Below are 115,343 nucleotides of genomic sequence, written 5' to 3' on the forward strand. Positions count from 1 at the left end.
TAAAGCGATAAAAGCCTTACAAGAATCAGGCATTGATGAAAAACAAGCTGAAAAAATCGTAGAGGTTATTGCTGAATTTCAAAATGTAGGTACTGTTACGAAGGAAGATTTAAGCGTAGCAACAGAAAGCATTAAGTCAGATTTAGACTGGATTAAAAAACTTATTCTCGCTGTTGGTATTGCTGTCGTCATTGCTGCGTTAAAATATATTTTTATTGGGTGAGCCTTCCTGTGATCTCACTATCTTTCACTTCCTCAAAGACATAGCGCACAAAGCCATAGTCGCTATAGTCTTTGCGGTTAATTGATTTGAATATTTTTCCTTTGTACTCCAAGTAAACACCGAGCAAATCCGCATATTTTGGTTGCACATGCACGGTGTAATACTCCAGTGACCAATCGAGACTGTCCTTGTTAATCGCCTCGTCAGACAGACTGTTAATTACGCCCTCAACGGCTTTTCGTGTTACTGAAAAATGCGGCTTAAAATCCTTCGTGGTGATCACTTCCGTGATGAAGGTTAACGGTTGCGAAAATCGCCGGATGGTTCTGGCCATATTGGGCAGTCTGATTTTTTCACCACCTTGATAGGTTATCGATTTTTTCAAATTGCCGGAACCTAGTAATCTTGCCACATCAGCCTTGCTTACGTTCGACGCCTTTTCTCTTTATCAATTGCGCTTCTGGTGTCTTTCTTGCATGCAAAGGCCACGACCCAAAACCTTGCGTATCAAATGCCTCAACTGACCAGGCAACCGCCTGTTCGCCGATATAAGCCAGAAATGCCGTTGCGCTAATTTCACCTGAAATGAATAAGCGGTATTTTTCTTTACCGCTTTTTCAATGATGGCTTTTTGGTGATCACGAATCGGCATTCGCAAAAAAGAGCGAGGTTTGATTGTTCTCCGTGCCAAATTCGTGGATCGTAGCCACTTCCACCACACTGATATCGGAATCTTTGTACGGTCGGGTATTTTCCAATACGCCCACTTCCACTTGCAGTTTGTTAATTTCCTCAAACTGTTTTTTGGATTTTTCCAACAATTTCGATTTCAGCATTACCAGTTCATCCCGATTGCCAAGGCGTAATTGTTAATGCGACTTTCCAGCTCCAAATATTGCTCACCAAAGGCGGAGGTTTTAAACCAGTCTTTCTCCGTTCCTGAAAAACTCGCACTTGCGGTAACATCACCTACACCGTCGCTCGCATACAATGCGTTTGGATCAGCTGAATGCCCCCCTTTTTTCGGACTGTTTTCATGAAATCCTGCCAAAAAAAGCAGATGCGCGGTTAGATACATCAAGCCTTGCTCATACATCACCCCCCACACTTTCTTGTCCATCCTGTTTTCTGCATCGGTTAAATAGAGGAGTAATTTGTTGTCATCGGCGGTAAAGGTTTTTTCGCCGAAACGGTCACGAAATTTCTTTAACATTTCTTGCAACATTTCTTGCATGATGCCCCCAAAAAAAGCGGATAAAATCCGCTGAATCAGACTTCGAATGAAGGCGTTGTTCCGCTTGGGAAACCGCCGTCTATGACTTTGGGGCAGTTTTGTAATCGGCGTAAACGGCAGATAGTGGTTGTTTCCACATTGCTCCACCGAAAGCGGAACGATAGCCACACTCGTAGGTCAGCAAATCACGCTGGCGAACCGCTAACAACTCCGGCATATGCACTTTCATTTCGACATATTCTTCATCATAGGTGTAAATCGCCAAACGGGTTTTTCCTTTGGTTATCTCTTTGGCATATCCTGCTGGAACTTTCACAAAGGTGATAGTAAAACTGTCATTACCTGATGCCTTCCTCAACGCAGCCATGATCCTGTCCATGGCTGAAACAGGCAGTAAGTCTGTCCCCACAATCGGACTTTGGCTATCAAACTTCTGCATTGCCAGCATGAAATCAGCGGCATCCATCGCTATGTGCGTTGGTTGCACCCGATAATCTGAGTTTGCCCACGCCTTGTTGTAAGCATCCAATACCAGTTTGATAAACTCATTGGCGCTCAAGTCTTTCAGTGATTTACCGGATTCTTCTTGCATCACCTGAATTTTGCTGCCTGTCAACAATCCTTCTTGTCCTTTCACCTTGTTATGTCCCAAGTAACCTGCATATTGCAGTGTAGACAAGGCATTGGCGTACAAATCATCTTGCTTTTTTGCTTTGCAGATTAATATTGATTTTGTTGATTTTCTCAAGCTCCTGCTGTGTCCAGACAACGGCTTTTGCCCACTGGCAAACAGGCGCCTTGTACATTTCAATGGTGCTGTCAATCGTGACCATCGAGTTGGTTTTGTTACCAATAATACCGTCTTTGACAGAGCCTAGTACTTCTGTGATGCCGTATTCCACGTATTCATCGGCAAAATCCAGTCCTTCGGTAATTGGGATTGCCTCACCAATATTGATTTCAGGCCAGCTGTTTTTCCTGCAATTGCGTGTCGCGTTCGGTGAGCGCTTCTTGCAATACCGTTTCAAAATAGGCTTCTTCAATTGCCATCTGTTATTCTCCTACCTTTTGAATGAATCCAAGCGTGACTGCTACGCACTGACTGCCTGAGCTGACATTTTCCACCCAATACCCCAAATCGATATTGCCTTTTGCGGTTTTAGATACCTTGCCAACATCGTCACCTGTTGCGACCACATAAACTTTATCGCCTCGTTTGAAAGTTTCATCTTTTGCCGTTGCCGCACCCACGCAATCACCGTGGGAAAAATGCCCCACATTGACTTGCTTGTTGTGTGGTGCTTTATCGCCGTAAATATCCCGTACAACAATGCCGTGGATGACATCAGTTGCCGCCGAAATCGGCTTCACGCCTCCGTCACGGTTCACCGCCACAAAAACGCCGTATTGAAGGTCAGTCGTCGGTTTTGTTCTCTTCGCCCCATACTTTGTCATTGGAGCTGGAAGCGCGATAGATTGTACCCGCGCGCAAGGTTCCTTTGTCGGAATCCCAATTCGTGAATCCAAATGCCATTAGCGACCTCCTAGGCGTTGTGATGCGGATTTGGTGGGTTTTCTATCGCCAAGATTGAATCTTGGCTTGTTTTGTTCACGCTGACGATTGATGAGATAGTCATACTTGCCGTTAATCGCGGAGTCACCCAATTTCTTTGCCTCTAATTGCGTTACTAGCCCTTTAGCGATAATTACGTTTTCTTTGATTTGCCGTGCGGTTCGCCCGTGACCGATTGCCACGTCGCCAAAGGTCGATTTGGCTTGTGCTTCCGTTTCCGCTAGCTCTTTTTCTGCTTTCAGTCTGGCGTTTTCTTCTTCCAGTGCTTTGAGCTTTTCCGTCAATTCTTCAAGCTGCTTTTTCAGCGTCTCAATCAGCGATTTATCATCGGTAGCCTCTGTGTTTTCAGGCACGGATGTTATTTCACTGTCTGCATCGCCTTGCTTGACCTCACTGGCGGGTGTTGGACTCGCACTCAGACTTTGCGCTTGACCAATTAATCCCGTTAATAGCTCGCCGATTTCTTTGGTGGCTTCATCGGCGGATTCGGTGAGCAACTGGATGTAATCACTCATCTGAATCAATAGAGTATCGAGGGTATCCGGCGTTTCTGCCTCATCCCCAATTTTTTGCTGACCTTTCAAGGCAGCGAGTTTTGCTTTCATAGACACAGCGCTATCTCCTAGTTTGACATCATGTCCAGAGCGACCCGCGTCAACAATCGCCACGTGGTCACCTCTGATATGGGTTTTCTTGAAATCAATGCCCGTTGTGGTGGTAGGCTCGATAAAAGATCGGTAACCACAACTCAGTTCTTTGATTTGGTAATTTTTAATCGCCTCAATGGCCTCAGCGTCATAAAGAAAAACATCCGCTGTCAGATAATCGCCGTCCTGTTTCACATTCTGTACATGCCCAATGGCGGTATTCTTCCAGTTATCACTGGTCACCTCGTTATTGGGCGCGTGAAAAAAGGTGAGCGGTTTTCCCTCAAACGAGGCGATGGTTTCAGCATCAAAAAGGTCCTCGGGGGACACCTCAACTTTGTAGCGTTGGGTGGGTGGCAAATTGGGCACATGACTAGACAGTTCCCACCCCTCAAATTCCTGTGTCCCCACTTTGGCAATTTTGCTCGGGATGCGATAACCCGTTTCTAACTGCTGTGCGCCCTTAATATCAATAGGCAATCGGTTGTCATTGCCGTTCATCTTCCAATCCTTCTATGCTTTGTAAAATCACTTTGCTGACGCAGCGACAATTAAAATCTTGCGAGGGGTGGAGCTTCACGCCCCCAATACGTTTTCGTTTTTCCCACTGCTTGGTTTTTTCGTTGAAATACACACTCGGATCATCAAATCGACAAATTTTGTTGTGCATAGCTGCATGTGAAGGACGGGTTCCGCCGTTTTTTCGCTTATCCATTACCGCTGACCAGCGATATAACTTAATGCCGAGTTTCTGCATTCGAAGATTGGTTAAATCGCCCATCGCTTTACGGCTTTGGTCAATCGCAATTCGCATTCCTCGGTTTTGCTGAATATTCAATGCTGCCGTGATGTCCTTTCCCGCCTCGCGCAACGTTTTATTGCCGCCTATCATCGATTGCACAATTTTTTGTACATTGCTTAATGACTCGGTGTGCAAACCTTTAATCAACTGGACGTTTTCGCCAATCATGCCCTTGAAGAAATCCTGTGTTTGTTTACTGTCCAACACCGCTTCGGGGTTAATCGCCATCACAGACTCAAATTCACGACTTAACCGTTTTTTGTTATCCGCATTGGTGATTTGGGCAAAATTGCGGGCGACCCGTGTCGCAAATGCGCTGATGTCAATCGTTAAAAAACGGTCAACAATGCGGTTAAAGGTTTGGAAACGTTTTTGGATAGAATCGGGGCTGGCATCGCCGAGATTTTTTTGCTGATTTTCACGGTTAATTTCTTGCTTAACAACGAGCTTAAAAAGTGAAATAAGATGCTTAACTGAGGCGGAATAATAGACTTCTGCGCGCTTACTCGGATTAATCGGTTTACATTCCCTACCCGTTAATTTGCCTTTGGGTATTGAATTCACTGTCACTCTCCTCACCAAACATTTTCGCCAACATTGTCACTTCGGGCACATTTTTCACGTCAACCAGCTCACGGCGGTTTAACTCGTCCAGCGCATCTTGCGGTTCAATCACGCCGTGTTCCAGCAATAGCATTAATGCCGTGGTCACGGTATTAAGATTGGTGGCAGACTCGGCTTTGTTTTCCGTTTTGATTTGGACAAATTCAAAGGCGACTTCCGTTTCGCTAATGCCGTGCTTGGCACAAATGAATTTGTCGAAGAAGTTAATAATCGGGCGCAAACGGGATTCTTGGATCTCAAAAATCGTGTCGTAGTAAGATTGCAAGTCTTCCTGTCCGGTGGAAAATCCGGCGGCACTATCACCAAACAAAATGGTTTTCGGTCTGTCCATCGCCACCGCCAATCGGTCTTGCGCTTTTGTCCAGATATCGGATACGTTTGCCAGTGACAGTTCTTTTTGCTCATACTGGCTGTCGGCATCCAGCATCAATACGTTGTGCCGCTTCTTTGCTTGCAACACCAGTTGCAGCCAGTCGATTATCTCTTTGCCTCTGCCACCTGAAATATTCCAATTCAGGTCTTTCAGCAAAAAAATATCGGACTTCATTTCTCGCAACATGCCGAGCACTTCATCGTTCACGTAAAGGTAACCGAGCAAATCGGAGATAAACGCCAGAATATCGCTTTGGCCGTCATTGGCTTTTTTGTCGGCTTTGACGGTGCTGTTGGTGATTTGATTAATGACCGTTAAACAGCAACGGGAGTGATGAACGGCTATTTTTTCTTTATTTTTCAATTCAAACAATAACGGTTTGTTGAAATACGGACTGAAAATGTTGGTGGCAATTTTCCGGATGAGGTATTCGCCTTGCCGGACGACTAAAAAACCTTTTAACTGTTCGTTGTTAACGTTGAGGGGTTTTTCCAGATTTTCTTCATCGGTGACCGCAATTAACAGGCTACCGCCGTAAAGTGAAGCTAGCTTTAAGGCAAGTTCGGCCTGCTTTTCAATGCCAAGTCGTTTTTCTTCGCCCGTAAACAAATCATTAAGCTGCTCCGTTCTCTCATCATCATCACCTGTAAAGCGCACGGTGCGCCAATGCTTGATACAATCGCCTGACGTTTTGTTGATATATTTACGGACAATCGACACGCGCTCATAAAGCCACTCCAAGCCTTTATCGGTTTCAAAATAACCCGCGCCGGATATGCCGAGTGTTGAAAAACTGGCTGGCAACGTGGGAGTGGCTGCACCAATAGCATTTACATCACGCATCAGGTTATCTAATCCACCATCACCCATTTTTGGGGATAATTTTTTTCGAAATTTAGCAAACAAAATGCCCTCCTAAATATAGGGATTTTTCAAAACAAGGGGGGTTAAATAAAAAAAGTGCACACAATCAGGTACATAAAAATTAATTTAATTTTATTAAAATAACTCAATTATTTGATTTTTAATAAATTAATTATTTTTAACATTATTTGTACATAAAATAATATCTATTTTTTCTACAAGGTATCCAGGAAAGAGACCGAGCCTTTTATGTATCCGTCCAGCGAATAACGTACTGCATCCCAACAGTGATTGTGAGCATCAACAATTAACAGGAAGCACGTCACCCGTGTTGCGGTCAACTTTATACGAATACAACCGTGCTTCTTCAATCGTATGTTTACAGCGTGGGTGAATAATGATTTTTTTGAAACCTCGAAGGTGCGCGATGCCGTCTTCTACGCTACCATGCCATTTGGATGCCGGAGCAATATTAAATCCCTGTCGTTTTAAGTAGCTGATAGTCTCTGGTCTGCTGTTGTCTGCTTTAATTGGCCAACGTGTTGCTTCCGGTATCGCCTGATAGAAATGAGGTAGCGCGTCCAACTCCACGCCGACCTTGTAGGCTTCATATTCGACGTACAAACAGTCACCAAAAATAAAGCTACGTATCAAGGTACTTGGGTCATTTGAAAAGCCAAAATCGGCACCAAATAACAATCGGTCGGCTTTTTTCCAGAGATCATCGGAAAACTCAACAACATCGTATTTGCCGTTCAACACTTGCTTATTAGCATTTTCCAAATAAGCTCCTTCCCAAATCCACGCATAGGTATTGGCATCAAGCCGGATCCGGTCGTTTTTTCTGTCTTCCTCCAAAACACCAGGAAACCACGGATTGTCATTGTAGTTGAGGTCAACCGAAATACAGTTACTTGGCTTTTTCTGCCTAAAGCGAACATCGGTTGCGCTCCCTTTTCGCTCGGGATTCCACGTTACCCAAATTTCAGAGCCTTCTTCTCGCACCGTCGGGATTAATTTTTGCCAAGCATACTCGGGTACGTTTTCAGCCTCATCTATCCAGCAAAACAGAATTGATGACTTCGATTTCAAACTATCTAAATTGTGCCTTAATCCACAGAAGACAAAAGAAACACGCCTGTCTTTGGTACGAATGTACCTTTCACCAATCTCAAAAAAGGCATTGAGCCAATTGACGCTTTGTATTGCCTGTTTCACTTCCTGCATACTGGAGTCTTCAAGGGAGTTCATGAACTCACGGGCACAAAGGATCACGCCTTTTTTATCCTCTACGTGCAGCGTTGATACGCGTTAACCGCCAACATCAATGCAAAGGTGCGTGTTTTGCCACTTCCTCGCCCACCGTAAGCGCAACGATAACGAGACACGCCCGTTAAAACACGGTCGGTTAATTTGGGTGGTATTTCAATCGTCGCCACTTTTATCATATGGGAACTTTCCTGCTTCTATCTTTATCACCTGTGGCAAAATAACAACATTTTCATCATGCTCATTTTTTATTTGATCTCGAAAAGCCTGAACAAAAACATGCTTACCTAAAAGCTCAAGGTTTTTGATTTTGTCAGGCCACTTTATTTTTTTGAGCAATGCTTCTGCGCCATCAACTCGTATGACTGCAATGTCCAAACCGCTTAATGTTGTTCGCCACACTTTAGGCCAGTCTTTAATCGGTCTTAAATCGCCTGATTCGTTAAGAATATCCAATACATCCATCTGGTCGATATCAACCAGTCGCTTAAGCACGTAGTCAGCATTAACCTCAATGCGATTCTTGCGTTCTTCCATGAGGGTTTGGATGCGTTTTTGAATGTTGAGTTTTGCTAAGTTTTGACATGCGATATCTTTTGCAGTTTTTTCACTGTACCCGGCTCTAATTGCTGCCTGCGTCGCGTTTAAATCAATCAGGTACTCTCGACAAAATGCCTCCTGCTTGTTTGTGAGAGTCATAACATCTACCTCAATTAATGTTTATGTTTAGCTGCACTCTTCGCCCATCGTTTAGCCTGATTGAGACAATCCGATATCATCTTGCCTCGTTCTGCTAGCTGGCTGTTTGCGGTAATAGCGGATCGCTTCACTTGTTGCCATTGCTGCTATTGATGAAGAAAAGCCGAGCTTTAATAACTCGGCCTTGATATTGACTTCAATGAATTGTTCGGGGGTCATGCTTGACTTTCTCCATTTGGAAAATCCCCCAAATCGCACAATTTAAATTGAATGAGGTTTTTCACCTGTTGCTCAGCTTTATTAATCGCTTTCTTCTCTCTTCTACGGAGCAACATTAGGCTGCTGCCTTTTTGTCCGTGTTCTACAAAGGAATGCTTTTCTGCCAACGCAACCCGATCTTGCATCTGCTTAATCGTGAGTTCAGTTAAACCAGACAAGTCGAGCAAGTTAATATCTTTACCGCCTTCTAACTCGGTCATTTTGTCGAATATTGTTGCCTGTAGTTCATAGCTGTAGCTCATTGCCATCAGGCACGCTTCACGCTTAGGGAATCGGTAAATTCTTCGAGTTGCTTTAGCACCTTTTCCAGCGGTGAAAATATCATCAGAGAAAAATTTCCCTGATGTTTCTCCTAGTACTTTGGGTACTTTCTTCAAAAAATCATTGTGCTGTAGCTTGCGATATTTTTTGCAAGGAAACATTAATCCCTCTGCTTCCGCTTTTGATTTCCGATCAGCATTAATGTAATCAACCATTTCCAGACTGGTCATCGTTGGTAATTCGGTTGCTAAAAAATTGTTATTTTTAATTGTTGCTGTTTTCATCGTACTGTTCCTTATAGAAAATCGAACCTGCTCACACAGAAAAGCCGCCCACAGAAAAGCACCATTTTAAACGGCGATTCTCAGGCTCGACTTTCTGTAAGGTTCTGTGTTTGATTAATGCGCGGTGAGGGCGCAGTGATTATTAAGATTTGAATGTGCCAATTAACAATTGATTGACAGATATTTCATTGTTTTTATTACAAGAGGTCAAGTTGACCACCTGGGTCATTTGATGTGCCAATGACCGATTCAATGACACTGTGTGTTGACGTAACCCTGAAGCCCTAAGGTTTGGGCGGTGACCGTAGCAATCTGTTCTCGTAAGGTGTAATAAGCCTGTTCAGCGTCTGCTGTAAGTCGGGGGGCGGTGCCATCATCCACGCCGGCGGGGAGGCGGTGCCGGACACTTTGGGGCAGGTGGCGTTGACCCGCAACCGCTTAAAACCCCGAGCAACATCCAGCCTGAGTGCCTCAATCGTCTGTTTCGCATGCGGTTAATCCTCTGATAATGCTGTCTGTCCATCTCGGCCAGTTGGTCAAACTGAATTTGTTGTGTCTGTATACTGCTGTTCGGTCTTTTCCACCTGCTGGCGCGCCTGCTCCGGCTTTCATTTGCCAGAGGCTTGGCCTCTGCGCGATAATGCATCAGGCCAATCAGACAGCGCTGTTATCACAGCCAGCAGGACGCCATCACTGTTCCGCGCATCATGACAAAAACACTCTCCCGTTCAACCGCTCGCCGCCTGACCAGATCCAGTCAGTTTTTCCCCGCCCGCATAGACCCAGCGGTTAAATTCATTCGCCGCGCCCGCAACATCGCCCGCATTGAGTTTTGTTAACAGGGTCGAGGTCGCGAATGCTTCCTCACCGATGTTAAAGACCAGTGATACCAGCGCATCAAACTGGAGTTGGGTCAGCGTGACCCACACACACCGGTTAATCACGTCCTCTGTCTGCTCGAGGTCATCGGTTAAAAAGCGTTCCGCCTGTGACGGTGACTAATTGTCATCCGTTCGCGGTCACCCCCTGCGTATGCCCATAGCCAATCGTCCAGCGTCCGGCCGGACAGCGATAAGCCCGAAGGCGACACCCCTCAAACTGTTTAATCCGACTTACCCCTGCGTCGCTGGTTGTCATTTTTTTTCCTTGTGTCCGGTTTTTTGACCGACAACCTCAACCCCCGAAAAGGCAGTGAGTCCGTTAATGCCTCCCCCAGAAAATCAGTGCCAAGGTAACCGATGAAGACACTGGCCAGATAGACCAGACCCGCACTTAACCCGAAAAGCGCCAGCAGGTCACGCGCAAACCACGCAATAATCGCGCATATCGTGGCATCAATCAGGGTCTTGCGCCATTTCTTCTCCTGATATCGCCCGCGCAGCCACGCCATCAGAAACGCCAGCGTTGCGCCCACGCCCTGCTCTTTAATCGACGCCAGGAAAGCGCAAACGCTCTCCCATGCCCCAGTGAACTTTTCCATTATCGTTTTTTCCATGCCTTTTCACCCGTCACAAACGGATTGTGCACACCGGTAATCGCCGCAATACGCCGGTCACGTTCGCGTTCACGCGCATCGGGGGGATATTGCCTGTCCCACTGCATTAAAATTGCTTGCTGCTCAGGGGGTATCACAAAACCATACCGGTCTGACATATAAAACCAGACCCGGGCGACGAGTCCCTTGACGTCATCGCGCGGTTCAAAAACCCGCTGTTTAAAATCCGGACGGCTCTGACACTGCCCGTAAACAAAAGGGACCTGCCCGGCTTCGCCATAGGGCATATTACCCCGGTCGTTATTCACTTCACCTGACTCCGGTGCCAGATTGTGCAAATCGCCTTCCGCTTTTCGAAATTCCGGGTCTTCTTGACGGCAGCCTTTTCGGCCGCCTTTTTCTTTACAGCCAAACGCCTGACCGAATACCGACGCCGGCACGATATGCTCCCACTCAATCCGCTGTGCACGATGACGGTGAACTTCCCGTCTGACCGCCTGACCACAACTTTCAAGGTCAATTCGACCCCCGTTTTTTCCTGTCCACTGCCAGTCACAGCCACAATAGAGGGTGCCACCTGCACCCTGATTGAGGTCGTGGTAAACGGCCTGACGGGAAACCCATTTCGCTTCACTGAAACTCTTCGGGGTATTAACCGGCTTAGTCGCCTGAGCGGGTGTGCTTAACACACTCAACAAGCACAGGATACCGATTACCCAATGTTGTCTGATAATCATCGTATCTCCTTGAAGGTATTACATTGTTTTGGGTCACCGCTATCAAAACCCCGCTTAAACCAGTCATGACGCTGTGCCGATGTCCCGTGCGTGAACGTCTCGGGAACCACCCGTCCATGACCTTCCCTCTGTAGCCGGTCATCCCCAATCGCTTTGGCCGCATTGAGCGCGTCATCCAAATCGCCCATCTCCAGCCAGCCTGCCTGCTGCACAAAATGCCCCCATACCCCCGCGTAGCAGTCCGCCTGCAATTCCAGCTTTACCGATAACTTATTGGCCGATTTTCTTGACATATTCGCCTGTGCCAAGTCCACTTTTTTCAGGACATCCCGCAGGTGTCTGGACATGATGACCCACTTCATGGGCTATCACATAGCCAAAGGCAAATTCACCGTCTGCCCCCAGTCTGATTTTCATCTCGTCATAAAATGACAGGTCGATATAGATCGTGCTGTCAGCAGGGCAATAAAAGGGCCCTATCAGGGTGTAGCCCGTGCCGCAGCCCGTCTCGGTCTCTCCGCGGTACATCACCAGTTTCGGTAACCGGTAACGACCGCCTGACTCAGCAAAAATCTTTCGCCAGGCATCTTCAGTTGATGCCAGAATGACAGAGGTGAACTTAGCGGCCTCGTTCTCATCCACAAAACGATTGACCGACAACGGCGCTGCGCACCTGTTCAGATGCCGCAAAAGCCCAGCGATAGCCACCCAGTAACAGCAGGAGGATAACTAGCCACCCACGCCCATCCAACGCCAGCGGGAAAACACAAAACCTTCTGCTAACAGCGGTTTATATTTCGGTTTTCTTTTCTTTTTCTTTGCCTTTTTCTTCCGGCGCTTCAAGGCTTCTTCCCGGCGGGTATCCGCTTCCTGTGCTTCGGCGGTATTCCGCCGGTCTTCTACCTGCTCACTTTCCCGTCTCTCTTTCCAGTGCATGTATGCCCCTTTTTAATCAATAAAAAAGGCCGCCTGAGCGACCTCTTTAAAAACAGAACGGTAGCCAGCCGCCTTACTCGTTTTAGGTAGTTAATTTGGGAGTATTGCGGTGGCGTAAATGAAAAAGGCTGCCTTAGGCGACTCCGGTGAAAGAATAGTTACAAAAAAATAATAAGTAATAGCAGATATTGTCGATTGATAATATTGGAGCGATAGATTGTTCGTGGTGCCTCGCTCTATTTAAATGCTTTCTAATTTTGATATTAACACCAATCAATGTCATCAGTTGTTTGCGCACAAATCAATTAGCCTGTAGCGCCGTATAAGATTTAATGGTTTTCTTTGTTCTTTGAACCCTTTGGATTATCTAGATTTTTGGATACATCGGTATCACAAATGGCTTTGTAAGGTTTCGTAATACAATCTGTCTGCGTCGTAAGTAAACACAGCGCCTCTAATATTTGGCCGTAAGCAGAACAAGACCAGATACCCCGCACACATATCACCGCAACACATCGAAAAAGCGTAGCTAAACCCATCGTTAACATACACAAAAATCGGCTTTCTGCGTTAAGAGCAACGAAAGCGGAACGCGATGCTCTACTCGTCAAAATGTTCAGCAATTTATATGCGTTTTCAATATTAACCGTATTCGACTTGTAAATTTCTTTAGCACAATCTTCACCTTGTTTTTCCAAAAATGCTAATAGGTCATCATCCACATCAAGGAAATAGTCACTTGGAAGTTTGTTCATTTCCACCTCATAAACAAAAAACCCCGCAAAAAGCGAGGCTCTATGATTTTTTATACAACTGTATCAGCTTACCTAAAATTATTGGCCATTTGTCCATTAAAGTCAAGTCATAATTAGGTAAAATTAACAACTTTAACAACAGTATTTTGATTTTTCATGGCATTTACTAGCGGATTGTGAATTAAATACAGGCTGGCATTGAAAATATCATCAATCTCCCTTCTGCATGTTCTAGGTGATGGCCTTTTCCACCTTCCCCCCGCCCTGGTCATCATCCTTCTCGGTTTTGCTATTTTGTGATAATAGGTGGCTATGCTTAATTTTGACTTTCCGTAAACATAATAACTTAATAGAATCTGGTAGGCTTTCTCATCAATACGCATAACAGCATCAACCACTTGAGAAATGAGCAATCCTTCATCATCGTTACACATTGGCCTCGAAGGTATCACTTCCCCTTTCGCCTTTTGCATAAATCGCCAGATGATATTGAATTGCCATTTGTCGAGTTCTCCTGAGCATACCCACGCCCCCCATAACTCAAGCCAACCATTTACCCAGTCATACTGTGCTTTAGTTAATTCCAATGACTTAACCGCCTTCATCTGTCCTCCGGCAAAAATAGGAATAGGGGCATGGTCTCAATGCCCTGCGTTGAATGTTGGTTTCTTGATTACGCTAATTCCCAAATGGTGATAACCAGTTTCCCGCCCTTAATGATTTCCTTTCGCTCAACGTGCAACACATCTATCTGAGCATCATCAATTATCAACCCACCATGACAGAGTGCATCAATCGGTGCTTTCATCAGGTTATCTAAATCTCGCTTACGACGGTCAGGTGGATACACCCCTATCTCAACCCCTAAACGTTGCGATAATCGCTTACAAAGCTTTTGATGCAGGATTTCTGCAACTACCGACTGGCGGTATAATCTCCCTTTTGCGGTGATGAAGTGTTTGTGTTTTGCGTGATACCAGTAGTGATTTACGGAAGGAGGGAAAGGAACGGTGATTTTAAATTTTTCCAATATTATAAGTTTCCAAATGCGATTAATAACCAAAAAATAATGCAGAAAACAACGAGAGATATTATTAATAACGCATTCATTTTATTTTCTTTAATGTCAGTTCGTTACCAAATACTGCCCCTGTATCTATGTATTCTTGATTGCTTCTACGCCAAGAACCTTTAATTAATGGAGTATGCCCGAATATAAAAAGGTCAGCGCCTTTAATTTCTCTACTTTCCCTTTTGCTAATTCTATCCCTGCTCCAGACAACATCGATTTCATTAATATCCCTTCCAAATTCATATTCATCATCAGGATAGTCAGCATGAGCAATGATTATTTTTTTGTTATTAACATTTAATTCAATAATGAGAGGTAATTTTTCGGCTAATTTTAAACATGTCTTTGCTAATATTTCCTGTTCATAATCAAGCATAAAAAACCATTGGCCACCGTTATATATCCAACCGTCAAGATCGCCTGTTTTCAATGCATTAATAGCCATTTCTTCATGATTACCACGAACTGCCTTAAACCATTTCTCATTTAATAGATCAAGACACTCAACATTCTGATCACCCCTATCTATTAAATCACCAACAGATATAATCAAATCTTTTTCTTCATCAAAATCAAAATGTTGTATTTTTTCCATTAGTAACGCATAGCAGCCATGCAAGTCACCTACGGCATAAATGTGACGATATTGATCACCATCGATTCGCTGATAAACTGCATCGTTTAAAGTTGTCATTATTTATCCTGCTACTTTTTTAATTTCATATACTCCGAGCTTTCCGGTATTGTCACGAAACAACCGATGCCAATCGCCCAGCATTCCACTTTTTGCATAAAGACATGCATTTCCCCCGTATCAAGCTTTGATGTCCTCCTGAGCGTTCTGACGCGCTCTGGCTCCTGTGTGGTCACATCAATACGCTCGACCACTTCATAGCCAAGAAATGTGTGCTTAAGCATTTCCTTCACTTGCTCAGGTGTGAAGTGAGCGCCGTTAGCACACAAATACTTGCTTATCTCCCCTGTCCACAGGTGAAAAAGTGAGTTTTGAGAGAGTGAGCGAGTTTTTCGGTAAGGCTTAATGATGAGTTGATGCGGTTGGTTTGTTGCGAGGATGGCTTTTAGTGTTTGCCAGACGGATTGTTTCGTTGATTCGTGGAAGAGTAGTTTGTCTTCCAAATGCGCCTCCTGCCTATTATCTCATTTTTATGCACCTGAAATTTTTACCTTTTGTCTAATTGTATCTGTGAAGTTACGAATTTCCATTCGGCTCAAGATAGGCACTTTGTATACAGAACCGCTCAAATCTTGAATCTCCCTATTACTTGTGTTTATTCCTATTAAGTAAATTTAAAAGTCTAGCAAAATCATCTTCGTTTAAGTCATCAAACTTTCTAGCGAAAGACATAGCGGCCTTTCTTGCATTGGTACTTTTGCCAGACAAACTTATCTCCACCGATTGCTGGGAATCTCTTGCTGCCTTTCTCAGGTTGATCGACTCTTCTTCATTTTTAGCAAGGTATGAGACAATATTATCTAAAATTTGCGGCGTAATAGCTCTTTTGCCCGTTTCGATTGAGGAAAGATAAGAAGATGTCATACCAATAGATTCAGCCATGCATTTCAAGTTAATACCTAAATCCATACGCATTATTCTTACAATTTTACCAAACGGTGTTAACATAATTTAACCTCTAATCTAACCAGTTGAGTAAAAATTATTTATACTCACACGTCATTATGTTTACATTAAAAAAAAATAATCAACTAAATTCTGTTAATTAATTTCTATTTAACTAATGTTTCATTAAAGTTAAAATGAACAGGCTCGCCACCATTCTTAACAATGGTTGCTTCGATTTGGTATTTCATAATTGTTTTCTTCAATTACCTTGTTCTTGACTCTTAACATTCTGTCCTGTTCAATGAGCTTGCCTATCATCGATAGGATAAATTTAATCTTTTGGTTATCGGATGTCGTTTCATAACGTTGTAACAATGCGAATTCCGGTCTTTCTGAATTTTTTAATATTGACGATATATCTTTTAAATATGGAGTTAAATTACTCATGGGAATGCTCTCTTTTGATATCACCTGCCCACATTGCCTTAAAGACAATGCAGTGTTAGTTGGGTTTAGTGAACACCGTAGAAATGATACAGATTTTTATGATATTCCATTTTATTGTAGAAGCTGTGAACAAACAGGTATTGCTGTTGTGCATTCTTCTTTTCCTAACGGAAGCCCTTATTCATATTGCATGCGTGAAGATATAAATATTGTCTTACCTCATGATGATTCAATTTTTAGATTGGATAAGATTTATCCTGAAAGTGAAAGCTAATACATGCCCTGAAAATTCACCTACTAGAGTAGCTAAATTTTTCATCGAATCGAAAGACGATTTACAGCGTCATCGCTATGAAACCTCCGTGATGAATTGTCGAAAGGTTATCGATATTGCAACCAAAGAACTTTTAGGGGACGAAAGTGAAAAATGAAAAACTATCTCAACGTATTTCCATGCTGCAAGCTAAAGATAGAATCACCGAACAAATGAAAAACTGGGCACATATTATTCGGATTGATTCAAATGGTGCTATTCATTCAGATGAAGAGTTTACTCAAGAAGAAGCGGAAGAAATACTCAATTTTACAGAGTTATTCCTGTTATATGCATTCACACTGCCTGCTATGGTTGAATCAAGAAAACATACTACTACATGTTAGGTCACATACCACCCTTAACAATGGTTGCTACGATGAGGTATTTCATTGGGGGTCCTGATACGAATAATTTAAGCGTAAGACTAAGCGGCTTTTTTGCGTGAACGGTAGCTTTCCCAAGTGAACGTGAGTGTACAACCCCCTCCGTCATTCATCCTGTCCATAACTCGCTCGCCAACAAAGGTTGCTAATTCTTCCTTGGGCAAATTACTAATTAATATCGTTGGCTTTAAGTCTTCATAACGACAGTTAATAATTTCAAATAAAATCATTTTTTCTACATCACTACCGAATTGGACACCCACCTCATCGATGATAAGCAGGTCTGGTGAAGCGTACATTTCAATCACATCTGACTCACGTTCTTCTGAATCCTTCGCCCACGTCGCCTTAAAATTTCGGGCAATTTTAATCGCTGATGTCAGCCTGACCGAAGCCATGAAGTTTTCGATAATCGATTTCCCTATTCCAATTGCCAAATGGTTTTTCCCTGTCCCTGGCTTACCACACATAACCAATCCGCCCCCCTGTTTCAATCTTTCAGGCCATTTTGCAGCATAGGACTTACAAACAGCTAAACACTGTCTGGCGTAACTATTGACAGGTTCATAGTTATCCAAAGAAGCCATATCAAACCGTTTCGGAACATTGAACAATCTTAGTAAATCAAGTTTGTCCTGATGAACTCGCTTGCGCTCAACCGCCCGCTGCTCCTGCTCTAGCGCTGTTATTTTTTCTCTCAGGCATTCAGGACATTCACCTTGTGTTTCTATCCCTCTCAAACTCAACAATTTTCGCTTGTAGGTTTGATATTCTCCGTGTTTCTCACAAGTGATAGTTATCTCCTGCACGACAGTATTTTCTATCACTTTCGGTTTTTGACGTGTTTCTTCCAACCGAGTTTTCAATGATTCTATTTTTGTTCGATAGTCCATGTTAAACCTCTGCCCATGAGGGAATTTCGGTTTGACCATAATCAAAATGCGAAAAATTAGTCACCATACCTGAAACCTTTCGAACAGGATTTCTTACAGCCTGTTTGTTCTGGTAATTCAGTTTCTGACTCGTGGTGATAAACCACTTCTTCGGTTTTTCGTGTCTAATACTCAATATCCAGCCTCAGTAATTCACTGGGCAGATCGAGATTAGGGTAAAGTTTTTGCCAATCGGCGAAGTCTTTGTGATTGAGTCGAATCACTTCACCTTCAAACGCATAACGAGAAATTTTTTCAATCGATTTTTTTCGAACAGTTTTTTGGGTGTTAAATCTTTAGGTTCTATGTTAGGTTCTACTGATAGATTCTGAGTACCGTTTTTGGGATGCTTCAAAGTACCGTTTTTGGGATGCTTCAAAGTACCGTTTTTGGGATGGTTACCAATTTCGGTACTGTTCCCATTTTGGTACTGTTTACCATCCCGTTTTTGGGATTGTTTAGTATCCCGTTTTTGGTACTCTTACTTCGGCTATATTTAACTGTAAAACTTTAACCTGCTTTGTTGAGCCTTTTTCTCTCGCCAGTATCGATTATTACCCCTTCAGCTATCATTTGGTTTATTTGTCGGCAGATAGTTTTTTTATCTAGTCCTGTATCATTGATCAGTCGTTGATGACTTGGTATAGCAGCGATGATGTTCGTCAGCTCTTTCAGTCATGCGCCAGTAATCAGCTAACTTTTGAGGAGCTTCTAGATTAATTCTGGCAGTGCTACCAACTTGTAGCTATTCTACTCATGGCTTGATTACCATCTAATGTGATTCTCATTGCGATGCTCTCGCCTTAAATTCTTGCACTCTGATACAAATGCGGTGTGCGAAACGCTTGCTTTTGAGCGGCTAACTCCGTGAAAGAGCCCATTGGGACTCTCTCTCGAATAACTGTTTCTTCATGGATATTTGACTGGTAAAATCGGCGTTTTTTTGGCATAATGACCTCGTTGAAATTGAAAGAAAAAAGGGAAATTTGGCGTTTCCCTTCTCCTTGAAATACTAACTAAACTCAAAGTTCGATATGATATTTGCAAGCTCCATTGTTTTTTAACTCTGGAGCTTCTTTTTCGGCCATCTCAAATGCTCCAGCATGTCTATCAGCTTGCGTATTTCTTCACCTGATATATTTGTAATAACAACTTCCTGTGTCGATGAATCAGGCACATTCACCACATGCCTTGGCAAGCCGTATTCTGAGACCACCTGACAGGCTAATTTAAAGATTCTGGTTTTATCCCGACTCGCTGTTGAGGGGTGAATCCCGAGTGATTTGGCAAACCCGTTATTACCGCCTTCCGAAGCCATCTTCTGGTAGAAGTAAGATTCTAAATGCTCAGGTTTGCAGGTGATTTTGATAGTTTTTGTATATTCCATGGTTATAATCCTTAAGTAATAAAATTCCCTACCTCGATATTCCTATGAGGTTTGTGAAAAGAATAATAGATAGAGTTAGATTGTGAGTGATTAAGTGGGTTCTGCCGCTTTAGCCATTTAGCAGGAATGCTATCCGGTCGCCCGATGGTATACCGCATCGTCTCGGTGGATTATGGTTATGAATTTAATTTGTTTATAAATCTTTGTGGGTACAAGAATTTGTATTTCGCTTATCTTTCCTTCATAGACATTGTGAGAGTTTGCTCAGCTAATTGCTAAAGACGCAGTTGATTGCCCTTTCTAATCGACTCAAGTTTCCTGCAATCACAGTTTATAGCGGTTGCAACTTGAATCAATTGTTAATTCATTTACAATTCTGATTTTTCGTAGTGGTGCTGCATAAAATCTCCTTAAATGTCGTTATGCGCATAATAATTCAACTTTAAAATATGTGTAAGACGCTTTGTATAAAACGCAAAAAGAATATTTAATTATTATATGAGTGTCAGGTACTAGAATTAGAGAACTTAGAAAAAAGAAAGGTATAACAATTCTTCAATTGGCTACAGCTATTAATAGCGATAGTGGGCAATATCGCTCGTCTTGTAAATGAAACAGAGCAACAGATAAAGTGCAAGATACTCTTTAAGAAATTGCATTAAAGCATTCAAGAGTACATAATCGTCTATATATTAATGGTAATTTGATGATGCTAGTAATTCTCTACATCGGAAAACAATCGAAAGTATAATAATCTTAACAGAAGCATCAAATCAGAACTACTTGAACTATATCGATAGCCTTCCAGAAGAAGAAGCTAAACAAGTTTTATCAAAGAAATGAGAGATAGAAAAACTCACTATGATATAATTTTTAATGAGATGCTAATGAAAAACGAGGTATAAGAGCTCCCTAAATTAATCTTCTTATCTCTATGACCTAAATATAATTCCTCATATTTTAACATTTAAATAAAAAACCTATAAATCAATAAAATGAAAATTCTCATGGTAAAAATTCTAATTGAATTTAATAATGCGCTTGACGCATTTGTCTTTACACATATTATTTGTGTATCAAAGGCAAACAGCCAGACGATTGAAAAAAGTGAACGGCGCACTCTAACGCACAGGCGGACGGCGTATCTCTTAAGAGACAATGTACCGAAGTGGCAGAACCCATTTTCCATTACAAACAGGACTATTTATTCATCTAATTTGTTAAGGGAAAAATATTATGAAAAAAACATCTGCTATATGCCCCGTATGTACTAAACGTTTCAATCCCAACAAATCTTACGAACACATCAAAGAATTCCACCCAACAGCAAGTGACTATCAATTAGCTATCATTCGTGATGTACGCCGTAAGTGCTATGGTCAGAGTAAGCCAGTGAAACATAAAAATGCGGCTTTACTTCCTCACACATCAATCTTTGCAGTATCACGGACAAGAGCGGCAAAATTAAGAGCTGCCTGACAATTTGATAGTCTTTGCAGCAATACTATCCTAAACTTAGTCCATAAGTTTCAGATAATAGTTATCCCTCCCGATGGGCTGGGTATTTAAAAATCTCCCAATTTCAGGGAGGCCAGGTTGTTAAAGAGCTGTTGTTTTTATATAAAGTCTAAATCTCAAAAAATTTACTTATTATAACTCATTAATTTTTATGAAAATACTCGTCTATTTTTTATATAAAAAAGAGTCATATTTAGAGCTTTTTCTTTAGTCAAGCGTTCTAATTGCATGGCTCTTTTTTCAGGGATAACTAATGGCCATCGTGAAACAGCAACATGTGTTATCCCTAATACTTTTGCGGTATTACGAACGCCTCCAAAGTATCTAATTACTTCATTCTTTTTCACTTCTTACCCCTTGAATTACTTATCTGAAAAAATGGTAACAGGAGTTACATTGATTTGTCAATACATGTTTACCATTATTAATGGTAACATTGATTACATGAAAACCAGCATTGGCAACCGCATTCGCGATAAGCGAAAAGAATTAAGACTCACCCAAAACGAGATAGCAAAAGCTCTGGGTGTAAGTCGCGTTTCAGTAACAAAATGGGAAAATGGAGACACAAAACCTGATGGAGAAAATCTTCATATACTGACAAAAGTATTAGCATGCAATATAGAGTGGCTGCTTTATGGCAAAGATTTACGCTCCGAAGATGATACAAAGTTATATCGCTTATCTTCTGCAACCTTTAAAAGGATCCCTTTATTAACAGGGGAGCAGATCGGCAAGTGGGATGGAATAACTCCTTTTGCTGAAATAAGTGACTTAACAGTTTGGAGTGAAGTCATGTCTGATGTATCAGCCAATGCTTTTATGATGTTAGTAAAAGGCGACTCAATGGCAAACCCTCACGGATCACCCTCAATACCAGATGGTTCTAAGATCTTCGTAATCCTAATTATGGTGATTTTGATAATCTCAATGGTAAGATTATTGTTATTCAGTTCGAGAACTCGAAAGAGCCAACCATAAAAAAACTATCTATAGATGGGCCTAATAAATATTTAATCCCTCTAAATCCTTCATTTAAAATAATTGAATTAGAAGGTAACTACACCATTAAAGGACGTGTTACTAAAATAATTCAAGAATTACAATAAAATAAAAATTAAAAGCTTCTTTAAAAGGAGCTTTTTTACCCATCAATACGTAATATAAATTACTTAACAGTTGACATTATTAGTAATTTAAGTTACATTAATCCCATCAACTCACTGCAACAGGCAAACGCCAAGACAATACCACGAGTTATCTTAAGCCGAGCCAGACGTTGCTAAGTAGCCAGCCTGAGGCATATGAACATGAAGGCAAGTGACGACACTTAAGCAGTACCGCTCTTTAACACCCTTTCGCTGAAAAAGCGTAACCATAAAACACCCAAACAGTCGGTTTTAGGGTGTGTGAAATAACCAAAATACAGTCATTAAGTTCAAACCAACACCAGGGAACTACCAATATGACTGTAAATATAATCCGGATACCTCCGGCACACACCACCAAAACCCATTGTCAGGAGGTAATATGTGTAACTTTCATGGTTATGATAATGCTCGTAGTCGTCGACATGAGCGTAGAAGAGCCAGGCAAGCAGCTTATGAATATAACAAAGCACTTAATATGGCATTGAAAGCAGCCTTAAATCCAAGCAAACCCTCTCAGCAACAAACAACACCAAACACCAAGCGCCCTCTCCTTTCTCTGAAAAGAAAAGTGATGAGTCGTGTAGAAAAAGCAATATCAATTCGTCCTACTAAAGTTTATGACGCATTTAATAACTGCTGTCTTCCTATTGCAGCTTTGTACACTTCTAGACGGTTTAACAATAAACCTAAAAAGCAATTTTGGAGTAACCGCTAATTGTTAAGATTATACGTCATATACTTAATTAGTGCTCGAGGTCTCATATGAGAAAAAATTATATAGTTAAAGATGAAATATTCATAAATGCTCTACTATTCATGCTTAAAAATAACAAAATTGAATGTAATCTATCCTATCTATCATCGAATACTTGGCGTTAATTATATTGCGCTTAAAGATAAAATAATGTTAGAAAAAGACTTCCCTAAACCTGTTTGTAACGATGGTGTTCAGATACGTATCTAAAAAATGGCTTCTTTATGATGTTATTAAATTGGGCCTTAAAAAACAAGGAACTGAAATGACAGTTAGCTCAAGTAATATAAAATCAAATATAACTAAATTAAAAAATAAAGCATCGTCACATAAATCCTTCTCACGTCGGGAAGATTGAATTATAACCGATTCCTTCACGTTGGGGAATGTGAAAAACCACTGCCGCCTGAAGTGGCAAAATAATCAGGCAATCAAATCAATTTCAGGATGTGTGAATGCGGCTATGCGCTCGTGGGACAGTCAACACACTATAAATTATCTTTCAATAGCTAAATATAGTTTGATTACGTTTACCCGTCCGTGATGACTGTAATCGGACACCAAGTGGCACTTGGCACACGTCCTACCTCATATACATAAGACCTGATTAGGTCTTTTTTTTGTTACCTAAAGGAAATGAAATGAATAACGATGAATTAAGAAAAATACTTGATGAACATAAAGTGTATATAGAATCGCTTGGTGAAAACGGATTCCGAGCCAACCTATGTGAAACTGACCTACGTGGAACCAAACTACGTGAAGCCGACCTATGTGGAGCCAACCTATTTGGAGCCGACCTATGTGAAACTGACCTACGTGGAGCCAACCTATTTGGAGCCGCCTTGCCAGAACAAACATATGTGATTTTGGGTGAAACCTATCCAATCTCAATCACAAATGGAGACTATTTGCATGCTGGATGTCAGCGTCATTCTGTAGAGAATTGGCGGCAATTTAGCAAAGCAGAAATCGTAGTTATGGGCGGTAGAAAAGCAATTGAATTCTACCCTCGCTTACTTGATATTTTAGACTTTTACTTGGGTAAAGGTGAACGACCTGACTGGTTAAACCAAACGGCGCAATAAGAAGGAGTACACATCATGAGATTGGACAATCCACGCATTGTCACGGCAAAGCACCCAAATATGGGCAATCTGGTTGGGGTGACTAACGGCAGTCGTGATTTAAGCGACTCAATATACTTAAGCAGTATTGATATATGGAATGACGACGACATGGAAACAAGAACTTTCAAAGAAATTATACAGTGCTTAACAAAAGAAAATAAGCGTCTTAAAAAAGATAATTTAAGACTGATGAAGATATACTGGGAAATTGGCGGGCTGTGCAGGATTTGAACCTGCAACACAGGGATTAGAAAAATTTTAGTATTGCCGTTGCCGCACTAATAGTCACAACGATTACACCCCCAAGTTTTAAAAGTAGTCCAGTAGCAATATGTTCAACATCCTTACGGACTAGTGCTATCTCAGAAGATAAATCTTTGCGGACGTTAGAAATCTCAGCCGATAAGTCTTTACGAACTATCTGTTATTTGAGTAGTTAAATCTTTACGTACATCTTCTAAATCTCTCTTGGTGGCTACATCAGCAACCTCATGTGACTTACGTACAGCAATAGAAATTGCTTTAGCCTGCTCTTTTGGCAAACCCGCATTCTCTAATGTTTCGACAAATTCTTGTGTATCAAATGCAACCTGACCCATAGGGAATCCTCCTTTTTGGTAAGTATAACTCAACATTAACCATTGACGAAAGAAGAAATCATGCGCTATAGTTTATCTGCATCTGCAAAATCAGATGTCGGGATTAGAACCCCGTGATTAGCAACCGCGACATATGCACGCCGCGAGCGTGTTTTTTAATGTCGTAATCTGGCCACAATTCAATGGTGGGCTGGATGGGGCAGCTGAAAAGCTGGCCGACGGTATGCTTCGGTAGTTCTAACCCTGTTCAGTTCACCGCCAATATAGAGATTAGAACCTCTTGGTGGTGGTAAATTAAGCAACCATCGGAGGTCATTATGACCACACTATCTATTATTCCATTCTCCTTTGAAATGCATGAAGTGCGTACAGTTATTTTGAGCGGTGAGCCGTGGTTTGTGGGTATTGATATATGTTCTGCTCTCGGAATCAGCAATAACAGAGATGCTTTAAATAAATTAGATAATGACGAAAAGACGACCGTCGCTTTAACCGACAGTCAGCCTGGAATAGGTGCTCAGCGTATTTCCTTGATATCCGAATCTGGTATGTTTACCCTAGTACTGCGTTGCCGTGATGCAGTCAAACAAGGAACGCTTCCTCATCGTTTTCGCAAATGGGTAACAAATGAAGTACTCCCATCTATCCGCAAAACAGGAAAATATGAGCATCCAAAATACCAACCCCACCCTGAAGCGCACGAAAAGTTCAGCAACAAAGATACCCAAAATCTCGCCCGTATCATTGCACTCATGACGCAAAACTTTCGTTTCAGAGATGCATGGAATAATGCTATCTGGTATGCATTAAGAGAAGTCACAGGCATTCCTTCACCTTATCCTATGGAAGTACGGCTAGTCCCTTCTATCGCCTCAGAATGTGAGCGTATCTGGCATGTAACAGAGCATCTGCAAGGTGTGATAGCCGATGCAGAAAAAACAGCGATTAAACGAATTATCCGCAAACGTGAAAATGCCGACAAAGTTATCGCTGAGATTGAAACTTTGTTATCTCAGGCTACACAGGATAATCAGCTAATGCTAAACGGTGCGCTATCAAACTGGCATAAAGCTGAATTGACTCACTTCCTCCAACGTCACTAAATAATCCTAACGCCCCTTTTTACAGGGGCAATCATTAATCAATTAACTTTGAGGGATATCCTTATGTCAAATTTAATCAACATCGAAACAAAAAATATCAATGGTGGATTAATCAAGACGGTTAATGCCCGTGATTTACATGTGTTTTTGGAAATTACTACACGATTTAATGATTGGATAAATAGGCGTATAACAGAATATGGTTTTGAAGAGAACATTGACTATATTATTGTTGAAAATTTGAGCTACTCAAATTTGAGTAGTGCAAAATCTCGCCAACGTCCAATGAAAGACTACTGCATCAGTATCGATATGGCCAAAGAACTATCAATGGTTGAGCGCAATGAAAAAGGGAAACAGGCAAGACAGTACTTTATTGAATGTGAAAGACAGGCAAAAACGGCTACCCATGTTATTCCACAAACACTTCCTGAAGCGCTAAGGCTTGCCGCTGAAATGGCCGAAAAGGTTCAACACTTATCGTTAGTTAATAAAGAACAGCAAACCGAAATCGATTGCTTAAAAAACCTGTTCCAGGTTGGTATGACACCCGTCCAGTTTTGCAAACAACTTAATGGCGTTAACATTAACCAGGTCAACCTTTTTCTCGAATCGCGCCATTTTCTCTACGATGCAGAAAAGGATATCAGCAAATCTCATGTCTGGCGTGTGCATTCCTATGCGAGAGATAAATATTTAACCGAATCCCCCTTCATCATGACAAACGATTACGGGCAACGTCAGTGTTACAAAATCGTTCTGCTCAAAAAGGGGGCTTCATGGCTATATCACCAATACCTCAAAGGTAAGCTACCCATGAAGAAAGACTGGAACGGCGAATTCACTCACAACAAATATAGTCAGGTGGCCTAAGATGACAATGAATCAGGACGTTATTATCGCGCGTATCATTGCCGCATCCAAAGATATTTTTGCCTGTGAAAAAGCCATCGTGACGCTGAAAGATATTTATCATTCGGCCATACGTCAATATTTGATTAAACATGGCGACCCCAGAGCGCATTGTGGTTCACTTCGCCCAGAAAAACCGGAATACGAAGGCGTCATCAAATATACAAATCGCCACTATAGGGCGTTAATGAAGAAAAAGCGTGAACTCTATAACGCGCATCGTCGCCACCGCAGAGCAACACAGGCACTACTCAAGCATCAATCAAAGAAAACGGACGAATAAAGACCGGATTCTACAAATTAATCACATCTGAATATCAATTAAGGGTTAAAAACATGAACCAGCTTAAACAGCAGGAGCTTCGCTATCGTTTAAATAGTGACAGCTTCGTTAAAAAAGATTCCATAAAAATTATCCCCACCTTGCTAATAATTTTGTTGGCAAGCCTCGTTTTACTGTTAGCAAGATAGGAAGTGATATGAACCCTTACGCCATGCAAGATTACGGGTACGAACAACAGCAGGAAATTGCTTATTGGGAAGACAGACTGGACGACGAAATCAGCGAACTTGTCCAGCCTGTTTATGACTGCCTACCTTCATCCGTCATGAGAAAACTCAGTAATGAGGATTTTGACGATATCTGGCAGGCGCTGTTTGACCATTTCAAAAATGAGCACATTCATCGATACAAAGCAATTCGAGCGCCTAAGAGGAAATATCTATGAGCGAAATACAACATACCGAAAAAGAAAAAAGTTTTCAACAGCAAGTTTGGGAAACGCTTTCTGCCATTAATGTTAACGAAAAAATAGAAAAGAAAAACGGACTTTCTTATCTCTCATGGGCGTGGGCGTGGGGCGTGTTAATGGCGCACTACCCAGAATCTTACTATGTCATTGAACCCATGAACTATAACGATGATGGCAGTGCCATGGTGTCATTAACCCTCACCATTAAACAGGGTGATAACGAATTTCCCCGCAAAATGTGGTTACCCGTTATGGATTACCGGAATCAGGCGATTTCTAACCCTAACGCCGTTGATATCAACAAAGCGCTGATGCGTTGCCTCACTAAAGCCATTTCGATGTTTGGATTAGGGTTTTATATCTATGCCGGTGAAGATTTACCCGAACAGGAAAAAGTCGTGATACAACAAGAACAGGCACAACAAAAAGCCCGTTACGAGCAATTAATCAAGGAATTAGAAACAGCAGCAAAAGGGGGTGTTGAGTCGATGAAAACCCATTGGCAACAGTTAACACTAGAAGAGAAAGAAATTATTGGCGAAGAAAACAAAATGGCGATTTATCGCAATATTGCAATGAAAAATGAGGCTCATCATGAAGCAGAAAACGGACGAATGGTTTCAGGCAAGACTGGGGAAAGTCACCGCCAGCAATTTACACAAGGTGTTATCCAAAGGCAAGGGGACAACACAACGAAACTACCTCATGCTGTTAGTCTGTGAAACCCTGACCGGACGACGAGAAGAAATTAAAACCAGTCAGGCGATTGAACGAGGCATTGCCCTCGAGCCTCAAGCCAGAACACGATATTGCCTTAATGAGTTTGATGTCACGGTCACCGAAGTAGGCTTTATTCCCCACCCGACTATTGCGCTATTTGGCGCCAGTCCTGATGGCCTGGTTAATGATGATGGACTTATCGAAATTAAATGCCCCAACACCACTACCCACATTGAAACCATTATTACAGGAAAACCTAAATACGAATACCTGTTACAAATGCACGGCCAAATGATGTGCACAGGCAGAAACTGGTGCGATTTTGTCAGCTATGATGACAGACTTCCCCCCAACCTTGCTTACTATAAAACCCGAATTATCAAGGATGATGATTTAGTTAACGAGATTGAACAGGCCGTTCAAATTTTTATTGAAAAATTAAAATCAGAAATCAACAGAATTAATCAAAAAGTGGAGGCATCATGGCAAACCAGAATCAGTGTCACTTTACCGGACGCATCGGAAAATTAGAAGTCCGCTATACCCAGGATAAAAATCCCATATCCGTATTTTCTCTCGCTATCAGCAAATCAAGAAAAGACAACAGCGGTCAATGGATTGATGACACCACATGGATAAACTGCAAGGCATTTAAGCAAATAGCCGAATATATTGACAAGCATGCACAAAAAGGCACATTTGTTCGTGTCACTGCCTCCTACAAGGAAAATAAATGGACAGACAAATCCGGTCAGCAAAGGATATCCCCCGAATTTTTAGTCAATGACGTTGAAATATTGGGCAACCGGAAAGAAAGAAAACCGCAGGAAAGCCAAGGTAAAACGGGTATACCAACCACTAACCAGCCAAACAGTAACGCTATTCATCAAGCTGATTTTGAAGACGAATATATCCCCTTTTAGACACAGGAGCCCATCATGTGGATTTTAATCCTGGCCATGTACGCCAGCCCTTATGCATCAAGCAACTTTGCAAGTGTTCATACACAGGAATTTGATACTGAAAATATGTGTCAATTCGCTGCTAAACAGTTTGAGCAGGAATTTGAAACTTTCAAGGATATCAACGCCAAATCGATTTGCGTTAAGAAATAAACTAATTTCATCGAGGTTCAATTATGAAACTTAACATCATTAAATTATTAATCACGACATTATTGTTTATTAGTGTAGCGTTTGCCTTTGAGCTGATAGTAGAACATCTATCCCATGTTGATACAACACCACCGGCAATATTCCCCGAGATCAAATGGGGTAATGAAGCATTGAGCGGATTACAGTTAGACGGAAAAGAGATGGAGGACATATTCGTACTGTTAGGCACTATGGCATTGATTTATATCATAATATTATGGCCTAAGCTAAAAAAGTAGTTCACACCAGAACGGCATTATCCCCCCTGATCAATATCGCTTAACAAACATCCATATTCATTCATCAATTAACTTTGAGGGATACCCTTATGTCAAATTTAATTAATATCGAAACAAAAAACATCAACGACGAATTAATCCAAACAGTCAATGCACGTGATTTACATCAATTTCTAGAAGTTGGCAAGGATTTCTCAAATTGGATTAAAGACCGTATTAAGCAGTACGGATTTGTGGAAAATATCGACTATATAGTTTTCGCCAATTCTGGCGAAAACCCCTTCGGAGGCCGTCCGGCAAAGGAATACCACATTTCCCTCGATATGGCGAAAGAACTTTCGATGGTTGAACGCAACGAGAAAGGGAAACAGGCAAGACAGTATTTTATTGAATGTGAAAGACAAATTTTACAGCCGTCATTACCGGGTAATTACATCGAAGCATTAGAAGCCCTGGTTATCTCTGAAAAGGAAAAATCGGTTATTACTGACCAAAGAGATGAAGCACTTCGGACAAAATCACAAATCAGTCGCACTCGTGAAGCTTCTGCAATGGGCAAACTTAGTGTGGCTACGCGTAAAAATAGAGAACTTACCGAACGACTAGGAGAAAGTGTTAAACATGCCACCATCACAGCCGTAAAGAATGCCACAGGGAAAGAATACAAGTTTACCCCACTTCGCAGATGGTGTCGTGAGAACCAGGTGGAAGCAACCGAAGTACCGGATATTCGTTATGGTCAGGTTAAGTCATGGCCTGCTGAATCATGGCTACAGGTATACGGTATCAATCTCAAATCGTTATTTGCTAATAGCCAACGTATTCACTAGAAATTGACAGCTGTTTGGTATTTCCGAGCAACTTTAAAAAAGACCAGCCCAAGGCTGGCCAACACCAGGGAAAATGTTGCTGTTAACCAACACACAACGGCAATAATATTACCAAAAATAATTCACAGATGATCAATTTTTAATCAAATTCACATTCATGTAATCAATAACCGGAGAAATCCTATGAATAATGATAGTAAAATACGAGGTATGACTATGTTATTTAATACCCCACTCAGATATCCCGGTGGTAAAGCAAAATTATCCAATTTTGTCATGAAAATTATTGAAAAAAATAATCTTCACGATCTACATTATGCAGAACCGTTTGCTGGGGGGGCAGGACTAGCATTAAACTTACTTACTAAGGGATATGCGAAGAAAATTTATTTAAACGATATCAACCCAGCTATTTATGCATTTTGGTATAGTATAATTAACCATACACATGATTTTTGCAAAAAAATTGAGAAAACAGATGTCACAATTGATGAATGGCATCATCAACGGAAGATTATGGTACATGCCAAATCTAGCAATATTTTCGAACTAGGATATTCAACTTTTTTTCTAAATAGAACTAACCGTTCTGGTATCCTTTTGGGAGGAATTCTTGGAGGAAAAGAACAAAAAGGTAATTGGAAATTAGATGCCAGATTTAATAAATACAACTTAATTGAACGAATTGAGCGAATATCAAAATATAAAAATAATATAATTATTTCTAATTTAGATGCCAGAGAATTTATACAAAAGACAATTAAACAATTACCAATAAATTCTTTAACATATTTTGATCCACCATATTATGTAAAAGGAAAAGGTTTATATGAAAATCATTACATACATGAAGATCATGAAGTAATTGCTAATATCATTCAGACTGAAATATCAACTCCATGGATTGTTTCATATGATAATGTAGAACCAATACAAAAAATGTATTCAAAATCTAAATTTTTATCATATGACATAAACTACAGCGTTCAAAATAAATACAAAGGCTCCGAAATAATGTTTTTTAGTAAACAATTAAATTTTCCTGTAGAAAAATATCCCACAAAAACAAAAATATAAAATGATACGTTAATAATTTTAGAAAAATTTATCTTTTTAAAATCAATTTATTACATTATTATTTACGCGGGTTCAACTCCCGCCAGCTCCACCAAATTTGCATCTTAAACAATAAAAAATCCGGTATTTACAATAAGTTACGGGGTTTTTATGTACTTTACAGTCTGATTTGATCCCCTCCAAACTAATTCTTTTCGGGTCATTAATAGAACCCGACGAAAAGATCTAATGTTTCTGTTGAATCTAAAAACACAGAGCAACCACTCTGGTAATACCAAAACAAAGCATCAAACAGCGCAGCAAATAAATCCTAATACTCTTCCCCACAAATCATATGCCCTGACCTAACAAAGCACGAAGATAAACTTTTCGCTCTTCGTTATTGGTTTTCTGTGGGGCAATGAAGCGCCTGAGAATAGTGTGAGTTTTTGAATGAGGATAAATAAACATGATTACTTTAGCGGAATGGAACGCTCGAAGGGACAGGCCACGCCGAATGGATACCGTCAGAATTTGGGCAAGAAATGGACTAATTCAGCCCCCACCCATCAAGGACGGTAGAGAATACCTTGTCGAAGAATACGCCGTCAAAGTCAACAGTCTTAACGAAATTAGCCATCAGAGTTTGTTATTACGAAGGATAGGTCATGACCAGAACCAGAAAAATAAAAAATCGGGATTTGCCCCCTAACCTGTACAAAAGAAACGGGTATTATTCCTATAGAGACCCGCGTACACGGAAAGAATACGGTTTGGGTAGAAACAAAGCCTATGCAATTAACGAGGCTATCAGTGCTAATCAGTTATTACTCAATACAGAGAAAGTAAAACCTCTAACAGAAAGGATTGATGGACAAGGAACTGTCTATTTCCATGAATTTTTAGATAGATATGAAGAAATATTGAAAACAAGAGGATTAAGAGAAAAAACATTAAAAGATTATAAGCAAAGAATAGGCGTAATTAGAAAAGGATTTCTAGATACGCCTATTCAAAACATAACAACAAAAAATATTGCGGATTTTCTACATCCTTTTATTCATGAAGGAAAAACAGCAACAGCAAAATTATTGAGAGCATCATTAATTGATTATTTTAAAGAGGCATTAGCAAGCGGTTTAGTGCAATTAAACCCTGCTGAGCTAACAAAAACTCCAAAAATTAAAATTCAAAGAGCAAGATTATCCCTCAAAGATTTTAATGCTATTTTAAACTTTATCAATGACGATAATCATTGGTTAACGCATGCTATGAAATTTGCTTTAGTTACCGGTCAGCGGGTATCTGATATCTCAAAAATGAAATGGCAAGATATTCATGATGATAAGTTATGGATTACTCAACAAAAAACTGGGGCTAAAATAGCTATTTCTTTAAAAGTTGAAATAATAGGTATTAAACTATCAACTATATTAAAAATTAACAAAAACAACTCAGAATATATTATCAATGATTCTGATAAAAAGGTTTCAATAGAAAAAATATCAAAAGGATTTGCCAAGGTAAGAAATCAAACTAAATTGTTATGGGATGGAGTACCGCCCTCTTTTCATGAAATTAGGAGTTTATCAGCCAGACTCTATACAGAAAAAATGGGCGGTGAATTTGTTCGTAAATTATTGGGTCATAAGTCAGCCGAAATGACGGCTAAATATCAAGATGATAGAAATGATAGTTGGATTGAAATTTAAAAATTTATAGTGATTGAATAGTGAATTATAGTGATAATCGCATCATAACTATATGATATATTTATTTTTTTATTCAATCCTGCTATAATTGAAATAGAAGGCGTATGGTGGATATTTACCAATATAACGCAACAAATTATTGAAGTAATAAATCCGTGTTCAGAGAAAACATTAACTTTTCCTCATTATAATAAGCCCAAAAAACCAATCAAATTTAAAGTACTGCTCGTGGCGGAAAAAAAATTAACTGCTAAAAAAATCAAGTTTGGATTAGATTGGTTTTCCCCTTCAGTTCTTAGGCAAAAATAAACAACTAAGAGATATTTTTATACTCGCCAGTGTTGTACAAATATTTGCCCTTACTCACCCAATTCTTTTTCAACATCTGATTGATAAAGTCTTGGTAGGACGTAGCCTAAATAGCTTACATGTTTTAGCATTTGCCATTGTCTCATTAGCAATAGCCGAACCTATTTATAGTTTTATTCGTAATAAAATTTTTAATCATACCTCTGGCCAAATTAATGCTGAATTATCCGGCCGCTTATATCGTCATTTATTAGGACTGCCGCTTGACTATTTTAAACAGCGACAAACAGGGCAAATTATTGCCCGAGTTCGTGAGATGGCGCAAATTAGGCAATTTCTCACTGGCTCAACATTAATGCTGTTTATCGATCTATTTTTTGTCACATTATTTATTGTCGTGTTATTCAACTACAGTGCCCAACTTGCTGGCATCGTCGTTGGTTCATTGGTTATCTATTTTATCTTTTGGCTATTAATTGGCCCGATTATTCGTAAACGGGTAGAAAAAGAGTATGAAGCTCAAGCCGATAATACCACTTTTCTTACTGAAACAATCACGGGTATTGAAACCGTTAAAACAACCGCCACCGAGAATAGGTTTTTACAACGCTGGCAAAAAATCTTAAGTCACCAATTACAAAAAAGCTTCCAAGTGCAAAAAAGCAGTATCATTGCCAGTCAAATTATTACACTGATCAATAAAATAACTACCGCTATTCTATTATGGTTTGGGGTTAAAGCCGTTATGCAAGGCCAACTTAGTCCTGGAGAATTAATTGCTTTTAATATGCTTAGCGCACATGTTACTCAACCGAGCCTTTGTCTGGCACAAGTATGGCAAGATTTTCAGCATACCCTTATCGCACTTAAACGTGTTGGTGATATTCTTGATGAACCTACTGAATTTGGCCAAAAGGGATTAGCCAATACAGCATCTATTAATGGTAATATTGAACTTAATCATATCAGATTTCGTTATGCTAACGACATGCCAGAAGTATTGCAGAACCTATCCTTGTCAATTAAGGCCGGACAATTTATCGATATCACAGGCCTTTCAGAATCAGGAAAAAGTACCTTAACAAAGTTATTACAACGACTTTATGTTCCTCAGCAGGGTCAAATTACTATTGATGGTATGGATCTAGCTGTCGCCGATCCCGTAGCTTTACGTCTTAATATGAGTGTAGTACTTCAAGAAAGTATTTTGTTTGCAGGCTCGATAGCAGTAATATCCGCTTAAGCCAACCCGCAGCTTCTGACGAAGCCATGACCCAGGCAGCGCAAATAGCAGGCGCACTGGATTTTATTCAACAACTTCCTCAAGGTTCCAATACGCAGTTAGCAGAGAGAGGTATGAATTTATCAGGAGGACAACGGCAACGTATAGCACTTGCCCGACCCCTGTTAACACAACCACGTATTTTAATTCTTGATGAGGCCACTTCTGCACTAGATTATGATTCAGAAGCCGCTATCATGAAAAATATGCATTATTTGTCTGCTGGTCGAACTGTTATTAGTTTTGCCCATCGCCTCAATACCATTCGTCATGCTGATAAAATTTATGTGATTAATGAAGGTCAAGTGATTGAATTCGATAGCCATGATAATCTATTCAAGTTAAATGGGTTTTATGCTCAACTCTGGCATCAACAAATAGGAACAATGACAAAAATTAACGCTTAAAAATAACGCCAGTCGCCAGTTTACTGGCTATTGCTAACTTCAGTTACTCACTAATAGGCTGCTTTATCAATTGAGTATATTTTATATGTTAGTAGCGATAGTTATCATGCTAGGATATGATTGGTTTAAGTAACTAGCAAATTTCCATCAACATTTAAATTTATGGCAAAAGAGCAGACTGATCGCACAACCCGGGATTTATTCGCCGATGAGCCTAGACCAGGGCGTCCAAAAACCAATCCTTTATCTCGACATGAACAATTAAAAATTAATAAACGTAATCAGTTAAAACGTGCTAAAAGCAAAAGTTTACGCCGTGTCGAATTAAAAATCAATAAGCGTGCTGTTGCGGCATTAAATATGCTAGCTCAAGAACAAAAAATAAGCCGTAGTGAATTAATAGAACAAATATTGCTGACACAATTAGCAAAGAAAAACCGATGAATTGCAATTTTACTGGTTTATTTTGCCTAAAACACACAAAATTGACAGAATTATGCAGTTATTTTCGTCAAAATAACGGTCATTTAATTATTTATTAATCAATCGTTATTATCTTTGCTATTACTACTGTTAATAACGATAAGATTACAACTCAAATTAAAATTAAGAGGTTTATTTACTTTATGGCAATCATAGGTATCTTCTTCGGCAGTGATACTGGCAATACAGAAAATATTGCCAAAATGATCCAAGAAACCCTTGGCGGCGCCGATATTGCTGAAATTCATGATATTGCTAAAAGCAGTAAAGAGGATATTGAAGCATTTGATATTTTACTATTCGGTATTCCTACCTGGTATTATGGTGAAGCACAGTGTGATTGGGATGACTTCTTTCCGACATTAGAAGAAATTGATTTTACCAATAAGCTAGTAGCTATTTTTGGTTGTGGCGATCAAGAAGATTATGCGGAATATTTCTGTGATGCTATGGGTACTGTGAAAGAGATTATTGAACCTAACGGTGCTATCATTGTTGGCCATTGGCCAACAGAAGGTTACCACTTCGAAGCATCAAAAGGGCTCGCTGATGACTCTAACTTTATTGGCCTGGCCATTGATGAAGACAGGCAACCGGAACTAACCGCTGAGCGAGTGGAAAGCTGGGTAAAACAAATATCCGAAGAGCTAAATTTACAAGCTATTATCGATTGATAGCTGTCAATATTTTTTGTATATGATAATTCCTGCAAATTGTGTAATGATATTATGACAATATATAATTGTAAAATTAGTTTTAAATAAACAGTATACTACTGTTAACGATGTTTTGATATTATTGAATTGACTGCTAATGCAACAAGGTAGGAGCCGCATGACCGACAACAATAAAGCATTGAAGAATGTAGGGCTTAAAGTAACACTTCCACGTTTAAAAATTTTAGAGGTATTACAAGAGCCTGAATGCCATCATGTCAATGCGGAAGATCTCTATAAAAAACTCATTGATATGGGGGAAGAGATTGGCCTCGCAACGGTTTATCGTGTTCTAAATCAATTTGATGACGCGGGTATTGTTACTCGCCATAATTTTGAATGCGGTAAATCGGTTTTTGAGTTGACACAACAACATCACCATGATCACTTAATTTGCTTAGATTGTGGTAAAGTCATTGAATTCAGCGATGAATCCATTGAGACACGACAAAAAAATATTGCGGAACGTCATGGCATCAAGCTCTCTAATCACAGTCTCTATCTATATGGACATTGCTCCAAAAAAGAATCATTGTGATGAAAACGATTTGGGCCACCCTGCCCGCAATAGTAAAGAAGAAAAATAACCCAGCCTATTACTATTTTTGTTATTAATCAGTTAAAAATAAAAGGAGAATTGCAATCCAATTTTTCCTTTTATTTTCAATTTTGTAGCGCATAAATAAGACTATGCTTGACATAATTTGAATGTGTCGCTAAAAAGTTGTCTTTTTTGTTCGTTGCTTGGGGAATAATATTAATTTTACCAATATGATCAACCGCAAAAAATTTATCCATCTTCGGAATAACATCACCTTCGACATAATGATGATTGATATTATGCATAGCCTTCTCTAAATCTAAACTACCATGTTGCTTTAACAAATCGCGCTGTAAACCTCGGCCAAATTGAGCACTGCTAAAACATTCCGCCAAAATAACATTTTCTTTGCTAGATAGATACCTTCAGTGCTGCATAAGCAGCTAAACCATCACCTAATGAATGACCACTGGTTGAAAGCCTGTATCCATTCCCCATCCATTTGAACCAGTTGTTGCAGATTATGCATTAATTGCGCAGCCTGCTTATAGCAAGCTGGAACACCGCCAAATACATTATGAACATTTGCCTCGCATTGCTTAATAAAATTATTAATATTTTTTATATAACGCGGAGCTCCACCGCTCACTCCATGACCGCTGGTTGTCCCACCAAATACCAATCGAATTTTCCGCTCAAACTTATTGTGAAAGATATAAGCCACCAATCCAGTATGACTATCTTCTAATAGACCATCTTGTGGATAAAGTTTTATATTAGTCATTTTAGACACAAACCTTGCCAATTCACGATCAATTCCCCACCGGGTTGCTTCTAAAATTGTAAAGTCACGATTGTAAACAAAATCAGCCAATAGAGCATTATGATAACTTTGCTCACTGCTGGCTTTATCTATTGGAAAACTTAATTTTTTACAAGTATGCAAACCCTTTAATGGTCTTTTTTGTACCGATATAAAGGCATCACTGTTATAAATACTTTTTAATGGACTGGTGAAATTGATCTTAGGTGATATCGTTTGCAGTTCTGCTTGTAAAACCGCTTTTTCTATTGGAAGAGATGAATTAATAAACTGAAGCATGATATAACATCCTTGTTAGTAACCAATTGATTTTTTTGATAAGGATATTGACTACATATTTTTTTGACTTGCTCTAAACGAATAAAAATTTATAACAGAAAGTCATTTTTCTGTTAATAAAAATATCTCGTGAACAATAATGCCGATATTTTTTAATAAAAAGCGTGGCTATAAACCACGCTTTTACCATAACTCTTAACGGGGTAATTTCTTAGCTTGCTATTTTTGCCCAACTATCTCTTAAGCCTACAGTGCGATTAAATACCAGCTGCTTAGCAGTATGATCATGGCTATCAGCGCAAAAATAACCCTCGCGTTCAAACTGATATGCTTTTCCCGGTTGAGCGGTAATTAAACTTGGTTCAATAAACCCATACCGAATCACTAAAGAATCAGGATTAATGGTAGCTAAAAAGTCCTCTTCTGCGGCAGGATTAGGCACAGTAAATAAGCGATCATACAATCGGATCTCTGCTGGCAAGGCATGTGATGCACTGACCCAATGGATAACCCCTTTGACTTTACGTCCATCAGCAGGATCTTTATTTAATGTATCAGCATCATAAGTACAATAAATCGTGGTAATGTTGTCTTCTGCATCGTTATCAACCCGATTAGCTTGTACAATATAAGCATTTCGTAAACGCACTTCTTTACCCAAAACTAAGCGCTTATATTGCCGATTAGCTTCATCACGAAAATCAGCTCGGTCGATATAAAGTTCCCGACTAAATGGTACTTGTCGAGTGCCCATCTCAGGTTTATTAGGGTGATTATACATCGTCAGCATTTGCTCATCAGCAGACATATTTTCAATCACTAACTTTATGGGATCCAATACCGCCATTGCCCGTGGTGCATTTTCATTTAGATCATCACGAATACAAGATTCCAATGCTGCCATTTCAACAGTATTATCTTGCTTAGTCACGCCAATACGCCGACAAAATTCACGAATCGACGCTGCCGTATAACCACGACGACGTAAACCTGAAATGGTTGGCATTCTGGGATCATCCCAATTTTCAACCCTATTTTCCGCCACTAACTGATTTAGTTTACGTTTTGACATCACCGTATAGGCAAGATTTAGACGCGAAAACTCATACTGCCTTGGATGACAATCAATGGTAATATTATCTAATACCCAATCATATAACCGGCGATTATCTTGAAATTCCAGGGTACAAAGTGAGTGGGTAATCCCCTCCAATGCGTCCGAAATACAATGAGTAAAATCATACATTGGATAAATACACCATTTATTACCCGATTGGTGGTGTTCAGCATATTTTATCCGATATAACACCGGATCGCGCATGACAATAAAAGAGGATGACATATCAATTTTAGCACGTAGACAGGCCTTTCCTTCTTCAAATCCACCCGCTCGCATCTTGTCAAATAGCTGCAAATTCTGCTCAATAGTACGATCACGATATGGACTATTTTTACCTGGCTGCTTTAAAGTTCCGCGATATTCACGAATAGCATCAGGACTTAATTCATCAACATAAGCTAAGCTCTTTTTAATCAGCTCAATAGCATATTGATATAGGTCATCAAAATAATCTGACGAATATTTTACGTTACCACTCCAATTAAACCCTAACCACTTCACATCTTCTTGAATAGAATTAACATATTCAACATCTTCTTTAACTGGATTAGTATCATCAAAACGCAAATTGCATTGACCCTGATAATCCTCTGCAATACCAAAATTCAGACAGATTGATTTGGCATGACCAATATGTAAATAACCATTAGGTTCAGGTGGAAAACGGGTATATACATGAGTATGCTTACCTGTAGCCAAATCTTCTTCAATAATCTGGCGAATGAAATTTGTTGGGCGAGTATCTGCCTCATTCATTGTCATAGTCCTCAATGCAAAAGCATGTTAATAACGCTTTTATCATCTACCATATCCTAATTAGAAACAACCGTTTATTAACATATATTATTAGGCTTTATTTAATCAATAAAAAGCTCATAAAGGAAAAACGGGAGGTTCATAACCTTTCCCGTTTTTATTCATTATTAATTATATGGTTATCATATCAAATCATAATGATAAAACACATTACTTCAATACATCATAAACTGGTGTTACTCCAGCGATTACTTCACCAGTTGCAACTATTGTCAATCCCTGATAATCATCAATATTACTGATAACGACTGGACTTATCATTGACTTAGCATGCTGTTCCAAATAATCGAGATCTAATTTCAGGATAGGCTGACCTACCTTTACATCACTATTTTCTTCAACTAAACGCTCACAACCCTGCTCTTTTAACGTTACAGTATCAATACCCATGTGAACGATCACTTCAACACCTTCATTCGTCTCGATGCAGAAAGCATGATTGGTAGCAAAAATTTTCACAATCTTGCCCGATACAGGCGCTAATACCTCACCACTCGTTGGCTTAATCGCTAAAGCATCACCGACAATACGGCTAGCAAAAGCTTCATCCGGAACTTCATCAAGGGAATAAATTTCACCACTAACCGACGCTACCAGCGTTAAAATTGTTTGCCCCACATGCTTATTTTTTTACTTTTACTGCTAACTGTCGATTATATTTCTCAACAAAATTTAACGGTGAAACAACTTCTCGGGCGGCAATCTTTTTCATTGCTTCCGCAATCATTTCTGCTCGGGTTCCAACAATAATTTGCACACTATGTTTATTTAAACGAATGATGCCTGATGCACCCAGTTTTTTTACCAAGTCATCATTAACAATATCAACGGCTTTTACACCTAAACGTAAACGAGTAATACAGGCATCGATTACTGTTAAATTATCGGTTCCGCCCACCGCCGCAAGATATTGGTATGCTTCATGGGTAATATCTTTAGCACTGGTGGTTATATCTTTGTCATAATCATCAACGGCTTGATAGTCGTTTATTATTTCACGACCTGGGGTCATTAAATTGAACTTATTAATCGCAAAACGAAATATGACATAGTATAAACAAAAGAAAATTACCCCGAGGAAAATCAACATATACCAATGCACTGCTAATGGGTTATGGCTCTGCAGTAACATATCGACTAAACCAGCACTAAAACCAAAACCCGATATCCAGTGCATTGCAGCTGCAATATAAACAGAAAATCCAGTTAATAGAGCATGAATGACATAAAGAACCGGCGCTACAAACATGAATGAGAATTCGAGCGGCTCCGTGATCCCAGTAAAAAAGGAGGCGAAAGCACCTGCCATCATGATACCAGCGACTTTTGCTTTATTTTCAGGACGAGCACAGTGATAAATGGCCAATGCCGCACCAGGCAAACCAAACATCATGATAGGGAAAAATCCAGCTTGATAACGCCCAGTAATACCTTTTTCGGCTAAACCTGCAGCTAACGATTTAGCACCAGCCAGAAAGTTAGGAATATCATTAATACCCGCCACATCAAACCAAAATACTGAATTTAATGCATGATGTAATCCAACCGAGATTAATAGACGATTAAAAAAAGCATAAATACCGGCACCTAATGAACCCAAATCTTTAATATTTTCACCAAACAGTACTAATGCATTATAGATAAATGGCCAAACATACATCAGAACGAAAGATAACAGGATCATCAAAAATGAAGTCAATATAGGTACTAAACGGCGGCCACTAAAGAACGACAATGCTTTCGGTAACTCGACACCGCTATAGCGATTATAAAGTTCCGCCGCCAATACACCAACCAATATCCCAACAAACTGATTATTAATTTTACTAAATGCTGCAGGAACTTGCTCGATAGCAATACCCATAATCATCGAATAAGCCGCTGGTGAACATAGGGTTGTTACCACTAAAAAACCGACAAAACCGGTTAATGCTGCCGAACCATCTTTATCTTTTGATAAACCATACGCAACGCCAATTGCAAATAATATTGACATATTATCTATAATTGCTGAACCTGATTTAATCAGTAAAGCAGCAATAGTACTATTAGCTCCCCAGCCATTAGGATCGATCCAATAACCGATCCCCATTAAAATCGCAGCGGCAGGCAGCACAGCGACAGGCACTATCAAAGCACGGCCTATTCGCTGTAAATAACTTAACACATTCATTATGTTTTCCCCTTGAATAACCTCATTACTGAGATCTTATTGCTAAATATTATAAATATTCAATTTTTTGCATATATTATCATTAAGTCACTCACACCCAATTATTTTACATCACAAATTACATTTAATATTAATTAATTGTTTTGTTATAATATTAATATCAAATTAAACATAGATAAATTAAAATAAACAATGGTTAATCTAAACTAGCTATCTACTTGATTGTTAGATGATAAGTTAAAAATTAATTTACTTATTCATTTAAATAAAGGCGAATGTCTTTATTGTTATTAAGTGGCCACATAATATAAAAAAGGTTAAAAAGATAACATTCAGCCTATTTATAGAAAATCACATAAAATGAGTAACGACAGAATTTTTGCTAGTTAGTTTTTAAAGCAATCTTTATCCAGTTATTAAAAAGTTGTTGATGAGCTTTTATCCAACCTTGAGCATGACGTTCAATGTCAGCTTGCGAAGCTTCACCATCATGCATACGAAGATTTTGGGCATTAATATCTGTAATTGGAATTTCCATAATGGCAAATAGTTTTGCCGCCGCAGGATTTTTTGCTGCCCAAATTTTATTGGCGACGATATGCATTGTACTAGGTGGAAAACCATAATTTTTACCATTTGCTAACGTGGTATCACTTTTATCATCATTTGGTTGTGAAGAAAAAGGAACTTGCAACCAAACAACGTCTTTACCCGGTTTAAGCACGGCGTTGCCCCAATAAGGTTCCCAGGTATAATAGAAAATGGGTTTACCTTCTTTGTAACGAGTGATGGTATCCGCTATCATCGCTGCATAATTACCCTGATTATGCTCAACGGTTGTGTTTAGTTGATAAGCATTTAAATGGTTATTAATGGCGGCTTCACAGCCCCAACCTGGATTACAACCAGTGAGATCGGCTTTACCGTTACCATTGGTATCAAATAATTTAGCAATATTAGCATCTTTAAATTGCGCTATGTTGGTGATGTGGTATTTATCCGCCGTTTTTTTATCTATCAGATAACCTTGAACGACATTACTGACATAAATGCCTTTACGGTATAGGCGGTTATCTCCACCAACCGCTGCATATTGGGCATTCTGTAATGGTTGCCAATTGACAGCCATAAACGTCGCATCACCGGCCGCAATTGATGCGTAAGCAACAGTATAGTCGACCTCTTGGATGGGTAAAATTTGATAGCCTAATTTTTCCAATGCTTTATTAACAATCAAAGTTTGGAAAGTCTCTTCGGCAATTGTGCTTTGTATCGGTTGTACTTTTATACCTTTACCTGGTAGTTCAGTGGCGGATAGTTTAATACTGATTAATGTTGTTAAAGCCGCAGCCAGCAAAATAGTTTTACGCATGTGATTTCCTCTCTAGGGGGTATCGACAAAATGAATAAGCTAAAATTGTTTATATGATAAAAATAACATCATGTTTATTTGCAGAAACGAGTTTTAGTTTTTTGCAATAAACAGGTCACTAAGCCAATAGGCCCCGAGTGATACCAAGCGGTATTTTTTTTAATGCAGGCTTTTTCACCTAATGAATGGGTTAGCCGATCCAGAATAATAGCTAATATAACAATACCAGTCCCACCTACCGCTGCTAGTCCCATATCTAATCGACCAATTCCCCTTAGTACCATTTGCCCTAACCCGCCAACAGCAATCATAGATGCAATAACAACCATTGAAAGTGATAACATCAATGTCTGATTAACTCCCGCCATGATAGTAGGCGCAGCAAGCGGTAACTGAACTTTAAACAAAAGTTGATTTCGACTGGCACCAAACGATTCTGCAGCTTCAATAAGATCATCGGGTACTTGCCTTATTCCCAAAATAGTTAGTCGAATAATTGGCGGTAGAGCAAAAATAATCGTGACGACAATACCAGGGACATTACCAATACCAAATAACATAACAATAGGTACCAAATAAACAAATGCTGGCATGGTTTGCATTGCATCTAGTAGAGGCCGAATTATCTGGCTTGCTGGTTTGCTATTTGCTAACCATATTCCCAATGGTAAACCTATTAACAGACAGAAAAATAAGGAAGTTAATACCAGAGATAAAGTTATCATTGCTTCTGGCCAGGCGCCAATAGCTCCAATGAAGACCAATGAGATGAAAGTTGCTACTGCCATTTTTTTATTTGATAACTGCCAGGCTAATAGTGCGATACAAACAATGATAAAAGTAGCAGGTAATGTTGTTAGGATTTGTTCAAAACGACTTAACATAAAATCAATCGGCAGACGGATCTCTTGAAATAATGGGCGGAAGTGTAAAACTATCCAATCGATAACATGTGAAACCCATGAGTCTAGCGGTATGAGTGGCTGTTGAAAGGGATGCATGATATCAAAATGTTTTATTGGTTCATCGGTTATCGGGATGTCTAACCAATCTGTAGAGGTTTCTGTTGTTATAGTGTTCCAAGGATCGTGAATTATTTCTTGATTTATGTGAGTTTGGTTATCCATTTATTGTCTCCTTATCCAATGTTTGCAGTAAGATCCCTTTAGAAATAACGCCAATATAATGTTGATTATCACCAATAACAGGAACTGCACAGGGAGATTGAGCAATAGTTGAAATAAGTTCATTAAGTGGAGTGTTGGCATCAATAGCACAAGGTGAGGTTAAGATTGCCTGTTCAATATTTTTTTTATCGAATAATGCTTGTTCCAATGAGTTGATTGAAACGATACCGACAAATTTTTGACCTCTTTCAATTAAATAACCATAATCACGATCTTCATCATTCAGTATTTTTAGTGCTGAACGTGGGCCAAAACCAGGAGCAATATGTAACAAGGCGTCGGGTCGACGGCGGGCAATATCTTTGGCAGAGAAGACTTGGCTAATATCGACGCCACGAAAAAACGTTTTAACATAATTATTAACCGGATTATTTAAGATCTCATCAGGGGTACCAACTTGGATAATAACGCCATCTTGCATAATTGCGATCCGGTCACCTATCCGCATAGCTTCATCCAGATCATGAGAGATAAAAATAATCGTGCGTTGTTTATCACCTTGTAATGACAGTAATTCATCTTGCATTTCTGTTCTAATTAGTGGATCTAGCGCAGAGAATGCCTCATCCATCAGCAAAATATCAGGATCATTAGCCAATGCTCGTGCAAGGCCAATACGTTGGCGCATACCACCTGATAATTCGTTTGGAAAAGATTGTGTCCATTGTTCAAGATTAACTTGTCGCAAAACGGCTAATGCTTTTTCTGTTCGTTCTGGTTTAGCAACACCAGCTAATTCCATACCAAATGCGACATTATCTAATACATTGAGATGGGGCATTAATGCGAAGGATTGAAATACCATACTAATTTTTTTACGCCGTACTTTACGTAATTTTTCCTGCGAAATATTAGCAATATCTTCGCCGTCAATTAAGACTTGGCCTTTGGTCGGTTCAATTAGGCGATTGAGGAGCCGCACTAGGGTAGACTTTCCTGAGCCCGATAAACCCATAATGACGAAAATTTCGCCTTCTTCAATGGCCAGATTGGCGTCTTTAACACCAATAGCTAAACCGGTTTTATTAAATATTTGTTCTTTAGTTAAGCCTTTATTGATAAGTTTAAAAGCTTGGTTAGGATGATCTCCGAATACTTTGTACAAATTTTTCACTTCTATTTTAAATGACATGCAATAACAATATCCTATGGTTAGTTAATTAATTGGCGTATTAACTTTTCGTATCCTTATTTAAATTTATGTTTTATATAACTTAACATAATGAAATATGCTGGCAACCCTATGTTTAACAAAATTAATCAAAAAGGTGGGTGTGATTTTTAGCAAATATTGCATAAAACGTTATTTTTATTGCCAAATTATTTTTTAATAAATGATATTTTTTTTTAAATTGTTGTTATTAATGGAAATGTATTGACTTTTACTTTGAGGGTGGAATTTTTTTATTATCAAATAATCTTTAATATGATTTTTTATTTACCAATTAAATTAATTTATAAATTTAATTATTTTTTGTTTTTATAGAAGAATAATATGAGTAATTGATTAATATAAAGCGTAAAGATAGATTTGCTTTGTGTTATCAACTAAAAAATTAATTTGCTAGCTGTTATTGATAAATTAAAAGCTCCAATCCTCATCTTCTGTGGTGATCATTTTACCAATGATGTAAGAGGAACCTGAACCAGAAAAGAAATCGTGGTTTTCGTTAGCATTTGGTGAGAGTGCTGACAAGATTGCCGGGCTGACATTAGTCGTCTCTTCTGGGAAAAGAGACTCATAGCCTAAATTCATTAATGCTTTATTGGCATTATAGTGAAGAAATTTTTTGACATCCTCTGTCCAACCAACGTCATCATATAAAGATTCGCTATATTCAATTTCATTATCGTATAAGTTTAATAATAATTCATAAGCGAAATCTTTTATTTCATTTTTTTCTTTATCACTATATTTGATGAGTGATTTTTGAAATTTATAGCCGATATAGTAGCCATGAATCGCTTCGTCGCGAATTATTAATCGAATAAGATCGGCCGTGTTGGTTAGTTTTCCTCGGCTTGACCAGTACATTGGCAGGTAAAATCCGGAATAGAAGAGAAAGGATTCGAGAAAGACACTGGCAATTTTTTTTTTAAGAGGATGAGTGTAACAATAGTGCTCCAATATTAAATGGGCTTTTTTTTGTAAAGCGCTATTTTCTTCACTCCATTGATAAGCATCATCAACATCGGAAGTCAGACAAAGGGTTGAAAAGATAGAGCTATATGAACGAGCATGGACTGCTTCCATAAAGCTGATATTTGACATGACGGCTTCTTCATGCGGTGTTAAGGCATCCGTCATCAGTGCAGGCGCTCCTACGCTATTTTGAATAGTATCCAGTAGGGTTAAGCCAGTAAAAACACGTATTGTTAGTTTTTTTTCCTGTTTTGTTAATGTATTCCAAGTTGGAATATCATTTGAAAGTGGAATTTTTTCTGGTAACCAAAAATTGGTGGTTAATTTATTCCATACTTCTAGATCCTTATCATCCTCAATACGGTTCCAGTTGATTGCTCGTACTATCGAATTTTTTATCGCCATTTGATAAACCTATAAATTATAGTGCACATGAAACGCAGCCTTTGACTTCTGTTCCTTCTAATGTTGATTGGCGGATCCTTATGTAATAAAGGGTTTTAATCCCTTTTTTCCAAGCATATATCTGAGCACGATTAATATCTCGCGTGGTTGCGTCATCAATAAAGAAAAGGGTCAATGACAGCCCTTGATCGACATGTTGGGTAGCAGCAGCATATGTATCAATGATTTTTTCAGAACCTATTTGATAAGCATCTTGATAATACTCTAAATTTTCGTTCGTCAGGTAAGGGGCTGGATAATAGACGCGGCCAATTTTTCCTTCTTTACGAATTTCAATACGCGCAACAATAGGATGAATGCTGGAAGTTGAATGATTAATATAAGAGATAGAGCCTGTGGGTGGAATGGCTTGTAAATTCTGATTATAGAATCCCCTGCTCTATAATAGATTGCTTGAGTTTTTGCCAATCTTCAGTAGTTGGGATATGGATGGCTGAGCGTTGAAATAGCTGTTTTACTTTTTCAGTTTTAGGTTGCCACTGCTGATTAATATATTTATCAAAATATTCGCCAGAGGCATATTTAGAGTGCTCAAAACCGCTAAAATATTGTTGGCGCTCAATAGCTAGCTTATTCGATGCCTGTAAGGCGTAGTAAGTTACGGTATAAAAGTAGATATTGGTAAAATCAATTCCCTCGTCTGAACCATAATGAATATGCTCACGTGCCAGATAGCCATGTAAATTCATTTGTCCTAAACCAATAGCGTGTGATTTTTTATTACCTGCTTGAATCGAAGGCACTGATTGGATCTGGCTCATATCTGAAACAGCTGTTAATGCTCTAATGGCAATCTCAATTGAATGAGCAAAGTCAGGGGAATCCATCGTTTTGGCAATATTCATTGAGCCTAAATTACAGCTAATATCTTTACCTACATGCCGATATTCTAAATTCTCGTCGTAGATGCTGGCATCATTGACTTGTAAGATTTCTGAGCACAGATTACTCATATTAATCCGACCATAAATAGGATTTAGACGATTGGCATTATCCTCAAATAAAATATAGGGATAGCCTGATTCAAATTGAATTTCTGCTAAGGTGAGGAAAAACTCACGGGCGTTGATTTTCTGTTTGCGAACGTTTTTATTATTTACCATTTCTGAATATTTTTCAGTAATGTCAATTTCCGACATAGGGACACCATAACAGCGCTCAATATCGTAAGGTGAGAAAAGATACATATCTTGATTATTTTTAGCTAGATGAAAGGTAATATCCGGGATCACTACACCCAGTGACAAGGTTTTAATCCGGATTTTTTCATCGGCATTTTCACGTTTAGTATCTAAAAAGCTTAAAATATCAGGGTGATGGGCGTGCAGATAGACTGCTCCAGCCCCTTGTCTTGCGCCAAGTTGATTGGCATAAGAGAAGGCATCTTCTAGCATTTTCATTACAGGTACTACGCCAGAAGATTGGTTCTCAATGAGTTTTATCGGTGCTCCAGCTTCACGTAAATTAGTCAATAAGAAAGCTACGCCACCGCCACGTTTTGACAGTTGCAAGGCGGAATTGACAGAACGGCCTATCGATTCCATGTTATCTTCTATCCGTAGTAAGAAACAAGATACCAGTTCACCACGCTGTTTTTTACCGCAATTTAAAAAAGTGGGCGTTGCTGGTTGGAAGCGGCCACTAATAATTTCATCCACCAGTTGACTAGCTAGCTCTTGATTTCCTTGGGCAAGCGTCAAAGCAACCATGCAAACTCTATCTTCATAACGCTCTAAGTAACGCTTACCATCAAAAGTTTTTAAGGTGTAGCTAGTATAATATTTAAAGGCACCAAGAAATGTTTGAAAACGAAACTTGTGGTTATAGGCTCGCTGGAAAAGTTTTTTAATAAAAGTAAATGCATATTGTGCCAGTATTGCCGAGTCGTAATAATTTTCTGCTACTAAAAAATCCAGTTTTTCCTGTAAATTATGAAAAAAAACCGTTTTTTTATTGACATGGTGGCGAAAGTAATGATGAGCCGCCTGCTTATCTTTATCGAGTTGAATTTTATTATCTTTATCATACAGGTTTAGCATGGCATTGAGTGCATGATAATCGAGTTGTTCTTGAGGCTGTACTGTCATAAGGAAGCTCCGTATTACTTCACTGCATTTGTTGTTGCCAAAATTGTTGTAACCCTTGGCGTACTTGTTGAAGATCCCGTTCAGTACCGAGTAATTCAAAACGATAGAGCAATGGTACTTGGCATTTAGCGGAAATAATGTTGCCTGCTATAGCGTAAGTTTCACCAAAATTACTATTTCCTGATGCAATGACGCCCCGTAAAAGCTTTCGATTTTGGGGTTGATTTAAAAAGTAAATAACAGCTTTGGGTACAGCACCGGTTGTACCACCGCCACCATAGGTAGGGAGCAGCAAAACGTAAGGTTGGGTGGCATTTGATAGTATCTCATTCGTATCAATAGGAATGCGTGTAGCAGGGAAGCCCAATCTTTGCACAAAGCGATGGCAATTTTCCGATTTACTGGAATAGTAAATAAGTGACTGATTTTTCATCATATTATGTTAATTACTGGCTAATTGATTGATCATATCAGGGCGAAAGCCTGACCAATGTTGCTTACCGGCTATAATAACGGGTACTTGCTGATAGCCCAATTTGGTAATAAAACGCAATGCTTCATGATCTTGGGTTAAATCCACGACATCATAAGGTAAATTTTTACGTTTTAATGCTAGACAAGTTGCATTGCACTGTACACAATCTGGTTTACTGTAGACGATAATATTCATTGTTGGCTCCTTAATTTGGTAATAACTAAGTTTACAATTGATCAGCCATTATAAATACTATATCTTGATTTATTTTTATTCAACCATACTATATATAGTGTTATCTAATTTGTGGTGGGAATTATATCTAACTTATTATTTCAACAAGAAATAAAAAATTTGTATTTTTATTATATTTTTTAACAAATATTCTAATAGGCAGAAACATTTTTGCCAACAGCGGTAATTTTGTTTGTGGGATAAAATGAATTGTTAAAATAGTTAACTATTTTAAGGAAGTTGTTATGTACCACCATTATTTTTCTACCCCAAAAGGTTTTCCAAGACCTTTCATTCACATTACCGCTGATCATAATGGAATAATCGGTGTTGATTTTGTTAACCAAATAAATGAAAAAGAACGTAAAAATGTTCATACCGAACAGTGTATAAAAGAATTAGAGCAATATTTTAATGGTGAAAGAGACAATTTTTCTGTCATCTTGAATCCTTCCGGTACCCATTTTCAGAAAAGAGTTTGGCAGCAACTTGGTGAAATTCCATATGGCCAATGCTGGAGTTATAAGGAGCTCGCAATTGCACTAGGTTCTGCTAATTTCTGTAGAGCAGTTGGTATGGCAAATTCGCGTAATCCTATTGTGCTTATTATTCCGTGTCATCGTGTTATTGGTCATGATGGTAAATTAGTAGGCTACAGCGGTGGGTTAGATATAAAAAGTTGGCTTTTAGATTATGAAAAGAATAGAAATAGTCGAAAAATTGGCTAAAAATGTTATAATAAACATTTATAAACACTATTATTGGTTTTTTTGATTGTTTTTTTAGGTTTTTATCCTATATTACAATGATAATTTAAGTTTTTAATTAATTTCGTGATCTTAGTAGTAGACAATGAAGCATAATTTTTGCTGTACTATATAAGACACAAACTGTGTGTTTTTATTTATGTAAAGGTAATATTGATGTCAAAAGTTAAAGGTAGCGTTAAGTGGTTCAACGAAGCAAAAGGTTTTGGTTTTATCACTCCAGAAGATGGCAGTAAAGACGTGTTCGTTCACTTCAGTTCTATTACAACCGAAGGTTTTAAGACTTTGGCCGAAAGTCAGGAAGTTGAGTTTGATATTACTGAGGGGGAGAAAGGGCCATCTGCTATAAACGTTGTCGCTATTTGATTTACTATAAGAATTTATAATAGTCCGTCTCAATTATTGAGACGGGTTTTTATGTTGGCATGAAATTAAATGATAAATCATTTAATTTCTATGCCTTTCGCTTGTAAATCTGCATGATAAGATGAGCGTACTAGTGGGCCACATGCTGCATGCGTGAAGCCCATTGATATTGCCTCATTTTTCATTTCTTCAAATTCTTTAGGGCTGACATAACGTTTTATTGATAAATGATGCCGACTGGGTTGGAGATACTGGCCTAAGGTTAGCATGGTAACGCCGTGGCGGCGTAAGTCTCGCATAACATCAACTATTTCTTCATTAGTTTCACCTAATCCAACCATTAATCCTGATTTTGTCGGTATTTCAGGATGCATTTGCTTGAATTTTGCTAGTAATTGTAATGACCATTCGTAATTAGCGCCAGGGCGTACTTGGCGATAGATACGCGGAACATTCTCAAGATTGTGATTAAAAACATCGGGTGGCGCAGCGGCTAAAATTGCTAAGGCGCGATCCATACGACCGCGGAAATCAGGCACTAGCGTTTCTATTTTGATGTTTGGATTTTTCTCTCGAATAGCGGTAATGCTGTCAGCAAAATATTGGGCTCCTCCATCGCGCAGATCATCACGATCTACTGAAGTAATAACAACGTATTTTAATCCCATATCTTTAATGGTTTCTGCTAATTTTGCTGGTTCATTAGGATCAGGAGCATTAGGACGTCCATGGGCAACATCGCAGAATGGACAGCGACGAGTACAGATAGCCCCTAAAATCATAAAAGTGGCGGTACCATGATTAAAGCATTCAGCGAGGTTAGGACAAGAGGCTTCTTCACAGACTGAGTGTAAGCCATTCTTACGCATTGCGTTTTTTATTTCTTTTATTCTGCTGGAATCAGCGGGAAGTTTTATTTTCATCCACTCAGGTTTAGGTAAAATTTCTGTATGATCCGTTCTTATTGTTTTGACAGGGATCAATGCCATTTTATCAGCGTCACGATATTTAACGCCACGCTCCATTTGAATTGGTCTACTCATAATTATGCCAGTTCCATTAGGTTCCTGCTGCGGATCAATAATAGATATATTTTATGCTATCACATATGATCATTATTTATGTCATGTTTCAATTTTTTTTAATAATTATAAAAAAATTATAACAACTTATTCTGCAAGTTGAAATCCTAGTAGGTTGCAGAAATGTTTTATTAATAAAGGTTCGACATCTTTAACCTGGCTGCCAGGGACTAAATCATTTAGTTGCGTCATTTGCATGCCGGCATAGCCACAAGGATTAATACGTTCGAAGGGCGCAAGATCCATATTAATATTTAATGCTAAGCCATGAAACGAACAACCTTTATGGATACGTAACCCGAGAGAACATATTTTTTTTTGTTCAACATAAACCCCGGGGGCTTCGCGCTGTGCGTAGGCAGTAATACCAAATTCGGATAAAGTATTAATTACCGTATTTTCCAGTGTAGTTACCAGCTCTCTCACACCAATTTGATTACGCTTTAAGTCTAATAAAATATACATTATTTGCTGACCGGGGCCATGATAAGTGATTTGTCCACCACGATCAGATTGGATAACTGGAATATTCCCGGGCGCGAGTAGGTGCTCTTTTTTACCCGCTTGGCCTTGGGTAAAAACAGGGTAATGTTCCACTAGCCAAAGTTCATCTGGTGTATCAACCGCGCGTTTTTTAGTAAACTGATGCATCTCATCAGAAATGGGTTGGTAAGCATGCAGCCCAAATTGACGTAATATAATGGTTTTTTTTAACAAACTTTTTCTGCCACTGATAGGAATATGCAATAATTATGCAGTCTAACCTGCATAATTATTCTTTCTAGTATAGTTAACGTAACGCTTGAAACTATAACTTGTGTCTACAACACCATACGAACTAATTCTAGTTTAGCTAATTCTTCGTACAGTTTTTCTATTCGTTCAATGTTGGTTGCTGTGATGGTAATTGATACTGCGTGAAAGTTACCTTTACTACTTGGTTTAACCGATGGTACATAATCACCCGGAACATGTCGTTGAACCACTTCAACGATTTGATCTGTTAACTCAGGTTTAGCAAGCCCCATCACTTTGTAGGTAAATGAGCAAGGAAACTCTAGGAACTCATCCAGTTTGGTTTTCATAGCTTCTCCTAAAATACCACCACCACGCTTATTGCCATATTAAATGTTATATGATTTAGATAGTATATTTATTCATATTTCTTAAATAAAAAATTAAGTTATAAATTGAACATATTTACCATAATGGAGGTTGCAATGTTATTTTTCAATCTTTAGCCAAACCAGCGCTGAAAAAACAATTTAATATAATCTAATATGTTACTAAAAAATCCACCTTCATCGACCTCTTTCAAGACAACAAGCGGCCGTTGTTCAATGATCTTATTATCTAATTGTAAGTTAATGGTGCCAACAACTTGGGTTTTCGCTAATGGTGCCTGTAGTTCAGTATTGTTTAATGTATAGCTAGCTTTTAAATCTTTCATACGACCACGGGGAATGGTCAGATAGAGATCGTTTTCAATACCTAATTTTACCTGATCAGTATTAGCAAACCAAACCGGTTGAGAGGCAAACTCCACCCCGCCTTCTAATGGTTTGACGGTTTCAAAAAAGCGAAAGCCCCAAGTGAGTAATTTTTTGCTTTCGGTTTCCCGACCTTTACTGCTATGGCCACCTAATACAACAGATATGAGTCGCATATTCCCTTCGGTAGCGGAGGCAACCAGGTTGTAACCTGCCGCGGCAGTGTGTCCTGTCTTAATGCCATCTACATTCAGGCTTTTATCCCATAACAAACCATTTCTATTTAATTGACGAATCTTATTAAAAGTGAACTCTTTTTCTTTGTAAATGGCATATTCTTCCGGAACATCGCGGATCAGCGCTTGGCCGATTAGCGCCATATCATGTGCGGAACTATATTGTCCATCAGCCTCTAAGCCATGGACAGTAAGAAAATGGGTGTTTTTTAAACCAAGGCGTTGAACATTGTTTTTCATTAATTTGACAAAACTCGCTTCGTCACCCGCCACATACTCAGCCATTGCCACACAAGCATCATTACCAGATTGTAGAGTAATACCACGCATCAATTGAGATACAGAGACACGATCACCGGGTTTTAAGAACATCAGCGAGGAGCCTTTAAACACGGGATTACCTGTAGCCCAGGCATTCTCGTCGATAGTGACGATATCGTTCATGCTAATTTTACCGGCTTTAATTGTTTGACCAATGATATAACTCGTCATCATTTTAGTCAGGCTGGCAGGGTCACGACGTTGATCGGCATTTTTTTCCGCTAACACTTTGCCTGAATAATAATCAATAAGAATATAAGCTTCAGCGTCAATATTTGGTGCAGAAGGGATCACGTTGATTTGCATAGCATTATTGCTATTAGCAAATAGAGTGCTGGAAAATATAAGGCTAATATTAAGTATTAAGCTACCGATAGAACGGGAGAAAATTGCATATTTCATAATAATATACGGAATCCGCTGGCAATATGTTAATAGAGTCGGCATCATAATATCAGCTTAAAAAGTCATATACTATTTCTGAAACAGAGATGCCTGGTTAGTTGCTTTTTATTTTACTCTAATGAGATTTTATTGATTAATCAATAGAGTATTCGGTATTTATGATAATGCTCGATTGATTTAATTCTATTAATATTTTGTTTTGTATTTGTTCCGCTATTTTAGCATTTTGAAAAGGGCCAAGCTGCACACGGTAGATATTATTAAATGGTTGAATACGCCCAGGTGTGTTTAGCTTTTTTGAAACAGACTGTTGCCATGCTGCTGCTCTAGCCTGATCACTTAACGCGCCTATTTGTACGAAATAACGCTCAGTAGCCACGCTTGCTGATTCCATTGACGACGGATTAGCAGGATTATTTTGACTCACCATATTGGTTGATACCGTACTAGGAATATTTGTTGATTGTATTGATTGAGATAAAGCGGGTTGGTGAGTGTGATTTTCTGCTGTTGATTGATTGCTGCTTGAGGAGTGGGTCTCTAATTTTGGTGGTTTAGGCAAGGCATAACTCTGCTTGGTAATATTAACACCAATCGTGCCAGGCCCAGTTAAGGTGCCGGTAGGGGAAACCAAAATCGGATCAATTTTAATACGTGTTGTTAGCATTAAATTTAACCGATCGGCAGCTGCCTGTGATAGCGCTATATTTTTACCGGCTATATAGGGGCCTCGATCATTAATGCGGACTATCATCATTCTGCCATTGATTAAATTAGTAATACGGGCATAACTTGGAATAGGTAAAGTAGGGTGTGAAGCTGTGAACTCATAAGGGCTGGCTTTTTCACCCGTCGTAGTTGCTTTACCGATAACTTCAGAGCCAAAAATGCTAGCAAAGCCTGTTTCACTGAAATGGGCAGGATCTTTTATTATTTGATAAGTTTGGCCATTAAGTTGATAGTCATTATTAGCGCCAGAGTGATAAGGTTCGTAACGCGGCTCTGCTCCTGATATATCTTGTACCGGCGCCATAGGCATATTGGTATTTTGTTTAATTTGAGAAACACAGCCTGCTAAAAGTGCTATAGTAATGCTAAATATAAGCCAGTGGTAGTGCATTACAGACCTCCTGATTATAAGCTTTTTGACAGAAATTTTCGGTGGGTATGGATTGAGATAATAATTCCAAATCCTGCCATTAAAACGATTAATGCCGAGCCGCCATAACTTATCAACGGTAAAGGAACACCCACTACAGGTAAGATACCGCTAACCATGCCAATGTTGACAAATATGTAGACAAACAGGATTAACATTAAGCCCCCAACCATAACTCTACCAAAGGTATTTTGTGCATCAGCTGCAATTACTAACCCTCGCATGATTAGCAGTAGATATAATACCAGTAAAATAACTACTCCAATTAACCCGAACTCTTCAGCTAATACGGCAAAAATAAAATCAGTATGGCGTTCTGGTAGAAATTCTAATTGCGATTGCGTGCCATGTAACCAGCCTTTGCCAAATAATCCCCCTGAGCCAATAGCAATTTTAGATTGGATAATATGATAACCAGCACCGAGTGGATCTGTTTCTGGATCGAGTAACATGATAACACGATCTCGTTGATAGTCATGCATCAGAAAGAACCATAGAATAGGAATAAAACAAGCGATGCCCGTGGCCGCAATGGCAATCAATTTCCAATTCATACCCGCTAAGAACAGGATAAACAAACCGGAGGCAGCAACTAAAATAGATGTGCCCAGATCAGGTTGAGCGGCAACCAGTAGTGTGGGGAGAAATATAAGTATCAATGCCAGCAGGGTATTTTTTAAGGTGGGAGGGCAGAGATCGCGATTGACAAAACGTGCAACCATCAATGGAACCGCAATTTTAGCAATTTCAGACGGTTGAAAACGAACGAAGCCAAGATCTAACCATCGTTGCGCACCTTTACTGATTTGTCCAAATGCATCGACAAAAATTAACAGCATTAAGCAAAAAATATACAGGTAGGGCGCCCAATTTTCATAAATACGCGGTGAAATCTGCGCCATAACAATCATGACAACAAATCCAATCGCGATTTGTATCAGCTTACGCTGCATCATATCAATATCTTGCCCACTAGCACTCCACATGATCATGACACTGTATATCGTTAAGGCAAGAATAATCAGCAACATTGGAATATCAATATGTAAACGCGTCCAAATAGGTAATTTATGTGATTTATCGGTCATATATTACTGATCTTCTTCTGGAGATACACTGGTATCTGGTGTTTGTGATATCGTTTTTTTACCAAGCAAAACATAATCAAGAATATTGCGGACAAGATCGCCAACGGCCGGTCCAGCTCCACCATTTTCTAGAATAATAGCAACGGAAACGGTCGGCTTTTGATAAGGGGCAAATCCAATCATTAATTTATGATCACGCAATTGCTCAGCCAATTTACTTGCATTATAGGTTTCATAACTGAATACCTGCGCTGTACCTGATTTGACGGCAGCCTTGTAGGGGGTGTTGGCAAAACTTCTACGTGCTGTACCATTTGGTGCATTAGCAACGCCATACATACCTTCTTTAGCTAACTCCCAAAAGCCTGAATGAATATCACCAATTCGGATATGCTCTTTCTGCTCATAAGGCAGCATAGCATTACCTAATTTAGTACCATAAAGTAGATGGGGAATTTTAACCGTGCCGTCATTAATTAACGTCACTAATGCTTTTGCCATTTGGATCGCTGTTGTGGTCCAATAACCTTGGCCGATGCCGACTGGAATAGTGTCTCCTTGATACCAAGGTTTTTTGTAGCGTTTTAGTTTCCATTCCCGGGTTGGCATAATGCCAGAGCGTTCTTCGGCAAGATCAATACCAGTATAATGCCCATAGCCAAATTTCTGCATCCAATCGGAGATACGATCGATACCCATATCATAAGCAACCTGGTAGAAAAAGGTGTCGGCTGATTCGATAATGGCTCTAACGACATTTAATCTACCGTGTCCCCATTTTTTCCAGTCTCGGTAACGTTTTTCGGAATTTGGTAATTGCCACCAACCAGGATCAAATATGGTGGAGTTGGCAGTGACAATGTTTTCACTTAACGCTGCGACCGCCATAAATGGTTTAACGGTTGAGGCGGGCGGATATAATCCCTGGGTAGTTCTATTAATTAGCGGACGATTAGGATTATTTAATAAAGCTTGGTAATCTTTATTAGAGATACCATTAACAAATAGATTAGGGTCATAGCTTGGAGTAGATACCAGCGCCAGTACTTCTCCGTTGCGAGGATCGGTTACAACAACGGCAGCTCGGCTGGTGGTGAGCGACTTTTCGATCTCAATTTGTAAATTGAGATCAATAGTGAGATAAATATCTTTGCCTGCCTGAGGTGCTTGTTCATGAAGTTGGCGTATGACTTTCCCCCGACTATTAACTTCGACCTCTTCATAGCCTGTTTTGCCATGTAAAATATTTTCGTAATACCGCTCTATACCTAATTTACCAATATCATGGGTGGCAGTGTAATTTTTTAGTAGACCATCATTTTCTAGACGTTCTATATCCTTATCATTAATTTTGGCTACATAACCAATAACATGCGTTAGCGCAGAGCCATAAGGATAATAGCGGCGTTGGTAACCTTTGACTTCAATCCCGGGAAACCGGTATTGATTAACGGCAAAACGTGCAACTTGCAGTTCATCTAGTGAGGTTTTTAACGGTATAGAGGTAAAGCGGCGTGAACGTTTACGCTCTTTTTTGAAGTTTGCAATGTCGTCGTCAGTGAGATCAACCACATCACGCAATTGTGCCAATAGCTCTGTTAAATTAGGGACTTTTTCAGGAATGACTTCTAACTGATAAAATGTTCGGTTTAACGCGAGAGGAATACCATTTCTGTCATAAATAATACCTCTACTAGGTGGAACAGGAACTAATTTTATCCGATTATCATTGGAGCGAGTTTGGTAGTCTTCATGGCGAACCACTTGTAGATGATAAAGATTAGCAATTAAAATACTTACTAATATCACAATGATAATAAAAGCTATCAACGCCCGACGAATGAATAGAGTAGATTCAGCGGTGTAATCGCGAAAAGGGGTGCGTTTCTTTTTTTTGTTTCTTTCTTCGCATTCACACTAATAACCTACATAAATATGTTATTCCCGATGGTAAGGATGATTTGTTGTAATGCTCCATGCCCGGTAAAGGCTCTCTACAACAAATATTCGAACTAAAGGATGAGGCATTGTTAAGGATGACAGTGACCAACTTTGTTCTGCTGCTGCTTTACAGGCAGGGGCAGAACCTTCTGGGCCACCAATTAAAAAGCTAATATTACGTCCATCTTGTTTCCATTGTTCTAATTGTTCAGCAAGTTGTCGAGTTGTCCAGCTTGTACCTGGTATATCAAGGGTAATTATACGGTTACCTTTGCCAACTACAGCTAGCATCTGTTCTCCTTCTTTCTCGATGATACGTTTGAGATCAGCATTTTTCCCACGTTTTCCCGCAGGGATCTCAATGAGTTCAAAAGCCATATCTTTTGGAAAACGATGAAGATAATCTTGAAAACCGGTTTGGATCCAATCAACCATTTTGCTACCAACGGCAATCAGTTGTAATTTCAAATTCAACTCCAGAGTTTTTCAAGTTCATACATACGGCGACTATCTTCTTGCATGATATGAACAATTGCATCGCCTAAATCGACAACGATCCAATCAGAAACACCTTGTCCTTCAACACCCAGAGGAATTATTCCTGTCTTACGGCATGCTTCAATTAATTTGTCCGAAACTGATGTCAAGTGGCGATTAGATGTTCCAGTACAGATTATCATGCAATCGGTAATGTTAGATTTTCCACGTACATCAATAGTGAAAATATCTTGCGCTTTTGTATCGACAAGCCTGTCGATAATAAATTGTTGGAGTTCAGTTCCTTGCAAAGGTTCACCTTTAATTTCAAGTTAAATAAAAAAATATTAATGTTATATTTTATTCAGTTATAAAATTCTGTTGAAAGAAATAAGCATAAGATAATCTATATTTTAATCTAATTTTTAGTAAAACCAGCTGAATATTTATAATTAGTTTTAAGATAAATTATCGGAAATTATGCCTTATTTTCATCAGCAATGTAAAAAGCGCCAAGATATTACCAATCACCTTATATACTCACAATAGTTTAAAGGTATTTTTGTCAATTTTTTATATTTATTGGTTAATTATGAGCAATTTTGATAAAGATGATGTTTATCAATATAGCGCAAAACTGCAGGTGGCAATATATCTTTGCAACCTTTTCTATCACGTTTTCGTTCACGAATTTCAGTTGCAGAAATATTTAACAAGGGAGTATCAGCTAGATATATGGCACCACAGGGTTTATGGCTGAGTATTTCCGGTTCATGCACTTGATGATGTTTTAGCCATTGTTGCATTGATGGGGTTGAAAAATAAGTGGTATAGCCTGGGCGAGCGCAGACTAATAAATGACAAAGATCTAAAATTTTTTGCCAATCAAACCAGATATTGATTGATAGTAGTGAATCTTGTCCAATAATAAAGGCTAGTGGTTTTTGCCTACCGATTTGTTGCCGAAAAGAGAGTAGTGTTTCAACGGTATAAGAGGGAGTTTTACGTTTAAGTTCACAGGTATCAATACTAAATAGCGGATTATTTTTGATAGCTAATTTTATCATTGCCAATCTTTGTTGAACGGTTGCTTCAGGTTTTGGGCGATGGGGTGGCACATGATTGGGAAGTAAAACAACCTGTTGTAAACCGACTTGCTTGGCTAGCGCTTCAACGGGCAGTAAGTGACCATAGTGAATAGGATCAAAGGTACCACCAAATAGTGCTTTAATAGATTTAGAATTAGCTGTTTGCTTAGTTTGTTGAGTCATTAATAAAACTCTCGGGCAGTGATTTACCGCACAATAGCATAGATAAAGTTTCTAATTTTGGCCAAATTGACTGGCCATAATCTTGTTTTAAATGTAATTCAGCATGGGTAATTAACTGTATTGCAAGCTGTAGTTCGCGAAGTGATAAACGTTGTAGCGCAGCGCTAATGAGAGGGCGGCGGGCTTGCCAAATTTTATGCTGATCAAATAATTTTTTTAAATCTTTATCTCTATTTTGTTGTGTTAATGTCAAAAGCAATATGAGTTCACGTTGAATTATACGTAATAGAATCACTGCTTCATAATCTTCGCGTTGTAATTGTTGTAGGATATGCCAAACGCGTTTAATTTTACCTGCAAGTAGCGCATCAACCCAATGATAAGGTGTAAAATTAACGGCATTATTTACCGCCTCTTTAACACGAGGTAAGGTGAGGTTACCGTCGGGATATAAGAGTGATAAACGTTCAAGAGCTTGGTTAAGAGCTAGTAAGTTGCCTTCATAGCAGTAACAAAGAAGCTCATTAGCTTGTTTATCTAAGGCAACAGATATGGCTTTTGCTCGTTGGGTTATCCATTGAGGTAGTCTGGACTGTTCTGGTGTCAGACAATTAATATAGACTGCATCTTGGCCTATTTTTTTGCACCAGGCACTATTTTCTTGTGCTTTCGTTAATTTGCCGCCGCATAATATGAGTAATAAATCAGGATGTAATAATTCAGCCAACTTAAGCAGCTTTTCCGCTATGACGGTTGTGGGGCCACTTTCAGGTAATATTAAGATCAGGATTTGTCGGCTAGAAAATAGGCTAAGTGATTGACTAAGATGATAAATAGTGTCCCAGTCGGTGCTTGTATCTAGCGAATAGGTATAACGTTCAGAAAAACCCTGTTGCTGAGCAACTTGACAAATTTTATCCATGCTTTCTTGTGATAAAAGCGGATCATTGCCAAAAATCAGATAACAGGTTCGCAGCTTATCAGTAAGCTGCGAAGTTAGCTGCTCCGGGTAAATACGGATCATTCTGAGTCTACCGATAGCGAGTTCTCGACAACCACAGATTCTTCAGACTCATTCTGAATAGTGCTATGAACTATCAGTAATTTACGAATTAACTGGCGAGCCGCTTGTTCACGCATTTCTTGTTTAACAAGTTCGCTTTCGGCGTCTTTAGCTAGTGTTTCTAAGGGATTGTCGAAGAAAGCGCGCTCGACGCGTGTTTTTATCGGATAAACAGTGCCGTTAGGGAGAATAAGTTGTGCGCTGACCCAGAAATTTAATTGTTTTTCTGCACTTTTACCGTCTTGATAGATGGAAACGGTTTTAGTGTTTTCAGATGAACCCACTATTTTTAAAATTGGCACATTCTGAAGATTTTCATCGATTAAGTTGACATTATTTAGGCGTAATTGCTGTCTAATTGCACGTGCTAGCGGACCGTAGGGATCAGCACTACTTAATCTTAATGTTTTTAGTTCTTCAGGTATTTGCGTCGTACCTTGTAGGCGAAATCCGCAGCCAGCCGTGATCAACACGGCTAAGCTTAGAAGTAAGGTAATTAAATAACGCACATGGTCTCCTTATTAAGTTAGCCGACAACAAGGTTTAACAGCTTGCCTGGCACATAAATTACCTTACGGATGTTCATACCTTCAAGGTATTTTGCCACACCATATTCTTGCGTTGCCATAGCTAACACAGAATCTTGTGATGCATTGATATCGACAGTAATACGCCCACGAACTTTACCATTAACTTGAATAATGACTAATTTAGTATCGTCTATTTTTGCTTGTTCGTCAGCAACTGGCCAAGGCGCATTATCGATATCTTCCAGCTGACCAAGTGCTTTCCACAGGATAAAGCAAGCATGGGGGATAATGGGCGACAGCATCCGCACAATAGCCTCTAAAGATTCTTGTATTAATGCCCGATCCTGTTCACTATCATGGGAAGCTCGCGTCAGTTTATTCATGAACTCCATAATAGCAGCAATCGCAGTATTAAATGCATAACGACGGCCGATATCATCGGTCACTTTAGCGATGGTTTTATGTAGGTCACGCCGCAGGTTTTTCTGCTCTGGCGTAAGGTTGGTGCTATCTAATGGCGCTGTTTTACCCTTTTGTGTATGTTCAAAAACGGTGCGCCAGAGACGACGAACAAAACGATTTGCACCTTCTACACTTAATTCTTGCCATTCCAAAGTAAGTTCCGGCGGAGCGGCAAACATCATAAATAAGCGAACCGTATCTGCTCCATATTTTTCTACCATTAATTGTGGATCAATACCGTTATTTTTCGATTTAGACATTTTACTCATCCCGGTATAGGAGAGTTGATGTCCATGCTGATCAGTTGCTTTGACAATCTTACCTTTTTCATCCCGTTCAACAGTTACATCAACGGGTGACACCCAAACTCGTTGTCCATTTTCACCTAAGTAATAAAAGGAATCGGCTAATACCATTCCTTGACATAACAGGCTTTTAGCTGGTTCATCAGAATTTACTAAGCCAGCATAACGCATTAGTTTGTGGAAAAAACGGAAATATAATAGATGCATAATAGCATGTTCAATACCGCCGATATATTGATCAACAGGCAACCAGTAATTAGCCGCGGCTGGATCTAGCATCCCTTGATCATAATTAGGACAGGTATAACGGGCATAATACCAGGAAGACTCCATAAAGGTATCAAAGGTATCCGTTTCACGTAATACTGCATGACCATTGATGTTAGTCTTGGCCCATTGTGGGTCGGCTTTGATAGGACTTGTAATGCCATTCATTACCACATCTTCAGGTAAGATGACCGGTAGTTGTTGTTCGGGTACTGGCATGACAGAACCATCTTCCATGGTTACCATAGGAATTGGTGCTCCCCAATAACGTTGGCGAGAAACCCCCCAATCACGTAGACGATAATTGACTTTACGTTGCGCCGAAGCTTGTGAAACCAGTTTATCGGCAATCGCATTGGCGCCTGTTTTGTTGTCCATGCCACTAAATTCTCCTGAATTAATCAGTGCATTTTTATCAGTCAACGGACCTGCTTTTAGATCGGGCATCTGGCCTTCATGATCAGCAATAACCGCTTTGATCGGTAAATGATATTTGGTTGCGAATTCCCAGTCACGTTGGTCATGCCCTGGAACTGCCATCACTGCCCCTGTACCATATTCCATTAACACAAAATTGGCTATCCAGATCGGAATTTTATCATTAGTTAGCGGGTGAATTGCGAACATATTGGTGGCAATACCTTTTTTCTCCATGGTTGCCATTTCTGCTTCAGCAACTTTGGTATTACGACATTCATCAATAAAAGCGCTAAGTTTAGCATTTTTTTCTGCCGCGCTTTTTGCTAACGGATGAGTTGCTGCAATAGCGAGATAAGTCACCCCCATAAAAGTATCTGGCCGAGTAGTATAGACAGTTAGCTTTTCATCCATGTCTGCCAGTTCAAAGGTAATTTCAACCCCTTCTGAGCGGCCGATCCAATTACGCTGCATGGTTTTAACTTGCTCTGGCCAGCCATCGAGTTTATCTAAATCATTGAGTAGCTCTTCTGCATAAGCGGTAATTTTCATGAACCATTGGGGAATTTCTTTGCGTTCGACCGGGGTATCGCAACGCCAGCAGCGACCATCAATGACTTGCTCGTTTGCTAACACTGTTAAATCATTTGGACACCAGTTAACGGCAGCGGTTTTTTTATAAACCAAACCTTTTTCATAAAGCTTAGTAAAAAACCATTGCTCCCAACGATAATACTCCGGTGTACAAGTTGTGACTTCTCGACTCCAGTCATAACCAAATCCGAGCATTTTTAATTGATTTTTCATGTAATCAATATTGGTATAAGTCCAAGGCGCTGGAGCAGTATTATTTTTTACTGCGGCACCTTCTGCCGGTAAACCAAAAGCATCCCAGCCGATAGGTTGCAGTACATTTTTGCCTAGCATGCGTTGATAACGTGAGATAACATCACCAATGGTATAGTTGCGTACATGCCCCATATGTAGCTGACCAGATGGGTAAGGTAACATTGACAGGCAGTAGTATTTTTCTTTGTTATTATCTTCTATTACTTTAAATGTTTGTTTTTCTTCCCAATGACGTTGTACGTATTGCTCTATCTCTTCTGGTCGATATTGTTCTTGCATGACACCGATGTTCCTATGGCGATAATGCGGCATTGGCCGCGAATGATATAGTTTATTTTAGATCTGCATAGAATAGCGGATAAATGCCTCTAACAACAACTATTGATAAATATTTAACGAATCAAGTTAAATTAATTTTATTAATGCAAATTGTGGGGTGTTTCAGAGGGTAGCATGTTAGATGGTCAGTCTAGCCCGCTTTAGGCGCTATTTTAACATTATTATTTAGCCGATTGGGCGACGATTTTTGTCACCCAACAAGGATAGAGGGATTAATGTATGATCTTAGCAAGAAATTCTTTAGCACGTTTTGATTTCGGCGCAGCAAAGAAATCATCTTTATTGCTATCCTCAATAATTTTTCCTTCGTCCATAAAAATCATTCGATGAGCAACTTTTTTAGCAAATCCCATTTCGTGAGTGACTACTATCATAGTCATTCCTTCATTAGCAAGCTTTATCATTACATCAAGTACTTCGTTGATCATTTCTGGATCTAATGCGGAGGTCGGTTCGTCAAAAAGCATCGCAATCGGATCCATACAGAGTGCTCTGGTAATGGCAACGCGTTGTTGTTGCCCACCAGATAATTGAGCTGGAAATTTATTGGTATGGTTAGCTAATCCAACTCGTTCTAACAATTTTAAGGCAGTACTTTCAGCGGTTTTTTTATCTCTGCTTAAGACTTTTATCTGAGCTAGTGTTAAGTTCTCAATAATTGATAGATGAGGGAATAATTCAAAATGTTGAAATACCATACCGACTTTTGAGCGCAATTTAGCCAAATCTGTCTTTTTGTTATTAACATGAATATTATCAATATATATTTCACCACGTTGAATCGGTTCTACGCCATTAATGGTTTTTATTAATGTTGATTTACCTGAACCGGAAGGGCCACAAATAACGACAACTTCCCCTCTTTTGACATTCATCGAACAATCAGTAAGCACCTGAAACTGTCCATACCATTTAGAAACATTTTTTAAAGAAATCATTAATAGTCCTTTTTCAGATAGCTAACCAGCATAAATCTATATAAATTAATCAAATATTAATTTTTTAACAAATTATTATAATAAAAGAGCTCATTAACTAAATTTAATGGTAAATATCAATAAACAAGATAAAACCGTATCATCGGTTGTTAAGACATGATGATGATTAATATATGCTAAATTGATTAGTCTTCTTTTTGCTTAATAAAACATGCCAATATGATAAATAGGGCAACCAATGCCCACATAGGCCAGTTACTCCAACGTGCATAAGGTGTAAGACCAGATGTTGGTGTGACCTCAGTATTTAATACTGAGCGATTGAATTGAGGAAGTTCTGCCTGAATATCGCCATTAGGTTTGATTACTGCTGTAACACCATTATTAGTGGCACGTAATAGTGGCCGACCAAGCTCGAGTGCCCGCATGCGCGCCATTTGAAAGTGCTGCCATGGGCCGATAGAATGCCCAAACCATGCATCATTTGAAAGCGTTAATAGAAAATCGGTATCTGACTTAAAGTTATCTCTAACTTGGGAGCCTAAAATAATTTCATAGCAGATAGCAGCAGTTAAATGAATATTACCAGCAATTAACTGCTGTTGCTCATAATCACCACGACTAAAACCTGACATTGGTAAATTAAATAAAGGGGCAATTGGCCGAAGAATATTTTCTAATGGTACAAATTCACCAAAAGGCACCAGGTGGTGTTTCTGATAACGATTACTGGTTGGATATTGGTAAGGTTTATTTTCTCCCAACACAATAATACTATTAAAAAAATTACTCACACCCTGTGTGCTTGGTTTAGCATCAACTATACCAGTAATTAGGCGAGTATTTTGTGAGCGCAGTAGTTTATCTAATAAGGTTAGCCAAACGTTATTATCCAATTCGAACGATGGAATAGCGGATTCAGGCCAGATAACGATATTGGCATTGCCAAAATAAGGTTTAGAGAGATCGAGATAAGTACTAATGGTTTGTTCGAGAAATCCTGGTTGCCATTTTAAGCTTTGCGGGATGTTACCTTGAACTAAAACAATTTGTGATTTTTTTTCTGCGACTGGCGTGAACCACTGATAATTTTTAAATATTAGGGGTAACAATAATAAGATAATTGCTGTAATTAGCGGAATAATTCTGCGTTTTAGGCAAGTAAACACAAAGCAGCTGCTAATGATCAGCAGTAGTAATGTTATCATCTCAACGCCAAATATCGGCGCGATGCCTTTAAGCGGCCCGTCGATTTGACTATAACCAAATTGTAGCCAAGGGAAACCAGTTAGTATCCAGCCACGTAAATATTCAGTTATTTGCCATATTGCTGGTGCGGCAAAAACAAAGCGAGCAATATTAAGGCGAGTAAAGAATCGATTGAGTAGATAAGCAAATAGCGCGGGATAAAGTGATAAATAAGCTGCCAGTAAAATGACTAAAAAGACATTAACCACTAATGGCATACCACCAAAATCGGCAATACTGACATAAACCCAGTTAATACCACTGCCAAATAGACCAATTCCCCAACAAAATGCTATTAACCCTGCTTGTTTGCTTGAGCAATTAACAATTAACAGCTGTAAGCCAAAAAGAGAAAAAAGCGCGGCTAACCAAATATCAAAAGGTGAAAAAGCCAATGTTCCGCAGAGACCGAAAATTAACGCGATCAAAGCTCGTAACCACTGACGTTGATAGAGTGGCATTTTTTCCATTAATGCTATTCTTCTATAAGATTTGGGAGTGGTGCTTCATCAGGAATTTTTACCTGAACTTGAATGATTTTGCGGCTATCAGCCATGGTAATTTTAAACATATAACCATCAATTGTGATAACTTCCCCTCGGGCAGGCAAATGTCCAAAGGCTTGCATCACCAAGCCACCAATGGTATCAACTTCTTCATCATTAAAGCGCGTGCTAAATGCTTTATTGAAATCATCAATTTGGGTTAGCGCACGAACAGAATAAGCATGTTTGCTTAACTGACGAATATCAATGTCTTCTTCATCATCATATTCGTCTTCAATCTCACCAACAATTAATTCGAGAATATCTTCGATTGTTACCAAACCAGATACGCCACCAAATTCATCGATGACTATTGCCATATGATAACGTTGTGAACGGAATTCTTTTAATAACAGATCAACACGTTTACTTTCAGGCACAACAACGGCGGGACGTAATACTTTATCGATTGTGAAAGGTTTAGCATCAGTACGCATAAATGGCAGTAAATCTTTAGCCATTAATAGACCTTCAATATGGTCCTTATCTTCGCTAATTACTGGAAAACGAGAATGTGCTGAGTCGATAATCACATCAAGGCATTCATCTAACGATTGATTTCGTTTTAAGGTTACTATCTGAGAGCGTGGGATCATGATATCCCGAACACGCTCATCGGAAATATTCATTACCCCTTCAAGCATTTCTCTGGTATCAGGATCAATAACATCTTTTTGCTCTGAATCACGAATGAGTTCAACTAAGTCATCACGATTTTTGGGCTCACCGTGAAATAATTGATTTAGGCGCCCGAAAAAACTCTTTTTCGAGTGATGATTATCATTGTTTGTAGGATGGTCGTCGCTCATGGCGTTTTATTAAAATTTCTCTAAGTAGTTTGTCGTATCATAATTATTTAGCATACAAGTAGCATTATAGTTATGCTTTTTCATGCTGATAAGGATCAGGATAACCCAATTTTTGCATAATTTCAGTTTCTATTGTCTCCATTTCTTCTGCTTCAAAGTCAGTTAGATGATCATAACCTAATAGATGAAGACAACCGTGTATTACCATATGCGCCCAGTGAGCATCCTGATTTTTTTGTTGTTCAATCGCTTCTTTTTCAACAACTTGACGACAAATAATCAGATCGCCAAGTAAGGGTAATGTAATGTTTTTTGGCGCTTCAAAAGGGAAGGATAGCACATTTGTTGGTTTATCTTTTCCTCGATATGTCAGATTTAAATATTGGCTTTCTGCTATATCGACAATACGAATTGTGATTTCACTTTCAGATTCAAATTGTGGCAGGAAAGCTTCAAGCCAGTGTTGGAATGTCGTTTCACTGGGTAATCCATTATGATCTCTACAGGCCAGCTGGAGATCAAGAATAACTGATTGCAAGCAAATACCTCCTTTTCTATAGGGCGCTTGATGGTTATTTTTGTTGACGAAATAACTGTTTTCGTTCTTGTTATTTTGTTTCCCAGTTTTCGTAGGCAATAACCACTTTTGCTACTACAGGATGGCGTACTACATCATCACTATGAAAAAAATTAAAGCTAAGCTCTTTAACTTCTGAGAGTACTTCAATTGCGTGGCGTAAACCTGATTTGTGGCCACGAGGCAGATCAATTTGAGTTACATCGCCGGTGATCACGGTTTTAGAGTTAAAGCCGATGCGGGTCAGAAACATTTTCATCTGTTCAATGGTGGTATTCTGGCTTTCATCAAGAATGATAAAAGCGTCATTGAGTGTGCGACCGCGCATATAGGCTAATGGCGCCACTTCAATCACATTGCGCTCAATCAATTTTTCTACTTTTTCAAAACCCAGCATTTCAAATAGGGCATCATAAAGAGGCCGTAAATAAGGATCAACTTTTTGACTAAGATCACCTGGCAGAAAGCCGAGTTTTTCGCCTGCCTCAACAGCGGGGCGAGTGAGTAGAATACGACGTATTTCTTGACGTTCTAAAGCATCAACCGCAGCAGCAACGGCGAGATAGGTTTTACCTGTTCCGGCAGGGCCAATGCCGAAAGTAATATCATGGCTATGTATATTAGCAATATATTGAGCCTGATTCGCTGTTCGTGGTTTGACAACGCTTCGTTTGATTTTAATGTTTACAAATTTGTCGTAACTGCCAACATTTTCAACGGATTGCTCAAGAAATTGACTTTCCATAATAGATAAGTGGATTTGTTCAGGGACAATGTCAGGGATAATGCCACGTATAGGGGCTGTATCAACATATAGGCGGCGTAAAATGTTGCTAGCTGCGTTGATATTCAGTGGTTTGCCAATCAATTTGAAACGGTTATTTCGACGATTAATTTCGATAGCGAGTCTACGTTCTAATTGCTTTATATTATCATCGAACGGGCCACAAAGGCTGATTAACCGTTGGTTATCGGCTGGCTCTAAAAATATTTCGCTGGTGGCAATTTGTCGATTATCTTTTGCGATCACTGAGTCTCTCTACTTAATATTAAGGTTGGTAATTTGCTACACCGAGCTCGTCTTCTTTGAGTGTCCGTTCAATAACCGATTCGGGTGATTCTTGGCTCCTTAATGCCATACTATCTTCTGTTTTAACTACTTTACCGCGTAAAGAATTAGCATAGACATCGACAATTTCGACATCAATAAACTTTCCGATCATATTTTGGCTACCTTCGAAGTTTACCACCCGATTATTTTCGGCACGGCCGGAAAGTTCCATAATATTTTTACGTGAAGGTCCTTCAACCAGAATACGTTGAATGCTACCCAACATTGTTCGGCTATAATTCATTGCTTGCTGATTAATATGTTGCTGAAGTAGATAGAGGCGTTGTTTTTTTTCATCTTCGCTGACATCGTCAGGTAAATCAGCGGCTGGGGTACCAGGGCGTGGTGAGTAGATAAAACTAAAACTCATATCAAAATTAACATCGGCAATAAGTTGCATGGTTTTTTGAAAATCATCTTCTGTTTCACCCGGAAAACCAATAATGAAATCTGAGCTAATAAGAATATCGGGTCGTGCTTTACGTAATTTTCGGATAATGCTTTTATACTCAAGGGCTGTATGAGACCGTTTCATCATCGTCAAAATACAATCTGACCCACTTTGAACTGGAAGATGCAAGAAGCTAACAAGTTCAGGGGTATCTTCATAGACAGCAATAATATCGTCGGTAAATTCAATTGGATGACTGGTGGTAAAACGGATGCGATCAATGCCGTCAATGGCGGCAACCAGACGTAATAATTCGGCAAATGAACAAATTGCACCGTCAAAAGTTGTTCCACGATAGGCATTGACATTTTGACCCAATAAGTGAATTTCACGCACACCTTGCGCAGCTAATTGTGCGATTTCAAATAAAACGTCATCACATGGTCGGCTGACTTCCTCACCACGCGTGTAAGGAACGACACAAAATGAGCAGTATTTATTACAGCCTTCCATAATGGAAACATAAGCTGAAGGGCCTTCTGCGCGAGGTTCCGGTAATCGATCAAATTTTTCAATTTCTGGAAAACTGATGTCTACGATTGGACTACGTGTACCTTTGACTTGATTGATCATCTCTGGTAGACGGTGCAAAGTCTGTGGGCCAAAAATAATGTCAACACTGGGAGCCCGTTGACGAATGAAATCCCCCTCCTGTGAAGCGACACAACCACCAACACCAATAATAATATCGGGATTAACATCTTTTAGATTTTTCCAACGGCCTAATTGATGAAATACTTTTTCTTGCGCTTTTTCGCGAATTGAGCAGGTATTTAACAGTAGAATATCGGCTTCTTCGGCTATCTCTGTTAATTGATATCCATGGGTGCTGTTGAGCAGGTCAGCCATTTTTGATGAATCGTATTCATTCATCTGGCAGCCCCAAGTTTTAATGTATAGTTTTTTATTCGTCAACATTTTTTATATCCGAAGTTTTTAGTAGCAAAATCTGTCATACTGGGAACATTATGTATTAAATTAGAAAATTTTGATATGTATTGTATTCGTTTGGGGCATAGGTGACCAGTATGTTGGATAGATTATTAGTAAATGACTTAAGAAAAACTAGGCCTACTATTAGATTGATGACTATTGATAGCTAAATTGATATGAATAGAATAGATGAAAATTATGACATTGTAGTGGTTGGTGCCGGTATGATAGGTGCAGCCATGGCAATTGGATTAGCCAAAGAAGGTTGGCAGATCCTATTACTTGAACACACTAAACCTGCATCTTTCGATACGTTAGATCAGCCTGATTTACGCGTTTCAGCGCTAAGTTATACTTCGGTGGCTCTACTTAAGCAACTTGGTGTATGGGATAGTGTTTTAAATATGCGCGCAGCCCCTTATCGAAGGTTAGAAACGTGGGAAGAGGAAAACTCACATGTGATGTTTGAAGCAGACAGCCTTGGTTTACCTGAACTGGGTTATATGGTTGAAAACCGTATTTTGCAATTGGCATTATGGCAGCAATTTTCTCAATATCCCAATCTTAGCTTGTTATGTCCCGCCAAATTGGTAGCAATGCAGCGTCAGAATCAACAGTGGGAAATGACTTTAAGTAATAATCGGCAACTATCGACAAAGTTAATTATTGCGGCTGATGGCGCATGTTCTCAGGTGCGATCTTTAGCTGGCATTGGCAGTAGCGGTTGGCAATATAATCAATCATGTCTGCTTATTACAGTTAAGATGGACCAACCGCAACAGGATATTACTTGGCAGCAATTTTTTCCTTCTGGTCTGCAAGCATTTTTGCCGTTATTTGATCATTGGGCCTGTTTGGTTTGGTATGATAAACCTGCCCGAATTAGACAACTGCAAGCTATGTCCCTGGAGCAGCTTAGGCAAGAAATTATGGCAGCTTTCCCTGCTCGCTTTGGCTCACTGCAAGTTGTTGCTAAAGGGAGTTTTCCACTGACCCGCCATCATGCTAATCGTTATGTTGAAGAAGGGATAGCGTTGATTGGCGATGCGGCTCATACTATTAATCCACTTGCCGGTCAGGGCGTTAATCTTGGTTACCGTGATATTGATAGTTTGTTAAAGGTATTGATTAATGCTAAGACCTATTTATTACCTTTTTATGCTCGAAAAACTTTACTTACTTATCAACATGATAGGATGACAGATAACAAATTGATGCAGGCAGGTATGGATGCTATTTATACACTGTTTAGTTCTCAGCTAGCGGGTGTAAAATCGGGCCGAAATTTAGCATTAATGTTAGTACAAAGACTAAATACAGTTAAGAAAAAGCTACTTAAATATGCTTTAGGTTTATAACATAAAGTCGATTATGATATTTTTTGACTGTTATGTTGTGAAACGCTGTTTTTCAGGTTGAGAGAATGTCAAGATTAATTAAATTGTGAGATGGATCAAAAAAACATTATTTTTGTTATTTTTTTATGATTCACGTGTTATACTGTATATAGATATATGTTTTTATTCATAAAGTTTATCGTTTTTACTGGTGTTGGTAGTCCAACTTGGTATATGTTTTTGACTATTTCTGTCATGTTACTGTGATATTAATGGCTGTGTTTTGATACTTTTTATTTTACGCGTTTAAAGTAGATCGCCGCTGTTTTTCAGCGGCGTTATTAATTCTTATCAACCATCTACTTCCTTTTCTTTAACTGGTTATAGAGCTAAGTTTTTGACAAAACAAAAGCGTATTACGATAATTAATAAAAAAGTAATTAATGGCTATTTTGTGATGGTTTGTAATTGTTTGAATAAATTATCAACCAATTCTTAATTAGCTTTTTAGATTATCTCACTTTGGGGATTTTTTACCCTTAGCCATGTTTAACTAAAATGCTAGAGATATGTCGGTAAATCATTATTAACAAAAAATAATTTTTTATATGTAACTTATTATTATTCAATGCCGCTCGGGATTTTTAATTTGCCTAATTTACTAAGTTGGCTGGCTGTTGGTGGTACACCTTCAGTCAGCGACATTTTTAAATCATATTTAAATTAGATAAAAAACACGCCATTAAGTATGCCGTATCGTTGCTTTTAAATTTAATTTATGGAAAGTAAAATATTCTTACTGGATATTCTTTTTGAATTCTTTGCAAAATTATTTAATTTTGTAGCTAATTGAAAGCTGATGGCTGGGGTACCAGGATTCGAACCTGGGAATGCCAGGATCAAAACCTGGTGCCTTACCGCTTGGCGATACCCCAACGAAAATATAAATAATTTTTATAAATAATGGTGCGGGAGGCGAGATTTGAACTCGCACACCTTGCGGCGCCAGAACCTAAATCTGGTGCGTCTACCAGTTTCGCCACTCCCGCAAATATGGTGGCTACGACGGGAATCGAACCTGTGACCCCAGCATTATGAGTGCTGTGCTCTAACCAACTGAGCTACGTAGCCATCTTTTTGCATAACCTTTATCGGCGTTGCGGAGCGCAATTATGCGTATATCGACCCGAGTCGTCAACTGATTTTTTTACGATTTCTACAGAAAAGTATCTGTTTGTTTGGGTTGTAATCATTTTGTCGATAAAATCGACAAAAAATAACGACGTTGTCGCCAAATAATAATAGCTGGATATGTTAAATATAAAAGCTAATTATGTTAAGATATTTTTGCTCATGAAGTGAAGCGATGCTTTTTATTTCAATGGTGGTGACAATTTCCATTAACAACCAAAAGCATCTTATTGGTATCTTGCGGTAAAATGTTGATGGCCATTGAGCAACTCGTCAGTGGACAAAAGTAAACAAATTTGCGCGTAATATTGTATATCTATGCAGCTACTTTGCAGCGATTGTCTATTAAAATAAAAAGATAAATGTGAGTGGCACCATAAATTCTTTATATTCGCGCTAGTAAAAGCATAGATAAATGTATTACAACACTATTGCTATTCAAGCAAATATTGTAAAAGTTCGCCATTTAACATAGCACGTTTAGCTAAGGCGAAAGCGCCAATAGCTGAATTATGTACCAGTTGTGAAGTAACAATCGGTAAATCATTGCGGAAATCTTTTAGCGCTTGGGTTTTGATACAGTTTTGCACGGCGGGTAGGAGAACTTTTTCAGCAGCTGTAATTTCTCCTGCAATGACGACTTTTTGCGGATTGAATAGGTTAATAATAATGGCAATTGCTTTACCAAGATAATGGCCAACGTGTTTAATTACTTCAATTGCTAACGGATCGTTTTTATTTGCCGCCTGGCAAATTGCTTTAATAGAACAATTATTTGATTTTAATTGGCTCGGATAATTTTGGTCAAGTTGTTGCCTAATTCTATTTTCAATAGCGCTATTAGCTGCAACGGTTTCCAGACAACCAAAGTTACCACAATGACAACGTTCTCCTAATGGATCTATTTGTATATGGCCGATTTCACCCAGATTGTAACGGTTGTTCAATAAAATTTCACCACCCATAACCACACCTGCACCAGCGCCATGATGGATGCGTACAAAAATTGAATCGGCGCAATTTTGTGTAGCGCCGAAATAATGTTCTGCCAGTGCAAAACTACGAATGTCGTGACCGATAAAACAGGTTATTTTGAAATGCTCTTTCAGATTACGCCGCAACTGCCAGTTATGTACTTTTATATGGGGCATATAATGGACAATTCCTGCTTGTGGATTGACTAAGCCAGTTAAAATAACTGAAATAGCAATCAACTCGCGATTAGGGCGTTGATGTTGCTGAATGAAATTTTCAATGGCGGCAATTAAATGATTTTCTATTTCTTGTTGACCGGTTTCTGGTAAGGGTGAATGCGCTTCGGCGAGCATTTTGCCGTTTAAGGCGTAAAGTGCTAATGTACAGTCACGACGGCCTAATCTGACACCGATGCTATGAAAAATATGATGTTCAGAAATAATTGAAATTGGTCGGCGACCACCGGTAGAGGCTTGTTGAGCGACTTCTTTAATTAAACCACGCTCCAGTAGTTGGCGGGTTATTTTGGTTACACTAGCAGGCGCCAACTGGCTTTGTTCTGAGATCTGAATTCGAGAAATAGGGCCATTTTGATCAATAATTCGATATACAACAGCACTATTTAATTGTTTAACTAAATCAATATTACCAATTTGCTTCAAGATGTAATTGTGACTCATCAGTATATATGCTCGTTACAGTTCTATTTCACGGCCATTAACAATGGTTTTTCGGGTGATGAAGTCGTGATCAAATACGATAAGGTTTGCAACTTTATCTTTTTCTATGCTCCCAAGTTTTTTGTCGACACCAATAGCACGAGCTGGATAAAGTGTGGCCATTCGTAATGCTTCATCTAATGCAATACCTACATGTTCAACGATATTTTTGACAGCATCTATCATCGTTAAGGATGAACCACTTAATGTACCATTTTTATCAACACATAATCCATCGCGATAATATATGGTTTTACCAGCAAAGGTAAAATAATCCATTTCACTGCCATTAGAATCCAGACCAGCAGGTGCGGTGGCATCTGTTACTAGAACTAATTTATCGCCTTTTAATTGTTTACTGTCATGAATATTAGCCCAGTGAACATGTAATCCATCGGCAATAATTCCTGCATATACATTAGGAGTGTTGTAAATAGCACCAAGTAATCCCGGGGCTCGGCCTGAAATAGCAGGCATAGCATTGAAAAGATGGGTTGAGAATTGAATACCTGCCTTGAAGCCATTTTGTGCTTCTTCATAAGTGGCATTGGAATGGCCTGCTGAAACAACAATACCGGCTTCAACTAATTGGTGAATATATTTTTCTGCAACTATTTCTGGTGCTAAGGTAATTTTAGTGATCACATCGGCATTTTGACATAAATAGTTGATCATTTCGGCAGAAGGCTGACGAATATATTCAACATTGTGGGTACCTTTTTTGACTGGGTTAATGTAAGGCCCTTCAATATGTAACCCTAATGCCTGGTTTTTATATTTGGCCAGGTAGTCACGCATCGTCTCTATTGCTGTTTTAATCAGCAGATCAGGGCTGGTGATCAATGTAGGCAGGAAGCTGGTACAGCCATTTCGTTCATTTGATTTTTGCATAATTTCCAGCGTCTGAATTGAGATATTTGCTGTATTATCATTGAACTGTACACCACCGCAGCCATTAACTTGTAGATCAATAAATCCCGGCGCTAGGATCGCATTTTGTAAATCATGAATTTCAATATCCTGAGGTAATTCTGCAATTGGACAAACTTGTTTTATCTGTTCTTTTTCAATAATAACTGCATGATTGTCCAGTCGTTCATAACCTGTGTAAATAATGCAGTTGATTAATGCATACATGATATTTTACTCTTCTATAATGGCTAAAAAAATAGTATAATTTATAGAATTTTTGGTATTTTTTGGTTTATTATATTGAATTTTGCTATTTTAATTTAACTAGCAAATTGATTAATGATGTCAGATTCTAATTGACGAAAATATTTTAAAGTTTTTACTTTTAGCTCAAGGGTTGCTGGTTCATCACAAACTAAAGCGGATTTTGCATGCATTTGTAGGCAGCTAATCGTCCACATATGTTTAATCGAACCTTCTACCGCAGCCTCAACGGCTAATGCTTTATTTGCACCGGTTGCTAAGATTAAAATTTCTTCCGCATCAAGTAGGGTTCCTACCCCAACAGTGACAGCATATTTAGGCACCCTATCAATATTCTTATCAAAAAAACGAGAATTTGCCTGTCGGGTTTCTGGTGTTAGCGTTTTGATCCGGGTGCGAGAAGAAAGAGATGAAGCAGGTTCGTTGAAGGCAATATGGCCATCACTACCAACTCCTCCCATAAATAGATGTATTTTACCATAGGACTTAATTTTATCTTCGTAACGTTTGCATTCAGCGTCGATATCTTTTGCATTACCGTCGAGTAAATTAATATTATTTTTTGTAATATCAATATGGTTAAACAGATTTTCATACATGAAAGTATGATAGCTTTGTGGATGATTTTTTGGGATGCCGACATATTCATCCATATTAAAAGTAACTACATGTTTAAAACTAATTTTACCTGCTTTATAGAGATTAATTAGCTCATGGTAGGTAGCTAGTGGTGTTCCGCCTGTGGGCAGCCCTAACACAAATGGACGTGTAGCCGTTGGTTTAAATTGATTAATTTTGTTTGCAATGTAATTGGCGGAAAAAAGACCGACATCTTTTGCTGTTGTTAGAGGAATAAGCCTCATTATTTTTTACCTCACTTAATTTTGTTTCATATCAGCTATATTTTAATGATTTTGTATTATTCTTTGTTATTACTTGAGTTTTTATAACTCAAAGATTGTCTATTTATTAACACCTGAATTCTAGTAAAATAAGATATTTTTCATGAAAAAAAGTTTTTTTGTTTAACCACTATTTTAATCAAATAACAGGGTGATATTTAGACTTTTATCACAACTTTAGCTGATATAATTAATTTATTGCAAATGATATTTATTGTTTATTAATTAGATAATGAAATTATTTTGCAAATAAGAAGTTATAGATTATTTAAAGCTATTTTAAAATCTATTTTTCTTATATTAACATTTAAAATATTTATGAATTAAATACCAATAACAAAATAAATTTCGCGATAATAAAATAAATAACTATAATTGATAATTTTAGCTTTTGATATACCATTTAGATTGATTATGACAGTTGCTATCTTACCAACTGAAACTAATAAGGTATATAAATAATGGAAAGCACACAAACACAAAAAGAAACTTCATTTTCTCCCATAGAGCAATTACTTAATGAACGCAAACAGCAACAACAAAAATCAATTATTCCGCTACCCTATCAGCAAATTTTGCTAACGCGTTTATGTATGCATGTGCAAGGGAAATTGTTAGAAAATAGAAATAATATGCTTAAAAAAACAAGGAATTAATGAAACGTTATTTATGGCATTAATCATTCTCGACCCCCAAACAACACATAGTATTCAACCGTCTGAACTTAGCTATGCTTTAGGCTCCTCGAGAACAAATGCAACGCGCATTGCAGATGAATTGGAAAATCGAAAATGGATTGAACGCAAAGAAAGTCACAATGATCGCCGATGCTTATATCTCCATTTAACCAAAGAGGGTTCAAACTTTCTAAAAAAATACTTCCTCGCCAAAATGAAAATTTAGAAAAAATTTGGTCTGTTTTTAGCGCTGAAGAAAAAAACACTATCGAAAAATTGATGAGAAAGTTATTAGTTAAACTTGATGATCTTGACAATCAAACAGTATGTTGATGATTACCCCAAAACCATCCCAAATCATAAAAAATTATTAATAATAACCATACCGTTTCCTGTGGTATAATTATAAGCTACTAGAAACTTTCGCTTATTAAGCATAGATTAAACATTAGTAAAATGAATAATATGGCGTTTAATACAACATGGGCGTTAATGAACAACAATTAACAGCGACTAAAACCCAAAAACGCCGAACTATAATTGCACTAGTTAGCATTTTTTTATCATTACTGCACTAATATGTGGAATTTCTTGGTTTTTAGTGCTCCGACACCATCAAAGTACTGATAATGCCTACATTGCAGGCAATCAAATTCAGATAATGTCTCAAGTACCTGGCAGCGTTATTACCGTTAATGTTGAAAATACTAATTTTGTAAAAAGTGGCACAGTACTGGTTAAACTTGATCCCAGAGATGCTATTTTAGAATTGGAAAAAGCAAAAACTAACTTAGCTAACAGCGTCAGACAAACTCATCAACATATGATTAATAGCCGACAGTATCAAGCCAATATCTCTCTTCGTCGTTCTGAACTGAATAAATTACAGCAAGATCTTCAACGTCGCGAAATACTTAGCCAATCAAAAGTTATTGGTAAAGAAGAATTACAACATGCTCGTGAGGCGGTAACCAGTGCTAAAGCCGCCCTCGATGTGGCTGTTGAGCAGTTTAATGCTAACCAAGCTATCGTGTTAGATACTCCACTAGATAAACAACCTACAGTTTTACAAGCCGCTACTGAACTTCGTAACGCTTGGCTAACATTAGAACGGACACAAATTGTTACCCCTGTTTATGGGTATGTTTCAGGTCGTAGTGTTCAAGTTGGCGCTCGCATCACCCCGGCAACAGCGCTTATGGCAGTAGTACCAACTGACAATATGTGGATTGACGCAAATTTTAAAGAGACTCAACTTGCCGATATTCGTATCGCTCAACCAACAAAAATCACTACCGATTTTTATGGTAAAAATATTGTTTATCAAGGACGTGTTGAAGGCTTAGATATGGGAACAGGTAGCGAGTTTTCACTATTACCGGCCCAAAATGCAAGTGGTAACTGGATCAAAATTGTGCAACGCTTACCTGTTCGTATAACCATTGATACAGAACAATTAAAAAAATACCCTTTGCGGATCGGACTTTCCAGTGACGTTACCGTCGATACAAGTGACAGAAATGGCCCAATACTTTCACGAAAAATTCGTGATAACCCAGCTTATCATACTAATGCGTTTAAAATTAATATGGCTCCTGTCGATCGACTAGTTACCGATATTATTAATAATAATTCAGGAACAAAATAAAAGGAGCTCATCGTGGCTAAAGAGCCATTACAAGGTACAAAACTGGCATGGATGACATTTGCGCTATCACTAGCTACCTTTATGCAGGTTTTGGATTCTACCATTGCTAATGTTGCAATCCCGACTATTGCTGGTAATTTAGGTGCTTCTAATTCACAAGGTACCTGGGTGATCACCCCCTTTGGCGTAGCTAATGCAATTTCGATCCACATCACAGGTTGGCTGGCTAAACACATTGGCGAAGTTAAACTTTTTCTTTGGTCAACCGCGTTATTCACCCTAACCTCATGGCTATGTGGTATTCCGGCAGTCTGGAAACATTGATCTTCTTTCGCATCTTACAAGGAATGGTGGCAGGTCCTCTTATTCCTTTGTCACAAAGCCTGCTGCTTAATAATTACCCTCCTCTTAAACGTAATATGGCGCTTGCACTTTGGTCAATAACAATTGTTATTGCCCCGATTTGTGGGCCGATCTTAGGTAGCTATATTAGTGATAATTATCACTGGGGATGGATTTTTTTTATTAATGTTCCATTCGGTATTGCTATTATTTTCATTATTATGCAAACACTCGCTGATCATGAAACCGCAACGGAGATAAAGCCAATTGATACCATTGGATTAACATTACTGATCGTTGGTATCGGTGCATTACAAATTATGCTTGATCGAGGTAAAGAGCTAGATTGGTTTAATTCAAAAGAAATTGTTGTGCTGGCAATAACAGCAGTAATTGCATTGAGCTTCCAATTATTTGGGAACTGACAGATAATAACCCTGTTATTGATCTTTACTTGTTCAAAGAGCGTAATTTCACTATTGGCTGTTTGTCACTCAGTCTGGCTTATATGCTCTACTTTGGTACTATTGTATTACTACCACAGTTATTACAGGAAGTATTTGGTTATACGGCAACATGGGCGGGTTTAGCCTCCGCACCAGTCGGGATTTTAGCACTATTAATAACGCCATTGATCGGGTGATTTAGCCATAAAATTGATATACGTGTTATCGTTACTTTCAGCTTTATTGTTTACGCCGTCTGCTATTATTGGCGAGCATGGACATTTGAGCCATCGATGGATTTTGCCGCTGCGGCATGGCCACAAGTCGTGCAAGGATTAGCTATTGCTTGCTTTTTCATGCCACTTACCACCATTACTTTATCTGGTTTACCAGCAGAAAAGCTCGCCTCAGCATCCAGTCTATCAAATTTTGCCCGGACACTTGCCGGAGCGATAGGAACGTCTGTGACAACCACTTTATGGACACAAAGGGAAGCTATGCATCATGCCCACTTTACTGAAATTATTACCCCCTATAATCCAGAGTCGCAACAATTCTATGCAAAATTGTCCGCATTAGGATTAAATGAGCAACAGTCATCCGCTTATCTAGCAAAAATGATTACTGATCAAGGATTAATTATCTCAGCCAATGAAATTTTTTGGTTATCAACAGGCGTTTTTATTGCTCTTTTAGTTTTACTTTGGTTGGCAAAACCCCCCTTTCACTGCCGGCGATAGCCAAAGCAGTGGCGGCGCACATTAATAGCGGGACTGATAAAAAATAGGCTAGATAACAGAAATGATAGTTATTGAGATAGTTAGTATAAAACTATCTCAATAAAATATGACTAAATTTTATTTTGTTGCCACCATTTGGCCAATATAATACCAGCAGCGACCGAAACGTTTAAACTTTCCACCTGACCTGTGCCACCAATACAGAGGTTTATACTGTCTTCCTGCCAAGCATTTTCAGTTAACCCATTACGTTCCTGCCCCAATAGTAGTAACATTTTTTCCGGTAACTCAGCCTTGGCAATATCAATATTACTATTACCTTTATAACTAGATGTCGTAACAATGGTATAGCCTGCATGATGGAATTTTTTCAGTGTGGCAGAAAAATTATCCAATTGGATGCTTTTAATGTACTCGGCGCCACCTGCTGCGGTTTTGACTGCAGAGCCTGACTCCATCGCTGCAACATCATGGAGAATAATGCCTTGTACGCCGAAATGAGCGCCACTACGCATAATCGCCCCTAAATTATGTGGATTGCCAATATCCTCAATAGCTAATACACAATCAATGTTAGTCGACTGGGCTAGATAGGCTTCAGCGTCAAATCCGATCCGTTTTTTAATTAAGAAACAAACACCACCATGATGCTCAGTACCAGAAGCTTTTACTAGCTCTTCTTCACTAACCACATGATAAGCTTTACGGTTTGCCGCCATCCATTTAAGGACTTCACGAAAATGCGGGGTAATGGACTGAACAAACCAGGCGCGAACAATTGCTTCCGGGCGATGTTTAAACGTTGCTTGGCAGGCATATTCGCCGTAAATACGCGTCTCTTCTAAACGCTGACGACGAATTTGTTCGGGATCAACCTGGCTTTTACCACTGATACCACTATGGCTAGTAATAGGTTCTTTCCGTTGAGAAACCACTTTCCAGGGATCATCAGTTAAACGTTCATTATTACGATCACTACGGCGCGATGACGATTTTCTATTTTTAGCAGAAAGATGTTCATTATTTGTGTTGTTTTCGCTATTACGAACATACCTCACTTTTACTTTACCGTTTTTACCGCTATATGAGTCGTTCATGAGTCCCTCCAGCCACGTTATGCCAGGCAGATTACATGATGTTAGGATCTAACGCTACTGACTTTTTATACTTTATCATTAGCACAAGATAGAAAGCTTATGCATTAACACAAGATAATTAAATTTAGATTGTTTAGAAGGATTTTTAGCCAATTCAAGCATAAAAGATATTTACCTGACATGTTGTTAACTATTTAATCATTTGATCACGCCTAAGTTACCTTATTTTTAGCTACCAATATGTATTTTGACATAATTTGAAACATTTCAGGTCTACACCTGATCATGATTGATTTTTATTCATTGAATAATTAAACCATCTAATTTGTATTATTTGAAAGAGATAAATATATGAAAGACGAATTTGCGGCTCAATTAACATTACTGTATGAAAATATTGGACTGAAATTGCCGGTAAATTTTAACCAAATTGATTTTTCTATCAGAGTAGATGGGAAATTTTCCGTTAGATTGATTGAATACCCTGTGAGTAGATTAGTTATGTGCACGGTTTTACAAAATATCAGTCAAGAAAAAATTATTGCTTTAATGAAATATAATTTAATAAGCCACCAGCCCTATCAACCAATATTAGCAATTAGTGATGATAAACAGCTAGTTATTTGGCAAGGACTTAGCGATATTGTTTTTTCTGAAAAAAATTTAATCGGCAGGTTCGATGACTTTGTTCAATTTTCTGAATTAATGCTAAAGATAATAATATAATAAATTTGCCACAATAAACTTACTTGCTAGTAAAAATAGCAATCTATTGCCATTACTTAAGAATATTGAATAAGTTTTTTGCGAAAAGTTTAAATAGATATAACTAATTTTAAGATCTACGATTAAATACTTAGCTAGGGGGAAAAATGAAGATATTGAATGATTTTATTGCCGGCGTTAATCAAGCGCTATTTCCAAACCAAGCCACTCCTCAGCAATTAAACCAAACTCGACAGCTGCTTTGAGCAGACACAGAATTACCATCAACCATTTGGCAGAGCAGTTTATAATATAAACACTCATGGCGCAGATATACCCAGCTGGAAAGCCAGACAGTATACGCAAGAGCGCACTGATGTTGAAAATGGTCTCAGGTCAAATACCTCTGCTTTTGCCAGATCATCAGTAGGTTGGGCCCAAATTGGTGATCCTGCTGGCACCATAATGAATTTTGGCGGAGCATTATTAGCCGGCGCAATAGATGGCACTAATTATACTACAGAAAATATTCTCCGTATGGAGAAGTTAGTTTAAGTTAAATAAATAGTCATATACATATATTACAGCGCGTTCTGTGAGTATTAATTCTTATCATTAGCCAATATTTTGGCCTGCATGTTATCAGTATTATGTTAAGGTTTAGCGTTACAACATGACATTGATACTACACCATGCAAATCAAATGTTGATGGGTAAATGGCAATATGAAGATGTACTCTTTTACCCTAACTCAGAGAACTTGCTATTATTATTTGCTAATAACACTATTAAACAATATATAGTTTAAAGCTAAAAAGATTCTATCGGTAAAAATCTAAGATTAACAGTTAATACCAATTAGGCGGCAATACCGTTGCTAATACATTAAAAAATTGCTCTCTTGCATGACATATCATTACACTGGACAATACGGCAGTACAAGAAAAACTTTTATCTAAGCCAAGCAATCTATTTTTCCACTCTTTAATTTGTTGTTCAGAATTAAAAATGGTCGGGCAAAGTTGATAAGCTTTATTCAACATCGCGCAGGAAAAAAATCTTAATGCATTAGGCGATTCCATCTCCGTACCAAAAATAGCACTCGAAGTATATTTGACAAATACAGCTGCTAAGCTAAAAATTTTTTTCTGCTTTTTCTTTATCGGTTGCCTCTTTTAATTCATAGGTATTATGTTAGATAGCCAGGATCATGATGCTATATTACTTATTTATTCATTCACCTAGTACCATTGCTCCCAGTTTATTTACTGCTGAAAGGATTATTCAAACCATTCAATCACATCCCCGCAGCAAGTGGATAACCATATTAACTAACTGGTGTGGCGAATATTCATCACAAGATGCACGTAAAACGTTTTAGTGAAGCGAGTATTCCAACTTATCGAACACCGGAAGGTGCCATTACTGCTTATATTCATATGGTAGAATATCGCCATAACCAAAAACAATTGACTGAAACACCTGCATTGCCTATTGGATTAACGGCTAACACAACAAAAGCCCATGCATTAATTCAAAAAGCATTAAAAAAAAGGATCACCCAACTTGATACACACGAAATGGAACCCATTTTACGCGCATATGGCTTAAAAATTTTACCTACCTGGATAGCTCATAATAGTGATCAAGCAATCACTATAGCTGAAAAAGTTGGCTATCCTGTTGCTTTAAAATTACGCTCTGCAGATATTCCTCACAAATCTGATATTCAAGGCGTTATGCTCTATTTACGTAATGCCAAAGAGGTAGCAGAGCTAGCCAGGGAATTTTTGATCGCGCGGCGCAACACTTTCCTAACGCCATGATCCAAGCTTTATTAGTACACATTATGGCAAATAAAGCAGGCGCTCTCGAGTTAAAAATAGCCATTGAACAAGATCCTATTTTTGGTCCTTTGATCTTATTAGGTGATGGAGATATCGAATGGCAGCCAGAAACCCATGCTGCGGTGGCAATCGCTCCTCTTAACATGAAATTAGCCAGATATTTAGTTATTCAAGCAATTAAAAATCACAAAATAAAATCAACCAATTCATCCCATCAATTGAATATTGATGGTCTCTGCCAATTACTCGTCCGCGCTTCAAACTTACTAATAGATTGCCCGCAAATTGTACGACTAAATATTCACCCACTTTTACCATGTGATGAAGAATTCACTTTACTGGATGTTGCTATGGAACTCTGTTCAATAGTCGGTGATCCTAAAGCAAGATTAGCAATTAGACCCTATCCTAATGAATTAGAAGAAATTATCTCTCTTAAAAAGGCATAAAATGTCAACTTAGATCTATCCTGCCCAAAGACGAACATTTACTCAAAGATTTTATTACTCAGGTAACAAAAGAAGATCTTTATTATCGTTACTTTAGTGAAATTAGCGAATTTACCCATGATGACTTAGCGAATATGACACAAATCTATTATGACCGAGAAATGGCCTTTATCGCTATTAAAAAAATTCCGAGATTATTGGAGTGGTTCGTGTGGTAGAAGATCCTGACAATCAGCAAGTAGAATTTGCCGTTTTAGTACGTTCTGATATGAAAGGTAATACACTTGGATATCAGTTAATGGACAAAATTATTAGATATAGCCGTAGTCGAGGCACTCGACGACTTACTGCAATCACAATGCCTGAAAATAAAAAAATGCTACAGTTAGCACAAAAATTAGGTTTTAGTCTCGATATTCAATTTGAAGATAGTATTGTCAATCTTGATCTAACACTATGAAGAAAATAATCTTATAACTAAATAAATAGAGTTAATAATGCAATAGATAGTGGCTGAACAATCGGTCAACATAGCTAGGATTAATAGATACAAAAAATTAAACTAATGGTATCATGAATCACCAATTTTCAATAAACCTAAACCAGAGTATGTAATCTACTCCTTTAATGAAAAAGAGAAAATTTATACTGTGATGTTGTCCAAATTAAAAAAAGCAAAGCATCAACAATATCTTGAGCAATTAGCAAAATTACCTCAGTCTGCTGCTGGAGTTGTCACCCTATACCAAACAGAAAGTTTTCGAAAAGCTCTGTTGGACAAAATTGCCAACACTCAACGGTATATTTATATTACTGCACTTTACTTCGAACATGATGATGCAGGACGAGGCATACTAAATGCGCTTTATCAAGCAAAAATGGCACGACCAGAATTAGATATCAAAATAATGGTTGACTGGCATCGTGCTCAACGTGGTCGCATTGGTGCAGATGCCAGCGCAACTAATGCCGATTGGTATTATCAAATGGCAATGGCACACCCAGGATCAGGTATCGCTTTTTTTGGTATCCCCGTCAATACACGTGAGGCATTAGGTGTTTTACATCTAAAAGGTTTTATCTTCGATGATACGGTTATTTATAGCGGTGCCAGCATTAATGATGTCTATCTCCAGCAACACCAACGTTATCGTTACGATCGTTATCATATATTAGATAATGTCCAATTAGCTGCGACGATGAAAAGCTTTATCGACCAAAGCTTGCTATCTTCACCCGCCATCCAGCGTCTAGATCAAGCACATCGCCCCCGCAATACTCAAATTAAAAGTTTAATTAAACAATTTCGCCATAGCTTAAAAAGTTGTCACTATCAATTGCAAAATAATGCTACAAATGAAGAGTTAGCAGTAACTCCATTAATCGGTTTGGGCAAAAAAAACGAATTAAATAAAACTATTACACATTTAATGAACAGTACAGAAAAGAAAATGACTATCTGTACACCCTATTTTAATTTACCCACTATTTTAACGCGTATAATTAGTAAATTATTGCGTGACGACAAACAAATTGAAATTATCATTGGCGATAAAACGGCTAATGACTTTTACATTCCACCAGACGAACCTTTTAAAATTATCAGTGCATTACCTTATTTATATGAAATTAACCTGCGCCGTTTTATCTGTCGGTTACAACGCTTTGTAGATAACCAGCAATTAACTATTAGATTATGGAAAGACGGAGAAAATAGCTATCATTTAAAAGGAATTTGGATAGATAATAACTGGCAATTAATAACCGGTAATAATCTCAATCCTCGTGCATGGGGACTGGATTTGGAGAATGCAATATTAATTCATGACCCCCGAAAAGTTTTGTTACAGAAAAACAACAAAGAATTAAAATCTATAACAACTAATACTCATATTGTAAGTCACTATCAAGAGCTTGAAAATATCCAGCACTATCCAGTAAAAATTAAAAAACTTATTCGCCGTTTACGCAGGATCCGCGTTGATAGGCTAATACGTCGCATTCTTTAATAGGTTAACTCTATTTCCGACTACAAAATAATAAGCTTTTTTAAATCAATGCGCTATCAATAATTAAAACGACAAAAAGCCACCCAAGGGTGGCTTTCTTAACATAATCAAAGTCTGGCAGCTCCCTACTCTCACATGGGGAGACCCCACACTACCATCGGCGCTACGGCATTTCACTTCTGAGTTCGGCATGGGGTCAGGTGGGACCACCGCGCTATTGCCGCCAGACAAATTCTTTTTTATTTATCCCATCTTATTTCGCGCCTTCAGCAAAATCCGACCAGATTCAATCTCAAAACAAGCTAAAATTCTCTCTCTCAAAACACCTTCGGTGTTGTCAGGTTAAGCCTCCCGGGTCATTAGTACTGATTAGCTCAACGTATCGCTACGCTTACACACCCAGCCTATCTACGTCCTCGTCTCGAACACCCCTTATAGGACATTACTGTCAGGGAAGACTCATCTTGAGGCAAGTTTCCCGCTTAGATGCTTTCAGCGGTTATCTCTTCCGCACTTAGCTACCAGGCGATGCCATTGGCATGACAACCTGTACACCAGTGGTGCGTCCACTCCGGTCCTCTCGTACTAGGAGCAGCCCCCCTCAACCTTCCTTCGCCCACGACAGATAGGGACCGAACTGTCTCACGACGTTCTAAACCCAGCTCGCGTACCACTTTAAATGGCGAACAGCCATACCCTTGGGACCTACTTCAGCCCCAGGATGTGATGAGCCGACATCGAGGTGCCAAACACCGCCGTCGATATGAACTCTTGGGCGGTATCAGCCTGTTATCCCCGGAGTACCTTTTATCCGTTGAGCGATGGCCCTTCCATTCAGAACCACCGGATCACTAAGACCTACTTTCGTACCTGCTCGCACCGTCACGCTCGCAGTCAAGCTGGCTTATGCCTTTGCACTAACCTCACGATGTCCGACCGTGATTAGCCAACCTTCGTGCTCCTCCGTTACGCTTTGGGAGGAGACCGCCCCAGTCAAACTACCCACCAGACACTGTCCTCAGCCCGGATTACGGGCCCAAGTTAGAACATCAAACATTAAAGGGTGGTATTTCAACGTTGGCTCCATGCAGACTGGCGTCCACACTTCAAAGCCTCCCACCTATCCTACACATCAAGGCTCAATGTTCAGTGTCAAGCTATAGTAAAGGTTCACGGGGTCTTTCCGTCTTGCCGCGGGTACACTGCATCTTCACAGCGAGTTCAATTTCACTGAGTCTCGGGTGGAGACAGCCTGGCCATCATTACGCCATTCGTGCAGGTCGGAACTTACCCGACAAGGAATTTCGCTACCTTAGGACCGTTATAGTTACGGCCGCCGTTTACTGGGGCTTCGATCAAGAGCTTCGCCTTACGGCTTACCCCATCAATTAACCTTCCAGCACCGGGCAGGCGTCACACCGTATACGTCCACTTTCGTGTTTGCACAGTGCTGTGTTTTTAATAAACAGTTGCAGCCAGCTAGTATCTTCGACTGGCTTCAGCTCCGGATGCAAGACCCTTCACCTAATGCCAGCGTGCCTTCTCCCGAAGTTACGGCACTATTTTGCCTAGTTCCTTCACCCGAGTTCTCTCAAGCGCCTGAGTATTCTCTACCTAACCACCTGTGTCGGTTTGGGGTACGATTAATGATTACCTATCGCTTAGAGGCTTTTCCTGGAAGCTGGGCATCAACTACTTCACCACCTTAGTGGCTCGTCATCACGTCTCAGTGTTATAGCAGTGCGGATTTGCCTGCACTACCCTCCTACTCGCTTAAACCGGGACAACCGTCGCCCGGATAGCCTAGCCTTCTCCGTCCCCCCTTCGCAGTAACCCTTAGTACGGGAATATTAACCCGTTTCCCATCGACTACGCTTTTCAGCCTCGCCTTAGGGGTCGACTTACCCTGCCCCGATTAACGTTGGACAGGAAACCTTGGTCTTTCGGCGAGCGGGTTTCTCACCCGCTTTATCGTTACTTATGTCAGCATTCGCACTTCTGATACCTCCAACAGACCTCTCAGTCCACCTTCTACGGCTTACAGAACGCTCCCCTACCCAACAACACCTAAATGTCGCTGCCGCAGCTTCGGTGCATGGTTTAGCCCCGTTACATCTTCCGCGCAGGCCGACTCGACCAGTGAGCTATTACGCTTTCTTTAAATGATGGCTGCTTCTAAGCCAACATCCTGGCTGTCTAAGCCTTCCCACTTCGTTTCCCACTTAACCATGACTTGGGGACCTTAGCTGGCGGTCTGGGTTGTTTCCCTCTTCACGACGGACGTTAGCACCCGCCGTGTGTCTCCCGTGATAACATTCTTCGGTATTCGTAGTTTGCGTCGGGTTGGTAAGTCGGGATGACCCCCTAGCCGAAACAGTGCTCTACCCCCGAAGATGAATTCACGAGGCGCTACCTAAATAGCTTTCGGGGAGAACCAGCTATCTCCCGGTTTGATTGGCCTTTCACCCCCAGCCACAAGTCATCCGCTAATTTTTCAACATTAGTCGGTTCGGTCCTCCAGTTAGTGTTACCCAACCTTCAACCTGCCCATGGCTAGATCACCGGGTTTCGGGTCTATACCCTGCAACTTAACGCCCAGTTAAGACTCGGTTTCCCTACGGCTCCCCTATGCGGTTAACCTTGCTACAGAATATAAGTCGCTGACCCATTATACAAAAGGTACGCAGTCACACCCTTTCGGGTGCTCCCACTGCTTGTACGTACACGGTTTCAGGTTCTATTTCACTCCCCTCGCCGGGGTTCTTTTCGCCTTTCCCTCACGGTACTAGTTCACTATCGGTCAGTCAGGAGTATTTAGCCTTGGAGGATGGTCCCCCCATATTCAGACAGGATAACACGTGTCCCGCCCTACTCTTCGAGCTCACAACACTTACCGTTTCAGATACGGGGCTATCACCCTTTATTGCCGGCCTTTCCAGACCCTTCTCCTGCAGTAAATATTGATGTTGACTCTGGGCTGCTCCCCGTTCGCTCGCCGCTACTGGGGGAATCTCGGTTGATTTCTTTTCCTCGGGGTACTGAGATGTTTCAGTTCCCCCGGTTCGCCTCGTTTGACTATAAATTCATCAAATGATAGTGCATTAATGCACTGGGTTTCCCCATTCGGACATCGCCGGCTAGTACGCTTCATATCAGCTTACCGACGCTTTTCGCAGATTAGCACGTCCTTCATCGCCTCTGACTGCCTAGGCATCCACCGTGTACGCTTCATTCGCTTAACCTCACAACCCGAAGGTGTCTCTTATCAAATAATACGGAAGCGCCATGGCTGCGCCGTGCGAAATTTTTTGTTGTGCGGTACTCGTCATGCTCACGTACTTATGTACACTGCGCTGACTGCGCACCTACGCCGCAAATTTCACCCTGCTCGCTCATGCCATTCGTCTGCCTATTTGAATAACACTTCAAATTGGAGTTTGAGAGTTCCCCACACTATTTTTTCAATAATGTGTGTTTCAATTTTCAGCTTGTTCCAGATTGTTAAAGAGCATTATTAGTAAACCAACTCACTAAATTGGTTTAATCATTATTGCGTAAAGCACAAACAGTGCACAACACTAAAAGGGTGATGCACCGCCTTTCTAAATTACTAAAGTGGCGTCCCCTAGGGGATTCGAACCCCTGTTACCGCCGTGAAAGGGCGATGTCCTAGGCCTCTAGACGAAGGGGACTTCAAGCTCTTCAGTCAATCTTAGATTGGTTTTACGCGCTATTTCATCAGACAATCTGTGTGAACACTCACATTCCATCTATCTAGGTAAGGAGGTGATCCAACCGCAGGTTCCCCTACGGTTACCTTGTTACGACTTCACCCCAGTCATGAATCACAAAGTGGTAAGCGCCATCCAAAAGGTTAAGCTACCTACTTCTTTTGCAACCCACTCCCATGGTGTGACGGGCGGTGTGTACAAGGCCCGGGAACGTATTCACCGCGACATGCTGATCCGCGATTACTAGCGATTCCGACTTCATGGAGTCGAGTTGCAGACTCCAATCCGGACTTCGACGTACTTTCTGAGTTCCGCTCCCCATCGCTGGCTCGCCTCTCTCTGTATACGCCATTGTAGCACGTGTGTAGCCCTACTCGTAAGGGCCATGATGACTTGACGTCATCCCCACCTTCCTCCGGTTTATCACCGGCAGTCTCCTTTGAGTTCCCGACTCTACTCGCTGGCAACAAAGGATAAGGGTTGCGCTCGTTGCGGGACTTAACCCAACATTTCACAACACGAGCTGACGACAGCCATGCAGCACCTGTCTCAGCGCTCCCGAAGGCACTCCTCTATCTCTAAAGGATTCGCTGGATGTCAAGAGTAGGTAAGGTTCTTCGCGTTGCATCGAATTAAACCACATGCTCCACCGCTTGTGCGGGCCCCCGTCAATTCATTTGAGTTTTAACCTTGCGGCCGTACTCCCCAGGCGGTCGATTTAACGCGTTAGCTCCGGAGGCCACAGTTCATGACCACAACCTCCAAATCGACATCGTTTACAGCGTGGACTACCAGGGTATCTAATCCTGTTTGCTCCCCACGCTTTCGCACATGAGCGTCAGTCTTTGTCCAGGGGGCCGCCTTCGCCACCGGTATTCCTCCACATCTCTACGCATTTCACCGCTACACATGGAATTCTGCCCCCCTCTACAAGACTCTAGCTAACCAGTCTTGAATGCCATTCCCAGGTTAAGCCCGGGGATTTCACATCCAACTTAATTAACCGCCTGCGTGCCCTTTACGCCCAGTAATTCCGATTAACGCTCGCACCCTCCGTATTACCGCGGCTGCTGGCACGGAGTTAGCCGGTGCTTCTTCTGTCGCTAACGTCAATTGCTAAGGTTATTAACCTTAACACCTTCCTCACGACTGAAAGTACTTTACAACCCGAAGGCCTTCTTCATACACGCGGCATGGCTGCATCAGGCTTGCGCCCATTGTGCAATATTCCCCACTGCTGCCTCCCGTAGGAGTCTGGGCCGTGTCTCAGTCCCAGTGTGGCTGATCATCCTCTCAGACCAGCTAGAGATCGTCGCCTAGGTGAGCCCTTACCCCACCTACTAGCTAATCTCATATGGGTTCATCCGAAGGTGTGAGGCCAGAACGGTCCCCCACTTTGCTCCTTAGAGATTATGCGGTATTAGCCACCGTTTCCAGTGGTTATCCCCCCCCTTTGGCCAGATCCCCATACCTTACTCACCCGTCCGCCGCTCGCCGGCAAGGAAGCAAGCTTCCTCCCGCTGCCGCTCGACTTGCATGTGTTAGGCCTGCCGCCAGCGTTCAATCTGAGCCATGATCAAACTCTTCAATTAAAAGCTTGATGCTCAAAGAATGTTTTACTGACCGTAACGCGCTTTTGTTCAACTCGCTTTGCCGATATTTGACCACCTTCGCCGCTGCCGACCAAAATAACGTTACTGCATATTAGTTCATATATGAATTAACTGTTTTGTCACTCTTCAAGACTTTAAAATCAAATATTTTTTGATGATGTCTTGCAAGTGCCCACACAGATTGTCTGATTAATTGTTAAAGAGCGTGCGACCTGGGCCGCGAGGTGGCGTATATTACGCTTTTCACCTGTAAAGTCAAGTAGTTATTTCTACTCTTCTTTACCCTGCGTCAAGAAAATTCAATTCAATTGATTCGTTCTATACTGACTCAGTGGGGGCGTATTATAGGCAGTTTTACGCAGCTGGCAAGCTTAATTTTGCATAATTTTGTTTAATTGATTAATTAAACAGCAAAGCATTATATTATACCGAATTATTAACAGAGTTATCCACAAAAATAAAATGACAAAAATTATAGCGAAATACGCAAACGTTTGCGTTACAATTGCGTTTGCGACAAAAAATATTTGATTGAAACTAGTTATTTTCGAATATCATTTGTAATAGCGAATAGCCATAAAATTTAATTAATGTTTTAAAATATTTTATTATTCCAAGGGATTTATTTCATGCCACAACTCCGCCCTATTCAGCGTGCTCTACTGAGTGTTTCTGACAAAGAAGGTATTGTTGAATTTGCTAAAGCTTTATCTCAACGTAAGGTTGAACTTATCTCTACCGACGGTACAGCTAAATTATTGCTAGCGGCCGGGTTAACTGTTATAGAAGTTTCCGATTATACCGGATGGCCAAAAATGATGGCCGGCCGTGTCAAAACGCTTCATCCGAAAGTACATGGAGGTATTCTCGGACGGCGCGGGCAAGATGACGAAATAATGAGACAACATCAAATTACGCCAATTGATATGGTTGTTGTTAATCTTTACCCTTTTGCAGAAACTGTTGCCAAGCCAGATTGTACGCTAGAAAATGCCATTGAGAATATTGATATTGGTGGGCCAGCCATAATCCGTTCTGCTGCCAAAAATTATAAAGATGTGGCGGTCGTGGTTAATAGTCAGGATTATCACAAAATCATCGAAGAGATGGATAATCAGCAAAACTCTCTAACTAACATGTTCCGCTTTGACTTGGCAGTTAAGGCTTTTGAACATACTGCCGCTTATGATGGGATGATTGCTAATTATTTTGGTAAGTTAGTACCTTCTTATTATGGTGAGATGAACCAGCCTTCAGGTAAATTTCCTCGTACATTGAACCTGAATTTTATTAAACAGCAGGATATGCGTTACGGCGAAAATAGTCATCAAGCTGCGGCTTTTTATATAGAGGAAAATAGAGTAGAAGCCTCTGTCGCTACAGCAAGACAGCTACAAGGCAAATCGCTTTCTTATAATAATATTGCTGATACTGACGCAGCCTTGGAGTGCGTAAAAAGTTTTTCCAAACCGGCTTGTGTCATTGTCAAACACGCTAATCCTTGTGGTGTTGCGGTCAGTACTGATATCTATGCGGCTTACGATCACGCTTTTAAAACTGATCCAACATCTGCATTTGGTGGTATTATTGCATTTAATCGTGAATTAGATGCAAATACGGCTAAAACAATTATTGAGCGTCAATTTGTTGAAGTCATTATTGCACCTGCGGTTACTGAAGCTGCCCTCGCAATACTTGCAAGCAAGCAGAATGTGCGTGTTCTGGATTGTGGCCAATGGCATTCACCTATTGCAGGTTTAGATTTCAAACGGGTAAATGGTGGCTTATTGGTGCAAGATCGCGATTTAGGTTTAGTGACCAAAGCTGATCTGCGTGTCGTTTCCAAACGTCAACCAAGCGAACAAGAAATAGATAATGCCCTATTTTGCTGGCATGTGGCAAAATTTGTAAAATCCAATGCCATTGTTTATGCCAAAAATAATATGACAGTCGGTATTGGTGCAGGACAAATGAGCCGAGTTTATTCAGCAAAAATCGCGGCATTAAAAGCTCAGGACGAAAATTTAGATCTTGTCGGATGTGCAATGGCATCTGATGCTTTCTTTCCATTCCGAGATAGTATTGATGCTGCCGCTACCGCAGGCATAACCTGTGTTATCCAACCAGGCGGTTCAATTCGTGACGATGAGATCATAGCCGCAGCTAATGAACATGATATCGCGATGATTTTTACTGATATGCGCCATTTCCGCCATTAATTTAGGGAGCAATAACATGAATATTTTAATTATCGGCAATGGTGGTCGTGAGCATGCTTTAGCATGGAAAGCAGCACAATCACCTCTCGCTGACAAGGTTTATGTTGCACCCGGTAATGCCGGAACTGCACTAGAAAAAAATCTAACCAATATTAATATTTCAATAACAGATATTACTGGATTAGTCGATTTTGCCAAAAATAATAATATTGGTTTAACGATCGTTGGACCAGAAACCCCCTTAGTTCTAGGCGTTGTTGATGCTTTTCAACATGCTGGTTTAACGATCTTTGGTCCCAGTCAAAAAGCAGCACAATTAGAAGGCTCTAAAGCTTTTACGAAAGATTTTCTTACACGTCATCATATTCCGACCGCCACTTACCAGAATTTTACCGAAGTTGAGCCCGCACTCGCCTACCTAAACAAAATGGGCGCCCCGATTGTTATTAAAGCTGATGGGCTAGCCGCAGGTAAAGGCGTGGTTGTTGCTATGACTTTAGAAGAAGCCAAAAATGCTGTTCATGATATGCTTGCCGGTAATGCATTTGGCCAAGCGGGTCACCGTATCGTTATTGAGGAGTTTCTTGACGGCGAAGAAGCCAGTTTTATCGTAATGGTTGATGGTGAAAATGTCATTCCTATGGCAACAAGCCAAGATCATAAGCGTGTTGGTAATAATAATAGCGGGCCAAATACAGGTGGAATGGGGGCATATTCTCCTACTCCAGTTGTCACAGACATTATTCATCAAAGTGTAATGGATCAAATTATTTATCCTACGGTAAAAGGTATGGCGCTCGAAGATCGGCGATATCAAGGATTTTTATATGCGGGATTAATGATAGATAAACAAGGAAATCCAAAGGTTATTGAATTTAATTGTCGATTTGGTGATCCAGAAACACAACCCATTATGATGCGCTTACAATCTGATCTGGTAGAACTTTGTCTAGCCGGCTCTAAAGGAGAATTAGCGGGTAAAACATCATGTTGGGATGAACGCTGTGCCTTAGGTGTTGTCATGGCCGCTGAAGGTTATCCGGCCAATTATCGTAAAGGTGATATTATTGAAGGGATCAATGATAAACCAGCAGAAATGTGTAAAGTTTTTCACGCCGGAACAGAATTAAAACAAAACCAAGTCATTACTGCCGGTGGCCGTGTACTGTGTGTTACCGCGCTTGGAAAAACAATTCTTGATGCCCAAAAAGCAGCTTATCAGAAAGCAGAAAAAATATCCTGGACGGGTTGTTTCTATCGGGATGATATCGGTTATCGAGCACTCGCTCGTTTAAAATAAAAAATTTAAAGTTTCTCTTTTGTTGGCGCCCATAGGCAGAAATTCTCATTGGCAACGAGCAATAACTCGTTGCCTTCTGGTGCTTCTAACCAGGCAATAGCCAAGTCATCTTAACTAGTCTTGGCTCTTTGCAACAACCAATTTTCAGCTTGAGCGGTAAACGATGTATCACGTTTTTCACCACTACAAGATATAATTTGTCCTTGACGCCAATGACCTTGGTAAAGATGAACATTACCAGCAATAAGTGTGTTGCTCAATTCAATTAAACGCTCCGATTCAAATCGCCAGCGAACAATATCATCCTTAGTTAAAGGAATTTTGTTATTATTTATTATTCGCTGCATAAAAATAATATGCTCATTTTGATCAAATCTTAGCTGTTGTTGCTGTTTATTTTTATAGTCAAAAGATTGATACCGAATTTGCCAAAGTTTATTTTGACGATATTCAAAGAAAGTAATGGTAGTATTTTTGCCTTGGTAAGGACTATATACAGCGACAATTACTTGATGGTTGCTTTTTTGATCATTTAAGCGCCATAGCCTAACGACACCGGCGTCAGAAATAAATCCACTTGCGCTAAATTCGGGCATTTTAGGTTTACTGGTGCAAGCGCCAAGTAAAATGAGGATGTGCCCAATCAATAAAAGGGGTTTAATACCCCCTCTGAATATTCTCTTTCGCAACTGAATTACTTAACTGCTTCTTTCAGTGATTTTCCAGCAACAAATACTGGTACATTAGCGGCTTCAATTTTGAGTTCTGCACCTGTTTTAGGATTACGACCAGTACGAGCTGCACGATAATTAATCTTAAAAGTACCAAAACCAACGAATTGAACTTGCTCACCTTCTTTCAATGCATCTGTAATACATTCAATCACTGCTTCTAACGCACTTTTAGCTTGAGTCTTAGTCAAGTTTGCCTTTTGCGCGACACATTCAATTACATGACCCTTATTCATGTTTTTATTTACAGTCTTATTCATAAGTTATCCTTACACAGTGTGTTTATCATTTGCATAGCATCGAGTACGTTGGATATGTAGAACCTATTAATTCTTAATATACGTCCCGAAAGTACTCCTCTCGACCTTCACTGTAGAGCATGGTACCAAATCACGTTTTTAAACACTATGAACGGAAATTAGGTAACCTTAATGCCAATATTGCTGATCCCTACTTCACGGAGGTCGGATTTTAATCCTTTAATCAGCGCTACATCCCGCTTTTCACAAGCGGCAAGTAAACGGTAAATATCCCATTCTTCTTCAATGGTAATCAATTCTTTCAGTTCTTCATCAGACATCTCTTTACCTGTCTGAGTCATCTCAAACATTGCGATAGTTCAAATCGAAATTTTACTTACTTCAATAGGACTTTCTAATGTTTCCCCACTTAAGTAAGAATGAATTATTTCACTTAACGCAATACATGCATCAATAGCAGGATGAACTCCGTATATATCAAAATCATTTGCGACGGGAATAACTTCCTCTAACTTTTCCAACTGATTATCAAAATCAATTTTACTATCTTTAATAATCAGTGATTCCCAGATTAAATCTAAAATAATACGATAACGTATTGGATTTAAAAAGCTTGTTTGTTTACAAAACAATTGATAATTAGGATACATACGCTCACATAAACAGGCCATGAAAGTAATATGCCGCCAACTATCTAATTTTGCCAACCGCAAATGAATTGGGTTTCTTAACATCAAATTTCTACTCACTTACCTTTTACGCCGAAGTTTACCTGAAAATCAACAGGTTCCACATATTTTAACTTTAATTATGCCAAATTCTGTTTCATTCGATTAAAAAACGCTCTATTAGAAGCGATTCCATCAGCCCAACGAGTAGGTTCAGGTAAACGATAACCTTTAATACAATGCTTAACCCATAATAGTGAAGCATCTAAACTGATTTTATGGCCAGGTGAGATATAAAGTGGTTTACATCTTTTTTTACTACGAAACACCCAACCAATTTGCTCATTATTATCATTCAATGGTTGGCAGCTTTCCACTATTTCATCTAAAGCTTCATGGTGACCACATAGACGACTTTTTGCTATACCAATCGTTGGAATATCTAATAAAAGACCCAAATGACTAGCTACTCCAAAACGACGAGGATGGGCAATTCCTTGGCCATCAACCATAATAAGATTGGGTTTATGTTGCAGTTTTTCCCAAACCGTCAGTAGTGCAGGATACTCTCGAAAAGAGAGTAAACCTGGAATATAAGGAAATTCAGTCGGTATACGGACAATATGATATTCAACAATAGCAAGTGAGGGCCAGTGCATAACAACCATTGCGGCTCGGGTTATAGTACCTTTTTCTTCAAATCCAACATCAGCACCAGCAATAAGATTAGGGGTAGCAAAATTATCCGTAAGAATAATTTGTTTAGCTTTTGTGGTCTGTTCCTGACGTAATAATTTGGTATCAATCATATTTATTTTTACTTAAAAAATTTTTATATAAATATATTTTATTATTTGTTTTATAACACAAATTTTAAAAAAATATATTTAAATAATTGTAAATATTTAATTTAGATTTAATAATGAATAAAAAAATATAACAATTATTATTTATCAGCATTTTCTTTGTTTGGATAAACCTTACTTATTGATGATATTGCTCTGATAATTTGTGTACTGAATTAATAAAATTTTTAACATGCTCAGGTGGAATATCCTGGTGAATGCCATGACCTAAATTAAAAACATGGCCACTGCCCTGACCGAATTGCTTTAAAATTGTTTTGACCTCAAACTCGATACGTTCTTTTGATGCATATAATATAGAAGGATCCATGTTTCCCTGTAAGGCAACCTTATCTCCTACACGAGAACGCGCCTCTTCAATATCTGTCATCCAGTCGATCCCTAACGCGTCACAACCGGTCGCAGCCATTGCCTCTAACCATTGGCCACCGCATTTAGTAAATAAGGTCACCGGGACTTTACGCACTTCATGTTCTCGCTGTAGACCATCAATGATCTGATACATGTAATGTAAAGAAAATTGATGGTAATCAGGCCCGGTTAATACACCACCCCAAGTATCAAAAATCATCACCGATTGAGCACCAGCCCGAATCTGAGCATTTAGATAAAGAATGACACTTTGGGCCAACTTATCCAATAATAAATGTAACGCTTTTGGCTCCGTATACATCATCTTCTTAATATGGGTAAAAGCCTTACTACTTCGTCCTTCGACCATATAAGTTGCCAATGTCCATGGGCTACCAGAAAAACCGATTAATGGCACTTTTCCTTGTAACGCCTTGCGGATAGCGCGTACAGCATTCATTACGTAAACCAATTCTTGCTCAGGATCAGGAATTGGCAGTTTCTCTATATCAGCCACACAATCAATTGGACGCTGAAACATAGGCCCTTCTCCGGCTGAAAAATAAAGGCCTAAGCCCATCGCATCAGGAATAGTAAGAATATCTGAAAACAGGATCACCGCATCTAATGGAAAACGATGTAGCGGTTGTAATGTCACTTCACAGGCTAACTCGGTATTTTTGCACAATGAAAGAAAATCACCGGCTTGCTGACGAATTTTTCTATACTCCGGTAAATAACGACCGGCCTGGCGCATCATCCATACTGGGGTTTTATCAACTGGCTGCCGTAATAGCGCACGTAAGTAGCGATCGTTTGTTAATGCAGACATCATTAGCTCCATTAAATGGCAATTAGAAATTGCCAATTATCATCGTGTATTTGCCTTTTTCTTGTTGCTTAAATCAGCAACAACTTAGATATAGCGTGATTAATATTATTCGTATAAGTTATCATTTTCTTGCCGACATAAAGCCAGTGTATCTTCAATTAAACGGCGATCTATGGTATCAGGAGGCGGTATAAGCGGTAATTTATCATGATGATACCAGTCCGCACTAATTAACTCATCAGGATTAGCCTGGATTTCACCACTGGCATAATCAGCCAAAAACCGATCATTAATGAATGAGGAAAAGGCCATGGCTGTGAAGCAATATAGCGAATGTTACTAATGATAATATTACTCTCTTCTTTTACTTCTCTTTTCACCGCTTCTTCAATAGTCTCACCTAGTTCAACAAATCCTGCTAATACAGTAAATATTGGCTTTTTTTTATGACGCCGATGTTGAGCCAATGAGATATGATCAGCACGCCGAATAGCAACAATAATACAGGGCGCAATTTGCGGATAATAGCGCTCATGACAATGACTACACAAGCATGCCCATTCGGTTAAGCTGGCTGTCATTTTGTTGCCGCAATAACCGCAATAATGGTGCGAACGATAAAACTCTGCCAGTTGAATACCGCGTCCAACTAGTTTAAATAGCCCCTCATCTTGACTGGCAATCCATCGCGGCGAACAAATATCCGTTGGTGATTTTGCTATAATTAACCAAATCGTTTCCACTTGCCATTCACCAATAGGGAGTGCCTCTTTTCCTGTTAGCGACCAAAATTGGGCGGAACCTTTCGGTAAATCACCATTTGGCAACCAAATTCGACCACCAGAACTAACCACTCACCAGCCTGTTTCTGTTCCTGTTAACTTTTTTCTAATCATATAGCTCAATTCTTCTATATTTTATTGATTAGTGAATTTTGAAAATATGCCTTATTCATCAATATCAAGTGTCTATTTTGATTCAGTTGTTTGATGAAGAAGTTATCCATTGCAGTTTTCATTATCTCTCTTATATACTGATATCATCTTGTCGGAGTGCCTAGTCGGTTTAATAATACCTACAGGCTGAGACCGTTAATTCGGGATCCGCGGAACCTGATCAGGCTAATATCTGCGAAGGGAACAAGAGTAATCAACCTGCGATTTTGACTTATCAAAAGTAAACAGCGCAATTATTATACTATTACTCTCACCTAGCTCCAGACAAGCAATTTCTCTCTTACGTGAACCATTTGTAATGATTTTAGGAATTTGCTATGTCGAAAATATTATTGCAACCAGCGATATTACCGTTAAAACCAATACCACTTCGCCACGAAAAGCACAACGTGAAGCGGCACAACGTTTTCTTGATAAGCTACAAAATATCAACTTTCCCAATTCAAAACGGATCTATTTAACAGGTTATCACTATAATACCCAAGTTCCTATGCGTGAAATTCAGCTTTCACCGACCTTGGTTGGCGGTACAAAAGATAAACCCTTGTTTGTAGAGAATGAGGCAATACCTGTCTATGATACTTCTGACGCCTATGGCGATCCTGATGTAACTATAGATATTAAGGAGGGTTTAAAAAAATGCCGCCAATACTGGATCCTCGATCGCGATGATACTGAGTTAGTTAAAAAACCAAGCTCTTATTTTACCCAACAACGACTGGCTGATGCAGGATTGAATCATCTTCGCTTCAATTACCGACCACAACCATTAAAAGCCAAAACCGGAAAAACAGTCACGCAGTTGCACTATGCCCGTCAAGGGATAATCACACCTGAAATGGAATTTATTGCGATCCGCGAAAATATGGGACGCGAGCGTATCAATAGTAAAATATTAACTCAACAGCACCCAGGTCAAAGCTTTAATGCTAACCTGCCAAACAATATTACCCCTGAATTTGTTCGACAAGAAGTTGCCGCTGGACGTGCCATTATTCCAGCCAATATTAACCATCCTGAATCCGAGCCGATGATCATTGGTCGAAATTTTTTGGTGAAAGTCAATGCTAATATGGGTAATTCCTCAGTAACTTCATCGATTGAAGAAGAAATTGAAAAACTAATCTGGACTCACTGGGGAGCTGATACCGTGATGGATTTATCGACAGGCCGCTATATCCATGAAACGAGAGAATGGATCTTACGTAATAGCCCAGTTCCTATTGGTACAGTGCCAATTTATCAAGCACTAGAAAAAGTCAATGGCGTGGCAGAAAATTTGAGCTAGGAAATATTTCGCGACACCTGACTTGAACAAGCCGAACAAGGCGTAGACTACTTTACCATCCACGCCGGTGTCTTACTACGCTATAATACCAATGACTGCTAATCGATTGACTGGTATTGTTTCTCGCGGTGGCTCTATTATGGCCAAATGGTGCTTGTCACATCATCAAGAAAATTTTTTGTATACCCATTTCGACGAAATCTGTGCAATCTGTGCCGCTTATGATGTCTCTTTGTCCCTTGACGATGGATTACGGCCTGGCTCCTTACAAGACGCTAATGATGAAGCGCAATTTGCTGAACTATATACATTAGGCGAATCAACCAAGGTAGCCTGGCAATATGATGTTCAAGTTATGATAGAAGGCCCTGGCCATATCCCAATGCAAATGATCCGCCGCAATATGACGGAAGAATTAACTCATTGCCATGAAGCGCCATTCTATACCTTAGGGCCTTTAACCACCGACATCGCACCAGGTTATGATCACTTTACCTCTGGTATCGGTGCGGCTTTAATTGGTTGGTTTGGCTGTGCCATGCTCTGTTATGTTACCCCAAAAGAACACTTGGGCTTACCTAATAAAGAAGATATAAAACAAGGACTTATTACCTATAAAATTGCCGACCATGCCGCTGATCTGGCTAAAGACCACCCTGGGGCTCAAATTCGTGATAACGCCTTATCCAAAGCCAAATTTGAGTTTCGTTGGGAAGACCAATTTAATCTGGCTCGCGATCCTACAACCGCACGTGCCTACCATGATGAGAAACACTACCGCAAGCCGCTGGTAAAGTCGCACATTTTTGCTCAATGTGTGGGCCTAAATTTTGTTCCATGAAAATTTCACAAGAGGTCCGTGAGCATGCAGCTCAAATGGCACAGATGTCGGTAAACATTTCGCGCCCACGGTAGTGAGCTATACCACGATATGGAGACGATTTCCGATGACAAAATGGCCTGATCACGCATTTGCAACTACGGAGCATAAACTTGGCTTGTATCCAGTGGTTGATTTCGTCGAGTGGATAAGGCGCTTGCTTAGCGTCGGTGTTACCACTATTCAATTAAGGATCAAAGATCGATTAGCCAGTAACCTCGAAGAAGATATTAATCAGGCAATTATGCTAGGCCAGCAATATCAAGCTCGCCTATTTATTAATGACTATTGGCAATTAGCCATAAAATATGGCGCCTATGGCGTCCATTTAGGGCAAGAGGATATTAATTTCGCTGATCTGAATCACCTACAAAAAGCGGGATTGCGCCTAGGAATTTCGACCCATAAACAAAAAGAACTCATCAGAGCAAAGCAGTTAAAACCCTCTTATATAGCATTAGAACATATTTTTCCTACTACTACAAAATTAATGCCCTCTTCACCGCAAGGTTTAGTAACCCAAAAACATCAGGTTAATGACACACCAGATTATCCCACTATTGCAATAGACGGTATCTCTTTAGCGTGTGTTCCCGCAGTGCTTGCAACTGGCGTCGGGGGTATTGCTATGGTTAGTGCGATCACCAAATCGACTAACTGGCGCAAAGTTGTTGCTCAGTTACTCTATCTCATCGAAGGTAAGGAAATGATCGATGCTTGATGATGCTATTTTTATGCGCTATAGCCGCCAGCCATTACTTGAAGAAATCGGCAATAAAGGACAACAAAAATTAACAATGAGCAAAGTGCTTATTGTAGGATTGGGGAGGGGCTGGGTTCACCGACGGCACTTTATTTAGCGGCGGCCGGTGTCGGCGAACTCTGGTTGACCGATAACGATAAGCTACATATTTCCAACCTGCAACGACAAATTCTTTACCATACGCAGGATGTTTCTCAGCTTAAAGTCACATTAGCAGCAAAACAGCTTAATCAGCTCAATCCACAAATCAAGGTGAAAACATTTAACACCAAACAACATTATCATTCTCTCCGTCCACTTGTCCGCAATACAGATCTGGTATTGGATTGTACTGATAATATGTCAACCCGCTAGGCAATTAATGCAGCTTGCGTGGCAGAAAAAAACCACTCATTAGTGATAGTGCAGTAGGGTTCAATGGTCAACTGTTAGTACTTGAACCTCCCTATAACCAAGGCTGCTATGCTTGCCTTTATCCTGATACCAATGAACCCTATCAAAACTGCCGCACAGCAGGAGTTGTCGGACCGATTGTTGGCGTTATCGGCACCCTGCAAGCCTTAGAGGCGATTAAATTATTAATCAATTTACCTTCTTCGCTCAATGGAAAACTGAAATTATTCGATGGTAAACAACACAATTGGCATACCTTGCTTAGCAAAGCAAAAAGCTGTTTAGTTTGTGGAACCAGGAGATAAATATGCACATTATGCTAAATGATCGACTGATCGAACTTAACAGTGCGATCACAATCAGCCAATTATTTGATCATCTGAAACTTAACTCATCAAGTATTGCAATAGCAATTAATCAGATCATTATTCCCCGTGAAGATTGGAACCATCACTATATTAACCACCAAGATAAGATCCTGCTATTCCAGGCCATTGCCGGAGGCTAATTTATGTTAAAAATTGCTGATACTGTTTTTCAATCACGTTTATTTATTGGTAGCGGAAAATTCGCTAATTCATCATTGATGACTCAGGCTATACAAGCTTCTGGCAGTCAGTTAGTCACCATGGCGATGAAGCGGCTTGATTTAATAAATAAAAATGATGATATTTTGGCGCCATTACAAAAAATCGACGTCAAATTATTACCTAATACTACTGGTGCTAAAAATGCCCAAAAAGCTTTATTTGCCGCTCGTCTAGCGCGTGAAGCCTTAGCCACAAACTGGGTAAAACTTGAGATCCACCCCGATACAAAATACTTATTACCCGATCCGATTGAGACGTTAAAAGCGGCTGAACTATTGGTAAAAAAAGGTTTTATTGTTTTACCTTATTGTAGTGCCGATCCTGTCTTGTGCCGGCGTTTAGAGGAGGTAGGTTGCGCCGCTGTGATGCCGTTTGGCGCACCTATCGGTACCAATAAAGGATTAATTACCTACGATTTTTTACAAATTATTGTTGAACAAGCCTCGATCCCAGTTGTTGTCGATGCAGGGCTCGGAGCACCCAGTCATGCATTAACCGCTTTGGAGATGGGAGCCGATGCTGTACTGGTAAATACCGCCATTGCCGTTGCTAATGATCCTGTTGCAATGGCTCACGCTTTTCGCATTGCCACTGAAGCAGGTGAGATAGTACAAGCTGCTGGACTCGCGGCTCAGCAGCATCGATCGGCATCCACTAGCCCTTTAACTCAATTCCTCGAGGCATTTCAATAATGACGGCTTTTACTGAAGTTTATCAGCAACTTGATTGGCAGCAACTAGCGATACAAATTAATAGCAAATCGGCTCAAGAGGTTGAAAACGCGATTTGCTCAGACAGACCGTCCCTGAATGATTTTATGGCTCTCATTTCACCCGCTGCCTACCCCTATCTGGAAGTTATCGCTCAAAAAGCGCAAAAATTAACCCGCCAGCGCTTTGGCAATACTGTTGGTCTTTATGTACCGCTCTACCTGTCTAACCTGTGTGCTAATAATTGTACTTATTGTGGTTTTTCCATGCACAACCCAATCAAACGAAAAACACTTCACGAAACAGAAATTATTGCAGAATGCGAAGCGCTACGTTCCATTGGATATAATAATCTCTTGCTGGTAACCGGTGAACATCCAAGCAAAGTGGGGATGAATTATTTTCGCCAATATATTCATTAATTAAAAAATATTTCAGTACGCTATTGATGGAGGTTCAACCATTAACAATTACAGAATATAGGGAACTGAAAGAAATTGGCTTAGATGGTGTACTGGTTTACCAGGAAACTTATCATCAACCAACTTATCAGCAGCACCATTTACGGGGGAAAAAACAAGATTTTTTTGGCGTCTAGAAACACCGGATCACCTTGGCCAGGCCGGTATTGATAAAATCGGCTTAGGTGCACTAATCGGATTATCCGATAATTGGCGAGTTGACTATTATCTCGTCGCAAATCATCTATCTTATCTGCAAAAAAATATTGGAAAAGCCGTTACTCTATTTCTTTTCCTCGAATACGCGCTTGTATAGGGGGTATTCAGCCAGCATCAACCATCCACGAAGCAGAATTAATTCAATTAATTTGCGCTTTCCGTTTATTGGCACCCGAAGTTGAGCTTTCATTATCAACCCGTGAATCTCCTTTTTTCCGTGATAATATTATTCCACTGGTTATCAATACCCTTAGCGCTGGTTCAAAGACTCAACCCGGTGGTTATGCTGAAATCATCAAGCACTGGAGCAATTTACTGTCTATGATAATCGCAGCGCTGAAACCATGGCTAAGGTTATTATCAATGCTGGACTCCAACCCGTCGGGAAAGATTGGGATCACCATTTAGGCCGTTAATAAAACACCGCCTTAATCGGTGGTGATAGCCGGTCTACTCGATCAAATGGTTAATTTTTAATTCATTTTTTTCTAGCAACTAAATAGAATAAAAATTTGCCTAGCTATGATCTTACCTATGGTGATACCTACAATGAGTCTTTATTGATCAACAATAATGTCTTTATTAATAATTTTGTTGCTCGCCATTGCCCACCATTTGCGCAAATTTTTCCATTGGATCATTCCGCAAGGCATATAATCGTTTCAAAGCATACGGATTATCACCCAGTTTCACTTTACCTTGAATAGTCGTCAGTGCCAACATCATTCCAGCAGCTTTTGCCGCATCCATGACCTGTCCATTATAGGCACCAAAAGGATATGCCAAGTAACGTTGAAATGGATTAAATGGCGCTAATACACGACGAGAATGGGCAAAATCAAGTTTTACTGTACGATAAGATCGGCTAAAAATAATCGGTTGAGTTTTATTATCTAATCTATGCAGAAAATGGGAGTGAGATTGAATATCAAAGACATCGAGACTGTTTTTCAACTCATGTCTACTCATAAATTGTAAACCATTCGGATCCCATTTTTGATCATGAAATTTAATCCGCGAGGAGATAACAAAAAGCGTTGCCAGCTTGCGCATGCGCTTTCAAGATTGGATAAGCATAGCGATAAACCGATTTTAAGCCATCATCAAAAGTTATACTGACTACCTTACCCGGTAAATTAATTTTTTTCTTTAAATAACCATCAACTTCATCCAAGGTAATTGTCTGATAACCCGCTTGTTTTAAGTAATCCATTTGAGCTTTAAAAGCTGTTACCGAAGTAGTTGTTGAAGTATGGCGAAATAATTTATTTTCATTATCAGGAAGTAAATGATGATAGGTGAGAATTGGGATCCCTTTATCTAATGAAACATCTTGACCATCAATAAAAGCCAGTCTACCACCAAGATCAATAATAAACCAAGAGCTCATGGATGATGAGTCAAAACCAACTTTCTTCGCTATTCGACTTAGTACTGGATAACGTAAATTGGCGGACAGAAAACCAATAACCGTGCTTTTCTCATCTGCATTTTCATAGATAGGCGTTTTTTCAGTGGTCACTAAATAGTCATAAACTGGCTGATCTAATTGTTTTAAAGTATCAGTCGGAAACTGATTTTTTTTGCCTCAAAAGCTTGTTGCTGAGTAATATAGCCAACACTATTACCAAAATGAAAACGGTAAAAATTATTTTTCGCCGGTTGCATAAGTAAAACCGAATTTTTCAATAACCAACCAGCTGGCCGTGTTTTTCCTCCCACTACCGCATAAATCACACTATCCTGGCTAACTTTCATTGGTTTGTTGAGATCAGCATCAAGACGTTTTTCTAACAATGGAACCATGCTGTTTTCCGCATAAAGTGGAAAACTGAGAAAAAAGAAATAAAAATACTCAATACATATAAAGTAATAAAACGACAGCGTGTCATTATTTTAATTTTCTCCATAATATAACTATAAAAATGCCCTCGTTATGAGGGCATTTTTTACAATCAAGCTGCATTATTCATGGTCTCGGTTACCAAAACCCGCATTGAGCAATTCTGCAAAATTAACCGTTGCCTCATCAGCGCTAACTTGTGATGATTCAACAGGTTCATTAACCATATGACGACGACGCATCCGATCTTGGTGATATGCATAGCCTGTACCGGCAGGAATTAGACGGCCAACAATGACGTTCTCCTTCAAACCACGAAGTTCATCACGTTTTCCAGCCACCGCAGCTTCGGTAAGCACACGTGTTGTTTCCTGGAATGACGCTGCTGAGATAAAGGACTCTGTTGCCAGAGACGCTTTGGTAATACCTAGCAGATCACGACTGAAGGTAGCAGGCACTTTTCCATCTTGCTCTAATTTACGGTTCGCTACTTTAACGCGTGCATACTCTACTTGTTCACCTTCCAAAAATTCAGAGTTACCAGCATCAACAATTGTGACTTTACGTAACATCTGACGAACGATAACTTCAATATGCTTATCGTTAATTTTAACGCCTTGTAGACGATAAACTTCCTGGACTTCATTGGTGATATAACGAGCAACAGCATGCGCTCCACGCAAACGTAAAATATCATGCGGTGATTCCGGGCCATCAGAAATCACATCACCACGCTCAACTCGCTCACCTTCAAAGACATTAAGCTGACGCCATTTAGGGATCATTTCTTCGTATGCATCATCACCATCTATCGGTTTGATAACTAGGCGACGCTTACCTTTAGTTTCCTTACCAAAAGAAATAATACCGCTAATTTCAGCCAAAATAGCCGGCTCTTTTGGTCGACGTGCTTCAAATAGATCAGCAACCCGTGGTAAACCACCAGTAATATCCTTGGTACCGCCCGATTCTTGTGGAATACGAGCTAAAGTATCACCAATATTAATTGTTGCACCATCATCCAATTGAACAATCGCTTTACCAGGCAAGAAATATTGTGCTGGCATATCAGTACCCGGAATTAATACATCATTGCCTTTCGCATCAGCAACACGCAATGCAGGACGAAAATCTTTACTACCCGCAGTACGCTCAGCTGTATCGAGCACAACAATTGATGATAAACCCGTTAGTTCATCTGTCTGACGTATAATAGATTGTCCATCTGCCATATCAGAGAAACGAATAATACCCGCAACTTCACTGATAACCGGCATGGTATGTGGATCCCAGTTAGCAACGGTTTCACCACCATCAACGCCATCACCATCACCTTTATTAAGGTGTGCACCATAAGGAACTTTATAGCTTTCTTTGGTTCGACCAAATTCATCTACCACTCGCAATTCTGTATTACGAGAAGTGATAACCAAGTGACCTTCAGAATTTGTTACAAACTTAGCATTAACTAGTTTGATATTACCTTTGTTACGTACCTGAATACTGGATTCCGCAGCAGCACGTGATGCCGCACCACCAATATGGAATGTACGCATTGTCAACTGTGTGCCAGGCTCACCGATTGATTGAGCAGCAATAACACCAACAGCTTCACCTTTATTGATGATATGACCCCGCGCTAAATCACGTCCATAACATTTCGCACAAACACCAAAGTCAGTTTCACAACTTACAACAGAGCGTACTTTTACGCTATCAACAGAGTTAGCTTCCAGCTCATCACACCATTTTTCACTTAATAAGGCGTTACGCGGTATTAAAATGTCCGCTGTACCAGGTACTAATATATCTTCCGCGGTGACTCGACCCAAGACACGTTCACGTAAAGGTTCTTTAACGTCACCACCTTCAATAACTGGTGTCATTAAAATACCGTCGTGGGTACCACAATCATCCTCAGTGACAACCAGATCTTGTGCAACATCAACTAAACGACGGGTTAAATAACCTGAGTTTGCTGTCTTCAAGGCGGTATCGGCTAGACCTTTACGTGCACCGTGAGTTGAAATGAAGTGTTGTAATACGTTCAAACCTTCACGGAAGTTAGCGGTGATCGGAGTCTCGATAATTGAACCATCCGGCTTCGCCATCAAACCACGCATACCCGCTAACTGACGGATCTGTGCGGCAGAACCACGTGCTCCAGAGTCAGCCATCATAAAGATGCTGTTAAACGAAACTTGTTGTTCGTCTTGGCCATCACGGTTAACAACGGTTTCTGTGGATAAATTCTCCATCATCGCTTTTGCGACACGCTCATTAGCCGCAGCCCAAATGTCAATAACTTTGTTATAACGTTCGCCCGCAGTAACCAGACCTGATTGGAACTGTTCTTGAATTTCAGCAACCTCAGCTTCAGCTTCAGCAATAATACTGGCTTTCTTCTCCGGTATTACCATATCATCAATACCAACAGAAGCACCAGAACGAGCTGCATAAGCAAAACCGGTGTACATGATCTGGTCGGCAAAGATAACGGTTGGTTTTAAACCTAAAACACGGTAACAAGTATTAAGCATTTTAGAAATTGCTTTTTTACCCAACGGCTGATTAACCAATGAGTATGGCAGGCCTTTAGGTACAATCATCCATAAGATAGCGCGACCAATTGTGGTATCAACTAACTGAGTTGCAACCTCAACATTACCTTCACCATCACGGACTTCTTCTGTAATACGGACTTTAACGCGAGCATGTAATGATGCTAAGCCTGCACGGTAAACCCGCTCAGCTTCTTTCGGGCCAGACAATACCATGCCTTCACCTTCAGCATTTACACAATCACGTGTCATATAGTACAAACCAAGTACCACGTCTTGAGAAGGTACTATGATAGGTTCACCACTGGCTGGCGACAAAATATTATTTGTCGACATCATTAAGGCACGCGCTTCTAACTGTGCTTCTAAAGTTAACGGGACGTGAACAGCCATCTGGTCACCGTCAAAGTCAGCGTTATAAGCAGCACACACAAGTGGGTGTAATTGGATTGCTTTACCTTCAATCAAAATAGGCTCAAACGCCTGAATACCAAGACGATGCAGCGTTGGAGCACGGTTTAGCATCACCGGATGTTCACGAATCACTTCATCGAGAATATCCCAGACAACAGCTTCTTCACGCTCAACCATCTTCTTGGCTGCTTTGATCGTTGTCGCTAATCCACGTAATTCCAATTTACCATAAATAAATGGCTTAAATAATTCTAATGCCATTCTCTTCGGCAAACCACATTGTTGCAGGCGAAGATAAGGACCAACCGTGATAACAGAACGACCTGAGTAATCAACACGCTTACCCAGTAAGTTCTGACGGAAACGACCTTGCTTACCTTTAATCATATCGGCCAAAGATTTCAGCGGACGTTTATTCGAACCAGTAATCGCACGTCCACGACGTCCATTATCCAGCAGTGCGTCAACCGCTTCTTGTAGCATTCGTTTTTCATTACGTACAATGATATCAGGTGCAGCCAAATCCAATAGACGCTTTAAACGATTGTTACGGTTAATAACGCGACGATATAAATCATTTAAATCAGAAGTTGCAAAGCGACCACCATCTAGCGGAACAAGCGGACGCAAATCCGGCGGTAATACCGGTAGTACATTTAGGATCATCCACTCAGGCTTATTACCAGACTGAATAAACGCTTCTAGCAGTTTGATACGCTTGGTCAATTTCTTCCGCTTAGTTTCAGAGTTAGTTGTATTTAACTCTTCACGTAGCACTTCACACTCTTGCTCCAAATCGAGATTTTTTAGTAAAGATTGGATAGCTTCTGCACCCATTTTAGCGTCAAATTCATCACCAAACTCTTCCAAAGCATCAAGATATTGCTCTTCAGTCAAGATTTGCCCACGCTCTAAGCTTGTCATACCCCCTTCGACCACAACATAAGATTCGAAGTAGAGTACTCGCTCAATATCACGCAAAGGCATATCAAGTAACAAACCAATACGTGACGGTAATGATTTTAAAAACCAGATATGTGCTGTCGGTGAAGCCAACTCAATATGACCCATACGTTCACGACGCACTTTAGTCTGAGTAACCTCAACACCACATTTCTCACAAATCACACCTCGGTGTTTTAATCGTTTATATTTACCACACAAACATTCATAATCTTTAACTGGCCCGAAAATACGTGCACAGAAAAGACCATCACGCTCAGGCTTGAACGTACGATAGTTAATAGTTTCTGGCTTTTTCACTTCACCAAATGACCATGAACGGATCATATCTGGAGAGGCCAGAGCAATCTTGATCGCATCAAACTCTTCTGTTTTAGTCTGTGCTTTCAGAAACTTTAATAAGTCTTTCACGGAATGGCTCCTGTCGGAGTTAAACCTACGAGGAAGTGGTTAAAACCGCTTCCTCCTAAACCCAGTGTAACAACTTGTAAAGCTTAGTCGCGACTAAGCTTTACAACATCACTTATTACTCGTCTTCCAGTTCGATGTTAATACCCAGCGAACGGATCTCTTTCAATAATACATTGAAAGACTCCGGCATCCCTGGATCCATCTGATGGTTGCCGTCTACGATGTTTTTATATATCTTAGTACGTCCGTTCATATCATCGGATTTAACGGTAAGCATTTCTTGCAAGGTGTAAGCGGCGCCATATGCTTCCAGAGCCCAAACTTCCATCTCACCAAAACGCTGACCACCAAACTGTGCTTTACCACCCAACGGTTGTTGAGTAACCAGACTATAGGAGCCTGTTGAACGTGCATGCATTTTATCATCAACAAGATGATTCAGTTTTAGCATATACATATAGCCAACTGTCACCTGACGTTCAAATTTCTCGCCTGTACGACCATCATACAATGTAATCTGACCGGAAGTCGGCAACTCAGCTAAAGTCAATAGTTCTTTGATTTCCTTTTCTTTTGCACCATCAAAGACCGGTGTCGCAATTGGCATACCTTTCTTCAAATTATGTGCTAACCGCAGAACTTGTTCATCAGAAAAGGTACTGAGATCAACTTTTTGACGAGGATCATCTCCTAAGTCATAAGCTTTCTGAATAAATTCTCTCAATTTGGCTACTTCACGCTGTTGTTTCAGCATGGCATTGATTTTATCACCAATACCTTTAGCAGCCATCCCCAAATGGGTTTCCAGAATTTGACCAATATTCATACGTGATGGTACGCCCAGTGGGTTCAAAACGATATCAACAGGGTTACCACTTTCATCGTAAGGCATGTCTTCAACAGGGTTTATTTTTGAAATAACACCTTTGTTACCATGCCGGCCGGCCATTTTATCGCCCGGTTGGATTTGGCGTTTTACTGCCAAATAAACTTTAACGATTTTCAATACGCCTGGCGCTAAATCATCACCTTGAGTGATCTTACGACGTTTAGCCTCTAGCTTCTTCTCAAATTCAGCTTTCAGCTCATCATACTGCTCAGCTAATTGCTCTAGCTGATTTTGTTTTTCTTCATCCTTTAAGGATAATTCTAACCAACGTTCACGCGGTAATTTATCTAGTTTTTCACCTTCAATACCGCCATTAGTTAGTACTGCTCGGATACGGGCAAATAGACCTGCTTCAAAGATACGCAACTCTTCAGTTAAGTCTTTCTTCGCATCACGAAGCTGCATTTCTTCAATTTCTAACGCACGTTTATCTTTCTCTACGCCATCACGGGTAAATACTTGTACATCAATAACCGTTCCTGATACCCCATTTGGTACCCGCAGTGAAGAATCTTTAACATCAGAAGCTTTTTCACCAAAAATGGCGCGCAACAATTTCTCTTCTGGCGTTAATTGCGTTTCACCTTTCGGTGTTACCTTACCAACCAGAATGTCGCCGCCCGTTACTTCAGCACCGATATAAACAATACCTGATTCATCCAATTTGGATAATGCAGCTTCGCCTACGTTAGGAATATCTGCCGTAATCTCTTCTGGCCCTAACTTAGTATCACGCGATACACAAGCTAATTCCTGAATATGAATGGTGGTAAAACGATCTTCCTGTACCACTCGTTCAGATACCAAAATAGAATCTTCAAAGTTGTAACCATTCCAGGGCATGAACGCCACGCGCATATTTTGACCAAGCGCCAATTCACCTAAATCAGTCGATGGTCCATCAGCCAAAACATCACCGCGTTCAATCGTTTCACCGAGCGAAACACATGGCATTTGATTAATACAAGTGTTCTGATTAGAACGCGTATATTTAGTCAGATTATAGATATCAATGCCGGCCTCACCAGGATACATTTCATCTTCATTAACTTTGATAACAATACGTGAAGCGTCAACATACTGAACGGTACCACCACGTTTAGCTACCGCTGTTACCCCAGAGTCAACAGCAACGGCACGCTCCATACCCGTTCCAACCAATGGTTTATCTGAGCATAACGTCGGTACCGCCTGACGTTGCATGTTCGCACCCATCAATGCACGGTTTGCGTCATCATGCTCAAGGAATGGAATTAATGAAGCACCAACAGAAACAACCTGCTGGGTTGAAACGTCCATATATTCCACTTGATCTTGGCTGAATAAACTGGATTCACCTTTATTACGGCAAGTGATTAATTCTTCAACAAACCGACCATCATCATCTAAAACAGTATTCGCCTGAGCAATGATGTAGTTACCTTCTTCAATCGCTGACAAATAATGAATTTCATCAGTAACGATACCATCTCGTACCAAACGATAAGGTGTTTCCAAAAAACCATACTCATTGGTTTGTGCATAGACAGACAATGAGTTAATCAAACCGATATTCGGTCCTTCAGGTGTTTCAATTGGACATACACGTCCGTAGTGCGTTGGATGTACGTCACGAACTTCAAAGCCAGCTCGTTCACGTGTTAATCCACCTGGCCCTAATGCTGAAATACGACGTTTATGTGTGATTTCAGACAGTGGGTTATTCTGATCCATAAACTGCGATAATTGGCTAGAACCAAAAAACTCTTTAACCGCAGCAGAAATCGGCTTCGCGTTAATCATGTCCTGAGGCATTAATGCATCTAAATCACCTAATGATAAACGCTCTTTAACCGCACGCTCAACTCGCACTAAACCAACTCGGAACTGATTTTCAGCCATTTCGCCAACCGAACGAATACGACGGTTACCTAAATGGTCAATATCATCAACTTCACCTTTACCGTTGCGAATACCAATGAGTTTTTTCATCACATCAATGATATCTTGTTTACTTAAGATGCTTGAG

Annotated in this window: 104 protein-coding genes, 4 tRNA genes, 3 rRNA genes, 17 pseudogenes and 1 riboswitch (1 of these 129 running past the window's edge); of the genes and pseudogenes, 43 read left to right on the forward strand and 85 right to left on the reverse strand. The window is 39.7% G+C overall.

The genetic code is table 11. The features are described 5' to 3' along the window. Window positions 1-223 (forward strand): CCDC90 family protein (locus AC01GB_RS03210; protein ID WP_474450401.1); only part of this gene is annotated, 223 nt, incomplete at its 5' end. Here the strand turns inward: AC01GB_RS03210 and AC01GB_RS03215 are convergent. The 26 genes and pseudogenes from AC01GB_RS03215 to AC01GB_RS03340 all read right to left on the reverse strand — a co-directional run bounded on the left by AC01GB_RS03215 (window position 213) and on the right by AC01GB_RS03340 (window position 15,769). Next, the gene (locus AC01GB_RS03215; RefSeq protein ID WP_474450404.1) at window positions 213-635 is read right to left on the reverse strand and encodes a hypothetical protein; all 423 of its coding nucleotides are present in this window, start codon (window positions 633-635) and stop codon (window positions 213-215) included. The two genes, AC01GB_RS03210 and AC01GB_RS03215, sit on opposite strands and share 11 nt — an antisense overlap. Window positions 636-861: 226 nt before the next feature. Beyond that, window positions 862-1,059: a hypothetical protein gene (locus AC01GB_RS03220; RefSeq protein ID WP_474450407.1), complete on the reverse strand. Its 198-nt coding sequence runs from the start codon at window positions 1,057-1,059 to the stop codon at window positions 862-864. Next, window positions 1,059-1,457 (reverse strand): DUF4054 domain-containing protein, encoded by a 399-nt coding sequence (locus AC01GB_RS03225; RefSeq protein ID WP_474450410.1) that lies wholly within the window; start codon window positions 1,455-1,457, stop codon window positions 1,059-1,061. Before AC01GB_RS03225 ends, AC01GB_RS03220 begins: the two co-directional genes overlap by 1 nt. A 79-nt stretch (window positions 1,458-1,536) precedes the next feature. Beyond that, window positions 1,537-2,205, reverse strand: a complete 669-nt coding sequence (locus AC01GB_RS03230; protein WP_474450413.1) for a major capsid family protein — start codon at window positions 2,203-2,205, stop codon at window positions 1,537-1,539. Beyond that, entirely contained in the window at window positions 2,153-2,500 is a 348-nt protein-coding gene (locus AC01GB_RS03235) for a major capsid family protein (protein WP_474450416.1), read from the reverse strand. The genes AC01GB_RS03230 and AC01GB_RS03235 overlap by 53 nt, the downstream gene beginning before the upstream one ends. 10 nt (window positions 2,501-2,510) lie before the next feature. After that, window positions 2,511-2,984, reverse strand: a complete 474-nt coding sequence (locus tag AC01GB_RS03240) for a structural cement protein Gp24 (RefSeq protein WP_474450419.1) — start codon at window positions 2,982-2,984, stop codon at window positions 2,511-2,513. A 6-nt stretch (window positions 2,985-2,990) separates the two neighbouring features. Next, window positions 2,991-4,178 carry a DUF2213 domain-containing protein gene (locus tag AC01GB_RS03245; RefSeq protein WP_474450422.1) on the reverse strand — a complete coding sequence of 396 codons (1,188 nt, stop codon included), beginning with the start codon at window positions 4,176-4,178 and terminating at the stop codon, window positions 2,991-2,993. Then, entirely contained in the window at window positions 4,165-5,043 is an 879-nt protein-coding gene (locus tag AC01GB_RS03250) for a phage head morphogenesis protein (RefSeq protein WP_474450425.1), read from the reverse strand. Before AC01GB_RS03250 ends, AC01GB_RS03245 begins: the two co-directional genes overlap by 14 nt. After that, window positions 5,009-6,382, reverse strand: a complete 1,374-nt coding sequence (locus AC01GB_RS03255; RefSeq protein ID WP_474450427.1) for an anti-CBASS protein Acb1 family protein — start codon at window positions 6,380-6,382, stop codon at window positions 5,009-5,011. Before AC01GB_RS03255 ends, AC01GB_RS03250 begins: the two co-directional genes overlap by 35 nt. A gap of 173 nt (window positions 6,383-6,555) precedes the next feature. Next, window positions 6,556-7,788: pseudogene (locus tag AC01GB_RS03260) on the reverse strand (PBSX family phage terminase large subunit). Then, window positions 7,766-8,308, reverse strand: a complete 543-nt coding sequence (locus tag AC01GB_RS03265; protein WP_474450013.1) for a terminase small subunit — start codon at window positions 8,306-8,308, stop codon at window positions 7,766-7,768. Before AC01GB_RS03265 ends, AC01GB_RS03260 begins: the two are co-directional and overlap by 23 nt. 51 nt (window positions 8,309-8,359) lie before the next feature. After that, window positions 8,360-8,527, reverse strand: a complete 168-nt coding sequence (locus AC01GB_RS03270) for a hypothetical protein (protein ID WP_474450429.1) — start codon at window positions 8,525-8,527, stop codon at window positions 8,360-8,362. Next, window positions 8,524-9,132, reverse strand: coding sequence for a Rha family transcriptional regulator (locus AC01GB_RS03275; RefSeq protein WP_474450011.1), 609 nt, complete (start codon window positions 9,130-9,132; stop codon window positions 8,524-8,526). The genes AC01GB_RS03270 and AC01GB_RS03275 overlap by 4 nt, the downstream gene beginning before the upstream one ends. A gap of 284 nt (window positions 9,133-9,416) precedes the next feature. Then, window positions 9,417-9,539 carry a lysis system o-spanin lipoprotein Rz1 gene (gene rz1 / locus AC01GB_RS03280; RefSeq protein ID WP_474452313.1) on the reverse strand — a complete coding sequence of 41 codons (123 nt, stop codon included), beginning with the start codon at window positions 9,537-9,539 and terminating at the stop codon, window positions 9,417-9,419. Window positions 9,540-9,860: 321 nt separating this feature from the next. Further along, a complete protein-coding gene (locus AC01GB_RS03285) occupies window positions 9,861-10,076 on the reverse strand; it encodes a lysozyme (RefSeq protein WP_474450431.1) in 216 nt (71 codons plus the stop codon). A gap of 61 nt (window positions 10,077-10,137) precedes the next feature. Beyond that, complete coding sequence (locus AC01GB_RS03290) at window positions 10,138-10,269, reverse strand: lysozyme (RefSeq protein WP_474450433.1); 132 nt, start codon at window positions 10,267-10,269, stop codon at window positions 10,138-10,140. Continuing rightward, entirely contained in the window at window positions 10,235-10,612 is a 378-nt protein-coding gene (locus tag AC01GB_RS03295; RefSeq protein WP_474450330.1) for a phage holin, lambda family, read from the reverse strand. The genes AC01GB_RS03290 and AC01GB_RS03295 overlap by 35 nt, the downstream gene beginning before the upstream one ends. Beyond that, window positions 10,612-11,364: an endonuclease gene (locus AC01GB_RS03300; protein ID WP_474450299.1), complete on the reverse strand. Its 753-nt coding sequence runs from the start codon at window positions 11,362-11,364 to the stop codon at window positions 10,612-10,614. The genes AC01GB_RS03295 and AC01GB_RS03300 overlap by 1 nt, the downstream gene beginning before the upstream one ends. Next, window positions 11,361-12,003: pseudogene (gene ypfJ, locus AC01GB_RS03305) on the reverse strand (KPN_02809 family neutral zinc metallopeptidase); the annotation flags it as partial. The pseudogene ypfJ and the gene AC01GB_RS03300, both read right to left, overlap by 4 nt. A 90-nt stretch (window positions 12,004-12,093) precedes the next feature. After that, window positions 12,094-12,300, reverse strand: coding sequence for a hypothetical protein (locus AC01GB_RS03310; protein WP_474450435.1), 207 nt, complete (start codon window positions 12,298-12,300; stop codon window positions 12,094-12,096). A 329-nt stretch (window positions 12,301-12,629) separates the two neighbouring features. Beyond that, complete coding sequence (locus AC01GB_RS03315; RefSeq protein ID WP_474450438.1) at window positions 12,630-13,055, reverse strand: hypothetical protein; 426 nt, start codon at window positions 13,053-13,055, stop codon at window positions 12,630-12,632. A gap of 113 nt (window positions 13,056-13,168) precedes the next feature. Next, window positions 13,169-13,660 (reverse strand): antiterminator Q family protein, encoded by a 492-nt coding sequence (locus AC01GB_RS03320; RefSeq protein WP_474450441.1) that lies wholly within the window; start codon window positions 13,658-13,660, stop codon window positions 13,169-13,171. Between the two features lie 68 nt (window positions 13,661-13,728). Further along, entirely contained in the window at window positions 13,729-14,085 is a 357-nt protein-coding gene (locus AC01GB_RS03325) for a RusA family crossover junction endodeoxyribonuclease (RefSeq protein ID WP_474449935.1), read from the reverse strand. Between the two features lie 76 nt (window positions 14,086-14,161). Beyond that, the gene (locus AC01GB_RS03330) at window positions 14,162-14,821 is read right to left on the reverse strand and encodes a metallophosphoesterase (protein ID WP_474449712.1); all 660 of its coding nucleotides are present in this window, start codon (window positions 14,819-14,821) and stop codon (window positions 14,162-14,164) included. Window positions 14,822-14,832: 11 nt separating this feature from the next. After that, window positions 14,833-15,264, reverse strand: coding sequence for a recombination protein NinB (locus tag AC01GB_RS03335; RefSeq protein ID WP_474450443.1), 432 nt, complete (start codon window positions 15,262-15,264; stop codon window positions 14,833-14,835). A gap of 142 nt (window positions 15,265-15,406) precedes the next feature. Next, on the reverse strand, window positions 15,407-15,769 hold the full coding sequence (locus AC01GB_RS03340; protein WP_474449801.1) for a helix-turn-helix domain-containing protein: 363 nt from the start codon (window positions 15,767-15,769) through the stop codon (window positions 15,407-15,409). A 385-nt stretch (window positions 15,770-16,154) separates the two neighbouring features. Here AC01GB_RS03340 and AC01GB_RS03345 point away from each other — a divergent pair, with 385 nt between their 5' ends. Together AC01GB_RS03345 and AC01GB_RS03350 are read left to right on the forward strand one after the other, a co-directional pair. Beyond that, complete coding sequence (locus AC01GB_RS03345; protein ID WP_474450446.1) at window positions 16,155-16,430, forward strand: hypothetical protein; 276 nt, start codon at window positions 16,155-16,157, stop codon at window positions 16,428-16,430. 146 nt (window positions 16,431-16,576) lie between these two features. Then, on the forward strand, window positions 16,577-16,816 hold the full coding sequence (locus AC01GB_RS03350; protein WP_474450449.1) for a DUF4145 domain-containing protein: 240 nt from the start codon (window positions 16,577-16,579) through the stop codon (window positions 16,814-16,816). Between the two features lie 80 nt (window positions 16,817-16,896). Here AC01GB_RS03350 and AC01GB_RS03355 read toward each other — a convergent pair whose 3' ends face one another. The 4 genes from AC01GB_RS03355 to AC01GB_RS03370 all read right to left on the reverse strand — a co-directional run bounded on the left by AC01GB_RS03355 (window position 16,897) and on the right by AC01GB_RS03370 (window position 19,174). Further along, window positions 16,897-17,748, reverse strand: coding sequence for an ATP-binding protein (locus AC01GB_RS03355; protein ID WP_474449799.1), 852 nt, complete (start codon window positions 17,746-17,748; stop codon window positions 16,897-16,899). Window position 17,749: 1 nt separating this feature from the next. Then, window positions 17,750-17,923, reverse strand: coding sequence for a hypothetical protein (locus tag AC01GB_RS03360; protein ID WP_474450451.1), 174 nt, complete (start codon window positions 17,921-17,923; stop codon window positions 17,750-17,752). Between the two features lie 667 nt (window positions 17,924-18,590). Then, window positions 18,591-18,737 carry a hypothetical protein gene (locus AC01GB_RS03365; protein WP_474450454.1) on the reverse strand — a complete coding sequence of 49 codons (147 nt, stop codon included), beginning with the start codon at window positions 18,735-18,737 and terminating at the stop codon, window positions 18,591-18,593. 110 nt (window positions 18,738-18,847) lie between these two features. Further along, complete coding sequence (locus AC01GB_RS03370; protein WP_474450455.1) at window positions 18,848-19,174, reverse strand: hypothetical protein; 327 nt, start codon at window positions 19,172-19,174, stop codon at window positions 18,848-18,850. A 1,236-nt stretch (window positions 19,175-20,410) separates the two neighbouring features. Here AC01GB_RS03370 and AC01GB_RS03375 point away from each other — a divergent pair. Continuing rightward, entirely contained in the window at window positions 20,411-20,653 is a 243-nt protein-coding gene (locus tag AC01GB_RS03375) for a hypothetical protein (RefSeq protein ID WP_474449792.1), read from the forward strand. A gap of 188 nt (window positions 20,654-20,841) precedes the next feature. Here AC01GB_RS03375 and AC01GB_RS03380 read toward each other — a convergent pair whose 3' ends face one another. Next, on the reverse strand, window positions 20,842-21,039 hold the full coding sequence (locus AC01GB_RS03380; protein ID WP_474450457.1) for a Cro/CI family transcriptional regulator: 198 nt from the start codon (window positions 21,037-21,039) through the stop codon (window positions 20,842-20,844). Window positions 21,040-21,088: 49 nt separating this feature from the next. Here AC01GB_RS03380 and AC01GB_RS03385 point away from each other — a divergent pair, with 49 nt between their 5' ends. From AC01GB_RS03385 to AC01GB_RS03405, 5 genes are all read left to right on the forward strand, one after another. Beyond that, on the forward strand, window positions 21,089-21,673 hold the full coding sequence (locus AC01GB_RS03385; RefSeq protein WP_474450459.1) for a helix-turn-helix domain-containing protein: 585 nt from the start codon (window positions 21,089-21,091) through the stop codon (window positions 21,671-21,673). Further along, complete coding sequence (locus AC01GB_RS03390) at window positions 21,670-21,801, forward strand: hypothetical protein (RefSeq protein ID WP_474452314.1); 132 nt, start codon at window positions 21,670-21,672, stop codon at window positions 21,799-21,801. The genes AC01GB_RS03385 and AC01GB_RS03390 overlap by 4 nt, the downstream gene beginning before the upstream one ends. Before the next feature lie 421 nt (window positions 21,802-22,222). Continuing rightward, a complete protein-coding gene (locus AC01GB_RS03395; RefSeq protein WP_474450461.1) occupies window positions 22,223-22,558 on the forward strand; it encodes a transcriptional antitermination N peptide in 336 nt (111 codons plus the stop codon). A gap of 680 nt (window positions 22,559-23,238) precedes the next feature. After that, the gene (locus AC01GB_RS03400) at window positions 23,239-23,685 is read left to right on the forward strand and encodes a pentapeptide repeat-containing protein (RefSeq protein WP_474449786.1); all 447 of its coding nucleotides are present in this window, start codon (window positions 23,239-23,241) and stop codon (window positions 23,683-23,685) included. A 15-nt stretch (window positions 23,686-23,700) separates the two neighbouring features. After that, on the forward strand, window positions 23,701-23,958 hold the full coding sequence (locus AC01GB_RS03405; RefSeq protein WP_474449785.1) for a hypothetical protein: 258 nt from the start codon (window positions 23,701-23,703) through the stop codon (window positions 23,956-23,958). 16 nt (window positions 23,959-23,974) lie between these two features. On the opposite strand, the pseudogene AC01GB_RS03410 reads toward AC01GB_RS03405, so the two are convergent. Continuing rightward, a pseudogene (locus tag AC01GB_RS03410) lies at window positions 23,975-24,326 on the reverse strand (CCDC90 family protein). A 317-nt stretch (window positions 24,327-24,643) separates the two neighbouring features. On the opposite strand from AC01GB_RS03410, the gene AC01GB_RS03415 reads away from it, so the two are divergent. The 17 genes and pseudogenes from AC01GB_RS03415 to fur all read left to right on the forward strand — a co-directional run bounded on the left by AC01GB_RS03415 (window position 24,644) and on the right by fur (window position 36,539). After that, the gene (locus AC01GB_RS03415; protein WP_474449783.1) at window positions 24,644-25,429 is read left to right on the forward strand and encodes a BRO-N domain-containing protein; all 786 of its coding nucleotides are present in this window, start codon (window positions 24,644-24,646) and stop codon (window positions 25,427-25,429) included. 63 nt (window positions 25,430-25,492) lie between these two features. Continuing rightward, the gene (locus AC01GB_RS03420) at window positions 25,493-26,302 is read left to right on the forward strand and encodes an antA/AntB antirepressor family protein (RefSeq protein ID WP_474449782.1); all 810 of its coding nucleotides are present in this window, start codon (window positions 25,493-25,495) and stop codon (window positions 26,300-26,302) included. A 1-nt stretch (window position 26,303) separates the two neighbouring features. Further along, complete coding sequence (locus AC01GB_RS03425) at window positions 26,304-26,624, forward strand: hypothetical protein (protein WP_474449781.1); 321 nt, start codon at window positions 26,304-26,306, stop codon at window positions 26,622-26,624. Between the two features lie 196 nt (window positions 26,625-26,820). Next, window positions 26,821-27,069, forward strand: coding sequence for a hypothetical protein (locus AC01GB_RS03430; RefSeq protein WP_474449779.1), 249 nt, complete (start codon window positions 26,821-26,823; stop codon window positions 27,067-27,069). Then, window positions 27,066-27,815 (forward strand): Sak single strand annealing protein, encoded by a 750-nt coding sequence (locus AC01GB_RS03435; protein ID WP_474449777.1) that lies wholly within the window; start codon window positions 27,066-27,068, stop codon window positions 27,813-27,815. The genes AC01GB_RS03430 and AC01GB_RS03435 overlap by 4 nt, the downstream gene beginning before the upstream one ends. Beyond that, window positions 27,724-28,344, forward strand: coding sequence for a lambda exonuclease family protein (locus AC01GB_RS03440; protein WP_474449804.1), 621 nt, complete (start codon window positions 27,724-27,726; stop codon window positions 28,342-28,344). Before AC01GB_RS03435 ends, AC01GB_RS03440 begins: the two co-directional genes overlap by 92 nt. Next, window positions 28,296-28,736: a single-stranded DNA-binding protein gene (locus AC01GB_RS03445; protein WP_474450464.1), complete on the forward strand. Its 441-nt coding sequence runs from the start codon at window positions 28,296-28,298 to the stop codon at window positions 28,734-28,736. Before AC01GB_RS03440 ends, AC01GB_RS03445 begins: the two co-directional genes overlap by 49 nt. 15 nt (window positions 28,737-28,751) lie before the next feature. After that, on the forward strand, window positions 28,752-28,928 hold the full coding sequence (locus tag AC01GB_RS03450) for a hypothetical protein (protein WP_474449914.1): 177 nt from the start codon (window positions 28,752-28,754) through the stop codon (window positions 28,926-28,928). Window positions 28,929-28,951: 23 nt separating this feature from the next. After that, window positions 28,952-29,206: a hypothetical protein gene (locus AC01GB_RS03455; RefSeq protein ID WP_474450373.1), complete on the forward strand. Its 255-nt coding sequence runs from the start codon at window positions 28,952-28,954 to the stop codon at window positions 29,204-29,206. A gap of 89 nt (window positions 29,207-29,295) precedes the next feature. After that, entirely contained in the window at window positions 29,296-30,036 is a 741-nt protein-coding gene (locus AC01GB_RS03460; RefSeq protein WP_474450466.1) for an antA/AntB antirepressor family protein, read from the forward strand. A gap of 183 nt (window positions 30,037-30,219) precedes the next feature. Then, a complete protein-coding gene (locus AC01GB_RS03465) occupies window positions 30,220-31,113 on the forward strand; it encodes a DNA adenine methylase (RefSeq protein WP_474450370.1) in 894 nt (297 codons plus the stop codon). Window positions 31,114-31,561: 448 nt separating this feature from the next. Continuing rightward, complete coding sequence (locus AC01GB_RS03470; RefSeq protein WP_474449909.1) at window positions 31,562-31,804, forward strand: excisionase; 243 nt, start codon at window positions 31,562-31,564, stop codon at window positions 31,802-31,804. Next, on the forward strand, window positions 31,761-32,804 hold the full coding sequence (locus tag AC01GB_RS03475; protein WP_474450468.1) for a tyrosine-type recombinase/integrase: 1,044 nt from the start codon (window positions 31,761-31,763) through the stop codon (window positions 32,802-32,804). The genes AC01GB_RS03470 and AC01GB_RS03475 overlap by 44 nt, the downstream gene beginning before the upstream one ends. A gap of 78 nt (window positions 32,805-32,882) precedes the next feature. Further along, window positions 32,883-34,802: pseudogene (locus AC01GB_RS03480) on the forward strand (type I secretion system permease/ATPase); the annotation flags it as partial. A gap of 162 nt (window positions 34,803-34,964) precedes the next feature. After that, entirely contained in the window at window positions 34,965-35,246 is a 282-nt protein-coding gene (gene ybfE / locus AC01GB_RS03485; RefSeq protein WP_474450471.1) for a LexA regulated protein, read from the forward strand. Between the two features lie 182 nt (window positions 35,247-35,428). Continuing rightward, entirely contained in the window at window positions 35,429-35,959 is a 531-nt protein-coding gene (gene fldA / locus AC01GB_RS03490) for a flavodoxin FldA (protein ID WP_032116242.1), read from the forward strand. 160 nt (window positions 35,960-36,119) lie between these two features. Next, entirely contained in the window at window positions 36,120-36,539 is a 420-nt protein-coding gene (gene fur / locus AC01GB_RS03495) for a ferric iron uptake transcriptional regulator (RefSeq protein ID WP_474450473.1), read from the forward strand. 125 nt (window positions 36,540-36,664) lie between these two features. Here fur and AC01GB_RS03500 read toward each other — a convergent pair whose 3' ends face one another. From AC01GB_RS03500 to AC01GB_RS03550, 11 genes and pseudogenes are all read right to left on the reverse strand, one after another. Further along, complete coding sequence (locus AC01GB_RS03500; protein WP_474450475.1) at window positions 36,665-36,937, reverse strand: hypothetical protein; 273 nt, start codon at window positions 36,935-36,937, stop codon at window positions 36,665-36,667. A gap of 56 nt (window positions 36,938-36,993) precedes the next feature. Next, entirely contained in the window at window positions 36,994-37,644 is a 651-nt protein-coding gene (locus AC01GB_RS03505) for a hypothetical protein (RefSeq protein ID WP_474450476.1), read from the reverse strand. 211 nt (window positions 37,645-37,855) lie between these two features. Further along, window positions 37,856-39,520: a glutamine--tRNA ligase gene (gene glnS, locus AC01GB_RS03510; protein WP_474450477.1), complete on the reverse strand. Its 1,665-nt coding sequence runs from the start codon at window positions 39,518-39,520 to the stop codon at window positions 37,856-37,858. A gap of 210 nt (window positions 39,521-39,730) precedes the next feature. Then, a pseudogene (gene nagE / locus AC01GB_RS03515) lies at window positions 39,731-41,753 on the reverse strand (N-acetylglucosamine-specific PTS transporter subunit IIBC). A 382-nt stretch (window positions 41,754-42,135) separates the two neighbouring features. Further along, on the reverse strand, window positions 42,136-43,125 hold the full coding sequence (proX, locus tag AC01GB_RS03520; protein ID WP_474450478.1) for a glycine betaine/L-proline ABC transporter substrate-binding protein ProX: 990 nt from the start codon (window positions 43,123-43,125) through the stop codon (window positions 42,136-42,138). 74 nt (window positions 43,126-43,199) lie between these two features. Further along, window positions 43,200-44,252 carry a glycine betaine/L-proline ABC transporter permease ProW gene (gene proW / locus AC01GB_RS03525; RefSeq protein WP_474450480.1) on the reverse strand — a complete coding sequence of 351 codons (1,053 nt, stop codon included), beginning with the start codon at window positions 44,250-44,252 and terminating at the stop codon, window positions 43,200-43,202. Beyond that, the gene (gene proV, locus AC01GB_RS03530) at window positions 44,245-45,444 is read right to left on the reverse strand and encodes a glycine betaine/L-proline ABC transporter ATP-binding protein ProV (protein ID WP_474450482.1); all 1,200 of its coding nucleotides are present in this window, start codon (window positions 45,442-45,444) and stop codon (window positions 44,245-44,247) included. Before proV ends, proW begins: the two co-directional genes overlap by 8 nt. Before the next feature lie 450 nt (window positions 45,445-45,894). Continuing rightward, on the reverse strand, window positions 45,895-46,860 hold the full coding sequence (gene nrdF / locus AC01GB_RS03535) for a class 1b ribonucleoside-diphosphate reductase subunit beta (RefSeq protein WP_474450484.1): 966 nt from the start codon (window positions 46,858-46,860) through the stop codon (window positions 45,895-45,897). A gap of 16 nt (window positions 46,861-46,876) precedes the next feature. Then, window positions 46,877-49,007, reverse strand: a pseudogene (gene nrdE, locus AC01GB_RS03540) (class 1b ribonucleoside-diphosphate reductase subunit alpha). A 19-nt stretch (window positions 49,008-49,026) separates the two neighbouring features. After that, window positions 49,027-49,440: a class Ib ribonucleoside-diphosphate reductase assembly flavoprotein NrdI gene (gene nrdI, locus AC01GB_RS03545; RefSeq protein ID WP_474452315.1), complete on the reverse strand. Its 414-nt coding sequence runs from the start codon at window positions 49,438-49,440 to the stop codon at window positions 49,027-49,029. 9 nt (window positions 49,441-49,449) lie between these two features. Further along, window positions 49,450-49,677 carry a glutaredoxin family protein gene (locus tag AC01GB_RS03550; protein ID WP_474450486.1) on the reverse strand — a complete coding sequence of 76 codons (228 nt, stop codon included), beginning with the start codon at window positions 49,675-49,677 and terminating at the stop codon, window positions 49,450-49,452. A gap of 284 nt (window positions 49,678-49,961) precedes the next feature. Here AC01GB_RS03550 and AC01GB_RS03555 point away from each other — a divergent pair, with 284 nt between their 5' ends. Beyond that, window positions 49,962-50,444 (forward strand): methylated-DNA--[protein]-cysteine S-methyltransferase, encoded by a 483-nt coding sequence (locus AC01GB_RS03555; protein WP_474450487.1) that lies wholly within the window; start codon window positions 49,962-49,964, stop codon window positions 50,442-50,444. A 195-nt stretch (window positions 50,445-50,639) separates the two neighbouring features. Further along, window positions 50,640-50,849: a transcription antiterminator/RNA stability regulator CspE gene (cspE, locus tag AC01GB_RS03560; protein WP_474450489.1), complete on the forward strand. Its 210-nt coding sequence runs from the start codon at window positions 50,640-50,642 to the stop codon at window positions 50,847-50,849. A 77-nt stretch (window positions 50,850-50,926) separates the two neighbouring features. Here the strand turns inward: cspE and lipA are convergent, their stop codons facing one another. The 19 genes and pseudogenes from lipA to miaB form a co-directional block, all read right to left on the reverse strand. Then, entirely contained in the window at window positions 50,927-51,892 is a 966-nt protein-coding gene (gene lipA / locus AC01GB_RS03565) for a lipoyl synthase (protein WP_474450492.1), read from the reverse strand. A gap of 126 nt (window positions 51,893-52,018) precedes the next feature. After that, window positions 52,019-52,648 (reverse strand): lipoyl(octanoyl) transferase LipB, encoded by a 630-nt coding sequence (lipB, locus tag AC01GB_RS03570; protein ID WP_032116292.1) that lies wholly within the window; start codon window positions 52,646-52,648, stop codon window positions 52,019-52,021. Between the two features lie 104 nt (window positions 52,649-52,752). Then, window positions 52,753-53,016 (reverse strand): DUF493 family protein YbeD, encoded by a 264-nt coding sequence (ybeD, locus tag AC01GB_RS03575; RefSeq protein WP_474450495.1) that lies wholly within the window; start codon window positions 53,014-53,016, stop codon window positions 52,753-52,755. 152 nt (window positions 53,017-53,168) lie between these two features. After that, the gene (gene dacA, locus AC01GB_RS03580) at window positions 53,169-54,380 is read right to left on the reverse strand and encodes a D-alanyl-D-alanine carboxypeptidase DacA (protein ID WP_474450497.1); all 1,212 of its coding nucleotides are present in this window, start codon (window positions 54,378-54,380) and stop codon (window positions 53,169-53,171) included. Window positions 54,381-54,516: 136 nt separating this feature from the next. Continuing rightward, the gene (gene rlpA / locus AC01GB_RS03585; protein WP_474450499.1) at window positions 54,517-55,503 is read right to left on the reverse strand and encodes an endolytic peptidoglycan transglycosylase RlpA; all 987 of its coding nucleotides are present in this window, start codon (window positions 55,501-55,503) and stop codon (window positions 54,517-54,519) included. Between the two features lie 14 nt (window positions 55,504-55,517). Further along, window positions 55,518-56,630 (reverse strand): peptidoglycan glycosyltransferase MrdB, encoded by a 1,113-nt coding sequence (mrdB, locus tag AC01GB_RS03590; RefSeq protein ID WP_474450500.1) that lies wholly within the window; start codon window positions 56,628-56,630, stop codon window positions 55,518-55,520. A gap of 3 nt (window positions 56,631-56,633) precedes the next feature. Next, a pseudogene (gene mrdA, locus AC01GB_RS03595) lies at window positions 56,634-58,523 on the reverse strand (peptidoglycan DD-transpeptidase MrdA); the annotation flags it as partial. A gap of 45 nt (window positions 58,524-58,568) precedes the next feature. Then, complete coding sequence (rlmH, locus tag AC01GB_RS03600; RefSeq protein ID WP_474450503.1) at window positions 58,569-59,039, reverse strand: 23S rRNA (pseudouridine(1915)-N(3))-methyltransferase RlmH; 471 nt, start codon at window positions 59,037-59,039, stop codon at window positions 58,569-58,571. A 2-nt stretch (window positions 59,040-59,041) separates the two neighbouring features. Next, window positions 59,042-59,359: a ribosome silencing factor gene (gene rsfS, locus AC01GB_RS03605; protein ID WP_474450504.1), complete on the reverse strand. Its 318-nt coding sequence runs from the start codon at window positions 59,357-59,359 to the stop codon at window positions 59,042-59,044. Between the two features lie 279 nt (window positions 59,360-59,638). Then, on the reverse strand, window positions 59,639-60,319 hold the full coding sequence (gene nadD, locus AC01GB_RS03610; protein ID WP_474450506.1) for a nicotinate-nucleotide adenylyltransferase: 681 nt from the start codon (window positions 60,317-60,319) through the stop codon (window positions 59,639-59,641). Continuing rightward, window positions 60,303-61,343, reverse strand: coding sequence for a DNA polymerase III subunit delta (holA, locus tag AC01GB_RS03615; protein WP_474450508.1), 1,041 nt, complete (start codon window positions 61,341-61,343; stop codon window positions 60,303-60,305). The genes nadD and holA overlap by 17 nt, the downstream gene beginning before the upstream one ends. Next, a complete protein-coding gene (gene lptE, locus AC01GB_RS03620; RefSeq protein ID WP_474450510.1) occupies window positions 61,340-61,891 on the reverse strand; it encodes an LPS assembly lipoprotein LptE in 552 nt (183 codons plus the stop codon). Before lptE ends, holA begins: the two co-directional genes overlap by 4 nt. A gap of 17 nt (window positions 61,892-61,908) precedes the next feature. Further along, on the reverse strand, window positions 61,909-64,491 hold the full coding sequence (gene leuS, locus AC01GB_RS03625) for a leucine--tRNA ligase (RefSeq protein WP_474450512.1): 2,583 nt from the start codon (window positions 64,489-64,491) through the stop codon (window positions 61,909-61,911). Between the two features lie 272 nt (window positions 64,492-64,763). Continuing rightward, window positions 64,764-65,489, reverse strand: a complete 726-nt coding sequence (locus tag AC01GB_RS03630; protein ID WP_474450514.1) for an amino acid ABC transporter ATP-binding protein — start codon at window positions 65,487-65,489, stop codon at window positions 64,764-64,766. A gap of 185 nt (window positions 65,490-65,674) precedes the next feature. Then, complete coding sequence (lnt, locus tag AC01GB_RS03635; protein WP_474450517.1) at window positions 65,675-67,207, reverse strand: apolipoprotein N-acyltransferase; 1,533 nt, start codon at window positions 67,205-67,207, stop codon at window positions 65,675-65,677. 5 nt (window positions 67,208-67,212) lie between these two features. After that, window positions 67,213-68,091: a CNNM family magnesium/cobalt transport protein CorC gene (gene corC, locus AC01GB_RS03640; RefSeq protein WP_474450520.1), complete on the reverse strand. Its 879-nt coding sequence runs from the start codon at window positions 68,089-68,091 to the stop codon at window positions 67,213-67,215. A 70-nt stretch (window positions 68,092-68,161) separates the two neighbouring features. Then, window positions 68,162-68,629 carry an rRNA maturation RNase YbeY gene (ybeY, locus tag AC01GB_RS03645; RefSeq protein WP_474450523.1) on the reverse strand — a complete coding sequence of 156 codons (468 nt, stop codon included), beginning with the start codon at window positions 68,627-68,629 and terminating at the stop codon, window positions 68,162-68,164. 70 nt (window positions 68,630-68,699) lie between these two features. Then, window positions 68,700-69,698, reverse strand: coding sequence for a PhoH family protein (locus AC01GB_RS03650; RefSeq protein ID WP_474450526.1), 999 nt, complete (start codon window positions 69,696-69,698; stop codon window positions 68,700-68,702). Between the two features lie 19 nt (window positions 69,699-69,717). Next, window positions 69,718-71,148 carry a tRNA (N6-isopentenyl adenosine(37)-C2)-methylthiotransferase MiaB gene (gene miaB, locus AC01GB_RS03655; RefSeq protein WP_474450528.1) on the reverse strand — a complete coding sequence of 477 codons (1,431 nt, stop codon included), beginning with the start codon at window positions 71,146-71,148 and terminating at the stop codon, window positions 69,718-69,720. Between the two features lie 191 nt (window positions 71,149-71,339). Between miaB and ubiF the strand changes: the two genes are divergently transcribed. Next, the gene (gene ubiF, locus AC01GB_RS03660; protein WP_474450531.1) at window positions 71,340-72,521 is read left to right on the forward strand and encodes a 3-demethoxyubiquinol 3-hydroxylase; all 1,182 of its coding nucleotides are present in this window, start codon (window positions 71,340-71,342) and stop codon (window positions 72,519-72,521) included. A gap of 839 nt (window positions 72,522-73,360) precedes the next feature. On the opposite strand, the gene AC01GB_RS03665 is transcribed toward ubiF, so the two are convergent. The 6 genes from AC01GB_RS03665 to nagB all read right to left on the reverse strand — a co-directional run bounded on the left by AC01GB_RS03665 (window position 73,361) and on the right by nagB (window position 77,424). Further along, window positions 73,361-73,435: transfer RNA gene (locus AC01GB_RS03665), tRNA-Gln, on the reverse strand. Window positions 73,436-73,464: 29 nt separating this feature from the next. Further along, window positions 73,465-73,549, reverse strand: a tRNA-Leu gene (locus tag AC01GB_RS03670). A 5-nt stretch (window positions 73,550-73,554) separates the two neighbouring features. Next, window positions 73,555-73,631, reverse strand: a tRNA-Met gene (locus AC01GB_RS03675). Window positions 73,632-74,125: 494 nt separating this feature from the next. After that, window positions 74,126-75,346, reverse strand: a complete 1,221-nt coding sequence (gene nagC / locus AC01GB_RS03680; protein ID WP_474450533.1) for a DNA-binding transcriptional regulator NagC — start codon at window positions 75,344-75,346, stop codon at window positions 74,126-74,128. Between the two features lie 15 nt (window positions 75,347-75,361). Beyond that, a complete protein-coding gene (gene nagA / locus AC01GB_RS03685) occupies window positions 75,362-76,522 on the reverse strand; it encodes an N-acetylglucosamine-6-phosphate deacetylase (protein ID WP_474450534.1) in 1,161 nt (386 codons plus the stop codon). Between the two features lie 95 nt (window positions 76,523-76,617). Then, on the reverse strand, window positions 76,618-77,424 hold the full coding sequence (gene nagB / locus AC01GB_RS03690; RefSeq protein WP_474450536.1) for a glucosamine-6-phosphate deaminase: 807 nt from the start codon (window positions 77,422-77,424) through the stop codon (window positions 76,618-76,620). Between the two features lie 500 nt (window positions 77,425-77,924). On the opposite strand from nagB, the pseudogene mprA reads away from it, so the two are divergent. The 3 pseudogenes from mprA (at window position 77,925) to emrB (ending at window position 81,316) form a co-directional block, all read left to right on the forward strand. Continuing rightward, window positions 77,925-78,473: pseudogene (mprA, locus tag AC01GB_RS03695) on the forward strand (transcriptional repressor MprA). A 149-nt stretch (window positions 78,474-78,622) separates the two neighbouring features. Then, window positions 78,623-79,788: pseudogene (gene emrA, locus AC01GB_RS03700) on the forward strand (multidrug efflux MFS transporter periplasmic adaptor subunit EmrA). Window positions 79,789-79,839: 51 nt separating this feature from the next. Beyond that, a pseudogene (emrB, locus tag AC01GB_RS03705) lies at window positions 79,840-81,316 on the forward strand (multidrug efflux MFS transporter permease subunit EmrB). A gap of 110 nt (window positions 81,317-81,426) precedes the next feature. Here the strand turns inward: emrB and AC01GB_RS03710 are convergent. Continuing rightward, on the reverse strand, window positions 81,427-82,413 hold the full coding sequence (locus tag AC01GB_RS03710) for a tRNA/rRNA methyltransferase (RefSeq protein WP_474450538.1): 987 nt from the start codon (window positions 82,411-82,413) through the stop codon (window positions 81,427-81,429). 351 nt (window positions 82,414-82,764) lie between these two features. Between AC01GB_RS03710 and AC01GB_RS03715 the strand changes: the two genes are divergently transcribed. Continuing rightward, window positions 82,765-83,139: a CesT family type III secretion system chaperone gene (locus AC01GB_RS03715; protein ID WP_474450540.1), complete on the forward strand. Its 375-nt coding sequence runs from the start codon at window positions 82,765-82,767 to the stop codon at window positions 83,137-83,139. An 827-nt stretch (window positions 83,140-83,966) separates the two neighbouring features. Here the strand turns inward: AC01GB_RS03715 and AC01GB_RS03720 are convergent. Further along, window positions 83,967-84,281, reverse strand: a complete 315-nt coding sequence (locus tag AC01GB_RS03720) for a hypothetical protein (RefSeq protein WP_474452316.1) — start codon at window positions 84,279-84,281, stop codon at window positions 83,967-83,969. 28 nt (window positions 84,282-84,309) lie between these two features. Here AC01GB_RS03720 and AC01GB_RS03725 point away from each other — a divergent pair. Next, window positions 84,310-85,874 (forward strand): annotated as a pseudogene (locus AC01GB_RS03725) (bifunctional acetate--CoA ligase family protein/GNAT family N-acetyltransferase); the annotation flags it as partial. A gap of 193 nt (window positions 85,875-86,067) precedes the next feature. After that, on the forward strand, window positions 86,068-87,423 hold the full coding sequence (gene pssA, locus AC01GB_RS03730; RefSeq protein WP_474452317.1) for a CDP-diacylglycerol--serine O-phosphatidyltransferase: 1,356 nt from the start codon (window positions 86,068-86,070) through the stop codon (window positions 87,421-87,423). A gap of 112 nt (window positions 87,424-87,535) precedes the next feature. Here pssA and rrf read toward each other — a convergent pair. The 4 genes from rrf to AC01GB_RS03750 form a co-directional block, all read right to left on the reverse strand. After that, window positions 87,536-87,651, reverse strand: a 5S ribosomal RNA gene (gene rrf / locus AC01GB_RS03735). Window positions 87,652-87,761: 110 nt separating this feature from the next. Further along, window positions 87,762-90,665 (reverse strand): 23S ribosomal RNA (locus tag AC01GB_RS03740). A gap of 374 nt (window positions 90,666-91,039) precedes the next feature. Next, window positions 91,040-91,115: transfer RNA gene (locus AC01GB_RS03745), tRNA-Glu, on the reverse strand. 87 nt (window positions 91,116-91,202) lie between these two features. Further along, window positions 91,203-92,746 (reverse strand): 16S ribosomal RNA (locus AC01GB_RS03750). Together the 16S, 23S and 5S rRNA genes with 1 tRNA gene alongside form the textbook arrangement of a ribosomal RNA operon. A 650-nt stretch (window positions 92,747-93,396) precedes the next feature. Here AC01GB_RS03750 and purH point away from each other — a divergent pair. Then, a complete protein-coding gene (gene purH, locus AC01GB_RS03755) occupies window positions 93,397-94,986 on the forward strand; it encodes a bifunctional phosphoribosylaminoimidazolecarboxamide formyltransferase/IMP cyclohydrolase (protein ID WP_474450541.1) in 1,590 nt (529 codons plus the stop codon). A gap of 16 nt (window positions 94,987-95,002) precedes the next feature. Then, window positions 95,003-96,286: a phosphoribosylamine--glycine ligase gene (gene purD / locus AC01GB_RS03760; protein WP_474450543.1), complete on the forward strand. Its 1,284-nt coding sequence runs from the start codon at window positions 95,003-95,005 to the stop codon at window positions 96,284-96,286. A gap of 5 nt (window positions 96,287-96,291) precedes the next feature. Here the strand turns inward: purD and AC01GB_RS03765 are convergent. From AC01GB_RS03765 to nudC, 6 genes and pseudogenes are all read right to left on the reverse strand, one after another. Then, a pseudogene (locus AC01GB_RS03765) lies at window positions 96,292-96,882 on the reverse strand (DUF1481 domain-containing protein). Window positions 96,883-96,980: 98 nt separating this feature from the next. After that, entirely contained in the window at window positions 96,981-97,253 is a 273-nt protein-coding gene (locus AC01GB_RS03770; RefSeq protein ID WP_119711947.1) for an HU family DNA-binding protein, read from the reverse strand. 182 nt (window positions 97,254-97,435) lie between these two features. Further along, window positions 97,436-98,011 (reverse strand): annotated as a pseudogene (locus AC01GB_RS03775) (YjaG family protein). A 74-nt stretch (window positions 98,012-98,085) separates the two neighbouring features. Then, window positions 98,086-98,754 (reverse strand): deoxyribonuclease V, encoded by a 669-nt coding sequence (nfi, locus tag AC01GB_RS03780; protein ID WP_474450545.1) that lies wholly within the window; start codon window positions 98,752-98,754, stop codon window positions 98,086-98,088. Between the two features lie 175 nt (window positions 98,755-98,929). Then, on the reverse strand, window positions 98,930-99,994 hold the full coding sequence (gene hemE / locus AC01GB_RS03785; protein ID WP_474450548.1) for a uroporphyrinogen decarboxylase: 1,065 nt from the start codon (window positions 99,992-99,994) through the stop codon (window positions 98,930-98,932). 105 nt (window positions 99,995-100,099) lie between these two features. Further along, window positions 100,100-100,848, reverse strand: a pseudogene (gene nudC / locus AC01GB_RS03790) (NAD(+) diphosphatase). Window positions 100,849-101,032: 184 nt separating this feature from the next. Beyond that, window positions 101,033-101,150, forward strand: a riboswitch (TPP riboswitch). A gap of 98 nt (window positions 101,151-101,248) precedes the next feature. Here nudC and thiC point away from each other — a divergent pair. The 6 genes and pseudogenes from thiC to thiH all read left to right on the forward strand — a co-directional run bounded on the left by thiC (window position 101,249) and on the right by thiH (window position 106,670). Beyond that, window positions 101,249-103,202: pseudogene (gene thiC, locus AC01GB_RS03795) on the forward strand (phosphomethylpyrimidine synthase ThiC). Beyond that, complete coding sequence (gene thiE / locus AC01GB_RS03800) at window positions 103,186-103,839, forward strand: thiamine phosphate synthase (RefSeq protein WP_474450550.1); 654 nt, start codon at window positions 103,186-103,188, stop codon at window positions 103,837-103,839. Before thiC ends, thiE begins: the two are co-directional and overlap by 17 nt. Then, a pseudogene (locus AC01GB_RS03805) lies at window positions 103,832-104,579 on the forward strand (HesA/MoeB/ThiF family protein). Before thiE ends, AC01GB_RS03805 begins: the two are co-directional and overlap by 8 nt. Before the next feature lie 2 nt (window positions 104,580-104,581). Next, complete coding sequence (thiS, locus tag AC01GB_RS03810; protein ID WP_474450552.1) at window positions 104,582-104,782, forward strand: sulfur carrier protein ThiS; 201 nt, start codon at window positions 104,582-104,584, stop codon at window positions 104,780-104,782. A 3-nt stretch (window positions 104,783-104,785) separates the two neighbouring features. Beyond that, window positions 104,786-105,556: a thiazole synthase gene (locus AC01GB_RS03815; protein WP_474450554.1), complete on the forward strand. Its 771-nt coding sequence runs from the start codon at window positions 104,786-104,788 to the stop codon at window positions 105,554-105,556. After that, window positions 105,556-106,670: pseudogene (gene thiH, locus AC01GB_RS03820) on the forward strand (2-iminoacetate synthase ThiH). Before AC01GB_RS03815 ends, thiH begins: the two are co-directional and overlap by 1 nt. Window positions 106,671-106,836: 166 nt before the next feature. On the opposite strand, the gene AC01GB_RS03825 reads toward thiH, so the two are convergent. From AC01GB_RS03825 to rpoB, 5 genes are all read right to left on the reverse strand, one after another. Then, complete coding sequence (locus tag AC01GB_RS03825) at window positions 106,837-107,307, reverse strand: polysaccharide deacetylase family protein (protein ID WP_474450557.1); 471 nt, start codon at window positions 107,305-107,307, stop codon at window positions 106,837-106,839. Next, a complete protein-coding gene (locus AC01GB_RS03830; protein WP_474450560.1) occupies window positions 107,264-107,776 on the reverse strand; it encodes a polysaccharide deacetylase family protein in 513 nt (170 codons plus the stop codon). Before AC01GB_RS03830 ends, AC01GB_RS03825 begins: the two co-directional genes overlap by 44 nt. A gap of 32 nt (window positions 107,777-107,808) precedes the next feature. Next, the gene (locus AC01GB_RS03835) at window positions 107,809-108,060 is read right to left on the reverse strand and encodes a hypothetical protein (protein ID WP_474450561.1); all 252 of its coding nucleotides are present in this window, start codon (window positions 108,058-108,060) and stop codon (window positions 107,809-107,811) included. A gap of 159 nt (window positions 108,061-108,219) precedes the next feature. Next, the gene (rpoC, locus tag AC01GB_RS03840) at window positions 108,220-112,446 is read right to left on the reverse strand and encodes a DNA-directed RNA polymerase subunit beta' (RefSeq protein ID WP_474450564.1); all 4,227 of its coding nucleotides are present in this window, start codon (window positions 112,444-112,446) and stop codon (window positions 108,220-108,222) included. A 115-nt stretch (window positions 112,447-112,561) separates the two neighbouring features. Continuing rightward, window positions 112,562-115,343: the 3' portion of a DNA-directed RNA polymerase subunit beta gene (gene rpoB / locus AC01GB_RS03845; protein WP_474450567.1), read on the reverse strand. It continues 1,247 nt past the right edge of the window; only the last 2,782 of its 4,029 coding nucleotides appear in the window; the start codon falls outside the window, past its right edge — the gene reads right to left on this strand; its stop codon occupies window positions 112,562-112,564.

The sequence above is a fragment of the Candidatus Arsenophonus phytopathogenicus genome (assembly GCF_056113345.1).

Excerpts from the sequence above, each read along its gene's own strand:
- AC01GB_RS03220 (WP_474450407.1), bottom strand. The coding sequence starts at position 1,059 with ATGCTGAAATCGAAATTGTTGGAAAAATCCAAAAAACAGTTTGAGGAA.
- AC01GB_RS03225 (WP_474450410.1), bottom strand. The coding sequence starts at position 1,457 with ATGCAAGAAATGTTGCAAGAAATGTTAAAGAAATTTCGTGACCGTTTC.
- AC01GB_RS03245 (WP_474450422.1), bottom strand. The coding sequence starts at position 4,178 with ATGAACGGCAATGACAACCGATTGCCTATTGATATTAAGGGCGCACAG.
- AC01GB_RS03265 (WP_474450013.1), bottom strand. The coding sequence starts at position 8,308 with ATGACTCTCACAAACAAGCAGGAGGCATTTTGTCGAGAGTACCTGATT.
- AC01GB_RS03270 (WP_474450429.1), bottom strand. The coding sequence starts at position 8,527 with ATGACCCCCGAACAATTCATTGAAGTCAATATCAAGGCCGAGTTATTA.
- AC01GB_RS03275 (WP_474450011.1), bottom strand. The coding sequence starts at position 9,132 with ATGAAAACAGCAACAATTAAAAATAACAATTTTTTAGCAACCGAATTA.
- AC01GB_RS03290 (WP_474450433.1), bottom strand. The coding sequence starts at position 10,269 with ATGACAACCAGCGACGCAGGGGTAAGTCGGATTAAACAGTTTGAGGGG.
- AC01GB_RS03295 (WP_474450330.1), bottom strand. The coding sequence starts at position 10,612 with ATGGAAAAGTTCACTGGGGCATGGGAGAGCGTTTGCGCTTTCCTGGCG.
- AC01GB_RS03300 (WP_474450299.1), bottom strand. The coding sequence starts at position 11,364 with ATGATTATCAGACAACATTGGGTAATCGGTATCCTGTGCTTGTTGAGT.
- AC01GB_RS03310 (WP_474450435.1), bottom strand. The coding sequence starts at position 12,300 with ATGCACTGGAAAGAGAGACGGGAAAGTGAGCAGGTAGAAGACCGGCGG.
- AC01GB_RS03315 (WP_474450438.1), bottom strand. The coding sequence starts at position 13,055 with ATGAACAAACTTCCAAGTGACTATTTCCTTGATGTGGATGATGACCTA.
- AC01GB_RS03320 (WP_474450441.1), bottom strand. The coding sequence starts at position 13,660 with ATGAAGGCGGTTAAGTCATTGGAATTAACTAAAGCACAGTATGACTGG.
- AC01GB_RS03330 (WP_474449712.1), bottom strand. The coding sequence starts at position 14,821 with ATGACAACTTTAAACGATGCAGTTTATCAGCGAATCGATGGTGATCAA.
- AC01GB_RS03340 (WP_474449801.1), bottom strand. The coding sequence starts at position 15,769 with ATGTTAACACCGTTTGGTAAAATTGTAAGAATAATGCGTATGGATTTA.
- AC01GB_RS03345 (WP_474450446.1), top strand. The coding sequence starts at position 16,155 with ATGGGAATGCTCTCTTTTGATATCACCTGCCCACATTGCCTTAAAGAC.
- AC01GB_RS03355 (WP_474449799.1), bottom strand. The coding sequence starts at position 17,748 with ATGGACTATCGAACAAAAATAGAATCATTGAAAACTCGGTTGGAAGAA.
- AC01GB_RS03365 (WP_474450454.1), bottom strand. The coding sequence starts at position 18,737 with ATGCCAAAAAAACGCCGATTTTACCAGTCAAATATCCATGAAGAAACA.
- AC01GB_RS03370 (WP_474450455.1), bottom strand. The coding sequence starts at position 19,174 with ATGGAATATACAAAAACTATCAAAATCACCTGCAAACCTGAGCATTTA.
- AC01GB_RS03375 (WP_474449792.1), top strand. The coding sequence starts at position 20,411 with ATGAAAAAAACATCTGCTATATGCCCCGTATGTACTAAACGTTTCAAT.
- AC01GB_RS03395 (WP_474450461.1), top strand. The coding sequence starts at position 22,223 with ATGTGTAACTTTCATGGTTATGATAATGCTCGTAGTCGTCGACATGAG.
- AC01GB_RS03400 (WP_474449786.1), top strand. The coding sequence starts at position 23,239 with ATGAATAACGATGAATTAAGAAAAATACTTGATGAACATAAAGTGTAT.
- AC01GB_RS03405 (WP_474449785.1), top strand. The coding sequence starts at position 23,701 with ATGAGATTGGACAATCCACGCATTGTCACGGCAAAGCACCCAAATATG.
- AC01GB_RS03415 (WP_474449783.1), top strand. The coding sequence starts at position 24,644 with ATGACCACACTATCTATTATTCCATTCTCCTTTGAAATGCATGAAGTG.
- AC01GB_RS03420 (WP_474449782.1), top strand. The coding sequence starts at position 25,493 with ATGTCAAATTTAATCAACATCGAAACAAAAAATATCAATGGTGGATTA.
- AC01GB_RS03425 (WP_474449781.1), top strand. The coding sequence starts at position 26,304 with ATGACAATGAATCAGGACGTTATTATCGCGCGTATCATTGCCGCATCC.
- AC01GB_RS03430 (WP_474449779.1), top strand. The coding sequence starts at position 26,821 with ATGAACCCTTACGCCATGCAAGATTACGGGTACGAACAACAGCAGGAA.
- AC01GB_RS03435 (WP_474449777.1), top strand. The coding sequence starts at position 27,066 with ATGAGCGAAATACAACATACCGAAAAAGAAAAAAGTTTTCAACAGCAA.
- AC01GB_RS03445 (WP_474450464.1), top strand. The coding sequence starts at position 28,296 with ATGGCAAACCAGAATCAGTGTCACTTTACCGGACGCATCGGAAAATTA.
- AC01GB_RS03450 (WP_474449914.1), top strand. The coding sequence starts at position 28,752 with ATGTGGATTTTAATCCTGGCCATGTACGCCAGCCCTTATGCATCAAGC.
- AC01GB_RS03455 (WP_474450373.1), top strand. The coding sequence starts at position 28,952 with ATGAAACTTAACATCATTAAATTATTAATCACGACATTATTGTTTATT.
- AC01GB_RS03460 (WP_474450466.1), top strand. The coding sequence starts at position 29,296 with ATGTCAAATTTAATTAATATCGAAACAAAAAACATCAACGACGAATTA.
- AC01GB_RS03465 (WP_474450370.1), top strand. The coding sequence starts at position 30,220 with ATGAATAATGATAGTAAAATACGAGGTATGACTATGTTATTTAATACC.
- AC01GB_RS03470 (WP_474449909.1), top strand. The coding sequence starts at position 31,562 with ATGATTACTTTAGCGGAATGGAACGCTCGAAGGGACAGGCCACGCCGA.
- AC01GB_RS03475 (WP_474450468.1), top strand. The coding sequence starts at position 31,761 with ATGACCAGAACCAGAAAAATAAAAAATCGGGATTTGCCCCCTAACCTG.
- ybfE (WP_474450471.1), top strand. The coding sequence starts at position 34,965 with ATGGCAAAAGAGCAGACTGATCGCACAACCCGGGATTTATTCGCCGAT.
- fldA (WP_032116242.1), top strand. The coding sequence starts at position 35,429 with ATGGCAATCATAGGTATCTTCTTCGGCAGTGATACTGGCAATACAGAA.
- fur (WP_474450473.1), top strand. The coding sequence starts at position 36,120 with ATGACCGACAACAATAAAGCATTGAAGAATGTAGGGCTTAAAGTAACA.
- AC01GB_RS03505 (WP_474450476.1), bottom strand. The coding sequence starts at position 37,644 with ATGCTTCAGTTTATTAATTCATCTCTTCCAATAGAAAAAGCGGTTTTA.
- glnS (WP_474450477.1), bottom strand. The coding sequence starts at position 39,520 with ATGAATGAGGCAGATACTCGCCCAACAAATTTCATTCGCCAGATTATT.
- proX (WP_474450478.1), bottom strand. The coding sequence starts at position 43,125 with ATGCGTAAAACTATTTTGCTGGCTGCGGCTTTAACAACATTAATCAGT.
- proW (WP_474450480.1), bottom strand. The coding sequence starts at position 44,252 with ATGGATAACCAAACTCACATAAATCAAGAAATAATTCACGATCCTTGG.
- proV (WP_474450482.1), bottom strand. The coding sequence starts at position 45,444 with ATGTCATTTAAAATAGAAGTGAAAAATTTGTACAAAGTATTCGGAGAT.
- nrdF (WP_474450484.1), bottom strand. The coding sequence starts at position 46,860 with ATGGCGATAAAAAATTCGATAGTACGAGCAATCAACTGGAACCGTATT.
- nrdI (WP_474452315.1), bottom strand. The coding sequence starts at position 49,440 with ATGAAAAATCAGTCACTTATTTACTATTCCAGTAAATCGGAAAATTGC.
- AC01GB_RS03550 (WP_474450486.1), bottom strand. The coding sequence starts at position 49,677 with ATGAATATTATCGTCTACAGTAAACCAGATTGTGTACAGTGCAATGCA.
- AC01GB_RS03555 (WP_474450487.1), top strand. The coding sequence starts at position 49,962 with ATGTACCACCATTATTTTTCTACCCCAAAAGGTTTTCCAAGACCTTTC.
- cspE (WP_474450489.1), top strand. The coding sequence starts at position 50,640 with ATGTCAAAAGTTAAAGGTAGCGTTAAGTGGTTCAACGAAGCAAAAGGT.
- lipA (WP_474450492.1), bottom strand. The coding sequence starts at position 51,892 with ATGAGTAGACCAATTCAAATGGAGCGTGGCGTTAAATATCGTGACGCT.
- ybeD (WP_474450495.1), bottom strand. The coding sequence starts at position 53,016 with ATGAAAACCAAACTGGATGAGTTCCTAGAGTTTCCTTGCTCATTTACC.
- dacA (WP_474450497.1), bottom strand. The coding sequence starts at position 54,380 with ATGAAATATGCAATTTTCTCCCGTTCTATCGGTAGCTTAATACTTAAT.
- rlpA (WP_474450499.1), bottom strand. The coding sequence starts at position 55,503 with ATGCACTACCACTGGCTTATATTTAGCATTACTATAGCACTTTTAGCA.
- mrdB (WP_474450500.1), bottom strand. The coding sequence starts at position 56,630 with ATGACCGATAAATCACATAAATTACCTATTTGGACGCGTTTACATATT.
- nadD (WP_474450506.1), bottom strand. The coding sequence starts at position 60,319 with ATGACTCAACAAACTAAGCAAACAGCTAATTCTAAATCTATTAAAGCA.
- holA (WP_474450508.1), bottom strand. The coding sequence starts at position 61,343 with ATGATCCGTATTTACCCGGAGCAGCTAACTTCGCAGCTTACTGATAAG.
- leuS (WP_474450512.1), bottom strand. The coding sequence starts at position 64,491 with ATGCAAGAACAATATCGACCAGAAGAGATAGAGCAATACGTACAACGT.
- AC01GB_RS03630 (WP_474450514.1), bottom strand. The coding sequence starts at position 65,489 with ATGATTTCTTTAAAAAATGTTTCTAAATGGTATGGACAGTTTCAGGTG.
- lnt (WP_474450517.1), bottom strand. The coding sequence starts at position 67,207 with ATGGAAAAAATGCCACTCTATCAACGTCAGTGGTTACGAGCTTTGATC.
- corC (WP_474450520.1), bottom strand. The coding sequence starts at position 68,091 with ATGAGCGACGACCATCCTACAAACAATGATAATCATCACTCGAAAAAG.
- miaB (WP_474450528.1), bottom strand. The coding sequence starts at position 71,148 with ATGTTGACGAATAAAAAACTATACATTAAAACTTGGGGCTGCCAGATG.
- ubiF (WP_474450531.1), top strand. The coding sequence starts at position 71,340 with ATGAATAGAATAGATGAAAATTATGACATTGTAGTGGTTGGTGCCGGT.
- nagC (WP_474450533.1), bottom strand. The coding sequence starts at position 75,346 with ATGAGTCACAATTACATCTTGAAGCAAATTGGTAATATTGATTTAGTT.
- nagA (WP_474450534.1), bottom strand. The coding sequence starts at position 76,522 with ATGTATGCATTAATCAACTGCATTATTTACACAGGTTATGAACGACTG.
- nagB (WP_474450536.1), bottom strand. The coding sequence starts at position 77,424 with ATGAGGCTTATTCCTCTAACAACAGCAAAAGATGTCGGTCTTTTTTCC.
- AC01GB_RS03710 (WP_474450538.1), bottom strand. The coding sequence starts at position 82,413 with ATGAACGACTCATATAGCGGTAAAAACGGTAAAGTAAAAGTGAGGTAT.
- AC01GB_RS03715 (WP_474450540.1), top strand. The coding sequence starts at position 82,765 with ATGAAAGACGAATTTGCGGCTCAATTAACATTACTGTATGAAAATATT.
- pssA (WP_474452317.1), top strand. The coding sequence starts at position 86,068 with ATGTTGTCCAAATTAAAAAAAGCAAAGCATCAACAATATCTTGAGCAA.
- purH (WP_474450541.1), top strand. The coding sequence starts at position 93,397 with ATGCCACAACTCCGCCCTATTCAGCGTGCTCTACTGAGTGTTTCTGAC.
- purD (WP_474450543.1), top strand. The coding sequence starts at position 95,003 with ATGAATATTTTAATTATCGGCAATGGTGGTCGTGAGCATGCTTTAGCA.
- AC01GB_RS03770 (WP_119711947.1), bottom strand. The coding sequence starts at position 97,253 with ATGAATAAGGGTCATGTAATTGAATGTGTCGCGCAAAAGGCAAACTTG.
- nfi (WP_474450545.1), bottom strand. The coding sequence starts at position 98,754 with ATGATTGATACCAAATTATTACGTCAGGAACAGACCACAAAAGCTAAA.
- hemE (WP_474450548.1), bottom strand. The coding sequence starts at position 99,994 with ATGTCTGCATTAACAAACGATCGCTACTTACGTGCGCTATTACGGCAG.
- thiE (WP_474450550.1), top strand. The coding sequence starts at position 103,186 with ATGACAAAATGGCCTGATCACGCATTTGCAACTACGGAGCATAAACTT.
- thiS (WP_474450552.1), top strand. The coding sequence starts at position 104,582 with ATGCACATTATGCTAAATGATCGACTGATCGAACTTAACAGTGCGATC.
- AC01GB_RS03815 (WP_474450554.1), top strand. The coding sequence starts at position 104,786 with ATGTTAAAAATTGCTGATACTGTTTTTCAATCACGTTTATTTATTGGT.
- AC01GB_RS03825 (WP_474450557.1), bottom strand. The coding sequence starts at position 107,307 with ATGCGCAAGCTGGCAACGCTTTTTGTTATCTCCTCGCGGATTAAATTT.
- AC01GB_RS03835 (WP_474450561.1), bottom strand. The coding sequence starts at position 108,060 with ATGGTTCCATTGTTAGAAAAACGTCTTGATGCTGATCTCAACAAACCA.